The organism is Halalkalibaculum sp. DA384, assembly GCF_043951955.1.
GTDB lineage: Bacteria > Bacteroidota > Rhodothermia > Balneolales > Balneolaceae > JAMQKA01.
In genome coordinates this window covers 1-115,343 of the sequence record NZ_JBINJE010000011.1, presented here as the reverse complement: position 1 = coordinate 115,343, position 115,343 = coordinate 1, and the positions used below count along the sequence as shown (strand labels likewise).

The 115,343-nt window shown below is 49.4% G+C and carries 106 protein-coding genes, 1 tRNA gene and 1 pseudogene; 51 read left to right on the top strand and 57 right to left on the bottom strand.

Translation table 11 applies throughout. The features are described 5' to 3' along the window. Positions 1-41 precede the first annotated feature (41 nt). Positions 42-116: transfer RNA gene (locus ACG2E4_RS08605), tRNA-Val, on the bottom strand. Between the two features lie 241 nt (positions 117-357). On the opposite strand from ACG2E4_RS08605, the gene nusB reads away from it, so the two are divergent. The 3 genes from nusB to ychF all read left to right on the top strand — a co-directional run bounded on the left by nusB (position 358) and on the right by ychF (position 2,659). Continuing rightward, positions 358-819 carry a transcription antitermination factor NusB gene (gene nusB, locus ACG2E4_RS08600; RefSeq protein ID WP_395259709.1) on the top strand — a complete coding sequence of 154 codons (462 nt, stop codon included), beginning with the start codon at positions 358-360 and terminating at the stop codon, positions 817-819. Positions 820-831: 12 nt separating this feature from the next. Then, a complete protein-coding gene (locus tag ACG2E4_RS08595) occupies positions 832-1,500 on the top strand; it encodes a metallophosphoesterase family protein (protein WP_395259710.1) in 669 nt (222 codons plus the stop codon). A gap of 64 nt (positions 1,501-1,564) precedes the next feature. Then, positions 1,565-2,659: a redox-regulated ATPase YchF gene (gene ychF, locus ACG2E4_RS08590; protein ID WP_395276274.1), complete on the top strand. Its 1,095-nt coding sequence runs from the start codon at positions 1,565-1,567 to the stop codon at positions 2,657-2,659. A 42-nt stretch (positions 2,660-2,701) separates the two neighbouring features. Here ychF and ACG2E4_RS08585 read toward each other — a convergent pair whose 3' ends face one another. The 5 genes from ACG2E4_RS08585 to deoC form a co-directional block, all read right to left on the bottom strand. Further along, positions 2,702-3,880: a DUF3095 domain-containing protein gene (locus ACG2E4_RS08585; protein ID WP_395276273.1), complete on the bottom strand. Its 1,179-nt coding sequence runs from the start codon at positions 3,878-3,880 to the stop codon at positions 2,702-2,704. 47 nt (positions 3,881-3,927) lie between these two features. Next, complete coding sequence (locus tag ACG2E4_RS08580) at positions 3,928-4,533, bottom strand: SPOR domain-containing protein (protein WP_395276272.1); 606 nt, start codon at positions 4,531-4,533, stop codon at positions 3,928-3,930. 3 nt (positions 4,534-4,536) lie between these two features. Beyond that, positions 4,537-5,406, bottom strand: a complete 870-nt coding sequence (locus tag ACG2E4_RS08575; protein ID WP_395276271.1) for an aldehyde dehydrogenase family protein — start codon at positions 5,404-5,406, stop codon at positions 4,537-4,539. Positions 5,407-5,471: 65 nt separating this feature from the next. Then, positions 5,472-6,998 (bottom strand): aldehyde dehydrogenase family protein, encoded by a 1,527-nt coding sequence (locus tag ACG2E4_RS08570; RefSeq protein WP_395259715.1) that lies wholly within the window; start codon positions 6,996-6,998, stop codon positions 5,472-5,474. Between the two features lie 343 nt (positions 6,999-7,341). Beyond that, positions 7,342-8,247 carry a deoxyribose-phosphate aldolase gene (gene deoC, locus ACG2E4_RS08565; protein WP_395259716.1) on the bottom strand — a complete coding sequence of 302 codons (906 nt, stop codon included), beginning with the start codon at positions 8,245-8,247 and terminating at the stop codon, positions 7,342-7,344. Between the two features lie 442 nt (positions 8,248-8,689). Between deoC and ACG2E4_RS08560 the strand changes: the two genes are divergently transcribed. From ACG2E4_RS08560 to ACG2E4_RS08550, 3 genes are all read left to right on the top strand, one after another. Continuing rightward, positions 8,690-9,526 (top strand): fumarylacetoacetate hydrolase family protein, encoded by an 837-nt coding sequence (locus ACG2E4_RS08560; RefSeq protein ID WP_395259717.1) that lies wholly within the window; start codon positions 8,690-8,692, stop codon positions 9,524-9,526. Between the two features lie 3 nt (positions 9,527-9,529). Then, the gene (locus ACG2E4_RS08555; protein WP_395276270.1) at positions 9,530-11,092 is read left to right on the top strand and encodes an aldehyde dehydrogenase (NADP(+)); all 1,563 of its coding nucleotides are present in this window, start codon (positions 9,530-9,532) and stop codon (positions 11,090-11,092) included. A gap of 254 nt (positions 11,093-11,346) precedes the next feature. Beyond that, on the top strand, positions 11,347-11,766 hold the full coding sequence (locus ACG2E4_RS08550; protein WP_395259719.1) for a DUF1761 domain-containing protein: 420 nt from the start codon (positions 11,347-11,349) through the stop codon (positions 11,764-11,766). A gap of 150 nt (positions 11,767-11,916) precedes the next feature. On the opposite strand, the gene ACG2E4_RS08545 is transcribed toward ACG2E4_RS08550, so the two are convergent. Continuing rightward, positions 11,917-12,573 carry a DsbA family oxidoreductase gene (locus tag ACG2E4_RS08545; RefSeq protein ID WP_395276269.1) on the bottom strand — a complete coding sequence of 219 codons (657 nt, stop codon included), beginning with the start codon at positions 12,571-12,573 and terminating at the stop codon, positions 11,917-11,919. A gap of 127 nt (positions 12,574-12,700) precedes the next feature. Here ACG2E4_RS08545 and ACG2E4_RS08540 point away from each other — a divergent pair, with 127 nt between their 5' ends. The 3 genes from ACG2E4_RS08540 (at position 12,701) to ACG2E4_RS08530 (ending at position 15,250) form a co-directional block, all read left to right on the top strand. Continuing rightward, positions 12,701-13,402 carry an SDR family oxidoreductase gene (locus ACG2E4_RS08540; RefSeq protein WP_395276268.1) on the top strand — a complete coding sequence of 234 codons (702 nt, stop codon included), beginning with the start codon at positions 12,701-12,703 and terminating at the stop codon, positions 13,400-13,402. Positions 13,403-13,739: 337 nt separating this feature from the next. Next, on the top strand, positions 13,740-14,750 hold the full coding sequence (locus ACG2E4_RS08535) for a hypothetical protein (RefSeq protein ID WP_395276267.1): 1,011 nt from the start codon (positions 13,740-13,742) through the stop codon (positions 14,748-14,750). A gap of 80 nt (positions 14,751-14,830) precedes the next feature. Further along, complete coding sequence (locus tag ACG2E4_RS08530; protein WP_395276266.1) at positions 14,831-15,250, top strand: VOC family protein; 420 nt, start codon at positions 14,831-14,833, stop codon at positions 15,248-15,250. A gap of 135 nt (positions 15,251-15,385) precedes the next feature. Here ACG2E4_RS08530 and ACG2E4_RS08525 read toward each other — a convergent pair whose 3' ends face one another. Next, positions 15,386-16,057 carry a DUF2461 domain-containing protein gene (locus tag ACG2E4_RS08525; RefSeq protein ID WP_395259724.1) on the bottom strand — a complete coding sequence of 224 codons (672 nt, stop codon included), beginning with the start codon at positions 16,055-16,057 and terminating at the stop codon, positions 15,386-15,388. A 295-nt stretch (positions 16,058-16,352) separates the two neighbouring features. Here ACG2E4_RS08525 and nfo point away from each other — a divergent pair, with 295 nt between their 5' ends. Continuing rightward, positions 16,353-17,207, top strand: a complete 855-nt coding sequence (gene nfo / locus ACG2E4_RS08520) for a deoxyribonuclease IV (RefSeq protein WP_395276265.1) — start codon at positions 16,353-16,355, stop codon at positions 17,205-17,207. A gap of 185 nt (positions 17,208-17,392) precedes the next feature. On the opposite strand, the gene ACG2E4_RS08515 is transcribed toward nfo, so the two are convergent. Continuing rightward, the gene (locus ACG2E4_RS08515) at positions 17,393-18,004 is read right to left on the bottom strand and encodes a hypothetical protein (protein WP_395276264.1); all 612 of its coding nucleotides are present in this window, start codon (positions 18,002-18,004) and stop codon (positions 17,393-17,395) included. A 145-nt stretch (positions 18,005-18,149) separates the two neighbouring features. Further along, positions 18,150-19,175, bottom strand: coding sequence for a glycosyltransferase family 2 protein (locus ACG2E4_RS08510; protein WP_395259727.1), 1,026 nt, complete (start codon positions 19,173-19,175; stop codon positions 18,150-18,152). 134 nt (positions 19,176-19,309) lie between these two features. On the opposite strand from ACG2E4_RS08510, the gene ACG2E4_RS08505 reads away from it, so the two are divergent. After that, positions 19,310-19,816, top strand: coding sequence for a metallophosphoesterase family protein (locus ACG2E4_RS08505; protein WP_395276263.1), 507 nt, complete (start codon positions 19,310-19,312; stop codon positions 19,814-19,816). A gap of 224 nt (positions 19,817-20,040) precedes the next feature. On the opposite strand, the gene ACG2E4_RS08500 is transcribed toward ACG2E4_RS08505, so the two are convergent. Further along, the gene (locus ACG2E4_RS08500; RefSeq protein ID WP_395276262.1) at positions 20,041-21,516 is read right to left on the bottom strand and encodes a phytoene desaturase family protein; all 1,476 of its coding nucleotides are present in this window, start codon (positions 21,514-21,516) and stop codon (positions 20,041-20,043) included. Positions 21,517-21,677: 161 nt separating this feature from the next. On the opposite strand from ACG2E4_RS08500, the gene ACG2E4_RS08495 reads away from it, so the two are divergent. Next, the gene (locus tag ACG2E4_RS08495; RefSeq protein ID WP_395276261.1) at positions 21,678-22,832 is read left to right on the top strand and encodes a lactonase family protein; all 1,155 of its coding nucleotides are present in this window, start codon (positions 21,678-21,680) and stop codon (positions 22,830-22,832) included. Positions 22,833-22,886: 54 nt separating this feature from the next. Here ACG2E4_RS08495 and rlmD read toward each other — a convergent pair whose 3' ends face one another. From rlmD to ACG2E4_RS08475, 4 genes are all read right to left on the bottom strand, one after another. Continuing rightward, positions 22,887-24,296, bottom strand: coding sequence for a 23S rRNA (uracil(1939)-C(5))-methyltransferase RlmD (rlmD, locus tag ACG2E4_RS08490; protein ID WP_395276260.1), 1,410 nt, complete (start codon positions 24,294-24,296; stop codon positions 22,887-22,889). 18 nt (positions 24,297-24,314) lie between these two features. After that, positions 24,315-24,866: a Crp/Fnr family transcriptional regulator gene (locus ACG2E4_RS08485; RefSeq protein ID WP_395259732.1), complete on the bottom strand. Its 552-nt coding sequence runs from the start codon at positions 24,864-24,866 to the stop codon at positions 24,315-24,317. 180 nt (positions 24,867-25,046) lie between these two features. Next, a complete protein-coding gene (locus ACG2E4_RS08480) occupies positions 25,047-27,425 on the bottom strand; it encodes a BamA/TamA family outer membrane protein (RefSeq protein ID WP_395276259.1) in 2,379 nt (792 codons plus the stop codon). A 108-nt stretch (positions 27,426-27,533) separates the two neighbouring features. Beyond that, a complete protein-coding gene (locus ACG2E4_RS08475) occupies positions 27,534-27,788 on the bottom strand; it encodes a DUF2795 domain-containing protein (protein WP_310685746.1) in 255 nt (84 codons plus the stop codon). Between the two features lie 194 nt (positions 27,789-27,982). On the opposite strand from ACG2E4_RS08475, the gene tatA reads away from it, so the two are divergent. The 6 genes from tatA (at position 27,983) to ACG2E4_RS08445 (ending at position 33,492) form a co-directional block, all read left to right on the top strand. Continuing rightward, entirely contained in the window at positions 27,983-28,228 is a 246-nt protein-coding gene (gene tatA / locus ACG2E4_RS08470; protein ID WP_395259734.1) for a twin-arginine translocase TatA/TatE family subunit, read from the top strand. 10 nt (positions 28,229-28,238) lie between these two features. Beyond that, positions 28,239-29,786: an amidase family protein gene (locus ACG2E4_RS08465; RefSeq protein ID WP_395259735.1), complete on the top strand. Its 1,548-nt coding sequence runs from the start codon at positions 28,239-28,241 to the stop codon at positions 29,784-29,786. A 3-nt stretch (positions 29,787-29,789) separates the two neighbouring features. After that, entirely contained in the window at positions 29,790-30,560 is a 771-nt protein-coding gene (locus ACG2E4_RS08460) for an SDR family NAD(P)-dependent oxidoreductase (protein WP_395259736.1), read from the top strand. Further along, on the top strand, positions 30,550-31,548 hold the full coding sequence (locus ACG2E4_RS08455; protein ID WP_395276258.1) for a M28 family peptidase: 999 nt from the start codon (positions 30,550-30,552) through the stop codon (positions 31,546-31,548). The genes ACG2E4_RS08460 and ACG2E4_RS08455 overlap by 11 nt, the downstream gene beginning before the upstream one ends. A gap of 163 nt (positions 31,549-31,711) precedes the next feature. Continuing rightward, a complete protein-coding gene (gene prmA / locus ACG2E4_RS08450) occupies positions 31,712-32,563 on the top strand; it encodes a 50S ribosomal protein L11 methyltransferase (protein ID WP_395259738.1) in 852 nt (283 codons plus the stop codon). Between the two features lie 2 nt (positions 32,564-32,565). Continuing rightward, the gene (locus ACG2E4_RS08445; protein ID WP_395259739.1) at positions 32,566-33,492 is read left to right on the top strand and encodes a Ppx/GppA family phosphatase; all 927 of its coding nucleotides are present in this window, start codon (positions 32,566-32,568) and stop codon (positions 33,490-33,492) included. Positions 33,493-33,872: 380 nt separating this feature from the next. On the opposite strand, the gene ACG2E4_RS08440 is transcribed toward ACG2E4_RS08445, so the two are convergent. The 4 genes from ACG2E4_RS08440 to ACG2E4_RS08425 all read right to left on the bottom strand — a co-directional run bounded on the left by ACG2E4_RS08440 (position 33,873) and on the right by ACG2E4_RS08425 (position 39,061). Further along, complete coding sequence (locus ACG2E4_RS08440; RefSeq protein WP_395259740.1) at positions 33,873-34,400, bottom strand: outer membrane beta-barrel protein; 528 nt, start codon at positions 34,398-34,400, stop codon at positions 33,873-33,875. A gap of 223 nt (positions 34,401-34,623) precedes the next feature. Continuing rightward, on the bottom strand, positions 34,624-36,042 hold the full coding sequence (locus ACG2E4_RS08435) for an NAD-dependent malic enzyme (protein ID WP_395259741.1): 1,419 nt from the start codon (positions 36,040-36,042) through the stop codon (positions 34,624-34,626). Between the two features lie 134 nt (positions 36,043-36,176). Next, entirely contained in the window at positions 36,177-38,606 is a 2,430-nt protein-coding gene (locus ACG2E4_RS08430; protein ID WP_395276257.1) for a carboxypeptidase-like regulatory domain-containing protein, read from the bottom strand. Positions 38,607-38,734: 128 nt separating this feature from the next. After that, complete coding sequence (locus ACG2E4_RS08425; protein WP_395259847.1) at positions 38,735-39,061, bottom strand: cupin domain-containing protein; 327 nt, start codon at positions 39,059-39,061, stop codon at positions 38,735-38,737. 220 nt (positions 39,062-39,281) lie between these two features. On the opposite strand from ACG2E4_RS08425, the gene ACG2E4_RS08420 reads away from it, so the two are divergent. Continuing rightward, positions 39,282-39,914 (top strand): RNA polymerase sigma factor, encoded by a 633-nt coding sequence (locus tag ACG2E4_RS08420; protein ID WP_395259743.1) that lies wholly within the window; start codon positions 39,282-39,284, stop codon positions 39,912-39,914. 71 nt (positions 39,915-39,985) lie between these two features. On the opposite strand, the gene ACG2E4_RS08415 is transcribed toward ACG2E4_RS08420, so the two are convergent. The 6 genes from ACG2E4_RS08415 to ACG2E4_RS08390 all read right to left on the bottom strand — a co-directional run bounded on the left by ACG2E4_RS08415 (position 39,986) and on the right by ACG2E4_RS08390 (position 46,187). Further along, positions 39,986-40,906, bottom strand: a complete 921-nt coding sequence (locus tag ACG2E4_RS08415) for a glycosyltransferase family 2 protein (protein WP_395276256.1) — start codon at positions 40,904-40,906, stop codon at positions 39,986-39,988. 1 nt (position 40,907) lies between these two features. Then, positions 40,908-41,852, bottom strand: a complete 945-nt coding sequence (queG, locus tag ACG2E4_RS08410; RefSeq protein ID WP_395276255.1) for a tRNA epoxyqueuosine(34) reductase QueG — start codon at positions 41,850-41,852, stop codon at positions 40,908-40,910. Between the two features lie 225 nt (positions 41,853-42,077). Then, complete coding sequence (ftsE, locus tag ACG2E4_RS08405; protein WP_395276254.1) at positions 42,078-42,761, bottom strand: cell division ATP-binding protein FtsE; 684 nt, start codon at positions 42,759-42,761, stop codon at positions 42,078-42,080. Continuing rightward, positions 42,743-43,531 carry a class I SAM-dependent DNA methyltransferase gene (locus tag ACG2E4_RS08400; protein ID WP_395276253.1) on the bottom strand — a complete coding sequence of 263 codons (789 nt, stop codon included), beginning with the start codon at positions 43,529-43,531 and terminating at the stop codon, positions 42,743-42,745. Before ACG2E4_RS08400 ends, ftsE begins: the two co-directional genes overlap by 19 nt. Next, complete coding sequence (gene pdxA / locus ACG2E4_RS08395) at positions 43,528-44,526, bottom strand: 4-hydroxythreonine-4-phosphate dehydrogenase PdxA (RefSeq protein WP_395276252.1); 999 nt, start codon at positions 44,524-44,526, stop codon at positions 43,528-43,530. Before pdxA ends, ACG2E4_RS08400 begins: the two co-directional genes overlap by 4 nt. 242 nt (positions 44,527-44,768) lie before the next feature. Beyond that, positions 44,769-46,187, bottom strand: coding sequence for a GWxTD domain-containing protein (locus ACG2E4_RS08390; RefSeq protein WP_395276251.1), 1,419 nt, complete (start codon positions 46,185-46,187; stop codon positions 44,769-44,771). Between the two features lie 128 nt (positions 46,188-46,315). Between ACG2E4_RS08390 and ACG2E4_RS08385 the strand changes: the two genes are divergently transcribed. The 3 genes from ACG2E4_RS08385 (at position 46,316) to ACG2E4_RS08375 (ending at position 50,025) form a co-directional block, all read left to right on the top strand. Next, positions 46,316-47,947 carry an acyl-CoA carboxylase subunit beta gene (locus ACG2E4_RS08385; protein WP_395276250.1) on the top strand — a complete coding sequence of 544 codons (1,632 nt, stop codon included), beginning with the start codon at positions 46,316-46,318 and terminating at the stop codon, positions 47,945-47,947. 176 nt (positions 47,948-48,123) lie between these two features. Continuing rightward, positions 48,124-49,152 carry a hypothetical protein gene (locus ACG2E4_RS08380; RefSeq protein WP_395276249.1) on the top strand — a complete coding sequence of 343 codons (1,029 nt, stop codon included), beginning with the start codon at positions 48,124-48,126 and terminating at the stop codon, positions 49,150-49,152. A 60-nt stretch (positions 49,153-49,212) separates the two neighbouring features. Next, the gene (locus tag ACG2E4_RS08375; protein ID WP_395276248.1) at positions 49,213-50,025 is read left to right on the top strand and encodes a carbon-nitrogen hydrolase family protein; all 813 of its coding nucleotides are present in this window, start codon (positions 49,213-49,215) and stop codon (positions 50,023-50,025) included. A 61-nt stretch (positions 50,026-50,086) separates the two neighbouring features. Here the strand turns inward: ACG2E4_RS08375 and ACG2E4_RS08370 are convergent, their stop codons facing one another. Continuing rightward, on the bottom strand, positions 50,087-50,527 hold the full coding sequence (locus tag ACG2E4_RS08370) for a low molecular weight phosphatase family protein (protein WP_395259753.1): 441 nt from the start codon (positions 50,525-50,527) through the stop codon (positions 50,087-50,089). Between the two features lie 437 nt (positions 50,528-50,964). Here ACG2E4_RS08370 and ACG2E4_RS08365 point away from each other — a divergent pair, with 437 nt between their 5' ends. Next, positions 50,965-51,603, top strand: a complete 639-nt coding sequence (locus tag ACG2E4_RS08365) for a hypothetical protein (RefSeq protein WP_395276247.1) — start codon at positions 50,965-50,967, stop codon at positions 51,601-51,603. Between the two features lie 312 nt (positions 51,604-51,915). Here ACG2E4_RS08365 and ACG2E4_RS08360 read toward each other — a convergent pair whose 3' ends face one another. The 5 genes from ACG2E4_RS08360 to der form a co-directional block, all read right to left on the bottom strand. Further along, positions 51,916-52,386: a redoxin domain-containing protein gene (locus ACG2E4_RS08360; protein WP_395276246.1), complete on the bottom strand. Its 471-nt coding sequence runs from the start codon at positions 52,384-52,386 to the stop codon at positions 51,916-51,918. 41 nt (positions 52,387-52,427) lie between these two features. Then, on the bottom strand, positions 52,428-53,072 hold the full coding sequence (locus tag ACG2E4_RS08355) for a hypothetical protein (protein ID WP_395259756.1): 645 nt from the start codon (positions 53,070-53,072) through the stop codon (positions 52,428-52,430). A gap of 6 nt (positions 53,073-53,078) precedes the next feature. Next, complete coding sequence (locus tag ACG2E4_RS08350; RefSeq protein WP_395259757.1) at positions 53,079-53,663, bottom strand: hypothetical protein; 585 nt, start codon at positions 53,661-53,663, stop codon at positions 53,079-53,081. 23 nt (positions 53,664-53,686) lie between these two features. After that, positions 53,687-54,385 carry a NuoI/complex I 23 kDa subunit family protein gene (locus ACG2E4_RS08345; RefSeq protein ID WP_395259758.1) on the bottom strand — a complete coding sequence of 233 codons (699 nt, stop codon included), beginning with the start codon at positions 54,383-54,385 and terminating at the stop codon, positions 53,687-53,689. A gap of 76 nt (positions 54,386-54,461) precedes the next feature. Continuing rightward, positions 54,462-55,769, bottom strand: coding sequence for a ribosome biogenesis GTPase Der (gene der, locus ACG2E4_RS08340; RefSeq protein WP_395276245.1), 1,308 nt, complete (start codon positions 55,767-55,769; stop codon positions 54,462-54,464). An 81-nt stretch (positions 55,770-55,850) separates the two neighbouring features. Here der and ACG2E4_RS08335 point away from each other — a divergent pair, with 81 nt between their 5' ends. After that, positions 55,851-56,081, top strand: a complete 231-nt coding sequence (locus ACG2E4_RS08335; protein ID WP_395259760.1) for a hypothetical protein — start codon at positions 55,851-55,853, stop codon at positions 56,079-56,081. A gap of 297 nt (positions 56,082-56,378) precedes the next feature. Beyond that, a complete protein-coding gene (locus tag ACG2E4_RS08330; protein ID WP_395259761.1) occupies positions 56,379-56,750 on the top strand; it encodes a hypothetical protein in 372 nt (123 codons plus the stop codon). A gap of 149 nt (positions 56,751-56,899) precedes the next feature. Here ACG2E4_RS08330 and ACG2E4_RS08325 read toward each other — a convergent pair whose 3' ends face one another. Beyond that, positions 56,900-58,258, bottom strand: coding sequence for an enolase C-terminal domain-like protein (locus ACG2E4_RS08325; RefSeq protein ID WP_395276244.1), 1,359 nt, complete (start codon positions 58,256-58,258; stop codon positions 56,900-56,902). Between the two features lie 404 nt (positions 58,259-58,662). Between ACG2E4_RS08325 and ACG2E4_RS08320 the strand changes: the two genes are divergently transcribed. From ACG2E4_RS08320 to ACG2E4_RS08310, 3 genes are all read left to right on the top strand, one after another. Beyond that, positions 58,663-60,561 (top strand): ABC-F family ATP-binding cassette domain-containing protein, encoded by a 1,899-nt coding sequence (locus ACG2E4_RS08320; RefSeq protein ID WP_395259763.1) that lies wholly within the window; start codon positions 58,663-58,665, stop codon positions 60,559-60,561. A 290-nt stretch (positions 60,562-60,851) separates the two neighbouring features. After that, on the top strand, positions 60,852-61,898 hold the full coding sequence (locus tag ACG2E4_RS08315) for a hypothetical protein (RefSeq protein WP_395259764.1): 1,047 nt from the start codon (positions 60,852-60,854) through the stop codon (positions 61,896-61,898). Positions 61,899-61,907: 9 nt separating this feature from the next. Beyond that, positions 61,908-62,747 carry an HAD-IIA family hydrolase gene (locus ACG2E4_RS08310; protein ID WP_395259765.1) on the top strand — a complete coding sequence of 280 codons (840 nt, stop codon included), beginning with the start codon at positions 61,908-61,910 and terminating at the stop codon, positions 62,745-62,747. A gap of 2 nt (positions 62,748-62,749) precedes the next feature. On the opposite strand, the gene ACG2E4_RS08305 is transcribed toward ACG2E4_RS08310, so the two are convergent. Further along, the gene (locus ACG2E4_RS08305; protein WP_395259766.1) at positions 62,750-62,983 is read right to left on the bottom strand and encodes a hypothetical protein; all 234 of its coding nucleotides are present in this window, start codon (positions 62,981-62,983) and stop codon (positions 62,750-62,752) included. 177 nt (positions 62,984-63,160) lie between these two features. On the opposite strand from ACG2E4_RS08305, the gene ACG2E4_RS08300 reads away from it, so the two are divergent. The 4 genes from ACG2E4_RS08300 (at position 63,161) to ACG2E4_RS08285 (ending at position 68,219) form a co-directional block, all read left to right on the top strand. Next, positions 63,161-64,102, top strand: a complete 942-nt coding sequence (locus ACG2E4_RS08300) for an SMP-30/gluconolactonase/LRE family protein (protein WP_395259767.1) — start codon at positions 63,161-63,163, stop codon at positions 64,100-64,102. A 172-nt stretch (positions 64,103-64,274) separates the two neighbouring features. After that, the gene (locus tag ACG2E4_RS08295) at positions 64,275-64,733 is read left to right on the top strand and encodes a dCTP deaminase (protein WP_395259768.1); all 459 of its coding nucleotides are present in this window, start codon (positions 64,275-64,277) and stop codon (positions 64,731-64,733) included. Between the two features lie 33 nt (positions 64,734-64,766). Next, positions 64,767-65,420: a hypothetical protein gene (locus ACG2E4_RS08290; RefSeq protein WP_395259769.1), complete on the top strand. Its 654-nt coding sequence runs from the start codon at positions 64,767-64,769 to the stop codon at positions 65,418-65,420. Positions 65,421-65,510: 90 nt separating this feature from the next. Then, positions 65,511-68,219, top strand: a complete 2,709-nt coding sequence (locus ACG2E4_RS08285) for a UPF0182 family protein (protein WP_395276243.1) — start codon at positions 65,511-65,513, stop codon at positions 68,217-68,219. Here ACG2E4_RS08285 and ACG2E4_RS08280 read toward each other — a convergent pair. Further along, complete coding sequence (locus ACG2E4_RS08280) at positions 68,216-69,097, bottom strand: RimK family alpha-L-glutamate ligase (RefSeq protein ID WP_395276242.1); 882 nt, start codon at positions 69,095-69,097, stop codon at positions 68,216-68,218. The two genes, ACG2E4_RS08285 and ACG2E4_RS08280, sit on opposite strands and share 4 nt — an antisense overlap. Positions 69,098-69,375: 278 nt before the next feature. Here ACG2E4_RS08280 and ACG2E4_RS08275 point away from each other — a divergent pair, with 278 nt between their 5' ends. Beyond that, the gene (locus tag ACG2E4_RS08275; protein WP_395259772.1) at positions 69,376-70,737 is read left to right on the top strand and encodes a TrpB-like pyridoxal phosphate-dependent enzyme; all 1,362 of its coding nucleotides are present in this window, start codon (positions 69,376-69,378) and stop codon (positions 70,735-70,737) included. A 357-nt stretch (positions 70,738-71,094) separates the two neighbouring features. On the opposite strand, the gene ACG2E4_RS08270 is transcribed toward ACG2E4_RS08275, so the two are convergent. The 8 genes from ACG2E4_RS08270 to sufB form a co-directional block, all read right to left on the bottom strand. After that, the gene (locus tag ACG2E4_RS08270) at positions 71,095-71,853 is read right to left on the bottom strand and encodes a DUF1499 domain-containing protein (protein WP_395276241.1); all 759 of its coding nucleotides are present in this window, start codon (positions 71,851-71,853) and stop codon (positions 71,095-71,097) included. Between the two features lie 211 nt (positions 71,854-72,064). Next, entirely contained in the window at positions 72,065-72,583 is a 519-nt protein-coding gene (locus tag ACG2E4_RS08265) for a DUF2480 family protein (RefSeq protein WP_395259774.1), read from the bottom strand. A gap of 18 nt (positions 72,584-72,601) precedes the next feature. Beyond that, positions 72,602-72,940: a HesB/IscA family protein gene (locus ACG2E4_RS08260; protein ID WP_395259775.1), complete on the bottom strand. Its 339-nt coding sequence runs from the start codon at positions 72,938-72,940 to the stop codon at positions 72,602-72,604. A gap of 62 nt (positions 72,941-73,002) precedes the next feature. Beyond that, positions 73,003-73,554, bottom strand: a complete 552-nt coding sequence (locus ACG2E4_RS08255; RefSeq protein ID WP_395259776.1) for a NifU family protein — start codon at positions 73,552-73,554, stop codon at positions 73,003-73,005. Positions 73,555-73,640: 86 nt separating this feature from the next. After that, on the bottom strand, positions 73,641-74,891 hold the full coding sequence (locus ACG2E4_RS08250) for a cysteine desulfurase (protein ID WP_395259777.1): 1,251 nt from the start codon (positions 74,889-74,891) through the stop codon (positions 73,641-73,643). 7 nt (positions 74,892-74,898) lie between these two features. Continuing rightward, complete coding sequence (sufD, locus tag ACG2E4_RS08245) at positions 74,899-76,245, bottom strand: Fe-S cluster assembly protein SufD (protein ID WP_395276240.1); 1,347 nt, start codon at positions 76,243-76,245, stop codon at positions 74,899-74,901. A gap of 7 nt (positions 76,246-76,252) precedes the next feature. Continuing rightward, the gene (sufC, locus tag ACG2E4_RS08240; RefSeq protein WP_395259779.1) at positions 76,253-77,029 is read right to left on the bottom strand and encodes a Fe-S cluster assembly ATPase SufC; all 777 of its coding nucleotides are present in this window, start codon (positions 77,027-77,029) and stop codon (positions 76,253-76,255) included. 106 nt (positions 77,030-77,135) lie between these two features. Beyond that, complete coding sequence (gene sufB, locus ACG2E4_RS08235) at positions 77,136-78,587, bottom strand: Fe-S cluster assembly protein SufB (protein ID WP_395259780.1); 1,452 nt, start codon at positions 78,585-78,587, stop codon at positions 77,136-77,138. 410 nt (positions 78,588-78,997) lie between these two features. Between sufB and ACG2E4_RS08230 the strand changes: the two genes are divergently transcribed. Next, positions 78,998-79,927, top strand: coding sequence for a hypothetical protein (locus tag ACG2E4_RS08230; protein ID WP_395276239.1), 930 nt, complete (start codon positions 78,998-79,000; stop codon positions 79,925-79,927). Between the two features lie 194 nt (positions 79,928-80,121). After that, entirely contained in the window at positions 80,122-80,406 is a 285-nt protein-coding gene (locus tag ACG2E4_RS08225) for an RNA recognition motif domain-containing protein (RefSeq protein WP_395259782.1), read from the top strand. A gap of 47 nt (positions 80,407-80,453) precedes the next feature. Here ACG2E4_RS08225 and ACG2E4_RS08220 read toward each other — a convergent pair whose 3' ends face one another. The 6 genes from ACG2E4_RS08220 to greA are packed head-to-tail and all read right to left on the bottom strand — an operon-like array spanning position 80,454 to position 86,634. After that, entirely contained in the window at positions 80,454-81,311 is an 858-nt protein-coding gene (locus tag ACG2E4_RS08220) for a hypothetical protein (protein WP_395276238.1), read from the bottom strand. Then, entirely contained in the window at positions 81,308-83,083 is a 1,776-nt protein-coding gene (locus ACG2E4_RS08215; RefSeq protein ID WP_395259784.1) for a caspase family protein, read from the bottom strand. Before ACG2E4_RS08215 ends, ACG2E4_RS08220 begins: the two co-directional genes overlap by 4 nt. A 9-nt stretch (positions 83,084-83,092) precedes the next feature. Continuing rightward, positions 83,093-84,316, bottom strand: a complete 1,224-nt coding sequence (locus ACG2E4_RS08210) for a hypothetical protein (RefSeq protein ID WP_395276237.1) — start codon at positions 84,314-84,316, stop codon at positions 83,093-83,095. Next, positions 84,316-84,768, bottom strand: coding sequence for an NUDIX domain-containing protein (locus tag ACG2E4_RS08205; RefSeq protein ID WP_395259786.1), 453 nt, complete (start codon positions 84,766-84,768; stop codon positions 84,316-84,318). The genes ACG2E4_RS08210 and ACG2E4_RS08205 overlap by 1 nt, the downstream gene beginning before the upstream one ends. 12 nt (positions 84,769-84,780) lie before the next feature. Then, complete coding sequence (locus tag ACG2E4_RS08200; RefSeq protein ID WP_395259787.1) at positions 84,781-86,133, bottom strand: UDP-glucose dehydrogenase family protein; 1,353 nt, start codon at positions 86,131-86,133, stop codon at positions 84,781-84,783. Positions 86,134-86,136: 3 nt separating this feature from the next. Beyond that, positions 86,137-86,634 (bottom strand): transcription elongation factor GreA, encoded by a 498-nt coding sequence (gene greA / locus ACG2E4_RS08195; protein ID WP_395259788.1) that lies wholly within the window; start codon positions 86,632-86,634, stop codon positions 86,137-86,139. A 147-nt stretch (positions 86,635-86,781) separates the two neighbouring features. Here greA and ACG2E4_RS08190 point away from each other — a divergent pair, with 147 nt between their 5' ends. The 9 genes from ACG2E4_RS08190 to ACG2E4_RS08150 all read left to right on the top strand — a co-directional run bounded on the left by ACG2E4_RS08190 (position 86,782) and on the right by ACG2E4_RS08150 (position 97,822). Continuing rightward, positions 86,782-87,318 carry an RNA methyltransferase gene (locus tag ACG2E4_RS08190; protein WP_395259789.1) on the top strand — a complete coding sequence of 179 codons (537 nt, stop codon included), beginning with the start codon at positions 86,782-86,784 and terminating at the stop codon, positions 87,316-87,318. Positions 87,319-87,484: 166 nt separating this feature from the next. Continuing rightward, positions 87,485-89,521: a methionine--tRNA ligase gene (gene metG / locus ACG2E4_RS08185; protein WP_395276236.1), complete on the top strand. Its 2,037-nt coding sequence runs from the start codon at positions 87,485-87,487 to the stop codon at positions 89,519-89,521. Positions 89,522-89,721: 200 nt separating this feature from the next. Next, a complete protein-coding gene (locus ACG2E4_RS08180; protein ID WP_395259791.1) occupies positions 89,722-91,086 on the top strand; it encodes a sodium-dependent transporter in 1,365 nt (454 codons plus the stop codon). Between the two features lie 137 nt (positions 91,087-91,223). Beyond that, positions 91,224-91,799 carry an elongation factor P gene (efp, locus tag ACG2E4_RS08175; protein WP_395259792.1) on the top strand — a complete coding sequence of 192 codons (576 nt, stop codon included), beginning with the start codon at positions 91,224-91,226 and terminating at the stop codon, positions 91,797-91,799. Between the two features lie 9 nt (positions 91,800-91,808). Continuing rightward, the gene (accB, locus tag ACG2E4_RS08170; protein WP_395276235.1) at positions 91,809-92,294 is read left to right on the top strand and encodes an acetyl-CoA carboxylase biotin carboxyl carrier protein; all 486 of its coding nucleotides are present in this window, start codon (positions 91,809-91,811) and stop codon (positions 92,292-92,294) included. A 17-nt stretch (positions 92,295-92,311) separates the two neighbouring features. Beyond that, positions 92,312-93,661: an acetyl-CoA carboxylase biotin carboxylase subunit gene (gene accC, locus ACG2E4_RS08165; protein ID WP_395276234.1), complete on the top strand. Its 1,350-nt coding sequence runs from the start codon at positions 92,312-92,314 to the stop codon at positions 93,659-93,661. An 11-nt stretch (positions 93,662-93,672) separates the two neighbouring features. Beyond that, positions 93,673-94,053, top strand: a complete 381-nt coding sequence (gene gcvH, locus ACG2E4_RS08160) for a glycine cleavage system protein GcvH (RefSeq protein WP_395259795.1) — start codon at positions 93,673-93,675, stop codon at positions 94,051-94,053. A gap of 349 nt (positions 94,054-94,402) precedes the next feature. Continuing rightward, the gene (gene guaA / locus ACG2E4_RS08155; RefSeq protein ID WP_395276233.1) at positions 94,403-95,953 is read left to right on the top strand and encodes a glutamine-hydrolyzing GMP synthase; all 1,551 of its coding nucleotides are present in this window, start codon (positions 94,403-94,405) and stop codon (positions 95,951-95,953) included. A 135-nt stretch (positions 95,954-96,088) separates the two neighbouring features. After that, positions 96,089-97,822 (top strand): ABC transporter substrate-binding protein, encoded by a 1,734-nt coding sequence (locus ACG2E4_RS08150; RefSeq protein WP_395276232.1) that lies wholly within the window; start codon positions 96,089-96,091, stop codon positions 97,820-97,822. 242 nt (positions 97,823-98,064) lie between these two features. Here ACG2E4_RS08150 and mltG read toward each other — a convergent pair whose 3' ends face one another. The 4 genes from mltG to ACG2E4_RS08130 all read right to left on the bottom strand — a co-directional run bounded on the left by mltG (position 98,065) and on the right by ACG2E4_RS08130 (position 104,190). After that, on the bottom strand, positions 98,065-99,150 hold the full coding sequence (gene mltG / locus ACG2E4_RS08145) for an endolytic transglycosylase MltG (RefSeq protein WP_395259798.1): 1,086 nt from the start codon (positions 99,148-99,150) through the stop codon (positions 98,065-98,067). Between the two features lie 483 nt (positions 99,151-99,633). Then, positions 99,634-101,064: a hypothetical protein gene (locus tag ACG2E4_RS08140; RefSeq protein ID WP_395276231.1), complete on the bottom strand. Its 1,431-nt coding sequence runs from the start codon at positions 101,062-101,064 to the stop codon at positions 99,634-99,636. A gap of 27 nt (positions 101,065-101,091) precedes the next feature. After that, positions 101,092-103,188, bottom strand: coding sequence for a SpoIIE family protein phosphatase (locus tag ACG2E4_RS08135; protein WP_395259800.1), 2,097 nt, complete (start codon positions 103,186-103,188; stop codon positions 101,092-101,094). Positions 103,189-103,221: 33 nt separating this feature from the next. Then, positions 103,222-104,190: a DUF4097 family beta strand repeat-containing protein gene (locus ACG2E4_RS08130; protein ID WP_395276230.1), complete on the bottom strand. Its 969-nt coding sequence runs from the start codon at positions 104,188-104,190 to the stop codon at positions 103,222-103,224. A 314-nt stretch (positions 104,191-104,504) separates the two neighbouring features. Here ACG2E4_RS08130 and ACG2E4_RS08125 point away from each other — a divergent pair, with 314 nt between their 5' ends. The 6 genes from ACG2E4_RS08125 (at position 104,505) to ACG2E4_RS08100 (ending at position 109,557) form a co-directional block, all read left to right on the top strand. Further along, entirely contained in the window at positions 104,505-105,032 is a 528-nt protein-coding gene (locus ACG2E4_RS08125) for an RNA polymerase sigma factor (protein ID WP_395259802.1), read from the top strand. A 9-nt stretch (positions 105,033-105,041) separates the two neighbouring features. Next, on the top strand, positions 105,042-106,334 hold the full coding sequence (locus ACG2E4_RS08120; protein ID WP_395276229.1) for an outer membrane beta-barrel protein: 1,293 nt from the start codon (positions 105,042-105,044) through the stop codon (positions 106,332-106,334). Positions 106,335-106,406: 72 nt separating this feature from the next. Next, a complete protein-coding gene (locus ACG2E4_RS08115) occupies positions 106,407-107,285 on the top strand; it encodes a hypothetical protein (protein ID WP_395259804.1) in 879 nt (292 codons plus the stop codon). A gap of 105 nt (positions 107,286-107,390) precedes the next feature. Beyond that, complete coding sequence (locus ACG2E4_RS08110) at positions 107,391-107,930, top strand: hypothetical protein (RefSeq protein WP_395276228.1); 540 nt, start codon at positions 107,391-107,393, stop codon at positions 107,928-107,930. Positions 107,931-108,140: 210 nt separating this feature from the next. Beyond that, on the top strand, positions 108,141-108,695 hold the full coding sequence (locus ACG2E4_RS08105) for a YceI family protein (protein ID WP_395259806.1): 555 nt from the start codon (positions 108,141-108,143) through the stop codon (positions 108,693-108,695). A 67-nt stretch (positions 108,696-108,762) separates the two neighbouring features. Beyond that, entirely contained in the window at positions 108,763-109,557 is a 795-nt protein-coding gene (locus tag ACG2E4_RS08100; protein ID WP_395276227.1) for a DUF5777 family beta-barrel protein, read from the top strand. An 89-nt stretch (positions 109,558-109,646) separates the two neighbouring features. Here the strand turns inward: ACG2E4_RS08100 and ACG2E4_RS08095 are convergent, their stop codons facing one another. From ACG2E4_RS08095 to ACG2E4_RS08075, 5 genes are all read right to left on the bottom strand, one after another. Further along, on the bottom strand, positions 109,647-109,991 hold the full coding sequence (locus ACG2E4_RS08095) for a TM2 domain-containing protein (RefSeq protein ID WP_395259808.1): 345 nt from the start codon (positions 109,989-109,991) through the stop codon (positions 109,647-109,649). A 3-nt stretch (positions 109,992-109,994) separates the two neighbouring features. After that, positions 109,995-110,306 (bottom strand): DUF2752 domain-containing protein, encoded by a 312-nt coding sequence (locus tag ACG2E4_RS08090; protein ID WP_395259809.1) that lies wholly within the window; start codon positions 110,304-110,306, stop codon positions 109,995-109,997. 411 nt (positions 110,307-110,717) lie between these two features. Further along, a complete protein-coding gene (locus ACG2E4_RS08085) occupies positions 110,718-112,262 on the bottom strand; it encodes an HD-GYP domain-containing protein (RefSeq protein WP_395276226.1) in 1,545 nt (514 codons plus the stop codon). A gap of 347 nt (positions 112,263-112,609) precedes the next feature. Continuing rightward, positions 112,610-113,539 (bottom strand): PleD family two-component system response regulator, encoded by a 930-nt coding sequence (locus ACG2E4_RS08080; protein WP_395259811.1) that lies wholly within the window; start codon positions 113,537-113,539, stop codon positions 112,610-112,612. Between the two features lie 27 nt (positions 113,540-113,566). Further along, entirely contained in the window at positions 113,567-114,715 is a 1,149-nt protein-coding gene (locus ACG2E4_RS08075; protein WP_395276225.1) for a response regulator, read from the bottom strand. A 281-nt stretch (positions 114,716-114,996) separates the two neighbouring features. On the opposite strand from ACG2E4_RS08075, the pseudogene ACG2E4_RS08070 reads away from it, so the two are divergent. Further along, a pseudogene (locus ACG2E4_RS08070) lies at positions 114,997-115,343 on the top strand (hypothetical protein); the annotation flags it as partial.

Sequence of the window (115,343 nt, the reverse complement as noted above, 5' to 3'; positions counted from 1 at the left end):
AATCACTAAATTGTGATGTGGTAGTTTAGGAGGTGGGAATGTGGGTGATGTAGGATTCGAACCTACGACCCCTAGCTTGTCGAGCTAGTGCTCTAAACCAACTGAGCTAATCACCCAAGGCGAGCTTAATATAGGAAAATCACTGCATCCTTATCAACGAAAATTTTTATGGACTGTTGTATCAGGTGTTTTCCCTGAAGTAAATATTTAGTAATGCTGGTTGGCAGGAGAAAGGCCACTTTTGAGAATACAAATATTCATCACGAATTTAAGATCGAGTTGTGCTTTCGGCTGATAAGGAGGTTTTGTATCTTTTTGCGCTCCATTGCAAGTCACATTCGTTATTAAAATATCAGCATGGTACAGCGCAGAGAAATCAGAGAAGTAGTATTACAGGCCCTGTTTGCCGAAGAAGTAAGCGGCAACAGGTGGGAACAGGTCTTGTCTTCCCTCATAAAACCCAAATTGACCAAAGACAAGTCCGGCCTGAAGTTCGCCGAACAACTGTTCCTGAAGACCGCAAAAAATAAAGAAGAACTAGACAGCATTATTCAAGATCATATCAAAAACTGGAATATCCACCGCCTGGCAACAGTAGACAAGTTGATTCTGCGACTGGCTTTATGCGAGTTTTTGTTTTTTGAAGAGATTCCCACCAAGGTAACTATTAATGAGGCGATAGAGATCGCCAAGCGCTTTTCGACTAAAAAGTCAGGAAATTTCGTTAATGGCATTCTGGATGCGGCGTTGGAGCGGCTCCGGAATGAGGATCGAATACAGAAAAAAGGGCGTGGACTCATCGAATCATCATTTAATTAGAGATCCTGCACAGTGGCCAAAAAGAAATTTATCGCAATTGGCGATATCCATGGATGCCTGCAATCCTTACAGTCGCTCCTGAAAAAGCTGGAGCCGTATGCCGATCGCCAAATCGTTTTTATCGGGGATTACATAGACCGGGGACCAGACTCCAAAGGGGTCGTGGATCTGCTGCTGGAGTTTCGCAACCATCACGATTGCATTTTTCTGCGTGGCAATCACGAACAGATGCTGCTCGACACGCTCTGGCGGGACGGGCTCAACATGTGGATCAACAACGGGGGGCGAACCACCCTGAATTCCTACGGAACCAATTCCCGACACCTTGATTTGCCGGAGAGTCATCTGGAATTCTACCGGAACACGCGGATATTCTACGACACTCCCGATTATTTTTTCGTACATGCGGGGCTTGCTCCCCATAAAAAAATTGAAGAATCGGTTCGAAACGAGCAGGAACATGTAGAATTTTTGTGGGAACGCTCGCACCTGAACGCTTTTGAGACGGTGTGGGAAAAGAAAGTGGTGTTTGGCCATACGCCGCGACCTCATCCCTTTCAAAAAGAAAAGATGCTGGGTATCGATACCGGATGTGTGTATGAATCCCTGGGCTACGGCAAGCTTACGGCCGCCCTGCTGCCGGAAGAGGAGTTTATCCAGCAGGTTTGTCTAGACAAATAAGTAATTCAAAATCAGGCTGTCACCTTCAACTCCGTGATAGTGAACCAAGGTAAAATATCGAATAATGAGCCTCAGATGTGGAATAGTAGGACTTCCCAATGTAGGAAAGTCCAGTTTGTTTAATGCCCTAAGCGATGCAGGGGCTGAATCAGAAAATTTTCCGTTTTGCACCATTGATCCCAATGTCGGGGTCGTGCCGGTACCCGACAAGCGCCTGGATAACCTGGCCGAGATTGTTCAGCCGAAATCCAAAGTCCCCACCAGCGTGGAGTTTGTGGATATCGCCGGTCTCGTAAAAGGAGCTTCAGAGGGAAAAGGAAAAGGCAACGCTTTTTTGTCGCACATCCGGGAGGTGGACCTGATTGTGCATGTAGTACGCTGCTTTGACGATCCCAATGTCATTCACGTGGAGGGGAGCATCAATCCCGCCCGCGATATCCGGATTATTGAGGATGAGCTTGTATTCAAGGACCTGGTCTCCGTAGAAAAGCGGGAGGAAAACCTGAAGAAGGAAGCCAAAAGCGGGGACAAAAAGATTATTTCACAATACGAAACCGTTAAACGCCTTCGCGAGCACCTGGAACAGGGGAATTCCGCCCGCACGTTCACTGATGACCCGGAGGAAAAAAAAGCCTACCGGGAACTGTTCCTGCTCTCAGACAAACCGGTGCTGTACGCTTGTAATGTCAGTGAAGAGGACCTCGATGGCGGTAACAAGCTGGTCGAACAGGTACGTGAAATTGCCGCTGAAAATGATGATGAAGTGGTTACCTTTTGTGCCAAGATAGAGGAGGAGATCGCCGAGCTGGACGAGGAGGAGCGTGCAATGTTTCTCGAGGAACTGGGAGTTGAAAGTGCAGGACTTGACCGGCTGATACAGGCCGCGTACAAAGAGCTGGGACTCATCACCTTTTTTACGGCGGGTCCAAAAGAAGTACGGGCGTGGACGGTGCGCAAGGGCGCCAAAGCCCCGGAGGCCGCCGGCGTTATTCATTCCGATTTCGAACACGGTTTCATCCGGGCCGAGACGGTCAGCTATGAAACCTACGCCGAGCTGGGCTCAGAAAAAGCGATCAAAGATGCAGGCAAAATGCGCCAGGAGGGGAAAGACTATGTGGTACAGGATGGCGATGTAATGCTCTTCAGGTTCAACGTCTAACCTTCACCCTTCACCCTTCACCCTTTAACCTTTAACCTTTTCTTACTCAGCTCTGGTTAGCAGCCGTTCCATCCGCTTTTTGAGCTTCCCGGCCGCAGTGGCATAGCCACCCCCGCTTCCATCTACAAAATGGATATGTTGCCGGTGGTATTTAAACACCATGCAGGTAATCATGGCCGTTTCTGAGAGATGAAACCCGTACGCCAGTCGACCGGCTTCAAACTTTTGCTCCAGGAACTGCTGCAACTGTTGAAACTGCTCTTCTGTGCCACTGATCACTACCCGCAGCATATCGTCAAACTTCCGGTGGTCGGAATTGAGGGCAAGGTCCGGTTTATAGAGCGACCAGTTTGTATCAGCAGATTCATATCCCAGGGTCATGAACAGCTTTCCAAGCATGACCTGGACTTTAACTTTCAGCATGTACATGATACGCTGCATCCGGCTCATACCAAACGTACGGAATCTTATCTCTTCCATCAGCGATTGTAGTGACATATTCATGTTCAGCCGTGCGGGATCGATCGGATTCGTGTAGTCGTCAAAACCGAAGATCTCACGCATTTTGCGCAGTACCTGCTCGTAAATTATACCAGTATTCCCTGCAGAAGGGTTGGCTTTTACCAGCATGGTAATCACTTTTTTCCCCTGTTGTTCCACCTCCTGCCAGCGACACTCCAGCCCGGTAAAATCGGCCTCAATCCGGCTGCCCGCAGAAGCGATTATGTGCTCATCCTCTCCCGCATTTTTTAACAGGTTCTCTGCATACGCTAATCCACCACCCGAGAAGATGGCCTGGTTGTAGGCTTTCGAAACCCGGTAACGGGCAATTTGTACATCAAACCCGGCTTCACGGATCCGCCGAATCGGGATGACAGCAGCCCTCAGGTCAAGACCGTATTGATGCTCGCCAATTGCCTTGCTGGCGGCCAGGACCTCCCGCGCTTTATTCAACAACGAGGGCGGGATACAGAATGAGCATCCGTCTCCGCCAAAGGTATAGGGAATGTCATCCTTGTTCTCCAGGTTGAGCATACCCACGATAGGAGAGGCTCCCAGAATATTGACCCTCTTGTAGCGACCCTTTTCAACAGCCCCCGTGGAATTCACAATATCCGTAACGGCAACATACCAGTTGCCCGGAAGGGGATGAAAACGGGCCGGATCGGAGAGCTGGAAAAAGGAGTCCAGCAGTGGCAGGTCCGAATAAAAAGAGTCCATAGGTTCAGTCCCCATCGGGGCACCCGGGCTTTAAGGCAGATTCGAAATTATTGATTTGGCTCTTTACTGGAATCGGATGCAGGTTTAAAACGGATTTCCGTGGTATCGGCAGGCACCATATAGGGATTGATGCGATCGTGCACCACCCACGCATCCGGATACTTTCGCTTTACCAGGCGTGAGAACTCAATCGCACGGTGGCGTTCATTAAAATCACCGACGTGAACCTTGTAATAGGGCTGCTTGAAAAAGACGTATGTTTCAGGTTTAAAGCCGACGATTGTGGTATCGGACCACATGCGAAACGACCGGGCTACCGAGTCGGCATGTGATACATTCCGGGTTGTAACAACCTGGATGCGGAATCCGTCAAAAGGATCGCGATTCCCAGATTCGGCGTCCGGAGAAGACTCCATAAAAAAGTCGGGCATCTCATGATTTTGGGTCGCATATAGATCGCTCAAACTGTTGCGATAAGCCGCAAAATTAAAGTCGCTTTCGGTTGCTGCAGTGTAGGCAGAGTCCTCTGCCGTTTCACCGACCGCTCCCTCCCGGGTGGTTTGTGTGGTTTTACAGGCCGAGAGTCCGGCCAGCAGGGCCAGGACAAGGACAAAAGATCGATATCGATATGAGTTCGGAATGACAGTTTGCATAAATTAATTTCCTGTTGGATGCCAGGTCGTTTTAATTTCCTGTAATTTCATAATTAAGTCGGGACTTTCCACCTCTGAATGGTCCCAGTTTTCGTAATATTCCCGCGTTACTCGTTTAACGTTTAAAGCGGCATTTTCTTCTAATTGTTTCCGCATTTCCTGGTACATATCGCGATCGGCATTTACAAGGGCATTCACATCCATGTGAGAGGAGAGCGGTGATAGAAGTTCATCCCGGTAACCGGTCAAAATATTGACAACTCCCCCGGGAACATCGGAGGAATGCAGCACTTCAGCAAAACTGATCGTCACGTTCGGGGCCGTCTCCCCAGCCAGGACAACGCAGGTATTGCCGCCTGCCATGACGGGAGCTATAACGGAAATCAATCCCAGCAGGGCAGGGGTTTCGGGGGGCAGAACCGAAACGATACCCACCGGTTCGGGCACGCTGAAATTAAAATGATTGCCGGCAACGGGATTCACCGTGCTGTATACCTGCTGGTATTTATCTGTCCAGCCGGCATAGTATATCAGGCGATCGATGGTGCCATGGACTTCACGCCGGGCTTCCTTTTCGGACGAACCGAGGCGTTTCAGCTCTTTAACAAACTGGGCTTTACGTCCTTCCAGCATCTCCGCAATGCGGTAGAGAATCTGTCCCCGGTTGTAGGCCGGGCGATTTTGCCACACGTCGAAAGCACTGCGGGCGGCAACTACAGCATCGCGCACATCTTTGCGAGAGCACCGGCAGGCGTTGGCAAGGAAGTTGCGATCCTTGTCATACACCTTGTAAACCCGCCCTGATTCGGTCCGGCGAAAGCTGCCACCCACGTAGGTTTTATATGTTTTGTTTACTTCAATTCTTTCTGACATATCAACAATTATTGGTTAGAACCCTATAATATGCTATTCTAAAGCAACGGTAATGGATATAGCCATTATGTTAGCTGAACGTAGGGATACAACCCGTGGAGCCCGCCTTCGCGCCCGACTCCGCTTTCCTTGTATCCGCCAAATGGAGCGGTCGGGTCAAACTGGTTGTAGGTGTTGGACCAAACCACGCCATTTCTGAGCTTCTTTCCGGTTTCGAATATTTTTGATCCCTTGTCCGTCCAGACGCCCCCGGCCAAACCGTAGGGAGTGTTATTGGCCTTCTCAATTGCTTCGTCGGGAGTTCGAAATGTCTGGATTGTCAGCACCGGACCAAAAATTTCTTCTTTTACCACGCGGTTCGACTGCCCGACGTTGGTAATCAGGGTCGGTTTGCAGAAATAGCCTGCATCCGGAAGTGGACTGGAGCCCTGGTATATTTCTGCCCCTTCCTCAATGCCGATCTCAATATATTCCCTGATTTTATCGTATTGCTGTTTCGAGTTTATCGCACCGATGTCGGTGTTTTTGTCCAGGGGGTCGCCCACGATAAGCGTTTCAATACGATCGCGCAATTTCCGGTAAATAGTGTCGGCAATACTCTCTTGCACCAGCAACCGGGAGCCGGCACAGCAAACATGTCCCTGGTTAAAGAAGATCGCGTTAATAATCCCCTCAACAGCCTGGTCAACGGCCGCATCCTCAAAAATGATGTTTGGTCCCTTGCCGCCCAGCTCAAGCGTATATTTCTTTTCGGTTCCGGCCAGCGATTTCATGATAATTTTACCGACCTCCGTTGAGCCGGTAAAGGCGATTTTGTCTACATCGGAATGATCAACTATTTCAGCACCGGTGGTACCGGCCCCCGTTACAATGTTGACAACACCTTCCGGAATATTGGCTTCCTGGCACAGTTCGGCAAACTTGAGAGCCGTCAGCGGAGTCGTTTCAGCAGGTTTTAAGACCACCGTATTGCCGGTGGCAAGGGCGGGAGCTACTTTCCAGGCCAGCATCAGCAGCGGAAAATTCCACGGGATGATCTGACCGGCCACGCCCAGTGGTCGGGGTTGTTTGGCAGGGAAAGCGTACTCCAGCTTGTCGGCCCAGCCGGCATAATAGAAAAAATGGGCGGCAGCCAGCGGGATATCTACGTCCCGCGATTCCCGAATCGGCTTGCCTCCATCCATCGATTCAATGACGGCAAACTCTTTGGCCCGTTCCTGAATCAACCGCGCCAGCCGAAAAACATATTTGCCCCGTTCTTTCCCGGGGAGCGTAGACCAGCTTTTTTTGAAGGCTTTTCGGGCGCTCTTTACCGCTTTGTCGACATCCTGTTGGGTGGCCTCGGCTATCTCTGCAAGCGGCTTTTCGGTAGCCGGATTGATCGTGTTAAAATATCGCCCTTTTTCAGGTTCAATAAATCGTCCGCCGATAAACAGGTCATACTGGTCGTTAATTTCCACATGGCTGGTACTTTCCGGAGCATCCGCATAAGCCCACTGCGAACCAAAGTGAAGTTTTGAACTCGGAGAACTGGGTTTGAACGGCTGCTCGTTCGGGTCCTGCGATTCAGTGGATTTTTTTTCTTCAGTCATAAAATATCAATGATTAAAAAAGATTCTCAAGACGCTTGACTAGCCCGGTTTCCGGACTTTTCCCAATTCATGGTTCTTATCTATAATATTTTAACGTTCCAAGCTTGTTCAATTTTTCTCCCGGACAAACCGCAGTGCCTGTTAGAGAGCTTTGCAAAACCCTCAATTCCTCGTTTTAAGGGAGTTGTACAGTTGTACTCCCGTTTAAAGGTCGCCGAGGTCGGTAGTACAACTACCTCCCAACAAAATAGCAGGTTCTGCAAAGGCCCCTGTTATTATTTATCTGGCCCGAACTCACAACTCTTTTCTCAAAGAGGATCAGTTTAGGGAACGTTCAAACGGATCAGTCATTGGAAAAATAATCACTGCTTTGGTAGACACCGGACTCATATTTCTCAATCTGCATGAGCAGATCATTTGTTAATGAGCTGGCCCCAAATCGGAAATATTCCGGCGTGAGCCAGGCATCTCCGAGTGTTTCCTTGACCAGAACCAGGTATTGCAGGGCCTGTTTGGCTTTCCGGATACCCCCGGCCGGCTTCATTCCCACCATACGATCGGCTTCATAAAAGTAGTCCCTTATGGCTTCGGTCATCACCAGGGTAACCTCTTGTGTTGCAGCGGGTTTTATTTTTCCGGTTGATGTTTTTATGAAGTCAGCTCCCGCGTGCATGGCCAGGTCACTTGCCTTGCGTACATTTTCAAGTGTCTGCAGCTCCCCGGTCTCCAGGATGACTTTTAAATGGGCATCACCGCAAGCCTGTTTAACGGCGGCAATTTCATCAAAAACATACGCATATTCACCTTCCAGGAATTTTCCCCGGGAGATCACCATGTCAATCTCATCCGCCCCCTGGGCTACGGCAAATTCCGCTTCCTGAATTTTGGCATTACGGGTTGTCATTCCACTGGGAAAAGCGGTTGCTACGCTGGCCACCTTGATGTTGGTGTCACGCAGTTCCGCTTTTGCGGCCGATACCATGTTTGGGTAGACGCAAATGGCCGCAACGGTGGGCAGGTCAGGTCGGTCGGCATGGGGCATTTTCGCCTTTTTGCAGAGCTGCTTCACTTTGCCCGGCGTGTCGCGACCTTCCAGCGTGGTCAGGTCGATCATGCTAAGGGCCAGCTTCAACGCATACCTCTTCGCGTCTTGTTTGATACTGCGTTTATTTAATCGCGAAACACGCTCTGCTACTCCTGTGGCATCAATCGGTTTGGTCGTATAAAAATCGGGATATTCGCCTGGCAAAATTCGGCACTGTTGGTTTTTAGTTAATCATGAGGAAAGGTAAGCATTCGTAAATATTCATTACAATTTAAATACCCGGACTATTCACCATTATGAATACAGTACGTTAACTAAATCCGATATGCAGCAATTTCTTTCAGAAAATCGTAGTGAGCAAATATGGGAATAACTGTAATCTCTTACGGGTTGTCTACCTGGCATCATTATCCTCATCTGAAAAAACGCCTTGCATTTAAATTTGAAATGGTCTAATTAATGTTTCCCAGGAAAAACCGGCACTAATGACCGGTCATTTAGTAGTGTAATACGTTGCGATAGGAGTGGGATCTTCTGTATTTTTACATGGGAATCGGTCTACAGGTTGAATCATCCCATGTACAGAAAATCTACGCTGGCATTTGCGGTATTGTTCACCAATTGACCGGCCTAAGGAATAGATATTATGAAAGTATATAAGACGAAACAAGGTATTGTAATTGAGCGCCGTGAATCCTTTTACCTGTTGCGCGATGAAGGGTGGGATTCATTTATCAATGATGATGACCTCTATGAAAAAGTGGATGCGGTTACCACATCCGGTGAACCTATTAATAACGGGCCGCAGCTTATTTCCGAGCAGCTTGAAGCTCCGGTTCAGGGGCAGGAGATATGGGCGAGCGGGGTGACCTACTACAACAGCAAGCTGGGCCGGGAAGAGGAGTCTAAAGAGACGGGAGGCAGTGACTTCTATGCCCGCGTATATGACGCCGATCGCCCGGAGCTCTTTTTTAAGGCAACGAAAAACCGAACCGTGGGATCGGGGGAGTTCGTACGCATCCGCGAAGATTCCACGTGGGATGTGCCGGAGCCTGAACTCACGCTTGTGATCACATCCGGGGGGAACATTGTCGGATATACCATCGGCAACGACATGAGTTCACGCAGTATTGAAGGCGAAAATCCGCTGTACCTGCCGCAGGCCAAGTGCTATGACGGGTCGGCGGCGGTGGGTCCGTGTATTTATGTGACCGACAAGCCGCTTCCGCCGGAGACCAAAATTGAGCTGGAGATAGAACGTGAGGGCCGTATCGTCTTTCAGGATGATATCAAAATCAACCAGATCAAACGAAAGTTTACAGAACTTGTTTCATACTTGTACAGGGAATGTTCGTTTCCGAACGGAAGTCTTTTGATGACCGGAACCGGCATTGTTCCCTCCAACGACTTTACATTGCACCATGGTGACGAAATCAGAATTTCAATAGCACAAATTGGGACGTTAATTAACAAAGTTAAATAAACGATGGACTTAACAGGACAAAATTTTATTGGAAACACGCGATCAGCAAACGGAAGCAACACATTTCAGGGGGTTAACCCGGCAAATGGTGAAGATATTGCCCCCCAGTATGTCGAGGCTACTGCCGATGAAGTGGATCGGGCGGTAGAAAAGGCCGAAGAAGCGTTCCGGGTTTACCGCCGAAAAAGTGGAGCCGAACGCGCGAAGTTTCTCGAGGCTATCGCCGATGAGATCATGGCCCTTGGCGATGAACTGATCGACCGCTGCAGCAAAGAAACCGGCCTCGGCGAAGGACGACTTACGGGCGAACGCAGCCGAACGGTGAATCAGCTGCGACTTTTTGCAGAGGTGGTCCGCGAAGGCTCATGGGTGGATGCCCGTATTGACAGATCGGAGGACGCTCCCGATATCAAAAGTATGAAGATGGCGCTGGGACCCGTTGGTATTTTTGGTGCCAGTAATTTTCCCCTGGCTTTTTCGGTAGCCGGCGGAGATACCGCCTCGGCCCTGGCTGCGGGCTGCTCAATTGTGGTCAAGGCGCATCCGGCTCACCCTGGAACCTGCGAGCTGGTTGCGACGTCGATCCTGCGGGCAGTCGAGAAAACAGGGATGCCGGACGGAACATTTTCGATGGTGCAGGGTATTTCGTACGATGTTGGAACAGCGCTCGTAGAACATCCGCTGATCAAGGCGATCGGCTTTACCGGCTCGTTCAAAGGTGGAAAGGCGTTATATGATGCCGCAACCAGCCGGCCTGAACCAATTCCTGTATATGCCGAGATGGGCAGCACCAATCCCATGTTCTTCTTACCGGGAGCACTCAAGGAGAAAGGAAGTGAGATAGCCGAGGGACTGGTCAACTCCGTGAACCTGGGAGTCGGGCAGTTTTGCACAAATCCCGGTCTAGTAGCCTATGAAAACTCTGAGGAGGCACAGCAGTTCCAACAGACGGTTACGGACCATTTCAAAAAGGCGGAGGGCGGCACCATGCTTACAGCGGGCATCCAGTCGGCTTACAAAAAAGGCCTTGAAAAACTGCTGCAGCAAGAGGGAGTTCAGCTGGTAGCCAACGGGGAGGAAAATGGAACCTCAACCACGACGGGAGTTCCCCACCTGCTCAATGTGAATTCAAAACATTTTCTGGCCAATCGGGCGCTTGAAGAAGAAGTTTTTGGTCCCTCCACACTGACGATTACGGCCGATGGTCCGGAGGACCTGGTGGAAATCGCACAAAACCTGCAGGGACACCTGACCGCTACGCTCTACGGTACGGAAGAAGACCTGGAGCAGTATTCCGACCTCGTAGACGTGCTGCAACGCAAAGTGGGACGCCTGATCTTCAACGGGTTCCCCACCGGTGTAGAAGTCAATCACGCGATGATTCACGGCGGACCCTTTCCCGCTACCACGGACAGCCGCAGCACCTCCGTTGGAACTACCGCCATTGAACGATTCGCACGACCGGTCTGCTTCCAAAATTTCCCCGACAGTCAGCTGCCGGATGAACTCAAGGATGACAACCCGCTGGATATCTGGCGCCTGGAAAATGGAGAGCGAACCAAATAACCGTACCTGCTGAATACTTCTGTCACATTCGGGCCTCCATCCAGGAGGCCTTTTTTATGCGCGTGTTTCGGCGTCGACAAAAAAACTCTGAATAGGCGGTCTCCTTGCGGGTCGGCCGTATCAAGTCAGTAACAAGAAGGTCGCAGCTCCCACTCTTTCACTTGCTTTATTCCCGAAAGTTGATAGTATTACTATTATCAGCTATGAAAAACGCAGGGTAAAACAGGAAAACGCTAACAAACCGGGATTGGGCAATGGATTTCTCAAATATAAACTTCTGGGCGGTATTGGCAGCCACACTATCGACCTTTTTGGTGGGTTGGCTTTGGTACGGTCCGCTGTTTGGCAGGACGTGGATGGAGGCAACTGGACTCACAGAAGAGAAGATAGAGCAGGGTAACATGGGCAAAATATTTGGCTTTGCCTTTGTTTTTGAACTCATCATGGCGTTGAACCTGGCGATGTTTTTCTACGGATCGCCGGAAGGTGCAGAAATGATCAACGCGGGTTCAGGAGCATTCTATGGTTTTTTAACCGGCTTTGGGTGGGTCTTTTTTGCACTGGCTGTTAACAGCCTATATGAGCAAAAATCTTGGAAGTACATCCTTGTTAACGGAGGGTATTGGACAGTGGCTTTTACCATCATGGGATTGATCCTGGGTGCGTGGAAGTAATACGGTTTTCAGCCCCAAGAAGGTCGGCGGTGCAGCCACCTCCAGTAAAACAATTCACCAATTCCCAATAACCAGCAACTTATTTCTGGCGTTTTTCAGGAAAGAGCACCCTTTTTTGAAAGACGGGTCTCCACCCAGCGCGGTATATTACTACTTATTGACGGTTTCCGACTGCTGATCCTCATAACACTTTTCAAGAGCTTCAGTGAACGTGTGGACCGGCTGAGCCCCTGAAACCGCGTATTTCCTGTTAAAAACAAAGAAAGGCACGCCCTGGATACCTAATTCCCGGGCCTCCTGTTCATCCGCCCGCACTTCATCTGAAAAATCATCGCCCTCAAGCATCTCTTTAACTATCGATCGGTCGAGCCCGATTTCGGTGCCTATCCGGATGAGCGTATCGTGCCGGCCGATATGACGCCCTTCACTGAAATAGGCGGAAAACAAGTTTTCCTTGGCTTCATCGGCCCGCCCGCTTGTGGCTGCCAGCTTGATCAGTCGATGCGCATCAAAGGAGTTGGTGGGAATGATGCGGTCAGGGTTAAAGTCGATACCGGCCTCAGAGGCTTTCTGCTTAAGATCCCTGTTCGCTTTTTTAGCCCATTCCACGGACTGCCCGTATTTATGGGCCAGCCGTTCGTATATATCCTGGTCGGGATCAATGTCGGCTGCGGGATCCAGCTCAAAACTGTGCCATTTTACTTCAAATTCGTCGGCGTGCTCAAACTCCTCCAGTGCTTGTTCCAGGTGCCGCTTGCCGATATAACAAAATGGACAGCAAATGTCGCTCCAGATTTCAATATTCATGACAAAAGATGGTTTCGGGATGAACTGTTTTCCTTGTTTGATCATCCAAATGAGAAGTGTCGGGCAAGCGTTCCCGGGATCTCTTGGCTGGCGATGAAAGTTTTGGCATATTACGGGATCCGAACAAATGATTAATATAAACGGGGATTTGACTATCATGAACATTGACGGCAAGAACGCCATCGTAACCGGAGCCAGCAGGGGAATCGGACGTTCAATAACAGAAGCGCTGCTGGCGGGGGGCGCTTCCGTGGCGGGGTGGAGCCGGACGGCGCCAGAAGAGCTTTCTCATGAGCGGTTCACGCATGTAAAGGTGGATCTCACCCGGCAGGAAGAAGTTCAGCAGGCGTATGGCAAAACAGCAGAATCGATGGGAGAGCATATACCAGTTCTCATCAACAATGCGGGAGTGGGCTACAAGGGCAAGGTAGAGGAGATGCCGGTAGAACGCTGGAAATATCTTTTTGATCTGAATGTCCACGGTATCTTTTATACAAGCCGCTTGTTGATTCCTGAAATGAAGAAGCGGCAAGAGGGTCATATCATCAATATCTCGTCCGGGGCCGGTACCAACGGAATTGCCGGAATGACCTGCTATTCAGCGACCAAGCACGCCGTGGTGGGTATTTCCCGCTCATTACACCAGGAGTTACGCGATTTTGGGATCAAGGTGACCTGCCTGTCACCCGGCTCGGTGGAGACCGGATTTTCCACTTCCGAGAAAAACAAGCTGCTGCCGGAAGATCTGGCACAATCGGTAGTCCATATTCTTCAGTGCCGCAAAAACTTTCACTACCCGGATATTCAGGTTCGGCCGCTGCAACCCTGAAATTGCCCACTCCTTTTTTCGAGGTCTTTGCAAAACAGCTGTATTGGCCAAAATCGTCATTTTCGGGGATTCGAATCCGCTCAGGGATTGATCATGGTCAAAACGCCAGGTTCTTCAAAGCCCTCTTTTCACCTTTTCAGGGTAGTTACAGACGGCTGTCTTTATCAGGTATCCCCGGCATATCTTTGCCGGATGAATGCAGAGGATCTTTTTCAAGAGGGCTTTAACTTGCTCGTCGGATGGTATCTGTTATCGCCCATCGGCTGGTTCAGTACATATTAAACCCTTAAGCAGCAAAGGTTTTTAAAAACAAATTCAATTAAATTATATATATACAATGGGGTTATTAACAACAAAGATCAACCTGTATGTTTTGTCGATAATCCTGCTCTGTTGTGGTGTGCTTTCCACATTATATGCTCAGCAAGCAGGCGGGGAGCTTCCTTCCCGGTTTGTCGGAGACCGCATCGTTCTTCAGCCTGTGACCAAAGGCGGGGATACGTTGAAATTCTATATGGCTAGCGGTGGATTATCCATGCTGTCTCCGGCGACAGTCAACAGGCTGGAACTTCCCAACGAAAAAATCAATATATCCAACAGTAAAACGAGAGTAAGTTCACTACCGGAATTTAAAAAAGGGTCATGGATTCCTTCTCTGCCCGCACATGTTTCATCCTCAGAGGCCCGTTTGCTACAAGAAAGGTATAGCCGGTTGAACGGGCGCCTGCCCGTGGCTTCCTCCGACATGCCAAAGAATTATACAGGGGAGGGAATCCTGGGACAAGATTGGCTTGCAACTCGTATATGGACGTTCGACTACCAGAATCAAAAGGTGGTTTTTCAGGATTCCAACCGTAGTACGGGACCCAAAACACCGGTATATTTTAAACATGATTCCGAGGGACGCCACAAGATGCATTTTCCGCGAATTCAGGTAGAAATTGTGGGTGAAACGTTTGACATGCTGCTAGGTACCGGGGCAGCGCTGGCACTCAAGGAGACGGTGCACGAGGCGCTCGATGACGGGATGCCCCGGGTGAGGGGAACAAGTTATATCACGAGATCCCAGTTTGAAGAGTGGCACTTTTCTCACCCGGAATGGATAATTTATGAAGATATTGAGGAAGACCGTTCCTCAAACATGATCAGGGTTCCCGAAGTTACCATTGCGGATCATACGGTCGGACCGGTATGGTTTACAACACGTCCGGATAACATTTTACTTGAAAAGCTTTCAAAGTATACAGATAAAAAAGTGGCCGGGGCGCTGGGCGGGTCACTGCTGAAATACTTTCGGTTTACAATCAACTATCCGGGTGAATATGTTCTTTTTGATCGATCAGAGTAGAAATGGGTTTCAAATATTTTGAGTAAAGCAAGCGGGTAAAACAAGGTAAATGATGATTTAAATAAATAACATAAAATACTATGGAACAGCGACTTACATTAATTACTATTGGGGTTGAAAATATGGATGAAATGCGTTCTTTTTATGAGGATATATTCGGATGGTCTCCCACGAAGCAGAGCACAGATAACATAACGTTCTTTCACCTGAACGGGGTGCTGCTGGGACTCTTTGGACGTAAAGATCTGGCCAGGGACGCTACTGTTGATCCAAAAGGAAAGGGGTTCAGAAGCTTTGCACTTGCCCACAACCTGCGATCAGAACAGGAAGTGGACTTGCTTTTTCAACAATTCAGCGAACAGGGTGTCAATATTGTGAAAGCGCCCGAAAAAACTGACTGGGGTGGGTACAGTGGTTATATCGCTGACCCCGAGGGTAATCTCTGGGAAATCGCCCATAATCCCTTTATGGAGTATGACGAGATGGGCAATGTGCTGTAAATAGGGGGTGCTCAGACAGATGCCAAGTCACGGTGTACCATAGCCTGCAAGGCTAAAAGGGCCGTTTTACCAGCATGGTTTTCAGCTATGTCTTTCAAACAGGGTGCATCTGATATGGGTGTAGCACCTACCAAATTAAAATCCATTTCCTACAAATGCTTTTTTCAGGAATTCATTCAGGGGTCGAATTTTTGTGAAATATGACAAGATGGTTGCGGGCAGCTCTTCAGAATCCAGGTAATCCTCAAGCGGGATATCAGTCATCCCGTAGAACTGCTTGTTGGCAACATATGGAGTTTTTTGCAGCGCTTCTTTCAGGGAGCCGTTCACCCGCTGGGCCTGCTCGCCTTTCAGTTCCTTATAGGTCTCCAGGAACGACGCACCGGTAACAATGTCGGCAAATTTTTCGCTTTCGTTGGCAATGAGCCTTCGCACCCGCGCTATGGTGGGACGATCCAGGTTGAACAACCCGCCGCCGACGTGAATCATCGCTTTATCAATACCTAAATAATATCCCGGGAGTATGGATTTCTTCCCACCGAGTGCAAACCCCGCTTTCATCAGTGTATTGTAGGGCGTTTTGTCTTTGGTAAATCGCAGGTCGCGGTTTATTCGAAATATCAGCTTGGCCGGATCTGTGGGGATGCCGGGTTCAAATTTTTCGACCTCGGGGACCAGACATTCAACCAACTCTGCAAATGGCTTTTTTACATGCTGTTCATACTCCTGTTTGTGCTGGTGAAACCATTCCCGGTTGTTGTTTTTTTCGAGCTCGCTGAAAAAGGCAACATATTCTTTTTTTATCATCTTTCACCCCGTTATGGTTAAGGTCACGTTAAAAAAGTGTACAAAAACAGAAACCTCACGAGCGACTTGTGTCCATTTTTTAAAAGCTGGGTACCCCGTTGATTGGCAGTAATTTATAAGAAATGGGATGAAGTACAACAGGGGACAAAAAAATATTACCAATTGTTCGGGTGACGAGCAATCGCAAAGGCATATCCGACAATGATCAATTCCATCTAAACTTTGGTTTTAAAAAAGGAATTCAATTTATTCCATCCCGATCAACACAATATTAATTTTTAAGGATATTTCGTTTATGAAATTTGTAGGAGCTCATGTTAGTGCAGCCGGTGGAGTGGAAAATGCGCCGGGCCGGGCAGAAGATATCGGGGCCAAGGCGTTCGCCCTGTTTACAAAAAATCAGCGGCGCTGGAAGTCAAAGCCACTTTCGGATGAAAATATTGCCGGATTCAAGGAACAGGTTGCAGCGCTTGGTTTTTCCATGGATTACATTATTCCCCACGATAGTTACCTTATTAACCTGGGCCATCCTGAACAGGATCAACTGCAGAAATCAAGAAATGCCTTTTTAGATGAGATGAAACGGTGTGAGCAACTCGGCATCAAATTGTTAAACTTTCACCCGGGTAGTCACCTCGACAAAATTACGCCCGCTGAATGCCTGCAAAAAAATGCAGAATCAGTCAACTGGGTGCTTGATCAAACCGACGGCGTAACCGCCGTCTTTGAAAACACGGCAGGGCAGGGTACCAACATGGGCTTCAAATTTGAACAGCTGGCCGAAATGATCGACCAGGTAGAAGACAAAGAACGTGTCGGGGTCTGCATCGACACCTGTCATGCGTTTGCTGCCGGTTACGATATCAGGACCCGGGAGGGACTTAATAAAACTTTTGATGAGTTCGATGAAACTGTTGGGCTGCAATACTTAAAGGCGATGCATTTGAATGATTCCAAGAAGGAGTTGGGCAGCCGTGTCGACCGCCACGAAAGTCTTGGTGACGGAGAAATTGGCGTCGATGCCTTTCGATTAATCATGCAGGATGAACGCTTTGACGAGATTCCACTTATTCTGGAAACCCCGAATACCGAGCGATGGCCTCGCGAGATAGAGATGCTGTACGACTTTGCCGGCCAGGACGACAGGTAGCCCGTATTTCTCGTAAATATTTATGTTGTAACACCATAAGCCACTGCACAACAAGGAGTTCAGTCTATTTTTATCGCTTTTTAAAGCTACAGGGTATTTTCTTTGTTCAGAACTTCTCAAAAGGTATCGGGAAGATATCGTTGCAAAACCGGTCAGCCATCCTGATCGAGGAAGGGGTCTCTCTGTTAAAGATCTATGGCTATATCAGCTGTTTTGTATTCTTTCATGTAAAGCGGTACGGTAAGAGCCGCTACATAGAACAGAAAGCCGACAACAGCGAAAGCGATACCAAACTGGAGATCGTAGTCCAGCATGTTCATATCCATTAGCAGGTTTCGCCAGTCGTGAGACTCTTTTGAGAGCCCCCCGATAAGTGGCAGTTGCTGCTGACCGCCATCGGCGGCATAGCCTGCTACATCGAGCCAGCTGAAGCCCACAAGTGCCAGCGAGAGCTGTGTCCCTATTTTTTGGCGGTTTATCCAGGTATAGAAAACGATTCCGAGTGGCAGCAGTATTTGGAATAGCGATCCTCCCAGTATCGTTATAAAACGGCTCCCCGCGATGCTAAAAAAAGTATGTCCCGCCTCATGGACAATCAACAGGAAATTATCGGTCATAAAGTGAACAAAATTTACCGGGAAAGGAAACTCGTGGCTGATCATAAAGAAAATATTAAACCGGAGAGCCCGGTATACCTGCTGCAGAGTTTCGTACATAAAGGGCAAAAGAAGCAGTGAACCCCACCATTTTTGCACTATCAGAAACAGGTAATGCTTGATTTGTTCTTTACGATCCATGCTGCCGGCTTTTACTCAAATTCGTTCCGAGATATTATGAAATCCCCACGTTTTGTGGTGTTGTTTTGACAATGTCTGGACGCTGCTCAAGGTCAACGCCAGGGCGTGGGCGGAATCGCGGCGTTACCGTTTAACAGGTAGAAAATTATTCGCCCAAAAGCTCAAAAAACCGGCGCTTTTTTTTGAGAAAATATTGCCATACCAGGTTCACTTCCAGCAGGGGAGGCGGGTCTTCATGGTTTGTCCTCGCTTCCTGCAGTCTTTTTCTTTTCCGGAGGACCTGGGGAAACAGCTTCCAAAAATGCAGGTGAGCCCGCACAATGGCGATTACCTCCCGCCATTCGCCCGTTAGTAGTGATCGCAACGCCGCAAGAATATCCAATGCGTAGCGAACGGAAAATCGCCAGGGCAGCGTTCGGGTGCTGCAGTTTTTCCAGAGCATCGTCAGGTTGTTTCGGTAATTGTAATAGATTTTGCGGGGAGATCCCATCGGCATGGAACCGCCGCCCAGGTGATATACTGTACTTTCAGGGCAGTATCGCACTGTGTATCCTCGATTCCAGAGCTGCCAGCATAGATCAATCTCCTCCATGTGAAACTCAAAATCCTCGTCAAAGCCTCCCAGTTCTTCAAACTGTTTTTTGCGGATCGCCAGTGCCGCACCGCTGGCCCAGAAAATTTCTGTGGAAACGTCGTACTGCCCGTCATCCTTTTCCACGGTATCAAAAATACGTCCCCGGCAGAACGGGTACCCATACCGGTCCAGGAATCCACCGGCCGCCCCGGCATACTCAAACTCACCGGGATTGCTGAACGAGCGCATTTTGGGTTGCAGCGCCGCCGCTTCCGGGTGCTGCTCAAAGCAGTCGTTGAGATGGGAAATCCAGTCGGGCTCGACCCGTACATCATTATTCAAAAACACCAGAATATCCCCGCTGGCATGGGCAGCCCCGCGATTGTTACCCCCGCAATAGCCGTAGTTTTCATCAAATATTGCCACGGAAATTTCCGGGAAATTTTCGTTTACCCACTCTTTTGAACCGTCGGTGGATGCATTATCTGCCAGAATGATTTCAAGGTCGGGATAATTTGTTTCAGCAACAGAAGGTAAAAAGGTTTTCAGGTGATTGAGGGCGTTCCACGATACAATGATAATACTAAAACTGTACATCTACCACGTTTTGAAGTATGAAAATATGGTTGTTTATTAAACAAAAATTTGAATTGCTTTAGGTTATTTACAACTGCTCAAAACATCCCTATTATAAGTTCCATTATGAAGGGCAATATGGGAAAGAATTTATAATGAAAAAAGTTGGTTTAATATCCGATACCCACAACTATCTGGATCCACAGGTATTCGAATATTTTAAAGACTGTGACGAGATATGGCACGCCGGGGATTTTGGCGACATGAACGTTATCCGTGAGCTAAAGAAAATTGCACCAGTTGTCGGGGTATATGGGAATATCGATGGACAGGATATTCGGCGGGAGTACCCGCAACACCAACGGTTTGAGGTTGAAGGCGTCGACGTCTGGATGACCCATATCGGGGGCACACTCGGGCGGTACTGCATACCGATCCGCAAGGAGATGGAAAGTGATCCCCCGGACATGTTTATTTGCGGCCACTCGCATATCCTGAAAATCGGTCGCGACGAGGAAAAGGGAAATATGCTGTTTGTAAATCCCGGTGCCGCAGGCCGACACGGGTTCCAGGTGTACCGAACCTGCGTGCGTTTTGAAATTGATGCCGGAAAGATTCAAAATATGGAGGTCATCAACCTTGGCACGATGGGAGAGGATTAGGCGCAATGGGTCACGAGTAATGGGTAATATTAGAAGCTTATTTTAAGCTGATTGCTCGAATTGCATCAAATATTGCGTATTCCGTATTGTCATAAGCCAATTTCTTGCAAAACTGCCAAAGTAGTAAGGAATACGCAGTACGCAATACATCTTTCTAATTAAGCAATTTTACGTTAAAACTGCTTACTATCCCTTACTCCTTACTCATCAATCATCACTCGTTACTAAACCTCATACCTGTTAATAAGTTCACAGGCATGCATTGCCGACAGAATTACCAGTGGAATGCCGCCACCCGGATGTGTGCTCCCGCCGGTAAGATAAAGCCCTTCCACATTACGTGCCTTGTTGGCCGGGCGCATAAATGCCGCCATCCGGCTGTTGGAGGAGGTCCCGTAGATGCTTCCCTTGTTGGACCGGTATTTTTGATAAAAATCCTGTGGCGTAATAATTTTTTCATACCGTATCGATGCCCCCAGCCCGGTGAGTCCCCGGCTTTCTAGCACCTGTTTGATGTGGCGCGCATAGGCGGCACGCCCTGAAGACCAGTCATATCGTTCACTCAGGTAGGGAGCGTTAACCAGCACAAACAGGTTGGAACCACCCGCAATCGCGTGGCCCGGATCCGAATAGGAGGTGTTGGCGATGTAAATTGTGGGATCTTTTGCCGGAACCCGATCTTTAAAAATAGCTTCGAACTCCTTCTCATAACTGTCCGAAAAGAAGACGTTGTGATGCCTGAGCTGGTTGTACGAGCGATCCAGTCCCAACAAAAGCACAAAACCGGAGCAGGAGGGCTCGGTGTTGGCGATTATCTTTTTTTTGAGCGATGATCCCGAACGGTCAGGCAGCAGGTGGAGGTAGGTTTCGGAGGCATCCGAATTCGATAGTACGATATCGAATTGTTCTTTGGTCCCGTCGTATAGCTCGATTCCCCGTACGCGTCCCCGTTCCGTATTGATCGCCGTGACTTCAGTATCCATGATGAACCGGGCGCCATTTTTTTTAGCCAGCGCAGCCAGCGCTTCCGCAATTCTATAGATTCCATCCTTCACATAGTATCCGCCGCGATTGATCTCAACGTGAGGAATGACATTCAGGGTGGCGGGGGCCTGGAACGGGGAAGAGCCGTTGTAGGTGGCAAAACGCTTAAAAAAGCGCCGCAGGTAGTCGGACTGAAAATACTTGTCCACGCGGGCACTTACGGTGCTAACGGCATCGATGCGGGCCAGGTCGGCAAGATTGACCTCGCTGAGGTCCGATATATCAAACAGTGGATTGAAAAGAAACGAAGAGGAGGTCTTTTGGAAAAGCTGCTTGGCGTACCCCAGGAATTCGGTGTAGGCCTCCTCATCCTCGGGTGCAATGCGGGCGATCTCTGCAAGAGACCGTTTCTGGTCTTCGAAATTGTCGAAGGTGGTTCCATCCCGGAAGAAGTACCGGCACAGGGGATTCAGCGGTTCAAGCTGAAGATACTCCTCCATCCGCTCTCCACAGTCGCTGAACAGTCTTTCCAGCAGTTCGGGGAGCGTCAGCAGGCTTGGGCCGGTGTCGAAACGGAAACCCCCGGCTCGAATTTCGTTCATCTTGCCGCCCACGGTTTCATTTTTCTCGTAGACCGTGACGCTGTGATTGTCTTTCGCCAGCAGGGAAGCGGCGGCCAGTCCGCCTATTCCCGCCCCGATGACCGCAATGTTCATATCTGAATTCGGTATAGTGAATTGTGCAAGTATTGGATTCCTTTCTTCATCCCAAAATATCCCAAAATCGTTCGATCTAAAATATAATCTGCATTGGATTCCCAGGCGCATGAGTAGTACTTTCAATGGGAATGACAAGATCAATTTCAGGAATCCGAAACATGCGTGCAGCACGAGTCGTCTTTTTAATAATATTTTCCTCTCTTTTTGTATTAAACTGTTCGCAACAACAGGAAGCGAGCGAAGCCCAGGAATTTTACCTGTTCGTCGGAACCTACACCGGAGAGGGAAGTGAGGGGATTTACCTGTACAGGTTCAACTCGTCTGAAGGATCGGTGAGTCCGTTGATTGAAACCGCGCGAGTTGAAAATCCGTCATACCTGGCTATCTCACCCGATCACACTAACCTGTATGCCGTAAATGAGATGGGCGGGGCTGCCCCCGACTCCATCAGCTCCTTCTCCTTTGACAAGGAGACCGGTGACCTCAGGCTGATAAACAAGCAGTCAAGTGAAGGCGGGGGACCTTGCTACGTTTCGGTTGACCGCACCGGGAAGGCGGTATTTGCCGGGAATTATTCCGGGGGATCGCTGGCTATGCTGCCGGTACGAGAGGACGGGGGACTTCGGGAAGCGAAAGCAGCTATTCAACACACAGGTAGCAGTGTGAATGAGTCCAGGCAGCAGCGCCCCCATGTGCACTGTACCTACATTTCCCCGGATAACAGGCGCCTGTTTGTAAATGATCTCGGTACGGACAAAGTAGTCGGATACGCGTTTGATGACGAGCAGGTTGTCCTTGAGGAGACCCCTTCGTCCGTGTACGAGGCCGATCCCGGTGCGGGTCCACGTCACCTGACCTTCCATCCCAGCGGGGAGTATGCCTACCTGGTGAATGAGCTAAACGGCACCGTCGTGGCTTTTGAATATACGGATGATGGGCGCCTGGAAACCAGGCAAACCCTTTCAACACTGCCCGAGGAGTATGAAGGCGCCATATCGGGAGCCGACATCCATGTGTCACCGGACGGTAAATACCTGTACGTATCAAACAGAGAGGATCTCAACAACATCGTTATTTACGCTATCGATCAAGGCGACGGCACACTGAGGAAGGCAGGTTCCCATTCCTCCGGTGGCGTTCACCCGCGCAACTTTGTGATCGATCCGACGGGAGCATTTTTGCTTGTAGCCAACCGCCATACCGACAATATCGTGGTTTTCAAGCGCAACCGGGAAACCGGACTGATCACGCCCACGGGAACTGAACTTGAAGTTTCGCAACCGGTATGCCTGAAAATGATTCCTGTTCAATAAATTCCCTGCCTGTCAAAAGAGGAGGGTGGAGATCGACATTTGCAGGCTCCTTTTCTACTCTCTCAACCGCAGATTTGCAACCGTCTCGATATGGTAGGTCTGGGGAAACATGTCGACAGGCTGTACCTCGAGGATATCGTACACCTCATTGAGCTCCTTGAGATCGCGTGCCATAGTTGAGCTGTTGCAGCTCACATACACCAGCCTGGGGACTTTAAGCTTGTTCAGGTACGCCACGACATCGGGATGCATCCCCGAGCGCGGAGGATCGGTTACGATACAGTCTGGCGATCCGAATTCGGCAACGATCGACTGGTTGAACACATCACGCATGTCACCTTTGACAAATTCCACATTTTCCACGCCGTTATTTTTGGCATTGGTCCGGGCGTTTTCAATGGCAACCTCCACATTTTCGATGCCCACTACGTGGCCGGCCATTTCACTCATAAAAAGGCTCAGTGTTCCCACCCCGCAGTACAGATCAAAAAGCAGATCACCAGATTTTAGATCGGCAAATGAGCGCGCTGTTTCGTACAGGCGTTCAGCCTGCTCCGTGTTGGTCTGGAAAAAGGCGTTGGCATCGATACTAAAACGATAACCCCCGATCGAATCCACGATATGTCCGGGGCCATGCAACACTTTCTCATAGCGGCCCACGGCCGTTGGACTCTTGGTGTCATTTATATTGTTGATGATGGTGGTGATACGGGGAAACTGCTCTAAAAGCGCGTCGGCCATCGCCTGCATTATCTCCTCGTCATCTCTGAATGTGACCAGGTTCACCATCAGGTCATCCGTGTGAGCGGCATTCCGGATAACCACATTTCGCATAAAGCCTTTATTGTCAATCGTATTAAATGGCGCAATATCGTGTTCTGTACAGTAGCTGCGCACAAAATCCAGTATTTCATAGGAGATTGGCTCCTGCAGGTGACACTCCTGCAAGTTCAGAATTTTGTCGTATCGTCCCGGGGCATGCAGTCCCGCCGCAAAACAACGGTCGCTCACATACTCATCCCGTTCTATTTCCTCTCTGCTTAACCACCGCTTGTGCCCGATTGAATATTCCATCTTATTTCGATAATAAAATGTTTTATCACAACCGATTACCGGGTTCACCTCAAGTTCTTTTAATCCGCCGATTCGTTCCATGTGATCTTGTACCTGGCCCTGTTTGAACTCGAGCTGAGAGGCGTAGTCAACATGCTGCCAGCTGCATCCCCCGCACATCCGGGCGTGCCCGCACCTCGGTTCAATACGCCTGGGTCCCTCTTCAATCACTTCCAGGAGCTTGGCCTCGCAGTAATTTTTTTTGCGTTTAATAATGCGGGCCCTAACCCGGTCGCCGGGAGTGGTATTGGGCACAAACACGGCCAGGCCATCGACCTTGGCTATTCCCTTGCCCTTGAAAGCCGTAGATTCGATATCGAGCTCAACATCAGCTCCTTTTTTCAGTTTCATATAATTTTATCCTGGAGATTATAAAATTTGCTTTTCCCTTTCGGCGTCGTAGTACGTGGAGAACTGAATAGAAAAAGCTTTGGCAACACCCTTTGCCTCTACCAGCGCCTTGGTCGTTTTTTCAAGCTGTTTCATCGCTATCATGGCGAGTGTCTCCAGGAATTTGACGGCAATTTTGGGATGCCGGTCCCGGAGCGTCTCAAAGTCGGGTTTAAAAAAACCGAGCAGCACGGAGTCCGTAAGGCATTTGGCCGAGGACATTCGTCGAAGTTCATACCCTATGGAAAGGGCACCAAAGCTTTCCGGGGCTTCAATAAGGTAAGTATTGGTATCTTCATCAGAGCCCGGTTCAGGTTCTACCACAAGCTGCACCTTTCCTTCCTCGAGGAAATACATGCCGGTGCCCGGATCCCCCTGGTAGTAGATAAATTCTCCCTCATTATAATTCCTGCGATGACATAACTGCAGAAATTCATAGCGTTCCATGGGGGTGAGATTGTCCAGGAATCTAGACTTAAAAACAATTTGTGCCTGTTTCTTTATCGTCTTGAACCGATCAAATCCGAACATAATACTCAATTAAGTTATAGTACCGTTGCAACAGAACTGTAATGTAATCAATTTTCGATACCGTCTGCTACTGTTGTTAAAGATCGTATGGTACGGGTAAAATACTGATTGCAGGCGTCGACAACGATACTTGCCAACAGAACGTTTATCGTTTCTCCAGCAATCACTGGTGCCGTGAGTCTAGAAAGAATGCCCGATACCAAAACTAAAATAGAGTTTTTTATTGGTAAACCAGCTTTCTGTCGGAGCCAGGTCATGTATGCGAAAAGCAAAATCAAAACGGACGACCAGATATTCCCAATCAAGCCGCAGTCCCACCCCGGAGCCGACGGCAATCTGCTTGTAGAACTCATCAATATAAAATTTCCCTTCATTCAGCAGGTCCTGGGACTGGCCGCCCCTGAACGAGTTCCGGGGACCATACCAGACGTTTCCGGCGTCAGTGAACCAGGCCCCGATCCAGTCGGCCGAAAGGAAGTTGGAGATCATGGTTTGGCGTACCTCAGCCTGGCCAACCAACTTAATTTCTCCGCCGACGACGGGAGGAGTTCCTTCAATGGCGATGCCTCCCGGCCCCAAACTGTTGAAATCCCAGCCCCGGATGTCATTGCTCCCCCCGGCAAAGAACCGCTGGTTAAGCGGAATGCTGCTGCTGCCCCCAAACGGCTGGGCAAAACCTGCAAATCCCCGGTAGGAGAAGACTGCATCGTTTGACAGGGGAACATAACGCCTGTAATCGGCGGTAAGTTTTAAAAATCGGCTGTACGAAAGACTGTTATTGCTGATACGGGCGGGAGAGGGGAGGTTGCCTTCCAGCGTGTCAGGGGTGACAAAATAACGATCGATCAGGTGGGGGATGTTTCCGCCCAGCGCTACGGAATATTCGCTGTAATAGCCCCTGTTCCGCTGGATCAGATCGGTATTCTGGCTTCGGAAAGTATAGCGCAGGATCGAGGAAACCTGGGGGCGAAAGTCTTCCAGCAGCCGCCGGTATTCAAACGAGGTAGTATCAAATTGCTGGATTAGAGACTGGCGAAACTGTTCGGACGGGTCGGAGTCGAGCACATCCAGTTCAACCAAGTCGAGAAAGCTCGTAAATCGCTCATTATGGTTTACTACGTAGCGGAGGTTGAAACGCACATCCGAGTTTACATCGAAGAATAGCTGGTTGGAACGGGCCAGCGAAAGGGAATACTGCGTGCGGGAGTTCGAAAAAAACAGGTTGTCATCGAGACCGGCAAAGGGGAATATCAGCCGGGGCAGGGAGTAGTCGCCGCGCACTTCAAAGCTGCGGAACAGCTGGTCGCCCCCGCCAAAAGTCTCATCCAGATTTTGCAGGGTTTCTGAGCCCACGTATTCAAAACTTCCGTTCAGCGAAACCTGCAGGTTTTCCGCTTTTCCAAAAAGGTTGTTATTGGTGTAGGTAACGCCGGCTCCTGAACCGAATCCGTATCGCCGGAGGCCAAATAGGTTGAAGTTGAAAGAATGCTTGGGAAGGGTTTGCAGGGAAAAGAGAACAGGAATCTCGGGTTTGGAATAATCGGGCAGCGAACCATCCTCACTCAGTCCAAATTCGCGGATATTGAGCATCCCGAGGTTTTGAAACTCGTTGACCGTACGCACATACCGGTTGTTATCAAACACTTCTCCCGGTTTGAACAACAGCTGATCAGTCAACAGGCTAAACTTGGTTTGCGCCTCCGCCTCTTTTTGTAGAAATATTTTTTTGCCCCCGCTGGTGTACGGTTCGCCTGTCAGGGTATCGGCATGTTCATATCTTGTTTGCGCATCCGGACCCCGGAGGTTGATCGACAGGTCACCGAAATGGTACAAATTGCCGGGATTTATATAGAACAGTACATCCAGCTGGTGATTGTCGGAGGGATCCCGTTTGATCTGAGCCAGCACCGAGTCGCGCTGTACAGAGGCATACCCGTTGTTCTTCAAAAAATTTATAATTCGGTTTCGCTCGTTGTTAAGAGCGTTTTCAGAATACGCACGATTTACCGAAAACGTGGTGTCATTTATTGGCTCCCGGGTCATTTCGCTGTCCAGGTAGAAATCAGAAATCAGTTCCGGATCCGGAAACTCCGGCATCCCCGAATACGAGATGGTTTGTACCCGCGACTGCTGACCCTCGTTAATCAGGAAAGAGACCTCTACCTTGTTGGGACTGAACTCCACAATATTGGTATCCACCGAAGCCTCCAGGTAGCCGATCGATTCATAATAGCGACGGATACGCTCCATGTCGGTTTCTACGGTTTCAGGTACCAGGTAGGCCGGGGGCTCTCCAAATCGTTTGGTAAGTTTCCAGATAAAATACCAGGGCGTGAAGCGGGGAATACCGAGAAACTCGCGGTTGGTATGGGTGCGAATCAGGGTCTCAAGCGTGTTGTCTTTCACATTGTCATTGCCGACAAAACGGATGACACGCACCACATTTTGAGTGGTATCGGCCTGTTGAACTTGCGCATCTTGTGCGTATAATTCAGCCTGTAAGACCGAAAAGGAGAGCATCATTCCCAAAAAGAATGTACACGCAACACTTCTAAACAAGATAGAATGAAAATCAGAGTTCGGTTTTAATTTACAAAAAACGGTTGTCCCGTTAACGGAACAACCGCGTAAAGATATGGAATAAACCGATTGTTTATCGATCAATATCTATACATCATCGTAGTCGAAGCCTTCATCCTCTTCATTATGGAAGAAATCTTCCTTACGAATATAGTCCGGCCAGATATCCTCAATGCCTTCATAGACCATATCTTCGCCTTCCTCTATTTCATCCAGTTCGTACAGGTTGTCGATCACCTGTTGTTGCAGGCCATTGCGTTCGGCCCATTCAATGAGTTCTTCACGGGTTGCAGGAAATGGAGCGTCGTCTAAAGCTGCCGCTAATTCTACAGTCCAAATCATGTTTCTTTTACTTCTTGTTGATTTATTTAGTGTGTTTTAACTTCCAATGCACCTTATAAAAAGGATTGTGCAATAAAATTCAAGTCTTTTCTTTAATAAAGAGCGAAATATTTTTAATAGTCAACTGAAAGGTGTAAAAAACTTTTGTTATCTTTAATCATCTCATACTAAAACCAAATTAAAAGAGGAATATTATGCTAGGTGGATTAGGCGGAACTGAAATCCTTGTGATCTTACTCGTAATTCTGCTGTTTTTCGGTGCCAAAAAGATACCCGAACTTGCTCGCGGAATCGGACAGGGAATAAATGAGTTCAAAAAGGCTTCTGATCAGATCAAAAAGGAAATTGAAGAGGGTGAGAAGGAATCATTTGGCTCCCACAACAACACGCAGAGTCAAACGGAACCCAAGAAGCAACCTCAGAAACAAACTGAAAATTAAGATTTAACCATTGGATTTTAGACGTATTGCCGACAACCGAAAGGCTGTCAAAACCGGAGAGTATTCACTTCAGGAAATTGTACGCCATTATGCCGACAATATTGAGCAAAGAAATCCCGAAATAAATGCGGTGGTTTCTCTTGATGCGGAGCAGGCTATTGCGGATGCAGAACGCATCGATAAGAAAATACACAACGGGGATGCCGGCAAGCTGGCCGGTGCCGTGATTGGTATCAAGGATCTGATCTGTGAGAAAGACAAGCAGGTTACCTGCGCCTCCAACATCCTTTCCAATTTTGAAAGCATCTACGACGCCACAGTGGTGGAACGCCTGAAAGAGGAAGATGCCATCTTGCTGGGCCGCCTGAATATGGATGAATTTGCAATGGGCTCTTCGAATGAGAACACCATTTACGATCCCGTCCGAAATCCGCACGACACGGACAAAGTTCCGGGCGGTTCTTCGGGAGGCAGCGCGGCCGCCGTGGCGGCAGAATTCAGCACGGCAACGCTTGGGTCCGACACCGGGGGATCTATTCGACAGCCCGCCTCCTACTGCGGCGTGGTGGGGGTTAAACCGACATATGGTCGCGTCTCGCGCTACGGGCTCGTCGCATACGCTTCATCATTTGACTGCATCGGACCCTTGGCCAACAATGTGGAAGATGCGGCAAGAGTTCTAGAAGTAATCTCCGGCTATGATGATAATGACAACACCTCCTCCAGCCGAACGGTACCGGATTACCAATCATTTGTGAAAGAACCGCAGGCCAATATCAAGATCGGGGTACCGGAAGAGTATTTCGGAGACGGGCTGGATGCAGAGATCCGGGACGGGATAAAAAGCCGGCTCAAGGATCTCGAACAGGAGGGGGTGGAGCTTGTTCCGATCCACCTGCCTCACATGAAATATGGTATCGCCACCTATTATATCCTGGCCACGGCCGAAGCCTCTAGCAACCTGGCCCGCTACGATGGCATCCGCTACGGGCACCGGGCCGATATTAAAGATGTGAAAGAGGAACTCCGCAAGGAGAAGGAGGCTCTCAAGGAGCAGATGGAGCTGGCCGGCGGTGAGGAGAAGGTACGGTTGGGAAAAGAGCTTGAAGACCTGGATTCCGCCCTGATACGGCTCTACAAAAAAAGCCGTACCGAAGGGTTCGGAACCGAGGTGAAACGGCGTATCATGCTTGGCACCTACGTCCTCAGTGCCGGCTACTACGACGCCTATTACGGGAAAGCGCAAAAGGTCCGGCGCCTCATCAAGGAAGATTTTACCCAGGCGTTTCAGGATGTGGATGTGATTGTCTCCCCGACGGCTCCGACCACGGCCTTCGATATCGGTTCAAAGACCGACGACCCGCTCCAGATGTACCTGAATGACGTCTATACCATTACGGCCAACCTGGCGGGGATCTGCGGCATAAATGTGCCGGCCGGAACCCATTCCAACGGGTTGCCATATGGCCTCCAGTTTATGGCCGATACCTTTGAGGAGGGTAAATTATTAAATGCCGCCCGGCTAATTGAACGACAATCTGAAGTTGAAACTATTTAAGTTTTGAAGAATCGGATCAAGGACAACTGGGTAGTCATAACAGGTGCTACTGCCGGAATCGGCAGGTCGGCCGCCTGGCAGTTTGGAGAATATGAATGCAATCTCGCTCTGACCGGGCGCCGCCGGGAACGACTGGAGACGCTTAAAAAAGAGCTGGAAGAAGCCTATCCCATCCAGGTTCATATCAGCAGTTTCGACATCCGTGACCGCCAGGCATGCCGCGACTTTCTAGATTCACTTGAACAGCCGGTCGATATTTTGGTGAACAACGCGGGATTGGCGCTGGGCATGGATGCCGTCTACGAAGCTGATTTGGATGACTGGGATACCATGATTGACACAAACGTCAAGGGGCTGTTGACGATGATACGGCTGGTTTCAGAGCAGATGAAGCGGCGAGATCATGGGCACATTATTAATCTCGGATCAACCGCTTCCCACACCGGGTATGCAGGCGGTTCTGTTTACTGCGCCACTAAACACGCCGTGAAAGCGATTACGGAAGCCGCAAAAAAGGATCTTCACGGCACCTCGGTGCGGGTCAGCATGATCTCCCCGGGAGCGGTAGAAACCGAATTCAGCAAGGTTCGTTTCAAGGGAGATGAAGAACAGGCGGATGAAGTGTATGAAGGTATGCAGCCACTGACACCCCGGGACATTGCTGAAATTATCGTATTTGTTGCCAACCGTCCTCCTCATGTCAATATCATTGATACCATCATCTATTCAATCAACCAGTCATCCGCCACGATGATATATCGCGATGATTCCTAGCACGCCACAAGATAGATGGACCATCCCGCTAATATGTTGTTTGCTCGCCTTCCTTGCCGGTTGCGGCGGGGAGCCTGTTCCCCAGGAACGACTTAATTTTGAAAGACAGGGCAGGGATGTACCGGTTTTTAATGCTGACAGTGCCTATCACTACATCCGGCAGCAGGTTGAATTCGGTCCTCGGAATCCGGGTTCAGAGGGGCATCGCCTAACAAAAGCCTATTTGATAGGTAAACTGGCAGAGGCAGCCGGGGAACGGCGGGTTTTTGCCCAGCACTTCACCCATGTCGGGTACCAGGGCGATACTTTGAGAATGAGTAACATCATTGCTGCCTTCAATCCATCGGCGAGCGACCGTATTATGCTTTGCGCTCACTGGGATACCCGACCCCGGGCCGAAAAGGATCCCGACGCCCCCGACAAACCGATTGTGGGTGCTGATGACGGGGGGAGCGGCGTTGCCGTGCTGCTGGAACTGGCTCGACTGTTTAAGGATACTCCGCCTCCCATCGGGGTGGATCTCGTCTTGTTTGACGGGGAGGATTATGGCAAAGAAGGGGAGATGGACCGCTATTTTCTCGGTTCCCGGTACTGGGCGAACAATCCGCCTGTTAAAGGATATAGCCCGCGATTTGGCATACTGCTGGATATGGTCGGCGGCCAAAATGCCCAATTCCCCAAAGAAAAAAACTCACTGCATTTCGCCCCGGCACTTGTCAACGAGCTTTGGCAAATTGCCGAAGAAAAGGGCTATTCCGACCTGTTCGTGGAGCAGGAGGGGGCCGCCATTTCAGATGATCATGTCGTAATCAACCGGATTCTGGGCATACCGACTATTGATATTATAAGGCATCAACGGGGATCCGATTCCTCTGTTCAATTCGCCCCCTACTGGCATACGCACAATGATGATATGGACATTATAAGCCGGGAGACTCTGAAAGCGGTGGGAGAGGTACTTACAGAACTCATCTACAACAGGGTCTGATTTCGTAACCTCAGAATCACTGGATACTGGCGTACGGAAATGTGCGTCGTCATTTGTAAAGCTGAGAAATATTAATCGCAATTCCTGTATCTTGCTTTATCAGCAGAAAGACCTCTTATCACCTGAATTTGCCAACTCGTCAGTCATAAACAGAACCTGAAAGTTGAAATACATTAAACTTGTTTTATCGATTAGCGACGATTACCAGGAGGCGATTATCGCAGAGCTGCTGGAGATGGAGTTTGATGCTTTTGAACAGCAGGAGGGACGACTGATAACATATGTCACAAAGGAACGATTCAGTGATGTCAGCCGGGAACGTATTGAGCATCTACTGGCGGCTTACCCTGGCAACGGGTATATCCAGTCGGAGGAGGTTGTAGCAGACCAGAACTGGAATGAAGAGTGGGAACAGACGATCAAGGCGCAGCAAATCGGCACTTTTTATGTTAAACCCACCTGGGTGACTGAAGCAGCACCCGATGATAGCATCCTGTTGGAAATAGATCCAAAGATGGCATTTGGAACGGGATACCACGAGACAACACGATTGATTCTGAAGCTGCTGCCGCAGGTCATTAAGCCGAATTACCGTGTCATGGACGCCGGAACAGGCACCGGGGTGCTGGCGATCGCCTCCGTCAAACTGGGGGCTGAACACGTCATGGCGTTCGACATTGACGAATGGAGTATCCGGAACGCCAGGGAAAATGTGCTTATTAACCAAGTGGAAAACCAGGTAACCATCAAAAAAGGCTCAATCGAAGTTGTTGAAGGGAGCCAATCCTTTGACGCGGTACTGGCCAATATCAACAGGAATACCATTATTGAACTTTTGCCTTCTCTAGTGGAGCATGTAAAACCCGGGGGGCAGTTGATCCTGTCAGGTTTGCTGATCTCCGACAGGCAGCTCATCCTCGAACAGGATATGTTGTCTGATTTTGAGCTCATGGCATCTTCGCGAGAAAATAACTGGATCGCTCTTCAGTTGAAATCCAAACCAACCACCTCCTGATCGTGTATGCCGCTATAGATATCGGAACCAATACGCTGCTGCTGCTGATAGCCGAGTATGACGGAGATAGCCTCAAGGTGATCCATGAGGAGCAGCGTATTCCGCGGCTGGGTCAAGGCGTGGACAAGCAGCGGAACCTGTCTGAGGCCTCCGTAAATCGCGTCGTCAACGCCTTGCAGGAGTATCGCCGTATCATTGATCACTACTACCCGGAAGTCGCTGATACCGTCGTTATGGCTACAAGTGCCGTACGGGATTCCGCCAACCGAAAGGAATTCAAATCGATCGTCTCCCGGGAAACGGGGTTCGATCTGCGCATACTGAGTGGAAAAGAGGAAGCCCGCTGGACGTACCTGGGCGCCCGTAGCATGCTCAGCGCAAACATAGCGCAACAGGCGGTGACTCTCGACATCGGAGGGGGAAGCTCAGAGGTGACGCTCGGGAAAGGCCATGAACTGTTGGACTACCATTCTTTTGATGTTGGATCCGTGCGCTTCACCGAGCGGTTTTTGCACTCCGATCCCCCGGGAGAGGACGAGGTCAGCCGCTGCAGGAAGGCCATTGCTGAGTCGTTTGAGCATCGCCCTTTTTCCTGGAATGGCAAAACAGAGGCGATCGGCGTCGCCGGAACGGTAACCTCCCTGGCGTTTATGGAAATTAATGCCACTGCGTATAAACCGGAAAAGCTGGCCGGCATGCGATTAACTCGAAATACGGTACAGCAATGGGTTCAGAAAATTTCACATATGAAGGCAGCCGAATTGCTGGAGGAATACCCTGTTGTGATGGAGGGGCGGGCCGATGTGTTTCTCCCGGGCATTCTTATCCTTGATGAGTTCCTGAAACGATATGATTTTGAGGAGATCGTAGTGTCAACGGGAGGGATCCGGCACGGGGCGATAATAAAACTTTTCCAGGCACAAAACTGAATGTGCAGGCTGATACAAAAGCTCAGCAGGAATTTGAAAAAATGAAGCTAATCCTCATAAAAAAGTGTTCCTTTCGGCTTGCTCCCAAAGGAACCCAAAAATCAAGGTGGTGAATGCAGCGGCGGAAAAGGTTAGTTATTTGCGGGCTGGTTATTTTTATTTGTTATTTTGTTTGAACCAATAACCAATCTCCGTTGGGCATTTTTTTAAATATTCGTTTTTTTGATCACTCAAAAATGTACAGGGAAGTCGATGAAGTCTTATTTGAGTGGCTTTAACCGTAATCGAAGAATGTGAGAAACCTTTGCTCTGAACTGAGACTAATAAAAAAGGGTGCCTTTAAAAAAAGGCACCCTTGAATACTTGTCTTGAGATTTGGACTAGATGCCAAATCGAACGCCGGCTCCCAGCACCAGCTGATCGGCATCACTGAGTACATATTTGAGTTCAGCAAACAGGTCGCCAAAGTTCAATCCATATTCAAGTCCACCCCCGAGATTTAAGCCAACTTCGGAATCACTGCCCGAGGCGGTAAATCCCTGACTGGATTGATCAAAAGAAATACTGGTTATGTTCAGGCCCCCGAGCCCGTACAACAGCAGTTCTTCTTCAGAATGGAAAATATAATTTCCATTAAAATTGAGTTCCCAGACTGTCTGTTTGAACCCGTTCTCTTCGTGCGGGAAATAAAATCCAAGGTCCGCACCGGCCCTGAACTCCTCATTGATGGTGTAGATGCCATCTACTCTGATACCGAGATCGTTATCGACCTGGTCAATCCCCGTCACACCTGATCCAAAAATTAATCCACCGCCAATCTTGATCTCTCCCGTTTGGGCATAGCCTGTAGAAACGGTGAATACAGCAAGCAGGGTAGATAATATTATGGTTTTTGATAGATATTTCATTTGATTTGTGTTTATTTAATAATTTATGGGTTTGATGAATTATCCCAACTTTTCCTTCTGTATTTTATATGCGAAGGAGATATTAAAATTGGGTCATATAAACTAATTAATGAGACCGTTAATTCAAGAGCAAATTTTTTTTACAATGGAGCAGGGTGAAAACAGTCTCATGAGTTCATAATTGTAGGTGTCCCCAGTTTTTTAGGAGGTAATCCTCTGTTATTTACGGTCGCGGCCGCCGCGCTACGCCGCTCTCGAATGCCGCCTCTTTGACCGCCTGCGATACCCTGCGCACCACTTTCTTGTTAAACACGCTGGGAACAATATATTCCTCACTCAGATCCATATCGTCAATCTGTTCTGCAATGGCGTGGGCGGCGGCCAGTTTCATCTGTTCATTGATGTCGGAAGCCCGCGCATCCAGAGCACCGCGAAAGATTCCCGGGAAGGCGAGCACGTTGTTGATCTGGTTGGGATAGTCGCTCCGGCCAGTGGCAATGATCCGCGCAACCGAGGAGATTTTTTCCGGACGAATTTCCGGGTCGGGATTGGCCAGGGCAAAAACGATGGGATCTTCCGCCATATGTTCGATCGCCTCCACTGGAATGATATCGGGTCCGCTTACGCCGATCAGCAGGTCGGCTCCCTTGGTGGAATCCAGCAAGGTCCCCCCGATGTTATCCGGGTTGGTATTTTCAGCGAGCCATTGTTTGCTTTCGTTCAGCTCCGGCAGCCGATCTCGGTTTATGATGCCCTTGCTGTCGGTGCAAAGAATGGTTCCCGCACCTGCATTACGCAATATTCGGGCAATAGCGACGCCCGCGGCCCCGGCTCCCACAATAACGACCCGGAGCTCGCTCAGCTTTTTGCCAACCACTTTTAGCGCGTTAATTGTTGCCGCCATCGCTACGATGGCAGTTCCGTGCTGATCGTCATGGAAAACCGGGATGTCCAGTGATTTTTTTAACCGCTGTTCAATCTCAAAACAGCGGGGCGCACTGATATCCTCCAGGTTGATTCCGCCAAAGCCGGGGGCGATCAGCTCAACCGCCCGAACCACTTCATCCACTTCCTGGCTGTCCAGGCAGATCGGGTAGGCGTCGACATCTCCAAACTCTTTAAACAGCATCGCCTTACCCTCCATTACCGGCATCGCGGCCTCTGGACCTATATTCCCAAGTCCCAGTACAGCGGAGCCGTCGCTTACTACGGCCACCGAATTTTGTTTTATAGTGAGCGTGTGGGCCTTTTCCCGGTCTTCGGCGATCGCCTGGCACACCCGGCCGACGCCCGGGGTATACGCCATAGAAAGAGCATCACGGGTGTCTACCGGCACTTTGTTTTCAATCCGTATTTTTCCTCCCAGGTGAAGCAGGAAAACCCGATCGGATACGTTGCGCACTTTGATACCGTCTATTTTTTTGATCGCCTTGACAATGTCGCGCGAATGTGCCTCATCTCTCGCGCTAACCGTAAGGTCGCGCACCTTGTAATCTCCCTCTACCTTGACAACATCAACGGCCCCGGGATCCCCCTTTTTTTCGGCAATTACGTTCATCACTTTTGCCAGCATACCCGGCTTATTTTTGATATACAGTCGCATGGTAAAGCTGTAGCTGACACTCGGTTGGATATCGCTCATCAGAATATCATTTTGTATTTGGGTTAACAGTATATGGAATGTAGGGTAAATAGGCTGCGTATGATAGAAAAAAATTCTCGATTTCCCCTTCTTCAGGCAGTATAAATACTCATTTGGAATACCCCTCCTGTTTTTCAGATATCTATCACTATTCCCAGGGTGGGCCGCCTGCTGCTGTTGTCCAGCTCCTCTATCTCAATGATTTGACGGGGCTGAACAGGGGTGCCATCGGCATTCCTTTCCAGACCGTATTCCGGCGGATTGGGAATGTTACTGGCCAGAACGTTGGAGATCTCCAGGTACAGATTCAGGGCCCATCGGTTAAAATTCCACTTTTTATCAATGCGCAGGTCAAGAGCGTTGAAGAGATCCAGCCGCTGTTCACCCAGGGTTGAATAGTCAAAAACGAGATTGGGATAGGTCTCTTCACTCGCATCCCGTTTGAGAACAGGGTAGGGCGCCCCTCCCAGGATTCGCAGGCGCCCGCCGATCTCCCAGTTCCGCGGCAGTTGGTATCCCCCTGTGAAAGTGAGCAGGTGCCGGTTGTCCCAGCGCGAGGGCAGAAAACGATTCTTTTCGAAACCTGTAAATTCGCTCCAGTATAATGTATAGGCCAGCAACCCGTAAAAATTGGATATCAGCTTCTGCTGGTAAGTCAATTCAATTCCGTAGGCCCGTCCGGCGCCGGTACTCAGTATCGCCTCGTTCCCAAAGATATCGAAATCGGCCCCCAGGTTGGCCAGCGAAACGCTGTCGCTTCGGGAGACGGGATAGGCCTCGTAGCGTTTATAAAATCCCTCAACCGAAAGTTGCGTTGATTTTCGCGGGGTGAACGACAATCCCGCTACAAGATGATCGCTTCGGATATAATCTGCATTGCGGTTAACAAAGCTGTTGTTCTGCTGAAATCCCAGGATCGTGGTCGGTGGAATTTTGAAATAGCGGCCGGCAGAAGCGTTTATTTCCCACCGGCTATGAGCGTCAATGGCATACGAGACGGCAAGGCGGGGAGAGAGCGTGCGCCACAATTTGTTGCCATCATCGGTAAAGGTGTTGCCGTCTGCCCGGATGCCCAGCGATGTGGAGAACCGGTTATTTTTCCACTCCCGGGTGACTTGCCCGTAGGCGCCGTATCTCAAAAAATCAAGGTCCGTATCGAACCGTACATCGTCAAATGATCGGAAACTCTGGGTGGTATACTGGTTGTTTTCCAGCATCAGGCCCGCAGAGATACTCCAGTTTTCGATAAACCGGTTGTACTCGCTCCTCAGGGTGGTGCTCCACTCCCGGCTCTGGGTGCTCTGGATCAGCCCGTCTTTATTTTCATTATCACGATATTGCCTGAAATTGTTGTCGAAGGCACTGGAGCTCAGGGTTGTACGCAGGTAGCCGTCCGTATTCCTGAAACGGTGTCTCCAGCTGATGCCGCCGGTACTGCTCCACTGCTTGATGATGGGCACCTGGTCGAGCGTGGCTTGCTGCTCTGCGGTGATATTGTCGGGCTTGTTTATTCGAAAATCATCAATTGCTCCCACACCGGTAATGGTGAGTTCGTTAAAATTGTCAATTTTGTGATTCAGCTTGTATTGGTAGTCCCAGTAGTCCGGCAGAAACGGCAGGTCAATAAGTTGAAACAGTAGTTGTAGATAGGAGCGACGCACTGAGGCGATAAAAGTGGTGTTGGCGTACGACTCCTCTTCCGACTTTAAAAGAGGTCCTTCTACCGTAAACGCGGTTTCGCTGGCCCCAACGCGTATGTTGGCCCCGTAATGGCGGGCATTTCCATTGCGCTGGTCGAATTGGAGAACTCCTGAAAGTACATCATCATAGCGGGCGGGAAATGAACTTGTACTGAGGCTGACACCTTCAAAAAAAGAGACATTCAGCAGTCCCACGGGTCCGCCGGCGCTGCCCTGCGTGGCAAAGTGGTTGATGACCGGTATCTCGATGCCATCCAGGTAGTATACGTTTTCGCTGGGGGCTCCCCCCCTGATTATGACATCATTGCGAAAGCCGCCCACCGATCCCGAAACACCGGGCAGAGACTGTGCCACTTTGGCGATATCGTTGTTGCCGCCGGGGTAGGAAGCGATCTGTACCTGTGAAAGTTCCTGCCGGGAAAGCGGGTTTTCCGGTGGCTGATCGTAGGGGTCCGGCTCGACCGAAATTTCTCCCAATTCATTTACGGATGGTTCAAGAGCAAAGTTGATATCGGGGTTGTTCCCCGAGTTGACCACCACATTGTATCTGGTCACTGACTGGTACCCCACGAAGCTGGCAGTAACGGTATACGATCGCGGAGCGACCTTCTCTATTGTGAAATAGCCATTTGTATCTGTAGCGGCACCCCGCTCAGTTCCTTCAAGCCGCACGGTGGCGCCCGGAAGGGGATCACCAGTTTGTGCATCGGTGACATAGCCGGAAAGCACTCCCGAATTTTGCGCATGAAGAGTTACTGGAACAACAAAGGCAGCCAACAGCAGAATTGAAAAGACTATGCGGATCAAATTGATCCCTTTTGTCCGCATTTGCGCCTCTACAGACGAGAATTTATACAGAAGCATGCACCACCGATATTTAGTTTATCTGGACATTCGGTAAATTCGCAAGTAGACAGTTTAGTTCCTGCTTCCTCATTAAAAAATCTTCATGGAGTGGACCCGTAATGTTTCTTCACAGGATAGTGACCAGATCAGGTAAATAGAATAGTAACCAAAAGCACAGCGTCAGTTTCCGCATATATGGAGTGGGGCTGGTTGCGATCCAAAAATAGCCAACTGCCGCTGGACAGCTCCCTGGTCTCATTTCCGAGGCGGAATTGAACCGTTCCATTCAGGCACTGTATGGTTACCTGGCCGTCAACACTGTGTTCATCGATATTTCGACCTTCCGGTATCACCATGCGTATCACTTCCATGTCTGAGGTCTTGACGAGGGCATAGGTGGAATCCGGAGACATATCTCCCTTGAGGGTATTGAGATTAATGACTTCACCTGCATGTACATGTCCCTTGTTCATCACTTGACTCCCGTGTATTTGGTTGAGGTAAATTTATTGCTTGCTGTTATCGAATAACATCAAACAGGACCCTGGAATTCACCGGCCACAGTCTTGGCCGAAGTTATCCATATACCGCTGGTTGCCTGTTCGGGAAATGTGTGAGTTCAAAATGGGAAAATAGTTTCAGTTTCACTAAGTTAAACACCGATTTTGAGAAATAATCAACTGGCCATTTTTTATGTCCAATTCTGCTGAACAAAACGAGTCGGAACTGCCGCGCGAGAACGCTTCGGAGAGTAGCCTTGAGGACGATACGCTTGTTAAAAGAGCTATCGGGGGGAATGAGAGTGCCTATAAAAAGCTGGTGGACAAATATGAGCGAGCCATCTATTTTCACATACTGAAGATGGTACGGGATCAAAAGCAGGTTGAGGACTTGGTACAGGAGACATTCGTAAAGGCGTTTGATAACCTGAACAGCTACAGCACGAACTACGCATTTTCCACATGGCTGTACCGGATTGCCACCAATCACACGATCGATTACCTGCGAAAAAAGAAGCTGAAAACCCTGTCGATTGACGAGCCGGTAAAAACGCGCGATGGCGACATGAACATGCAGCTGCCCGATGAGCATGCCGCCACCGACCGGAGCCTGATACGCAAACAGCGCCAGCAGATGGTACAGCAGGCGATAGAGAATCTGCCTCCAAAATACCGCAAGGTCATCCAAATGCGCCATATGGAGGAAAAGAGCTACCAGGAGATCGCCGATATCCTGGACAAGCCGCTCGGTACAATTAAAGCGCATATTTTCCGGGCCCGGGAGATGCTGTACAAGGAATTAAAAGAAAAAAAGGAGCGGTTCTGAACCGGGGTTCACAAAATAGTATTCATCCCGAGTTTCCTGTCAACATCGATGTGAACTCCGGGATAGCACTCTCACTCGTGATGCCTCCATTTACCCCCTCGGCCGGCGTATCCATCTTTCAATCCCTCCCATACAGCAGTGGCTATTGCCTTGTTACGTTTCAGAAACTCACGGCCCAGTATCACTATCCTTGACAACAAGTAATACAGGTGAAACAGCAGTTGCACGGATGAGTCCAGGTAATCCTTCGCAAGAAAAACCCGATTTCTCGTCGTATAATAATAGGTTAAACTACGCCTTTCTAACGTGCCGTATTGACCACGCGTGTGAAAATAGTGAGCGAGGTTTGTAATAAAGGACCGGTATCCGAGACTGCGGGCATACAGGCCCAGTTCAGTATCCTCGGTATACAAGTAATAGCGATCATCCAATAATTTGCCGCATTTTTCCAGTATCCGTTTGACTACCTGTTGAGTCAATAATACTCCTGCTCCGTCTATATTGCATGTTTCCCATCCGTTCTGTTCTGCTTTGTACAGACCGGGGATACGTATGCCAAAAAGCCAATAAGGCCAGCGACGGGTTGAGCGGGAGCGTGCGCCTTCGTTAACCGGTCCGATCAGGTGATACCCCGTTTCCCGCTGTTCCCCGACCAGCCTGGAGAGGGTACGGGGATAAACAGTTGCGTCATTATTTAGCAGGAAGATATAATCAGCGTTGGCAGAGTCGACCGCTTCGACAAGGTAATTTATGCCCCCTGCAAAGCCCAGGTTTTGATCGCTTTCAAAGAAGTGAATCGGACATTCAACCTGTTCGAGCCCTCGCAAAAGTTTTCTACGGGAGGATGCCGTTGACTGATTGTCCAGCAGGTAAATTTCGACATTGACAGCTACCGACTCTGATACTGATTGAATGCACTCAATAGTAGCTTCACTATCCCTCCAGTTTAAAATTAATGCTGCAATATGGGGATCGGGCAGCTGATCCGTCATGCTACCGGTTCAGGTTTTGGGATACAGTAGCGATATTCATCTTGAATTTCTCAAACTTGGCACGTCGTATGGCACTTCCCTCAAAGAGGGCATCGTATTGTTCCAGGTCCAGCTCTTCCCAAAAATCGATATCGTGATCCAGGATGTTGTCTCTTGGAGCGAGATCTTCCATCCGGGAGTATAGGGGCTCGCGGTTCCAGGGACACACATCCTGGCAGATATCGCACCCGAAGAGCCATTCGCCGATGCCCTCCTGGTAGTCATCCGGAATCTGCTCCTTCAGCTCGATGGTGAAATAGGAGATACACTTGGATCCATCCACCCGGTAGGGTTCATAGATCGCATTGGTGGGGCAGGCGTCGATACAGCGGGTGCAGGATCCGCAGTGGTCGGAGGCTGTGGCGCTGTAGACAAATTCTGCATCCACGATCATCTCCCCGATAAAAGTGAAAGAACCAATCTCTTTGTTAAGCAGGTTTGAATTCTTGCCGATCCATCCGATGCCGGCACGAGCCGCCCATGCCTTGTCCAGCACTGGGGCGGAATCTACAAATACGCGGCCGTCCAGTCCGCCGAGAAGCTGGCTGGTGAACTGGAACAGTTTTTTCAGCTTCTTTTTATACACTTTGTGATAATCGCGTCCCTGGGCATATTTTGCAAACTTGGGCATATCCTGCTGCTCTTTCTGACGCTCATGACCGGGGTGATAATAGCTGCCTATCACTGAAACGACCGACTTGGCCCCGGGAACCAGCTTCGTGGGATCGACCCGCTTGTCAAAATAGTTTTCCATCCAGTCCATATTACCGTGCCGCCCCTGTTGTAACCACTCTTCAAGACGGCGCTCCTCCCGTTCAAGCCGACGTGCCCTGGCAAAGCCACAAGCATCGAACCCCAGCCGAAAGGCTTCTTCACGGACCCGTTGCGTGCGTTTGGTTAGATTCATTTTACGATAAATAGTGATTAACAGAACGAGAACAAGATAACTCCTGCCTGCCGTTGGCTTCAAGTATAAAAACTCCTGCCTCATCTACTGTATAATGAAGAGGTTTTTCGTAAAGAAAACCGCGTTTCTCCAACGCTAACAGGGAATACCCTGTAGCAAAGGTCGCGGTCGGACATGGCCGGGTACTACGTATACAGGTCGGGAGCCCTGTTCTTCCAAAGCAGATTAAAGACTTTTGACGTCAATTTCCTTTATTTGTCCATCTTGCAGTTTCAGGGTTCGATAGGGATACTGCTTCACAGTGTCATAATCGTGGGTAACCATCAGTACCGACATGCCCCGGTTGTTGATCTGTTCCAGGAGCTCCATAATGGATGCGGAGGCCTCCGGGTCGAGGTTCCCGGTCGGCTCATCCGCCAGCATAATGCGGGGTTCATTGGCCAGTGCTCGGGCAATCACGACCCGCTGCTGCTCTCCGCCCGAAAGGTCACCCGGCATATTTTTGCGCTTGTGGCTGAGTCCCACCATCCCCAAAACCTCGAGTGCCCGCTGTTTGATGAAGCTGGGTTTTTGACCGGTTACCTCCAGGGCAAAAGCCACGTTTTCATAGACAGTACGGTCGGGCAGCAACTGAAAATCCTGGAACACGATACCCAGCCGGCGGCGCAGGTAGGGAACCTTGTTTTCATCAAGGGAGTTGACCTCCATATCGGCCACCCGCACGGTACCGCTGTCCGGTGTTATGTCCCGGTAGATAAGCTTCAAAAAGGAGCTTTTGCCAGCCCCGGTTTGACCGATCAGGTAGTTGAACTCCCCGTTTTCGAGCGAGTAGGAGATGTTTTCGAGTACCTTCCGGTAATCGTACGTTACAGACACGTTGTTAAACTCAATTACTGAATCGTAGGGCATTGCAACACCATCGTTATTCTTAAACTTGACTCATCCGCTTCCACAAGGTCAAACCCGTCATATTTGGCGAGCAGGGTAAACTCGGTTTCATCGATAATATCAAGCATTTCCGGCAAAGTATAAATTTTTTGTTTGTGAACTTCGTGGTATTTCTCCAACACTGTTTCCATGTCGTTGTCCAGCTTTTCAATATCGAATACATTGTAATGGATGCGACTGCTGGGATTGTAACTGCTTTTTCGAAAAAAACGGTAATTCCCCGGCGCATACCCCTCTTCGTTGTTCAGGTATTTAATGGAACGGATCGAATTTTTGGGTGTTGTAAAATCAAAAACGAAGATGCTGTCCGGTTTCAGTACCTTTTTTATCTCTTTTAGGAGGCGGACAATATCGCGCGGCTTATGCAGGTAATTCACGCTGTCAAAAGTGGAAATTACCGCGTCAAAACGCCTGTCGAGAGCAATATCCAAAAAATCCATCACTTTAAAGTCCACATCCGACCACCTGTTGTCACGCTTTTTGCACCGGGCAATTTTAATCATATGGGGTGATTTATCCGTGGCGACAATATCGTAGCACATCAGTTCATCAAGCGAGAGGGCCATGGAACCGGTGCCGCAGGCCAGCTCAAGGATCGATACCGGGTCGGGATGATTGGTCTGGATAATCTCGTCGATAAAGTCGGCCCAAACCTCGTAATCAACATCCTCCATAATGGTGTCGTAGATATAGGCGAGCTTGCTGTATTCCGGACTCCTGGATCCTTTCATGCCGATTGTCCCCTTCGTTTTTTGGCAAGTGATACCGCTAAGTCTAAGGCTTGCCGGAAAGAGGCGGGATTGGCGCTGCCTTGGCCCGCTATGTCAAACGCCGTTCCGTGGTCGGGTGATGTACGGATGAAAGGGAGGCCCGCCGTAAAGTTGACACCCGCCCCAAACGAGAGCGTTTTAAATGGAATCAGTCCCTGGTCATGATACATCGCCAGGATACCATCAAACTGCCGATAGTTCCGACTTCCAAAAAAGCCGTCGGCAGGGAAGGGGCCCTCAACGTTGATTCCACCTGATGCATATTGCTCGATCGCCGGTTGTATAACCTCGATCTCTTCGCGACCGATCATGCCGCCATCCCCGGCATGGGGATTAAGTCCCAGCACCGCAACACGGGGGCGCTCGATTCCAAAATCACGGGTCAGGCTCTTGCTGATGATTCGAATAAACCGCGTCACCCTCTCTTTTGAAATCCAGCCGGCAGCCTCTTTCAGCGGAACGTGGGTGGAAATCAACCCGATTCGGAGCCCCTCATTGACCATCATCATGATAAAATCTTTTGTCCGGGTTTTTTCGGCCAGGAATTCGGTATGTCCCGGGATGTGGTATCCCGCTCTGTTCACTGCCTCTTTTGAGATGGATGCCGTTACCAGGGCGGCTGTTTCTCCTGAAAGACAGAGCTGGATACCTGTTTCGACCGCCTGCATTGCGCAGGAGCCGGCGTTCTTTGAAAGCTTACCAGGTTCTATTTCTATATCGTTGCTGCTTAATAGATTAAGAATATTTATGCGGCCGTCCGAAACCGATTGTATGGAGTCTGCCGCGTGATATTCCAACGAGATATTCAGCCGGTCGAGGTAATAATCTATAATTTTGGTATCCCCGAGAATGACAGGTGTACAATCGCCCAGATCTCGATTTTGCAATGTCTTTAAAACCACCTCGGGACCAATACCGTTATAATCTCCGATACTGATAGCTATACGAACGGACATTCCCTGATAACCTTTTTTTCCTGTATTTGTGTTAGTAAACGGCAAAGATACAATAATGTTCTGAGAATTGAACATGGATACAGGAGCAGCGCTAAAATGGACCATTCCCGGCTGGATTACCGAGTTGCAATAGAGAAGTAGCCGGGGCGGTTGTGTTGTCTACTCTCGTCAGTTAAGGGAGGTGTTATTTTATATAAATGACGATATTGGCCAAAACAACGTTTTGCAAAAACCTCTCAAAATTAATCTGAGACCAGTTTAAACTCCCCGAAACCACTCACAGCCCTGAAAACAAATTGTCGGTTGGGATATTCCCAGACCTCCACGGCGGGCTCTCCCGGGGGGAATTTTCGGTTTACATTTTCGGGAGGACCAAATTTGATATAGATGTTCCCCTGATCGGTGTTGTACCCGTTGACGTTTATCGTTGAAAATTGCTCATAAGCGTGATCAATCCTGCGGTAATATTCGGCCATCAGCTCGTTGTATTCTGTATTTGGAGTTGGATCCCGCTTTTCCCAAAACGCTCTGAACTTCTTCTCCTTCTCCGCATTGGATCCCGACTTCATTTCACGTATCGTTTGGTCATCCACAATAAAACGCAGCATATCTATGGCCACATCCACATTCAGCAGGCTGGTCGGCATCTCAATCCACCGCGAACGGAATATGGTTTCGGCTACGGGCGATGTTTCCTCCTCTTTTGTTACCCGTATCTGGTAGACCGCGTTCATAAATTGGCTGTTGGGAATTTTGACAACGGCATAGGTGTGACCTTCCGGGGTATTTTGCAGCACCAGTTGCTGATCGCCGTCTGAGCTTGTCAACTCCGGCCGGCTGCCTTCCAGGATATCGGTCTGCTGGATGCTGGCGGAATGCACCGTGGCAACCTGCGTAGTATCCCGGTCGTTGACTTCCACCCTGTTGACCTCAAGGCTGTAAGAGTCCGAGGCTTCATAGCCCGGCAGGTGAATCAGGGTAAAGAAGTCTTGCCCGTAATACACATTCTCCCCAAAGTTCAGCAGGTCGATGGTGCCATAGGAACTATTGCCTTCATCCCTGCGGTAGGTTTCAGCCAGCACAATATTTCCTTTTTTCTTTTCCCCGTACGGCAACACCTTGACATACCGTTTGCGTGAGGTCCTGCCATCCACTTCTTCACCCCGGGTAAACTGCAGGATATAGCTGTAACTGCCCGGTTTCAGTTCTGTATCCAGCCGACCGGTGATAAACTTATTTTTGGATTTCGTTTGCTCATAGTTTTCTGCAAATGCCGTATCTCTCCAGAACGAGCGCTCCACCGGCTCAAGTCCCTCGACTGAAAAATCATCCCTGCGGCGTCTGTTGTCAGCTTCCGGGTTTGGATCCCGGAATATCTCTATGCTCATTCCTACAGGACTAAAAAAGTTTTTCTGTTCATCGGGGCTGTCATATTTGCGGAAAGGGAGGAGGTTGTAGTCGATACGAAAGGTTGTCACAAACCGAACGGTCTCCGGCTGCGACCCCGGGAGGGTAAAATTATCGATAAAAATATTTTGCTCACGCTGCTGGTTGGCCAGTTGCTGGTAGGTGATACCGCGTTGCGCATTGGCCGGGATATTAAGCAGGCTCGTCAATATTGAGAATAGTAGAAAAAGAGACAGTTTTTTTGAGAAAGCCACGGCAATTGTATTTGTGAATTACGCTGTTAAAGGCTCAATGTAATATTACCTTTTACGATTCTAAAATTTCTTTATTTTGAAAACGCTTCAGGCCTGATCCTAGTATTGAATAAATAGATCCGTCTCCCATGAGTTCCTCAAAAGAAACTTCTGCCTCCCACTCCCTTCGATCCCTTTTGGAAGAGATTCGCCATACCGCTTCGGAAATTAAACAGGGCGGAGGCCGCAAACGGATTGATAAGCAACACAAAAAAGGCAAGCTTACTGCCCGGGAGCGGATTGACCAGCTGCTCGACCCGGATAGTGGATTCAATGAACTGGGCCTTTGGGCCGGCTACCAGATGTATGAGGAGGAGGGCGGATGTCCCGCTGGAGGAGTGGTGATGGGAATAGGTGAGATCTCCGGCCGGGAGTGTGTAGTGGTAGCCAACGACGCCACTGTAAAGGCGGGTTCCTGGTTTCCGATCACCGCCAAAAAAAACTTGCGTGCCCAGGAGATCGCCCTTGAGAACCACCTGCCGATTATCTACCTGGTCGACTCTGCCGGTGTTTACCTGCCAATGCAGGATCAAATTTTTCCCGATAAAGAACATTTTGGCCGGATCTTCAGGAACAATGCCGTGATCAGCGCCAGGGGAATTCCCCAGATTGCAGCTATCATGGGGAGCTGCGTGGCCGGCGGAGCCTACTTGCCGATTATGAGTGATGAAGCACTTATTGTGGAGGGAACCGGCAGCGTATTCCTGGCGGGAAGCTACCTGGTGAAGGCCGCTATCGGGGAAAATGTGGATAATGAGACCCTTGGCGGGGCAACCACGCATACCGAAATCAGCGGGGTTACCGACTATAAGATGGAAAATGACGAGGAGTGCCTGCGTACCATTCGCGACCTGGTAGATAAACTGGGGCCGTTTGAAAAAGCGGGATTTAACCGGCGGGCGGCCAAACTGCCCTCCCGAGGCCCGGAAGAAATTTATGATCTGTTCCCGGATGATCGTTCAAAGGCCTATGACATGAACAAGGTACTTGAATGTATCGTGGATGCGGATTCCTTTACCGCTTTCAAAAAGGGATACGGGCAAACCCTGATTACGGGATATGCCCGCATCGATGGATGGAGCGTGGGCATCGTTGCCAATCAGCGGAAAGTTGTCAAAAACAAGCAGGGTGAGATGCAGATCGGGGGCGTTATCTATTCAGACAGTGCCGACAAGGCCGCCCGGTTCATCATGAACTGCAACCAAAAGAAAATACCGATTATTTTTTTCCAGGATGTCACCGGATTTATGATCGGGAAAAGGGCCGAACACGGAGGCATCATCAAGGATGGAGCCAAGATGGTGAATGCGGTGGCCAACAGCACGGTTCCCAAAATTACGATTGTAGCAGGCAACAGCTACGGAGCCGGGAATTATGCCATGTGTGGCCGGGCCTACGATCCACGCTTTATATACGCCTGGCCATCGGCACAGATCGCCGTTATGGGGGGCAGCCAGGCGGCCAAGGTGATGACCCAGATCAAGGTTCGAACCCTGGAAAAAAAAGGGGAGGAGATTACGTCGGAGGAGGAGCAGGAGATCATGAGAGAGATCAGCCGGCAGTATGAAAAGCAAACCGATGTACGTTATGCAGCGGCCCGCATGTGGGTGGATGAAATTATTGATCCGGCCCAAACCCGCCAAAAAATATCGCATGCCATTCAATGCGCTGATCATAACCCGCATATCGAGGAGTTCAAGACGGGCGTGCTTCAGGTGTAAGTTCGCCCTGTTGTATTGTTGCAATATGCGTTGAATTTAGTCCCGGCGTATCGCATATTTTAAAAAAGCCTGGCTTGAATGTTGAATGTAGATTAATAAATACCACCGAACAGTTCAGTTCAAAAAAATGCCGGGAGTCCGGGCTGACTTTATCCCCAAGTTTGGAAGGGACTATTATGGAAGCAGTTCCACGCTATATACCCCTCTTGTTGATTGTGGTTTTAACAGGCACATCGGCTCAGCATGCGCATGGGCAAGCCTTTTCACCAACCGGTATGATAGCCACTGGTCCATACTGGTCGCCCGACGGTCAAAAACTGGCATTTTCAGCCTCGTACAGTGGCAATTTTGATATCTATGTAATTGATCTCAGGAATTTAAACCGGGAGCAGGTAACCGATCATCCGGCCAATGATCTATACCCGGCTTGGTCGCCGAGTGGACGTGATATCGCCTTTTATTCGGACCGTGAAAGCACCGTCCCCCCACACCCGCCAGACACGGTGGTATATAAGATCAGGGGACTGTACAAAACCTATGCACGGGATGGCTACCTGCCAAGCTGGTCACCCGACGGCAATACCATTTTAGCCCACCTGCGGAGTGAAAGGGGGAACTACGAAATTTATACGATGGATAAACGGGCCCGGAATCGTACGCCGCTGACATGGAATCGGGCCAGTGATGTACATCCGCGGTTTTCTCCTGACGGGGAGAAGATAGTATTTGTATCAGGTCGTGACGGCCAGCCGGAAATCTATGTAATGAACGCCGACGGTTCATCCCAAACCAGGCTCACGCATTCCACCGCTTACACGCTTGATCCCATTTGGTCTCCGGACGGCCAACAGATTGCGTATATCTCCAATAAAACCGGTTTCTTTGACATACACATCATGAATTCAGACGGCAGTAACAAGCGAAAACTGACGAATACCCCTTCATACGATATATCTCCGGTATGGTCACCGGAGGGAGATCAAATCCTTTTTTCTTCGGATCGCGAAGCGGGTATTTTCGACCTGTTTGTTATGGATAAAGCGGGAAATAATGTACGCCGCATCACAGCCGGGGAGAGTAACGAATATTATGGCTCGTGGTCTCCGGACGGCCGGGAGATCGCCTATCTCAGTACAAAAGGAGGCAAAACTGAGCTCTATTTAATTCGAGCTGACGGTACCCGTCAACGAAGATTAACGCGTTGATGTTTATTCAGCTCTATAACAACGCGGTAATCCACTGTAAATCTTAAAATTGAATGTATCATGGAGTCATACCGAGCAGCAGTCGTCCAGATGAACAGCCAGCCAGATTTCAACTATAACCTGGAACAAGCATATGAAGAGGTTCGCAAAGCCGCGAAGGGGGGAGCCCGGCTTGTGGCACTCCCGGAAAATTTTGTTTTCCTGGGAAGTCTGGAAGCCAGGATGGAGCAGGCGGAGGAGATCGGAAAACGCACTCCCGATTTTTTAAAAGACACGGCTCAAGAGTTTGGCATCTATCTTCTGGGAGGAAGCTATCCGACTCCGGCGGGTAACGGCAAAGTATATAACTGCTCGCTGCTGGTCGATCCGGAGGGAAAGACACTGGCACGATATAATAAGATCCACCTGTTTGACGTGGAACTGCCGGAAGGAGAGAGTTACCGGGAGTCTGACTACGTGGAATCCGGGAAAAATCGTCCGGTGGTAAGTCGGGCCGGAGAGATTGGCAATATTGGCATGAGTATCTGCTACGACCTGCGTTTTCCCGAGCTTTATCGCTCGCTCACCGAGCGACAGGCAGAGGTGTTGTGTGTGCCTTCGGCCTTTACGGCAACTACGGGCAGAGATCACTGGAAGCCACTTTTACGGGCCCGTGCCATTGAAAATACCGCCTACGTGCTGGCACCTGCACAGACCGGAACGCACGGAAAAAAACGAACAACACACGGGCACAGCCTGATTGTGGATCCCTGGGGAGAGGTACTGGCCGATGCCGGCAAAGAGGCCGGAATAGCCACCGCTGTTATTGACCCTTCCCGCCTGAAGGAGGTTCGCAGACGAATTCCCTCCCTGGATCATCGCAAAATCTTTTAGAACCCGTGTTATCGGCTTTATCGGATCTTCAAACTTAATTAAGGAGCTAAATCGATCATTTTTAAACCGAACTCAGCAGAGAGATAAGCTGATGCACCTGACGCTTTATGCGGCTGAATGCCTCTTCCGGTTCCATGTACTGGATATCTGGAACTTCCCAAAATAAAATTTCACTGTTATTCTTTGGAAACCGCTTTTGGATCATCGGTTCATGCTCGGTCCGGTGCAGGCAGATAACTACATTGTGGACTTCAAGCTCTTCTTTTTCTATACTTCTGGGATAGCGTTTTGAAGAGGAGACCGGAAACCCGTTTTGGGCGAGCATACGTACCGCATGTTTGGAGATGGGGCCTTCATTCGGCGATTTTGACATATCTTCCCGTAGGCCGGCGGAGTGAGCTTCCCAGGATAAATCCGTAACCGGAGCCCAAAAGTTGAAGAGTTCTTCTGCCATGCGGCTGCGATAATAATTGCCGGTACAAACAAACAGAACGGAATTCATAACACGAAATGAACGACGACAAGATTTTAGTTACAACAAGGCAAGTTTATGAAAAAAACTTTAGCAAATCATCTGATATTTGAGTACACCGGTAACAAATCAGACTATTTAAACGGAACAATAAAACAACGTTCAAATTACGTTACATTTGTCGTTACTGTTCTGCATGAAAGACAAATAACTTTGTCAGGTATGCAGTTAGACTATCACCAACAGTAAAAGGTTTTTCCTGGGATTGAAATTATAACTATAAACCGAAATGCAGCGTTTTATTTATGTCAGCTAATGTTCTTCGCCTTCTAACTATTGTTATAGTATCTTGGCTTTTCTCAGCAGCAAATCATTGGAAATCACCCGTAACAAACCCTTTAAAAGAATCTCTGATCGAATCTAAAATTCGTCTTGATTCAGCCGTAACACACGGCAACAAGCAGCTTTTGCTGGAAACGAAAGCCCAAATTCAGCAGCTTGTTCCGCAGGTAGCAGACAAGGAGCTTTCGGTATTGGCCAGCTACTATACTGCGTATGCCAATTATCGGTTAAGCAGTATTTTTGAAGATATGGAAAAAGAACAGCAGGAAGATTACCTGAATACCAGCATAGAGCAGCTGGAACAAGTTACAGAAGAAGCTCCCGAGTTTGCCGAGGGCTGGGCGCTGCTGGGCAACTGCTACGGCATGAAAGCCAAGGGAATGATCTCCGGAATGCGATATGGTCCCAAGTCAGAGCGTACGATTGATCGAGCGCGGGAACTGGCCCCGGATAATCCGCGGGTTGCCATGATTTATGGGATCAGTCTTTTGTATAAACCCGGCATGTTTGGGGGAAGTGTTAAAAAAGCGGTTGACACATTTAAGAAAGCGGGCAGATACTTTGAGGAATGGAGCCCGCAAAACAGTCTGTACCCCGAGTGGGGAAAAGCTGAAAATTACGCCTGGATGGCGCAGGCCTATATTGAGCAAGACAGGTTGGCGGATGCCAGAGAGGCTTACCAGACTTCTCTTCAAGTCGATCCAGATTATTATTGGGTTAAGGAGATACTGCTGCCGGAATTAATAAATGAAATGGATGATTGATTTATAAAAAAGAGAGGAAAACAATAATCGCTGCACGTAATTCTACTTGTCAGCCTATAACTTGTTACAGTTGCAGAACGGGGCATATCAGCAGGTAAAATCCCAGATGCTCATGATTTTAACCACTTAAAACAATATTTACAACCATCAGCTGCGCAGAATCGCTAATTTTTCTCAAGACCAACAGCAAACCATTTGTCGCATAATATATATTATGTAAAGTTATGACTAGTTACCATATCGCTAATGGTAGTATGGTTGTATAGAAGAAGCACTTCTTTTACCCCCTGGGTGTAAAAGAAGTGCGGTTCTCTAAGAGAGGAGCTCCTGTAGTTTTGTTTGAATGGCATCGAAATCTGGAAGCTCACTGGAATTATCCAGCACCTCGCGATACTGGATAATCCCTTCGCTGTCAACGATATGAGCGGAGCGTTTGGCAACTCCTTTCATACCATAGTAATCATGATATAACGTCTCGTATTTTTGAGAAACTACTCTGTTAAAGTCGCTTAAAAGCGTAAAATTGATATTGTGCGACCTCTTGAACTCCTTTAGGGTAAAAAAGCTGTCCACGCTTATTGCCAGTATTTTTGCGTTGAGTGACTCAAAAAGCTTCATGTTATCCCTGGCTGTACACAGCTCCCTGGTACAGACTTCTGAAAATGCCAACGGGAAAAACAGCAGGACAACCGGATTCCCCATGAAATCTGAGAGTTGAACCTCATTTCCTTCGGTGTCCTGCAAAACGAAATTAGGTGCTTTATTCCCTTCCTTCAATGCCATAGAGTGTGTAGATTGAGCGATTTTGTGACAGTTTAAGTTACCTAATACTCCATTTCGGGAGTCGCAATGTGCTTGATATTGAACCGACTGGCCAGTGCGGTTGTCATTACTCCGGCCCCCAGCACCAGCTGCCATACCCAACTGTAATCACTGCTCATACCCGGCACGAACCAATACAGGATATATGTAACCAAAAATAACAGTGTTGCAGCAAGCATATATTTAAAGTGTACAATTTCTGCACTTCGATAGCTTCGTGTACCGTACATCATGAGGGCTACTAGTAGTGCTCCTCCCTCATAAATGCTTAACAGCCATGCTTTTATGGCAAAGGAATCTCTCACAAACCAGTAGGATAGAATGAGCAGCAGTGGTACTGCAGCGTAAATAAGTGGAAATTGAGCAAAAACCGGTTTGGATTCGCGTATAAATACGGCCAGTCCGCACAGTGCCAGCGAAACTGCAATAACGGAGGTAAACTCAATAAAAAGGGGCATCTCAATGGTCATGTCATAGCCGGAAAGTATGGTATTGAGCAGAATCCCCCCCTGCCCCATTGAAAAAAACAGGATGGCCGAGGCATAGCTCAAGTGTTTAAAATTCTGGGTTCGGTAAGCCAATTGAGATGTTTTGACGGCCGCATAAAGACCCACAACAAGTAGTAGAAATGCATCCCAGTCCATCATAAACTGCTAATTGTCAGTTGAGGGCGGATTATTATTAGGCGATGGACGTTGCCCAGCCCGCTGCCGGATCTCCCGCTGCGCCTGCTTTTCCTGGTTAAATACCATAACAAGGTCTGCGATATCTTTTAGTTTTCCCCTTTCAAAATGGATCATGTTTCGGGCAAATTCATACAATAATAATTCTTGTTTATTTTTATAAATTATTGTTTCCCAATCAATTAAAGGAATTTTCTTTAAAAGATTTACCAGTCCTGCACGATGTTTGACAATTTTGCTGAGTGTCTTTTGTATATCTTTTGCTTTTTCTTCGTCCAGTTGAAAGGTCGATTCAAAGTGATCGTAGTTATCCAACCGTGTGGGGCGTGAATTCTGGTAGGCATCTTCAATAACGGGACGATAATAGGAGAGCTGTGCATGATCAATCAGCAGTAACATTTCAGCAATCGACTCTCCCCCGGGCGGAGTCTCGGTGTAGGGAACCTCGTCAATAACATATTTCAGGGCTTCGGCTTCATCCTGCAGGTAGGCCGCATCCTCCACCAATTCATCCAATTGTTCCTGGGTGACCTCTTCCCTGCTGTTTTCTGACATATCCTAGGAGTGAACTATCTTTTCTACCGAACCCAATCAGACGAAGCGGTTACATTGTCATTTTCCTGCTGTTGCTCCAGCATTTCAACCAGCGACAGGCCTGCGTTAAATTCACGATCCCGGTCTCTTACGGAGTGAATGTTGTTTTCTTCCTGGAAATCCCAAAATTTGCCGAACTGTCGATTTTTGTATTCCCGGAGAAAATCCAGCCGTTCTTCCAGATCCTCTTTGGGTACCAGCAGGCGCTCTTTGTCGTAAATAGCCTCCTCGCGCGATTCAAACACAATATCGTAGTCCTTGCTCATAACGATGGCCTCTTCCGGGCAGACCTCCTCGCAATATCCACAGTATATGCAGCGCAGCATATTGATTTCAAAAAAATCTGGATACCGCTCTTTGGGGTCGTCGCTGTCTTCATTAGCCTGCATGCTGATCGCCAGCGGCGGGCAGGCCCGTGCACATAAACCACAGGCCACACATCGTTCCTTGCCGTTGTCTTCCACCAGCACCGGGCGTCCGCGGAAAATTGCCGGAGGATCCCACTTTTCTTCGGGATAATCGAGAGTTACCGTTGGCTGAAACATCTGTTTCAGGGAATACCACAACGCTTTAAAAATTTCAGGAAGATATAAATTTTCGAGAAATGAAAACTCGCGCTCCCGATCAAAATCCTCGTTCAGGGCGTTTGCTACCGGTTGTTCTAAATTCTGTGGTTGAGCCATCGACTATTTAATATAGAATTACGATTTTGAACGATTTAAAATAACCTATTCACCTGTTCTGTTCAATCTGAATCTATCATTTTTGCTTGAATGTAAGCGTAATGGGCACGCCTGTAAAGCCATATTCTTCACGGATCTTGTTTTCTATAAACCGCCGGTAGTTGGCCGGAAGTTCCGATGGAAGATTCATGAAAAATTTAAAGACCGGTGGATTTGCCTTAACCTGCGTGGCGTACTTAATTTTGAGTCGCACCCCCCTTTTTATAGGCAGCGGTCGCTGCTTGAGAATTCGCTGCAGGAAGTCGTTGAATACGGGAGTCGGGACCGAACGTTTCCGTTCTTCAAGCACCCTGTCCGCAATGTCGATAACACGGTGTATCCGTTTTCGGTTCAGGGCCGACATGGATACAATTGGTATCCACCGCTTGGTTGGAATCCGGTCATAGATATATTCCTCAAACTCTTTTAACAAGTTGGTCGTTTTTTCGGGCACCAGGTCCCATTTGTTTAACACCAGCACAATGCCCTTGTTCAACTCATCCGCCATGTGCAGTATATGCTTGTCCTGGGACTCAAATCCCTGCATGGCGTCGATCAGCAGTATCGCTACATCGCACTCTCGAATCGCCCGCTCGGTGCGTACGGTACTGTAAAACTCGATATTCTCTTTCACGTTTTTCTTTTTACGGAGACCGGCGGTGTCTACCAGGATATATTTCTTGTCATTATAAATCAGCTCGCTGTTGATTGAATCGCGCGTAGTTCCCGGAATATCTGTTACGATGCTACGCTCATCATTGAGCAGCGCGTTTACAAAGCTGCTTTTTCCGACATTCGGGCGACCAATAATGGCCAGTTTGGGTGTATCGGTTTCAACTTCCTCATCCGGTTCCGGAAGCATCTCCACCAGCCGATCCAGCAGCTCTCCGGTCCCCATCCCGTTCACGGAAGACACCGGGAAGAGTTCATCAAATCCCAGGGCGTAGAATTCAGTGGCATTAAGCTTTCGTTCCTCGTTATCCGCCTTGTTGGCGACCAGGAGTACCGGTTTTTCCTGTTGACGGAGCAACTGTGCCACCGACTCATCCAGACTGGTGATTCCCGCCTCCACATCGACCACAAAAAGAATAAGATCCGACTCCGACATGGCGATGTGTACCTGTTCGCGCACACCTTGCACAATCTTATCTGATTCTTCGGGCAGGTAGCCACCGGTATCAATAAGGGTGAAATCACGGCCGTTCCAGTCGCTCTGGCCATAGTGGCGATCACGCGTCACACCGTACTCATCGCTCACAATCGCCTTGCGGGCACCGATTAGCCGGTTAAAAAGAGTGGATTTCCCCACGTTGGGTCGACCCACTATAGAAACTACGGGAAGCATAATCTGTTTTTTACAGTTATTTTCGATAAAATGAAGACCGAAGAAAATAACGATTAAACTGCTTAAAACAGAGCTTAATTTATGCTGCAAACTTTTTACAACAACTTTGGATTCCTCGGATCGCTGGGTATTGCTTTCGGTGGGTTCCTGTTTATTATTTTTTGGGTATCGGGAATAGCCGGGATCTGTGATTCAGAAACCACCAGGTTTAAGACGGCGAAGATGATACTCTCGGTGGTTTTCCCACCCTATCCCTTTTTCTGGATTTTATTTGACATGTATGCACAGCGGCAGCAAATGAAAGAGTCGTAAAATAGCAGCTTGCCGGAGTGTAAGGTTTTCACGGTCAATTATCCTGTAAATTTCCGGTGTTAGCCTGTGTTTCACTGCTAACTACACTACATTAATAATATAACTACACTACATTAATAATATTCGGCTGTTTTGCTCGAAGCATGACGGAACTTTTTGGCCCGCGCGCATGCAAGAAGTTCGGAATACATAAGTACCAAGATTTCGGCGGGAACAGGGTTTATTCCTGTCCCCGCATTCCCTGGTCCCTGCTAATAGTCTTAATTGGTGTCAGCGCTACATAGATTGGAGGCTCTTATGAGTTTTTACTTTAATATCAGGATGTTTTCGTCCCTTCTCATGCTGTTGGCTCTTGCTGTATTTGCCACTTCATCCCTGAAAGCTCAAGAACCCGTCAAATTTGACTACATCAAGAAAAAGGGAACAACCTATTACGCGGTGTTGGAATTGCCAGATGATGAATTTCTGGTGATGGGAACGCGCGTCCTTATACGTAAAAATATGGAGATAGAGAGAAGGTATGGCAGAGTTGGTCAAATAGAGCTGCTGGTGATACTTCCCAACGGCAGACAGCGATATATACCGGGCCGGATTATGGACAATGGTCGAAATTCCACATTTTATTCCCGGAGCTCGGCCCGGCAGTTTGTCAGGAGGCTGAGTGAGTAGGGCTCACTGTCGAGTTCAAGAGTACGTGCTACATGAAGAAAGATCTCCGGGACGCTCCCGGAGATCTCCGCCTGCCCCTCCGGGAGAGACTGAAGTGCACCGCTATAAAGCCGGACTTGCATTAAATTATTTCTTATCTGAAATGCAGATCAGGGACGAATCGGGGTTCCATCCAGTGCACGAACCTGGGTCCATGTGTTGAGCTGTTTGTCCGGGATCGGGTATTTGGCGGCCTCCTCTTCGTTGATGTCGACGCCCAGCCCCGGCGCTTCATTAATTTTGACATAGCCATCTTCTACACGGGGTGCACCCGGAAAAATCTCCCGGAGACGATCCGTCATACTGGGGGCCTCCTGGATCCCGAAATTCCACACCGCAAGGTCGATATGCGCATTGGCGGCATGTCCCACGGGCGACACATCTCCCGGCCCGTGCCAGGCCGTCCGCACGTTAAACCATTCTCCCAGCCTCGCCACTTTCATGGCAGGCGTGATCCCTCCTATTTGCGAGATGTGGATCCGAATAAAATCGATCCAGCGGTTAGTCATCGGTTCGGTCCACTCATGGGGATTATTATAGAGTTCTCCCATCGCTATGGGAACCGATGTTTTTTGACGCAGCAGCTCAAACCAGTCGTTATTCTCCGGCGAAAGCGGATCTTCAATGAAAAAGGGACGATACTGCTCCAGGTCCTCACAAAGTTGAATGGCATCGCGGGGCTGTACACGCTCATGGATATCGTGACAAAGTTCAATCCGGTCTCCACAGGCCGCGCGCACTTTTTCAAAGAGCTCCCGCGTCCCGGCAAGGTAGGTGTGAGTATCCATAAAGCGGTCGCGCTCCATGCCGAATCCGGCTTTTTTAAAATCAGGTTGACCGGTTATGGCCGTGGACCCATATCCGCCCAGCTGGATGCGGCAGTGCCGGAACCCCTCCTCCATCGCCTGCTGTACGTTTTCAATTACCGCCTCGATCGACTCATCTCCGCAGTGCGTGTATGTATCCACGGCAAAGCGGGTTTTACCGCCAAGCAGTTCATAGACAGGCATGTTGGCCCGCTTGCCCTTGATATCCCAGAGGGCCTGGTCGAGTCCACTGAGTGCGTTGTTGAGGACAGGACCATTCCTCCAGTATGAATTTTGATAGGTCATCTGCCATATATCCTCAATATTATTGACATTCATCCCTATACAGAAATCGGCCAGGTAATCATTCACAGCCGAGAGTACCGGTTTGGCTCGCTGGCGAAAGGTGGCGCACCCCACCCCGTACAGCCCCGGTTCACTCGTTTCAACCTTGACGACAATCAGTTCAATGCCGTGAGGGGCCGTGGCAATCGCTTTTACATTGGTGATCTCCAGCGGCGGCAGTCCTTTAGTGGCACCGGCGTAGGCTTCCCGCTGCTCTCGCCTGGTTTTTTGCCATGGATCGTCACCCAGCGAAAATCCGCCAAAAGCCCCGGCTGACAATCCCATTCCCATATTTTTGAGTGCATCGCGTCTATCCATAATTATCCCTTTTTATTTAACAGTTGTGATCCGAATATGACGGTTATATTAAGCTGCCGACAAAATTAAGAAAAGTAGTATAATGATATTTTTGCTCGGTGTTGAATATGAATTCGGGGAAGTCGCACCTGGAAGTTCTGCCTGCTTTTGGGCTTCTATCGCGTGCACCAGGTGGCGTGCAGAAATGATAAAAAGGGTCTCAGGCAGTAAACTGTTCAATTACCAGTTTGCTGGAGGCTTGACCTGCATATCTGTATCTCAATCTTTAACGAATATTGTTCTAATCCTATCGTTATTTTTGTATAAACATGCAGTTCATCTTTCTGTGACTTTCTTCTGGTATTTGAATACCTTCCATGCTTCCGATACAAAATTGAGTCAGCATCAGCGTATTTTTATCATCTATGACGTACCTTTCCACTGAAAATATTTCCAAACACTATGCGGACAACCTGCTGTTTGAAGGACTCTCCTTCGGCATCTCCAAAGGAGACAAGACGGCCCTGATAGCCGAAAATGGCACCGGCAAATCTACCCTCCTGAAAATTTTGGCGGGCGAAGAGACCCCCGACGACGGCAAGGTGATGATCCAGAATGACATCCGTATCGGGTACCTGGAACAGGAACCCCGGCTCGACGATGACAAAACCATCCGTTCGTTTATAGCCGATAACGACAATGAGATGGTCCGGCTGATCCAGAGATACCACAATGCGGCAGAGAAACAGGCAGAAAACTTCAACGAAGAGAACAAGAAAGCCTTTGAAAAAGCGGCAGCAAAGATGGAGTCCGCCGGAGCGTGGGACTATGAGCAGCGGATGGAGCAGATTCTGGGCAAGCTCAACATCCACGACCTCGACCAGTCCATCTCCACCCTTTCGGGCGGCCAGCGTAAACGGGTGGCGCTGGCGTTTGCGCTGCTGGGCGATCCTGACATGTTAATCCTGGATGAACCCACCAACCACCTCGATCTCGAAATGATTGAATGGCTGGAGGAGTTTCTCATCAAAAGCAGCATGACCCTGCTAATGGTGACCCACGACCGATATTTTCTGGATCGGGTTTGTGATCATATCCTGGAGCTGGAAGGCGGCAAGATGTACCACCACAACGGCAATTACCAGTACTTCCTGGAGAAGCGGGCTGAGCGCCGGGAAATTGAACGGAAGAAGGCTCACAAAACCAAACAGATGTACAAGCAGGAGCTGGAGTGGATACGGCGTTCTCCCAAGGCAAGGACCAGCAAGTCAAAATCCCGAATTGATGATTTCAAGGAGCTTAAAGAGCAAGCGAGAAGTGGCCCTGCCGATCCTGAGCTGCGCCTCCAAATGGATATGCAGCGAATGGGGGGCAAAATCCTGGAACTGATCAACGTCTCCAAAAGCTATGGTGAGGAAGTGATTCTGGATCATTACGACTACGATTTTGACCGCGGCGAACGTATCGGCATCATCGGTCCAAACGGCGTGGGAAAAAGCACATTCCTTAAAATATTGACTGGTGAAGAGCCCCTTGACTCCGGCAAAAGGCGCGTGGGCGAAACGATCGCCTTTGGCCACTACCGGCAGGAAGGGCTCGATTTTGACGACAGCCAGCGGGTCATCGACATCATTGAAGAGGAACGCAAGATAATAGAGCTCTCGAATGGAAAGAAAATATCGGCTTCCCAATTCCTGGAGCACTTTATGTTTACTTCGGAAATGCAGTACACCCCCGTCAGGAAGCTCAGCGGGGGCGAAAAACGGCGACTGGCACTGATGCTGGTGCTCATCCAGAATCCCAACTTCCTGATCCTTGATGAGCCCACCAACGACCTGGACCTGCTAACCCTGAACAAGCTGGAGGAGTTTCTGCTGGGATTTGATGGCTGCCTGATCCTGGTTTCCCACGACCGTTTCTTTATGGACAAACTCGTCGATCACTATCTCGTTTTTGAAGGGGACGGAAAGATCAGTGATCACCACGGCACGTATGAAGAGTACCGCGAGCAGCGGCGCCGCGAGGAGCTGGATCAAAAGAAAGCAGAACGGGAAGAAAAGCGGGAGGAGGTAGCGCCGGCACAGAAGTCATCCCGCTCGCCTTCCGATAATCAGAAATTAAGCTACAACGAACGGCGAGAGTACCAACAGCTGGAGGAAGAAATTGCGCGGCTTGAAGAGGAAAAGAAGGAGCTGGAAAACCAGATTAGCAGCGGGGAGCTGGGACATGAGGAACTCCAGGAAAAATCAACTCGCTACGATACGCTGATGAAACAGATCGAGGAGCGCACCGAACGTTGGTTTGAACTGGCCGAACGGGCGTAGTGTTTGGGTTGGATGTTGGATGTTGAAGGTTAAAGGTTAAAAGTTAAAAGGTTGAAGAGTTGGTCCTTGGCACTTCCGGCTTTGAACTTTCAACCTGCATCCATAATGATCCGCGGCTTGTGAAAGAGAGCTTGGAAAAACCGTGGGTTTGCTAAGCTCTCTAAAAATTATTTGGGGATACCTGCACAGATCATTTTATTAAGAGTCGAGAAGAGTAGAGTGGGCAGATTCCCAATGCTGTTCCGGGCTGGAAACTGAAACGACATGTAGAATTATCTAACCAGGCATTTATGAAATTTATCGATCTAGATGACATTATACGAGAGGCGTGGCAACACTACGACGATACCCGGGAGATCAAGGATATCACCGATATCAGCGCCAAGGTCTCAACCAACCACGTGTACCAGATCCGGTTTGATGATGACAATATCATTATCGGGAAGCTCTCCTATTTCGGCAAATATGAGCATTTTGTAGAAGACCACACCATTATCAACGCCCTGTCCAATAACCTGCCGGTGCCGTTCGATCATTTTCTGTCTCGCTCCCTGATGAAGGAGAACTCCCTGTTCGTTCACCGTCACAAAAATACGCTGGTGGATGCATGGGTGGTTTTCTACCGCCCGATCCAGATCCGGGAAAAGCTCCCGCGAAGGCTCAATAAAAAACAGATCAAAAAGCTGGCCGTACAGTTTGCCAAATTCCACAAGGCGTGCCATACCATACGAAACACCCTCCCCCCCTCCTCAAAGACGATGGAAGTGGATATTGAGCATCTGCTTGAAACGCTGGAGACCGAAGAGGGGCAATATGAGTATCGGATGCACGAGGATCAGATTCGCAAGCACAGTCACCTCTTCCTGGATAATATCGAGCAAATGGGCGCCAATGATGAGCTTGATACAATTCCCGTTTTTGTGGACTGGAATATCGGGAATTTTTCCGTGACCTCCGACCTGGAGCTGTTTTCGCGCTGGGATTATGACTGGTTCCGCATAAGTTCACGGATGATGGATTTTTACTTTTTCGCCCGAATTGTATCGGATATCGGGGACAGAACTATTTTCAGCTACGACATCGACCCCCTCATGGAAGACCGATTCCTGATATTTCTAAAAAGTTACCACCAGGAATATCCGCTTACCGAACTGGAGATTCGATTTTTAAAGGAAGTCTACCGCTTTTTTATACTCAATTACGTGGTCAAATACGGCAAATATTTTTTTCACGACCTGTTTGCCACGAAGCTCCAGAAAGAAGCCTATGAAAGCTACCTGCCCCAGATCGATGAAAAATTCGATCCCGATCCCCTGCTTAAGACATTAAACCTTTAGTGATCAACCATGCAACATTTTTACTCGATAGCCAAAAACTATGAAGCTGTTTTTCTCGATTCCTATGGGGTCCTGAAAAATCATAAAGGCCTGATAGAGGGCGTACCGGAGACGATCAACTACCTGCGTACGGAGGGCATAAAACTTAGGGTACTTACCAATGATGCTTCCAAGAGTCCATCTCAACAAATCGAGGCCTTTTCAAAACTGGGACTGACCAACCTGAAAGAGGAAGAGATCATAACCTCGGCCATGCTGGCGCGTCAATTTTTGGAATACAAAATACAGGAAGGAAAAGTGGCCTACCTGGGCACCGAAAGCTCGGCGGAGTATATCCTTCACTCAAACATTGAGAAAATACCGGTACGCGAGGTTGACCTGGATGACGCCGAAGACATCACGGCATTTGTTTTTCTGGATGACGAAGGTTTTGACTGGAATTACGATATCAACAAAACGGTAAACCTGCTCCGCAGGCGCAATGTGCCGGCCATTGTGGCCAACACCGACAAGTTTTATCCCGTCTCAAAAAATGATGTAGCGGTTGCCACGGGGGGCATCGCCAAGCTCGTTCAAAATATGCTGAGCAAAAAATTTATCCAATTTGGGAAACCGGACTCCCAGATGTTTATGCACGCATATGAGCACCTCCTGGAAGAAGGGCCGATAAACCGGTCCGATATCCTGATGGTGGGCGATACCCTGCACACCGACATCCTGGGGGGAAACAAGTTCGGAGTCAAAACGCTGCTTGTGTTTTCGGGTAACACCCGCAAGGAGAATGCCGAGCTGCAGATCAGTTCCACAGGCATCATTCCCGATTATATATGCAGCTCTATTGTAGAATAGCCTCACTTCCAGTAGCTGATTTTATGCTCATTCTGCTGCGATTCCAGCTCCGGAAGTTCTGAATCAAAGGCTTTTGAAAAATATACCCGTGAATTGCCGACAGCTGAAAATTGGCGGGCTACAATGGCCCCGCGAACCGTAGCAGAACCCTTCAGCTCCACTTCGGCGTTGGGAGCATAAAAAGCCCTGGTATGGGCTTCGGCATTCCCGGCAATCGAAACATAATCTCCACCCAAAATATTGTTTCCCAGAAAATTTTGGATGACAGAATAAGGTTGGGCTAGTTTCTCCAGTGCTTCAACTGGTTAAACATTCCGGTCAAATAATATTTTTGGTTCATTAAACTATTGCTGTAATTTTGCTTATCGCAGTTGGAATGGTGCTAGTAAACCTTAACAAAAACTATTTGACTTATGCCAATTAACAGAATCTCTTCTGTAATCCCAATGCTGGCAACAGCTTTTGTGGCGTTGTTGCTGATTTCGTGCGCCGGTGAGCAGGAGCAGCCGGCTGAAGCGGAAACTGAGTCCCAGGCTACATCAACATTTAATTTTGAGAATATCCAGGATACCACTGATGTAGTAGCCCGTGCAACCGGTCTTTCGGGCCCTGAGTCTGTTCGGTATGATCCAGGCCAGGATGTCTATTTTGTAGCAAATTTTAACGGTCCCGGCGGCGAACGCGATGCCAACGGATTTATCAGCAAGGTGGGACCTGACGGTGCTGTCCAGGACCTGGAGTTTATGACTGGAACGGAATCCGCGCCCATGCACGCCCCGCGCGGGATGTACATCACGGGAGACACGCTCTGGGTGGCTGATGCGGACGGAGTTCACGGTTTTAACCGAACAACGGGTGAACATGTGACGTTTGTTGACTTTACTTCCCTGGAGCCCGGCTTCCTGAATGATGTCGCGGAAGGGCCCGATGGAGCCTTGTATGTTACTGACACGGGCCAGTCCAGGCTGTATAAAATTGAAAATGGTGAGGCTTCTGTCGTACAGGATGATCTCCCCCACGCTCCAAACGGAATCACCGTTGATGAGTCTTCGGGCTTGCTCCTGCTGTGCCCCTGGGGCGGCGCCCGGACGTTTTACGGGTGGAACCCCGCCACTACCACCCTGGAAGAGGTACGAGAGCTCGATTCAGGGGGCGACTTTGACGGTATCGAGCTTGTGAACGGCAGCTGGGTGGTTTCCAGCCAGGTCGATTCTACGATCAAGGTTGACGGGCAGACCATCATTCGCACCCCGGGCGATCCCGCTGACATCGGGATAGATACCCAGCGCATGCGTGTAGCAGTACCCTATATTGCACTTAATAAAGTGGAAATATGGGCATTGCCAATTGAATAGAAGTCCATCGCAGGGTAAAATAATAACAGGGAATGTTGTCGAATCAAGCGACATTCCCTGTGTAGTATTCGACGCCCTTAAAAGCGCCTTTGCGTACCTTACATGAATGACCGGTCTGTCGCCAGTGGAGCCAAAATCTGCCAAGGCAAATCCAAAAATAGATCCTAAAACCATGTTTCTTCTTCAGTCAAATGAACTATTGGATCATACGACAAATATTATCCATGAAAAGACCCAGCAGCACGCATTCAGTGTTGACCTGACGGTGGCAGAAATTTACACTTTTTCAGGTGCCGGCTCACTTGACTTCGGTGGAAGTGAGTTCCAGCCCGCCCCTGCCGAACCGGTTGATCCGGAAAAGAAAAAGGAGGAAGATGACTACGGCTGGTGGACTCTCGGGTCCGGCATCTATAAAGCGATATTCAATGAGCAGCTGAAAAACCGGGAAGATACCCTGGCTGTCATTGCTCCACACCAGCATGCAAGCGAGGCAGGAATTCTGGCCGAAACAGTCCTGATTCCTCCCGAACGTAAAGCAGAACCGGTTTCATATATTTTCCGGGTACCGGCCGTTGGTTGCCACATCAAAGAAAATGCCCGAATTGCCACACTGCATATACTGGCTGACTAAGTCCATTTATTAATTCAAACTCAACCACCAGCTATGGCTTACGGAATGCATTGGGAATGGCGCGGTTTTGGAAGCATTAGTTCGCGTTTTGCGCGGTCGTTCTTGCTACTCCCAGACTTTTACGATACCCACCAAATTACAGATCATTACCTCTGGATCCCCGGTATGGAAGTGAATGCCAAATTCCGGAAAGGGATAGAAAGCGGGCTCAAGTTCAAGCGCCTGAAACAGAAAAAAGGTGATTTCGAAATCTGGCTGGAGGATGAGGATGAACTGTACGAGTTCCCCCTCGAGAAGGAGGCGTGGGAATCGCTTGGCCGGCTGCTTGGCGGTGTTGACATCCGGATTCCGGCTTATCCCGACCTCCCCCCCGACCGTGAAACAACCGCACAAATGCTGCAGGAAGCGGGATGTAAAATTGTTACAATGAAGAAACAGCGGGAAACCCGGAAACTCGAAATGACGGAGGGTACCGTGCTGGTGGAGTGGACCGCCATCATGGAGCCGCAATCGGTCAACTCCATCGGGCTGGAGACATGGTCGGACCAAGACACCGACATGGCCAATGGGCAGGCCCTGCAATTAATTAAACAGGCCCACGCCACCCTGGATCTTCCGCAGGAGTCGATGCAGCCGATGAACTACCTCGACGCGGTAAAACAGTGGGCTGAAGAAAATAAAATTTAAGTGCTCAGTTTACTACCTTACGGGCGGGGACAAACCTCATAAAACTTTTACTTCTTTTATTACATTATGGCAAAGCAGTTTAACAGCACCATGAAGAAACAATTGGGCATCGGCGGAATTATCCTGCTCATTCTTATTCTACTTTCATTTTCCGACTGGATAATGGAGTGGCTCTGGCTTGACAACCTTGGATATGAACAGGTATTTGTAACTATTAAAACTACGCAGGTTCTTCTCTTGCTGGGCGCCCTGGCAGTAGCGCTTCTTTATGTTTTGCCCAATATGCATGTTCTGGCCCGTCATTTTCCCGGGTTTGCATTTGGCAACTCCCCCCTGGGGCAACTCAACCTGAACCGGTTCAGCGAAAGCCAGTTCCGAAAGGTTTTATATGCACTGGGAACGGTTATCAGCTTCTTTTTTGCTTTTGCCTTTTTTATGCGCTGGGACACCTACTTCCGTTTTCACTGGAATGAGACCTTTAACCAGGTTGATCCCATCTTTGGTAACGACCTGGGATTCTACCTGTTTCGGCTTCCATTCATCGAAATCCTGCAAAACAGCCTGATTGTCCTGGTCTTTTTTGTCACATTCCTGCTGCTGATCGTATATATTTACTCCGGCTCATTCAATATCCAGAAAGGATCCGGCATTACTGCCAGATCCGGTATCATAAAGCACCTGAGTGTTAATGTAGGGCTGTGGCTCCTTTTGCTTTCGTGGGGTTATTTCCTGCAGCGATACCGTATTCTGTACAGCGAAAGCGGCGTTGTTTACGGGGCCAGTTATACCGATGTCCATGTTCAGCTCCCGGTCCTCTGGATACTCTGTATTGCCACGTTCCTGCTGGCACTGTTGGCATTTTATCATTTTTACAAGGAGAAATTCAGGTTGTTGATGATCGGGGGCATCGCAACAGTGGGAATTGGCGTCATTGGCCTGGGGGTGCTCCCGACGATGGTTCAAAAGTTTATGGTGGAACCCAATGAGCTTGAGCTCGAAACCCCGTATTTGGAAAACAACATCGAGGAGACGCGCCAGGCGTACAAGCTCGACGCCATCAATGAGCGAAATTACAGTGCCCGGGATACGCTTACTTGGGCAACGCTCCAGGACAACCAGGAAACGCTCGACAATATCCGGTTGTGGGACCCCCGCCTTCTCATTCAAACCTACCGGCAGTTGCAGGAAATTCGCCTCTACTACCAGTTTTACAATGTGGATGTAGACCGCTATCACACCAGAGAGGGATACCAACAGATGATGCTTTCGGCCCGCGAGCTCTCTGATGAATTGCCGGAGCAGGCAGATACGTGGGTAAATCGCCACCTGCAGTATACACACGGCTACGGGCTGGTCATGAGTCCGGTTGCCCAGGAAGGGAATCAGGGAGATCCGCGGCTGGTAATCAAAGATCTGCCACCGGTCTCCGAAATTGGACTGGAGGTGACTCAGCCTGCCATATATTACGGCGAAAACGACCCGGGCTTCAAGGTGGTAAACACCGATGTGGAGGAGCTCGATTATCCGAGCGGCGACGCAAATGTCTACACCAATTATGAGGGAGAGGGTGGTGTTGCCATCGACAATTTTTTCACTAAGCTGCTTTTTGCGTACCAGTTTGGGGATATTAACCTCCTGCTGACCGATTATATTAGGGAAGGCAGTAAAATTCAGTTCTGGAGAGGAATCCGGGACCGGGTACAGAAAATTACCCCGTTCCTGCATTTGGAAGAGGATCCCTACCTGGTACTGAGCGAGGGAAAACTATACTGGATTCTTGACGCCTACACCACTTCCCGGGAGTATCCCTACTCCGAGCCGTCAATAAGCAATATTAATTACATTCGCAACTCCGTAAAAGTGATTGTGGATGCCTATAACGGCTCGGTGGACTTCTTTGCCATCGATGATGAAGATCCCGTGCTAAACGTATACCGTGATATTTTCCCCGACATGTTCAAGCCTCTGGATCAGATGCCTGAGGATCTAAAGCGGCACCTGCGGTACCCTGAAACCCTGTTTGAAATCCAGATGGAGATGTTCAACACCTATCACATGACGGGACCGCAGGTTTTCTACAACAACGAAGACCTGTGGACGCGTCCCAACGAAAAATATGGCGGGCAGCAGCTCAAAATGGAGCCGTACCAAATTCTGATGAAACTCCCGGGCGAAGATTCGCTACAGTATTTTCTCATCAGTCCCCTTACGCCCAACAACCGGGATAATATGATCGCCTGGATGGCTGCCCGTTCCGACTTCCCCGACTACGGCGAAATCGAGGTGTTTAAACTACCGAAGGAAAGCCTGTTTTTGGGTCCCGCCCAGATTGAGGCGAAAATTGACCAGGATACGGAAATATCGCGCCAGCTTGCCCTGTGGGATCAACGGGGTTCCAGGGTGATCCGGGGCAACCTGATGATCATTCCGATTGAAGACGCGTTTATTTATGTCGAACCGGTCTTTTTGATAGCTGAAGGAGTTGATATTCCACAGCTGCAGCGGGTAATTGCCACAACCGGCACAAATGTAGTCATGGAACCGACACTGGATATGGCCCTGCAGCAGCTGTTTGGCAAAGCCCCCGAGCAACCCTCACCCCTCCCCATCTCTATGGATGCAGACACGGCCGGTATGGGTGCCGTAGCTCCACAAACTGCCCTTGCCGCATCCACCACAAAAGAGTTCCAGGAGGTTCAGCAGCTTTGGGAGGAGGCCCAGCAAGCCCTCAATGATGAAAACTGGCAGCAGTGGGGCGAAAAAATGGACCAGATAAAAGACCTGCTCGATGAAAATTAGGCCCCAATTCGCATCCAGCGATCCAGGAAGTTTGCGAACCGTTCGGGTGAGCCGGGATCCATGTTAAAATACAGGGAAGGTTCGATCAGCTCCAGCTCCATCAGGGAGAAACTGTCTCCTTCTCTGACCATATCCACCCGGCTGTACAATGGAGTAGGTTCAATCTTCGCCATCAACTGATCAGAAACTCGGCGGAGCTCCTTTTCAGGTTCAACTGTTTTCAGCCTGCCGCCGTGCTCCTCCTGGACGCGAAAATCGTGCGGTTTGGGCGTTTTAAGCAGCGTGTGGCTGTATTCTTCTCCAAAGTAGATCAGGGAGAATTCGCCTTCATCCACAATATTCTGCATCATGGGCTGCACCATAAACGCCCGGTCGGCGAATACCTCTGCCAATTCGTCCACCCGTTGCTTTGCTTTGGTGATCGTCAGCCGGTAGGTATCATCAGCTCCCGCACTGATGGTGGGCTTAAGAACGATCTCTTCAGCATCAAAATAATCAAACCAGGAAAGCAGTTTCTGCTGGTCCAGTTTGTCAGACTTCCTCCCCCATCGGGTCGGCACAATGTTCACCCCTCTTTGTTCGAGATCCCGGAGGTAGGTTTTGTCTATATTCCACTGTACCAGTTCCAGTGCATTTTCAAGTCGGGCGGTTGAATGATCGATCTCTTTGAGCACGTTCATAAACCGGTCGGGATCCTGCTGGTAATCCCACGGAGAGCGAATAATTACTACATCAAACCGGCTCCAGTCAACTTCCCGGGTTCGCCAGGAAATATCGCTCACATTCCATCCAAGCGAGGCCAACGGGTCTTTCAAAAGATAGTCGTAGTGGACGAAATCATCGAGATTGTCCATCGTCAAAAAGGCACATTCTTTCATAGGAAATATTCAGTGTGCAGTTATTATATATTCTGTTTTGAAAGGCGGTAAATATAGAGCTGATAGCGGTAAAGAGATAGTCTACGTGTAAAGTAATTTGACCAAGATCCTGTGAGACGGCAGTTACTGCTGCTATTTTTCTGTATCCGATCCGGCCCGGCCAACAGGCTTCCAAAAAAAGTCCAGGCGGGGTGCATCCTAACCAATGAATTATTATCATATTCCTCTTTATTGTGCGAAAAATACGATAACCTTAATCTGCATTACAGGAATTAATTATGGATAGAAAGATTATTCTGGACGAGGCCGACATTCCCACTCATTGGTATAATATTGTAGCGGATATGCCCAACAAGCCGCTCCCCCCGCTCAACCCTCAAACCAAAGAACCGGCAGGTCCGGATGATCTGGCCCCTATTTTCCCGATGTCGCTTATCGAGCAAGAGGTATCCGCGGAACGGAAGATTGAAATACCGGACGAAGTTCGCGAGATCTACCGAATCTGGCGTCCCTCTCCCATGTACCGCGCACGGGGACTGGAAAAGATGCTGGATACCCCCGCCAAAATTTACTACAAATATGAAGGGGGCAGTCCCAGTGGGTCTCACAAGCCCAATACCGCTGTGCCCCAGGTATATTTCAACAAGCAGGCCGGCGTCAAAAATATCACGACTGAAACCGGAGCCGGTCAGTGGGGTACGGCTCTTGCGTTTGCCTGCTCCCAGTTCGATGTCAACTGTGAAGTGTACATGGTAAGGATCAGTTATGACCAAAAGCCGTACCGTAAAGTGATGATGAACACGTTTGGCGCCGACGTGTACCCCTCTCCCAGCGATCGAACCCAGGCGGGTCGGGATATCCTAGCGAAAGATCCCGATACCAGCGGCAGTTTGGGCATCGCTATTTCGGAGGCGATTGAACGGGCTGTACAGGATGAATCGACAAAATACTCATTGGGGTCGGTTCTCAACCACGTGCTGCTACATCAGACAATTATCGGACAGGAGGCGATAAAACAGATGGAGTACGCCGGCGATTACCCGGATGTAATTATTGCTCCGCTTGGCGGGGGATCCAACTTTGCCGGAATCTCATTTCCCTTTCTGCGCAACAATCTTAAGGAAGGGAAAGATACCCGCTTTGTAGCCGTTGAACCCGCCTCGTGCCCAAAGCTGACCAAGGGAGAGTTTCTGTATGATTACGGGGATACTGCCGGCTATACGCCCCTGTTGCCGATGTACACCCTGGGACATAACTTTACTCCCGCGGCCATTCATGCCGGCGGACTTCGATATCACGGGGCCAGTGTGCTTTGCAGCCAGCTGTTAAAAGATGAGCTGATTGAAGCGGTGGCAATTCAACAACTGGAATGTTTTGAAGCCGGAATCAAACTTGCCAAATCAGAAGGATTTATCGCAGCACCAGAAGCTACGCACGCGGTCGCCCAGGTAATCCGTGAGGCGGAACAGGCCAAAAAAGAAGGCGTTTCCAAAACGATTCTGTTTAATCTCTGTGGCCACGGATTCGTAGATATGCAGGCCTACGAGGATTATTTTGCCGGGAAACTGCATGATCACACCTTTACCGAGGATGAACTCCAGGAGGGAATCAAAGAGATTGCCGCCATACAGCCGGAATAGAGTCTGGCAGTATATCACTATATTATATTTAACAGCCTTCGGGGTTTCCAGTACCTCGAAGGCTTTTTTCTAGCCGGCATTTCTCACCAAGAAATTTGTTCTTCAGCAAGGCGAAGGGAAAATGGCCGCGCAGACGTACTTTCGTACGTTGAGCAGGCGATTTTCCCTTTAACGCAGCTGGAGGGCAAATATCGCGGCACGTTACACCCTGTTACATACAATGTCTGTAAAATATGATGCAAGATACTGCCTGCCATTAGGGTACATAATTTCATCAAAAATTATCGTGATAAATGCAGGCTACCCCAAACGACTGAACATAAACTGCGCACGAAATTATCGGTGATCGGTTGAACACTACTGCAACCGCTGCAGGTAATCCCGAATCCTGTGCGCATTCACACCAATATCTCCCCGGCCGATACGAGAAACCGATCGAACATCAATTTTACTGGCCGTGGAATCCGAATCTGCCGTATCCACCCGGATAACCACATCATCCTTGAAGCCATACCACGGTAGTGTGTGAGTTGCTTCAATCCGTCCCTCCTGCTCAGAGTACCCCACGATTTCCCACGAAGTAGACCGGGCGACCTGCAGCGCGCGTTCAAACGCCCCGGGGTATGGAACCTGTAAAATCAGCGTCTCGATATCCGGGTAGTGCTCTTTTTGAAGCTTGGCCACCTCTTCTCCCCCGTATTCGATATCATTCGGGGCGTCTGCCCGCAATGGTACCACCGCCTTAAATTCAGGGGGATTTTGTATATCGGTGGTTATGTCATGAATCGGTGGATACTGCTGGGCCTGGTAAAACCAATATCCAAAATTCGCGACGACCAGAAGGCCTAAAAAAGCGGCAGAATAGGCCAGGCCCTTGCCCCGTGTACCGGGTTTGTCTCCCCTGTTGGTAAAAGGATATGCGAAAGCCAGGATCAGTCCCAATAACCCGAGGATAGCACCTCCCGGCAGTAAAATACGGAATGAGGTGAACAGTCCCCACCATCCCCACTGGTATCCATAACCGGACATAAGAAAGGCCAGCACTCCCACGGTTGAAAAGATTAAAGCTGCTATGGCCGTTTTTGACAGCGGAAGTTGTTCATTGGCAGTCTCCATAATCCCTGTTTATCACTGTTGGAAAGATAGTTAAACGGTTTGCTCCGATTTGCCTGATATTCTTTCTCAGGCAGTGAAAAGCCGGAGAAACAGTCTTGAGCGTTTCATTAATATCCGGTATCCGGACTTGCCACTCCTTTTAACATAATTTTATGGGTAATCGTTGCTGGAATTGGCTACTGTATGTATTCTAAGAAAATAGCGAGAAAGGCTACTGTTTTCGGTATACAGGAACGTTGGAGCAGGCTTCGCCATACATCAGTTTGGCCACGTGAGGAAGGAGTTTTTTGGTGGCATGAAGGTACACGCTTTCCGGCACCGGCTTATCACTGCATCCTTTGAGAAGCACAAACTTGTCTTCATATTTTGACCACTCTACCTCATCGAGTCTCCTGCGGTAGAGTTCAAAAAGGAGGTCCGCTTCCCGGCCTTCAAAAATATCTTTGGCGTGGGGAGCTGCGTATACAGCGATGAGCATATAGGCCCAACGGGTAATGATAGCATCTTCAGAGCAGTAGACGGCCAGGTACTGCCCTTTATATTGTGTCCATTCGTGCACTTCCAGCTTTTCTCTGAAATAGTCTTCTTTCAGGATCAGTCCCTTAAATAAAAAGTCTTTGAGATCAAGCTCGACAACCGGGGTGTCATCATAATATTTTTGCAGATCTATGGTAACAAGCTTTTTTGATTTCTTGACCTTGTTGACAATTTCGCCTTCAGCAGTCGCCATAAATTGATGACTCCGTTTTTATATTGAAAAGGATTCACCGCAGGAGCAGGTGCGAGATGCGTTTGGGTTGTGAAAGTGAAAGCCCTCCCCGTTCAGGCCTTCCGTGAAGTCGAGGGTGGTACCGGAGAGGTAGAGGAAACTGCGCATGTCAACAACAAGCCGGATTCCCTTGTCTTCAAAGAATTTCTCCTTCTCATCCTCTTCAGAAGGACTGGTATCAAAATCCAGCTCATAAGTAAGTCCTGAACAGCCGCCGCTTACCACGCCAACACGCAACAGTGCATCGTTGGCGATGTTCTGCTCTTCGCGTATTTCATTAATGCGATTCGCAGCGCGTTCACTAACAGAGATAGACATAATGTTTACACCTCGTCATTTATTTATCCAGTCATATCGCCAGGCAGGGGAACAAATAATGGCTAGACCGAAACCACTTCAATTTCCGGATCAATACGCTTTACCATGCTTTCGATGGCATATAAGGTACCGGAAGTAGCCGTCGGGCACGTACCGCAGGCCCCTTGGTAGTGAACTTTGAGGCGGTTTCCGTCGAGCCCCAGAATTTTGAGTCCACCGCCATCAGCCAGAAGATACGGTCGCACCTGGTCATCCAGCATTTCATTAATCTGAACCAGGCGGGGATCGTCACTTTCCTGGACCTCTTTGGTGGCGTGCACCTCTTCATCCTCGGTCGCATCCAGCTGGGTATTGGCCTCGCGGATCGGGGGTGCCAATTTGCGTAGAAGTTCCGACCAAACCGCTTTGCCATCCTGTGTTACGGTCACATATTTATCTACGTAATAGACGTTAAGCACATGATCGATGGCAAAAAGCGCATCAGCCAGTTCGTCCTCTTTTGCCTCATCGGCATTTTCAAACGATTTTGTGACCCCGTTGGTAAGCGGTTCGTCCAATACGAAACGCATCGCATCCGGATTGGGTGTACGCTCTATTTCTTTGATCTTTGGCATAACTGAAGTTGGTTAGTTAGTCTTTCGCTCGTTTATTTAGAACGAATATAAATAGAAAAACATTTCCTTAAAAACGGAATATTCGGTCAGGCAAACAATTCTTTCGCTTTTTTGATCCCCTGTACCAGCCGGTCGATATCCTCCTCGTTGTTGTAGAAACTGAGAGAAGCTCGGGCCGTAGCCGGTACATTGAATCGTCGCATGGTGGGCTGGGCACAGTGATGACCGGTTCGAATGGCAATTCCCTGCTGGTCCAGTATAGTGCCGATATCAGTGGCATGGATATCCTCGAAAACAAAAGAGAGCACAGAAGCCTTTTCTGTGGCCGTGCCGATAATTCTGAGTCCTTCAATATTCAGCAGCTGTTCAGTACCGTACTCCAGCAATTCCTGCTCACGTGCGGCGATCTGTTCCATGCCAATATTGTTTAGATAATCGATAGCGGAGCTGAACCCGATACCGGCCGCAATAGGCGGGGTCCCCGTCTCAAACTTGTAGGGCAGGCGATTCCACGTCGTTTTCTCAAACGTCACCTTGTCGATCATCTCCCCTCCGCCCCTGAAAGGTGGGATCTCCTCCAGCCATTTCTCCTTGCCGTACAGGATGCCAAAGCCGGTGGGACCGCACATTTTATGGGCAGAGAAAGCATAAAAATCGCAGTCGATCTCCTGGACATCGATTGTGCTGTGTGGAGCGGCCTGTGCCCCGTCCAGCAGAACCGGAATATCGCGCTTGTGGGCTTCCGCCACGATCTTTTTCACCGGGTTTATGGTACCCAGCGCGTTCGAGACGTGAGTGATTGCAACAATCGCCGTTTTCTCATTGAGTTTCCCGAGGTATTCCTCCCAGATCAGCTCGCCGTCGTCATTGACCGGTACCACCTCGAGAGTAGTCCCCGTCTGCTCGGCTATAAGTTGCCAGGAGACGATATTCGCGTGATGCTCAATTTCTGAAACCAGGATCTGGTCCCCTTCGGAAAAGAAACGGCGACCAAAGCTGTTGGCTACCAGGTTGATAGAATCGGTTGTTCCGGTGGTGTAGACGATCTCGTGCTCATGCCTGGCATTGATCAGTTTCTGCACCTTTTTCCGGGTTACCTCAAACTCGTCGGTAGCCTGTTGGCTCAGCGAATGGATGCCCCTGTGAACATTGGCATGTTCGGCCGAGTGATACCGGTTGATCCGATCAATCACCGGTTGCGGCATCTGACTGGAAGCCGCGTTGTCAAGATATACCAGGGGATTTCCCCGTATCTCCTGTCGCAGGACGGGGAAATCCTTCCGGATCTTGTCGAAATCGACCGTATTATCTGTTTTGGTCTTTACAGCTTCAGCCATGTTGGAATTATACTACGAGTTCGGAATCGAGTTGGCGATTGGTGAAGTTGTGTACTTCATCAACCAGGAGCTTCTGCACGGAATCGATCGGGATATTTTCAATCGTTTCAAGTGCAAAAGCGTATACCAGCAGTTCACGCGCTTTTTCTTCGGTCAGACCCCGGCTTTTCAGGTAAAAGACTTCATCCTCTTCCAGTTGTCCAACGGTTGCGCCGTGGGTACATACGACATCGTCTGCAAAAATTTCAAGCTGAGGTTTGGTATTCACCGTACCTCCTCTTGAGAGCAGCAGATTTCTGTTTTCCTGGAACGAGTCGATCTTCTGCGCGTGCTGGCGTACGAAAATTTTGCCGTTGAAGACAGAGTGCGCCTTGTCATTGATTACACATTTATGCAGCTGGTGACTCTCGGCATGCGCATGGCGGTGATCCATGACCGAGTGGGTGTCAGACACCTGCTCTCCATCGATAAGCACGAGACCGTCGAGGGTAAACTCAACCTCTTCGGCCAGCTGTGTAACGCGCGGCTCATTTCGGGAAAGTTTGGCCCCGATATTGATGGTGTAAGACTCATAGTTGGAGTGGTGATTTACGTGTGCTCCCACTCTACCGATGTGGATCGCTTTTTCACTGTCTCGCTGAATGCGGGTGTGAATTACATGAGCATCCTCTTCCAGGTTTACCTCAATAGCCGGGCAGTTAAAATATTTGTTGTCGCCCAGCCCCACGTAATCCTCGACCAGATTCAGTTTCGAATTTTCCTCCGCCACAACCAGGCAGCGTGGAGTTACAAAATAGTTTTCAGGCGCGTCGGTCTGAACAAAGAGCAGATGTACAGGGGCATCGACCTCCACATTTTCCGGAATATAGACAAAAGCGCCATCCTCCAGGAAAGCGTTGTTGAAAGAGGTGAAGATATCTCCTTCAAAATCGGCATACTTGTTCAGGTGCTTTTTGATGAGCCCGTCCTCGTCAGCGGCAAACTGTGTCAGGTTACCGGCTTTTACCCCTTTCGGCAGTGCGTCCGTATTCGAATGTTCAGCAGAGAAAGCCCCATTTACGAAGACCAGTCGGGACCCTTCTGCTTCCGGGAGGAAAAAATTACTGAAGTCAACCGGCTCAATTTGATCCTTGAGCGCGGCAGCAGCCTTGTAGCTGTCCTGGTAGAGCTCCTTCAGGCTTATAAATCTCCAGTCCTCATCTTTTGGTTGCGGGAACCGGCCATTACGGACCTCATCAGCCCCTTTGAGGCGCAGTTCATCCAGCAAGTCAGACTTGCCATTCAGCGACCCCTGGAACTCCAGCAGGTCAGAAAGGAACGTATCTTTATCTTTACTTTTGGTAATATTAGCCATAGTCTCGTTACGATTCTCCATTTACTGCTACAGGTGAATGTTCGGCAACCCAGTCATAGCCCTCTTCTTCGAGCTTCATTGCAAGCTCTTTATCGCCGGACTTGATAATCTTGCCATCCATCATGATGTGTACCCGGTCCGGGACTACATAATTCAGTATACGCTGATAGTGGGTCACGAGCACAAAAGAATTTTCTTCTCCTGAAAGTTCATTAATGCCGTTGGCTACGATTTTCAGGGCGTCTATGTCAAGACCGGAATCTGTTTCATCCAGCAGCGCCAGTTTGGGATTCAACACCGCCATCTGGAAAATTTCATTTCGTTTTTTCTCTCCCCCGGAGAATCCCGCGTTAACGCTTCGTTCCAGGAATTCCGGACTCATTTCAATCAGATCCAGCTTCTCTTTAGCATAATCCTCAAACTGCAGGGGATCCAGCTCCTCCCACCCGCGGTGTTCGGCCATGGTGTTGTACGCCTCGCGGAGCAGGTTGGAATTTGTGACCCCGGGAACTTCCACGGGGTATTGAAATGCGAGGAAGAGTCCCAGGTGAGCCCGTTCGTCAGCTTCCATTTCTAAAATACTTTCACCTTCGAAAAAGATATCACCCTGGGTTACTTCATAAGCCTCATGTCCTGCTACCACTTTTGAAAGCGTACTCTTCCCGCTTCCGTTCGGACCCATAATGGCGTGAATTTCACCTTTTCCAATTGTCAGGTTCACCCCTTTGAGGATCTTTGTTCCATCCTCTTCGGCGATGACATGTAAGTCTTTGATCTCTAGCACGTTATATGTTTCCTTTTAAGTTTGTTATAGTTTAAAATTTCGTAATCGGTCTGATGATTTTCCCTGGCTGGCAATGACAGGTTAACAGCAAAAAGATATGGCTATTTTATCCTACGCTGCCCTCAAGTTTAATACCAAGCAGCTTGTCAGCTTCAACAGCGAACTCCATCGGCAGCTCTTTCAGCACTTCTTTACAAAAGCCGTTTACAATGAGGTTTACCGCGTCGTCTTCATCCATTCCGCGCTGCTGAAGATAAAAGATCTGGTCTTCACCGACGCGGCTGGTCGAGGCCTCGTGTTCCACCTTTGCAGTGGGATTGGCCGACTCAATATACGGGAATGTATGAGCCCCGCAGGTCTGGCCGATCAGCATCGAATCACAGACCGAATAGTTGCGGGCATTTTCAGCACGGGGGCTAATTTTAACCTGCCCGCGATAGCTGTTATTAGACTCTCCGGCAGAAATACCTTTGGAGATAATCGTGCTCTTGGTATTCTTCCCGATATGGATCATCTTGGTCCCGGTATCGGCTTGCTGGCGCTTATTGGTTACGGCGACTGAGAAAAATTCCCCAACAGAGTTGTCTCCGGACAGAATTACACTCGGATACTTCCATGTTATGGCAGAACCGGTCTCAACCTGGGTCCAGGAAATTTTCGAATTGTCCCCGCGGCACTGGCCGCGTTTGGTTACAAAGTTGAATATTCCGCCTTTGCCCTCGTCGTCGCCGGAATACCAGTTTTGAATTGTCGAATACTTGATTTCAGCATTCTCAAGAGCAACCAGCTCAACAACGGCAGCGTGCAACTGATTTTCCTGGTACATCGGGGCGGTGCAGCCTTCCAGGTAGCTAACGTGGCTGTTGTCTTCGCAAATGATCAGCGTCCGCTCAAACTGGCCTGATTGCATGTTGTTTATGCGGAAATAAGTAGAGAGTTCCATCGGGCACACCGTATCTTCCGGAACATACACAAAAGACCCATCCGAAAACACCGCTGAATTTAACGCGGCATAGAAATTATCACCTTTGGGAACCACGGTACCCATATATTTTTTTACAAGCTCGGGATGATCCTGAATAGCCTCGGAGATGGAGCAGAAAATAACTCCTGCTTCAGCCAGTTTTTCCTTGAATGTGGTGAAGATCGACTCACTGTCAAAGACGGCGTCGACCGCAATACCCTGCAGCTGCTTTTGCTCCTGAAGGGGAATACCGAGCTTTTCATACGTTTCAAGGATTTGCGGATCAACATCATCCAGGCTTTCCGGCTTTTTCTTTCCGTCTTTCTTCTTCGTTGAAGAGTAATACTGGATATTATCGAAATCCGGCTTTTTGTACTTCACATTTGGCCAGTCGGGCTCTTCCATCTGCTTCCACTTCTCAAACGCTTCAAGGCGGAATTCAAGCACCCATTCCGGCTCATCTTTTCGGCGTGAAATCTCACGGATAATTTCTTCATTGATGCCCGTGGGGAAATCTTCATATTCCACATCAGTGGTAAAGCCATATTTATACTCACCACCAACCATGGACTCAAGTGCTTCTGTTTCACTCATAAATTTGTCGGTTACTGATTTTCCTTGGTTTCTGTATTCAGTTTGGCAAACAAACGGTTCATGCGATCCGTTCAAACCGTATTTGAATTAAGTCTATATAAACGCTTAAAGATACATAAAATGTTGGGCAACAAAAACTTTAGACGACTACTGTTTCTGCTTTGTTTATGAACTTCCTTGTTCCAATCCAAATATGATAAATTTGATCAGTCCGTACCAATTGAAAGGGTCTATACCAGAGATAAATGATTGTTATGAAAAGAGAGATCTACTGTCTTGCGAGGCAAAAATTCAGGTTCCAAACTGTAAAAACAGGTCGGCGGTAGTTGTGCAAAAATATATATTGTTTAGATTATAAGGGTTTTGAGATATTAACTTGTTCCTGAATCGAAACAAATGATCGGATTACAATGACAAATTATCAAAATTTTCATGCCGCCTATCCGAAAAGCAAGCGGGTAGCTTATACACTTGGTGCGGTCGTCTTTGCCGTATTACTGGCCGGTTTCTGGAACTATCATCTTGTCGATGGCTTTGGCAAAGAGGTTATCGCCGGAAATACGATCGGCGATACCAGCCGGTTGGCAGGAGGCTATGAACAGCATGGCCGTGGTTTTGGGTTCATCTTTGCGGCAATCGCCGGGCTGGCTGCCACGTTTACCGCCTGTAACTGTGTTGTCTTTGCGATGATTCCGGGACTTGCGTGTTCGACCGACGGGAGCGGCACAACATCTGCAATGAAAGCATTTGGCGCCTTTACCGCGGGCGTGCTGGTTATTACCGGGGGATACGGCATTTTTGCAGGATTCCTCGGTGCCGAGGGAGTCGAGGTGCTAAACCAGCGGTCCGTACGCCTGGGGCAGGCACAGGCCGTATTTTCCATGCTGGGTCTAATCATGCTGGTATGGGGCGGGCTGGAACTCGGTTATTTGGACCGGATAAAACAGCGTTTCTCGGCAACAACCCGCGCTTTTTTTAATCAGACCACAACAAAGGCACTGCTTCTTGGTACACTTGTCGGTTTATTTGCCGTTGGGCGGCCTTTCCCGGTGTTCAGGGAATTTCTCACGTATGCCGCCAGCGCTCAGAACCCAATATATGGAGCGGGCGTCATGATGGTACAGGGGCTCGGGCAAATTGCGGTGATGGCCCTCTTGTTCTTTATTATCCTCTGGCTCGGCGGGGATCGCCTTGGAAAAGCAGCGGTTCAAAAGCCGTATCGGTTCCGCCTGATCAGCGGGCTCGCGCTGATCACAGGCGGCACCTATTTTATCTATTACTGGGGTCTCGCATTTATTTTTGATATTGGCCGTTGGGGATTCAAACTCGGCTGGTATTGACAATGATATCAACTCTTATTTTATGGGCCGACGCTCTATTTTTAATTAGGTTCCTGTTATAAAAAGTCGTAGCATAATCCTGAAAGGATTAGGTTCTCGCCGGATGGTTGCCAAGTTGTTTCACTTATTACTGCAGCGACGGTTCTCCCGGCCGTATCCTATGTCTAATATTTGCTAATTTAATATTTCGAAAAATGACCACTATATATGTTGGAAATCTGGACTATGGAGTTTCCAGCGAAGACTTGCAGGAACTGTTTGACGAGTTTGGTTCTGTCGCCTCCGCCAAAGTAATAACCGATCGCGATACCAGACGTTCAAAAGGGTTCGGTTTTGTAGAGATGGAATCGGATGAGGAAGCACAAACGGCTATTCAAGAGCTCGATGGTGCTGAATACGAAGGACGCATGCTTAAAGTAAATGTTGCCCGCCCCCGGGAAGAACGCAACCAGCGCAAGGGAGCGTTCAGGCGGAAGTAATTTCTACGGGCATATCCCATTTTACGGGATATGCCCGTTATTTCCGGTTAAATCAAAAGTAGTATTGCGGCGAGGGCTGCCGCTATACCCCACCACTGAAGCTTTGTGACGGTGTCATCCCAGATCCAAAGTCCCAGCAGCGTACCTCCCGCCACGTTAAGGATATTCACTACGGGATATGCGATCGCACCGTCTATCTGGTGTAGCGCATAGATCAAAAAAACCGTTGAATAAAGGTTTGGAATCCCTATCAGCACACCGGTGACAACCTCTCCCTTTTTTAATGCAGGTCCTTTTTGGACAAACATCAGGATCAACCCCACCAAAAATGCCACGGAAAAGACCATCCCCATAAATGTCAATTCGTTGAATTGCAGACTGAAGTCCTCTTCATACACTTTTAGGGAGGCGTCGGCCAGGCCCGTCAGCAGGAATATGACGATCAGCAGCCAGGCGGCGTCAATTTTCTTAAACCGGATGGTTCGTTTCCGGGGGATCAGCAATCCCAGGGCTACAAATACCAGGATCAGGCCCAGAACCGTTGCCGCGGTAACCGACTCCCTGTACAGCAACACCGAAACCAGTACCGGTACCAGAAGGGATAGTCGCATCGCGGTAACCGAGATTCCGATGCCGTTCAGGTGTATCGATTTACTGTACACCAGGAAGTTGACAATAAAAATACTGCCGGTCGCCACGACAAACAGGAAGCCCGGATTGGTCAACAGTTCCAGATTTGCCTCCAGCGAGGGCAGCCCGCCGATACTGAAAGCGACAAGTGCCGCAACCAGGTAATTGACGGCAAATGTGTTGAGCATCCGTTGGTCTCTGCTCTCCCCGGCTTTCATCAGGTGGACGAGCAGCAGCGAGCAGCCGGCACTTAACAGCAGGTACAGGTAACTCATTCTCCGTCAAGGTTGATCGATTCATCACCAAAAAAAATGGGATCTTCAGGCTCGTCGTGCAGTTTGCGGGCTGTGTAAGAAACATTGCGCTGCAGGTACTCAAATAGATCTGAAATGTTGGTCCTGCGCTGCTGAAGTCCCTTTGCAAAGTAATACGGGAAGATATGGTGCTTTTTATCCTCCTGCCCATTCCCCAGATACAGGTGGGTCGACTGATCCAGCTCTGAAGAAAACAGTATCGCCAGCCTTTCGTTCTCATTGACCAGGGAGATCGCCGCATTTTGAAGCGGTTGCCGGAATCGCGGCAGTGAGCTGCTCCCTTCACCGATTGCTTCTGCCGACTGGCGGAAATCGATATTGTTGATGATAACAGTTGATTGTGAAGGAATGCTGGCAATGGTTTTATACAGGGAAATCAGGTTGATCGCCGTTTGTGCCGTACTGTCTTCAGAAGTCAGCAGCAGCGCGGGTTGATAGTCTCCCTGTGTGTCCTGCAACACGCCATACCCACTCAGGTAGACAAAGATGTTGGAGCTGTCGGTGGCTGTATAACGCATGAGTGCCATGACAGAATCTACCGGCTGCCGGGTCGTCAGATCTTCCATCCGGTAAATGCTGTCGGAGGGATATCCCAGAGCATTCTGCAGGTAGGTTTCGATGAGTTGCAGGTCTCGTCCCGTATACTTTCTGGGCGTATAGTTTCCCCGGTATTCTTCATTACCAACGAGCATACCTATACCGTGCTTATTCGATGCGTTTAATATCGGGATATTCGTTTCCACATCAATTCTACCAAACGGAACCGTGGGAACGGCCACGACCTGGTTCTTTTTGGCAAAATCGGAAGTTCTCCAGACAAGAGACACATCTCCCCTGGCAATGAAATTATCCGAAATGCCGTACAGAACCTTGTACCATTCCCGGCCGGCCTCTTCCACTATTTGAAGCTGACTTCCCTCAATGAGTTCAGCCAACACATTTTCAATGGATTCATCGGGGGCATTTCTTAGTTCTGTCACCGGTGTCTCCACCCTGGCAAACGGCCGGAGGATGGAATCCAGCGGGTATGAAAAAAGGTAGGTGCTGTCGCTGTATCCGACTTCGATATTTACGGGGCCGGGATCCGGATCCGTAATTTCTGCTGCACTTAACACCGAACCGAGATCAACATTTATCTGGCCATTGCTGAGCCCATAACGCTGCTGTTCGGTGATCGCATCCCCGTTGTAATAAATATTGATGGTGGCCGAATCATGTTCGGCGCTGGATACCCGCGCAGTATCGGTTTTGATCTGCCAGCCCGATGTCCGCAGAAAACGCTCCTCTCCCGTGGGGCGGGGTTCCCCATCGGGTTTGAAATTCAGAGTCGAACTCAGCACCAGCAGTCCACCGACAGTATTGAGCGTCACCGTTTCCAGGCGCCCCTCAATGCCGTTAACGGCATTGGAATTGGCCAGGTAAAAAGCGGTAGCCGCCCCCATTACGCCCAGCGAAAAGAAAAAAGGACGAATTTTGTAGTCCTGTACATACCGCTCCATGAGAACTTTTTGTGCAAATTCATACCGCTGTTGGGACATCAGCTGCAGGTGCAGAACAGGATCTTCTGCAGTTGGCGGCTGGGATACCGCAGGAAACTCCCGGGAGGAAAGCAGCGTGTAATCCTCCGGATCGATCGTCTGTGTATCTTTAACCATCCACCGCGGATTGGTGCAGGCTCCCAGTACCAGGACCAGGACCAGGAAAAAGAGGTTATATTGAAATAAACGGTTCAAGCAGTGGTATTAGAATGTAAAAACAGCTCCGATTCCTATGACATGACGAAACGAAAAGTGCGAATTTTCCTGCGGATGCGAAACCCACAACGGGAGATCGTACCGAAGCACCAGGCCCCGCGGGTTGCCAAGATAATCAGGAATATTGAAGGAAAACGTAAAGCCGAGACCTGCATCCGAAAGCACGTGAGACTCTTCAAGGCTTGTCAGTCCCAGTGAAGTACCGGTATCATTAAAGATATACGAACGCAGCCTCATAAAATTACCGATCACCGGAATATTGCGGATTGCCCGGTCGAGCGGGTTGGGATAGTCCAGTTCGATATTGAGTGCTCCCACGGAGGTCAGCAGAGGACTCAGCCCGTTTTCAAGTGCAGAAATATCCTGCTCGCTGTATCCTCTCAAGTTCGCCCCGCCCGCTACCTGGAAGAGACCCGTTGACATCCACGAGGTGGGAATGGTGCCTTTGGCACGAACCAGGCTGTTCTGGTTCCACTGAACGATCGGCCGGAAGCTGCGGCTAAACAGAAACTCCGGTGCGGTCTTTTCGGAAGCCAGCCCTGAAAAAAGGCGTGTATGGAGTCCAAACCCGGACCCCAGCAAAAACTGCTGCTTCAGTTCCACGGCCGCGTAAACAAATGGAGAAGTCTCTCCCGCAATATTTGCCTTAACATCGGCCTTGACTTGATAGCGGCCCAGGACGTTTGCATTGTTCAGTTCAAATCCCAGTGTTCCAAGCCACAGCCATTCCTGCTGCCACGTATGCGGGAAAAGTAGATAGGAATCGTCAAAGCGCTTTTGTGCAGTAATTCCGGCAGAAAACGTTACAAACTGACGCTCGTCAAAACCCGGCTGCCACCGTTTATTAAATTGGATGCCGTGACGCGAAAATCCGGCCCTGATGGAACTGGCAAGCCGTATATTCCCCTCGCTGTTGAACCCCGAGATGGAAGGAATCGGTTCGGTAAATTCAACATTGTAGGATATGGGGTCTTCTGGCCACCACGTTCCGAGCCAGATCCCTGCATTCAACCGGTGGGGGCCATCCTGAAATGTGCCGGGGACCTGGCCTGTCACACGCACTCCTGCGCGAATACCGTCCACGTCATTGTACCAGACATCCGGGTAAGGCAGCAGCTCATAGCTTTTCGTCTCTTGCGCCATGCCCGGAGTGGCAAGAAATAGACCTATAAATATGGCGGCACAACACGTTGCGAGAGGCGGAATTTTCATCAATGAATCGGGATTTCCCAGTCTTCTATTATAGCTTTTGACAACAATATATCATGAATAAACCGTAATATTCTCCGCTGTTCTGGCCAGTAAATATAATGTTCTGCTTTATCAATCGTAATCCATTTATAGCGGGTGTGCTCCTCGTTAAGCCGGATGTCCGGCGCCCGGTTTAATTCTGCTGCAAAAACAGGGATCTGGTGTATCATATCGGTCGAGGGCTCATAAAATTGATTTAACGTTGGAGGTGACCAAAACCGTTCGGGATCTACACTCAGCTCTTCGTTAAGCTCTCGAAGAGCCGCTTGCCAGGCGGTCTCTCCCGGTTTTACTTTGCCGCCGACCATCCGCCACTGCCCGGCATACATTTTGTTTTTCGCGCGTTTTGCTACAAAAAATTGAGGAGTATCCTCTATAAAACGGTAGGGATACAGATCTACCAGCCGCGGCATATTTTTGAAGGATCAGGCGTTGTCGGGTTGCATTTCAGGGACGTTAACCGTTGGGCGACCGATGCTAAAGTATTTGATATCCATATCCTCTATCCGCTTGAGATCGTAAAGGTTACGACCATCAAAGATAACCGCTTCCTTCATCAGTTTCGGGAAATTATCAAACGAAGGTCGCCGGAACTCATTCCATTCGGTGCAGATCACGAGAGCGTCCACTCCCCGCAGCGCGTCTTTTTGATCGTGTACAAAATCGGTGTTCTCCAGCACCTCTTCATCTGCAGCCGCCCTGAAAGTAGCGATCGCCTCGGGGTCATAGGCTTTTAGTTTTGCCCCCCGTTGTACCAGCTCCTTGGTGACATACAGGGCCGGAGCTTCCCTGATATCATCGGTTTCAGGCTTGAAAGAGAGTCCCCAGATACCAAATGTTTTGCCGGTAAAATCATCCGTTCCGAAAAACTTCTCCATTTTGGGGAGCAGGGAGATCTTTTGTGCATCGTTGATCTTCATTACGGAATCGAGAATTTTGAAATCATAGCCGAACTGGGAAGCGGTCTGATGAATCGCCTGCACATCTTTGGGGAAGCAGCTGCCCCCGTACCCGATGCCGGCAAAAAGGAATCGCTTGCCGATACGGGAATCCGTGCCGATACCCCGCCGCACGTGATCGACATTGGCCCCTACCCGCTCACAGATATTGGCAATCTCGTTCATAAACGTAATTTTAGTGGCCAGGAAAGAGTTGGCAGCATATTTCGTGAGCTCCGAACTCCGTTCATCCATAACGATGATCGGGTTGCCGCTGCGCACGAACGGTTCATACAGGAGCTCCATCTTTTCCGCTGCCCGCTTGCTGGAAGTCCCGATAACGACTCGTTCAGGCTTCAAAAAATCCTCAACCGCGGCTCCTTCACGCAAAAATTCGGGGTTGGAGACAACGTCAAAATCGGTGGTCGCGTTGGCCGCAATTCGCCGGCGTACCTGCTCGGCAGTGCCAACCGGCACCGTGCTTTTGTTGACAATGACCTTGTATTCATCAATCAGGTTTCCGAGCTGTTCCGCCACCTTAAGGACGGCACTCAGGTCGGCCTGTCCGTCGGCGCCCGGCGGTGTTGGAAGACACAGGAAAATGAGTTCCGCCTGTTTGACAGAATGCTCCAGGTTAGTTGTAAAATGCAGGCGATCCTCTTTTATCGAGCGGCTGAATAACCGATGCAGTCCGGGTTCATAAATAGGTATTTCCCCCTGCTTCAGGGTTTGGATCTTCTCTTCATCGATATCAACGCATGTAACGTTATTTCCCGAGTCAGCAAAGCAGGTGCCCGAGACAAGTCCTACATAACCGGTACCTATTACGGCAATATCCATCTGTTATCGTTCTATGTTTTTTATTTCCAATTTCAGTGTTCCTGCGGGCACATCCACCTCAACGACCTCGCCTATCTCGCATCCCAGAATCGCCTGGCCGATGGGAGAGTCAACCGAAATCTTGTTTTCCTTGAAATTGGCCTCGTCTTTGGAGACCAGCGTGTACTTAACCTCTTTATCGGTCTTGTGGTTGTGGATTGTTACCGTGGAAAGGAGATAAGCCTTGTCGGTTTTTATTTCATCTTCATCCAGTATCCGAGCATTTGCCAGTGCATTTTCAAGCTCAGAGATCCGCTTCTCAAGCATCCCCTGTGCCTCTTTGGCGGCATCATACTCGGCATTCTCGCTTAAGTCACCCTTCGCACGTGCCTCGGCAATCTCTTCGGCGATCTCTTTCCGCCCACGGGTCTTTAAATCTTTAAGTTCTGCTTCCAGTCTTTCGAAACCTTCTCTGGACAGATAATTCTTATCACTCATGGTGTCGAGGTTCTGCTTTTTCATTCAAAATGTACTTCAAAAAAAGAATGCCAGCCGAAGCTGACATAAATATTTTACGTACTTTCCAGTTTGTTAGGCGCTAAAAATACTATGATATTTGTATTAATGCTAACGATTTTACCTTCGTTACTTTCAAGAAAGTCCATCTGTATGAGTATTAAAAAGCTTACTACGAAACAGATTTTGAAGAACAATCGCTCCCGGTCGGTCCCGGAGCCGATGCAACATCTGAAAATTTTGCTGCATAACCTGCGCAGTATGCACAACGTGGGAGCGGCTTTCCGCAGTGCCGATGCGTTCGGCATTTCAGAGATCCTGATTTCCGGTTTTACGCCTGCCCCGCCCCGGCCGGAAATATCCAAAACGGCGATCGGGGCTGAACAGTTTGTGGACTGGAAGCAATTCGAGGATGCGGAATTCCTTTTTAACCAGCTTCGGGAAGCCGGTTTTCACTTGGTGGGGATCGAACAGACCGACAACAGCATCCACCTGCCCGATTACCAGCCGCCGGAGCAGAAAAAGCTGTGCCTCGTTTTCGGCAATGAGGTAACGGGCATTGATGAGACGATTATGCCCCATATCGATCAATTTGTAGATATACCCCAGTACGGGAACAAGCACTCCCTGAACGTCTCCGTGGCAGTGGGGGTAACGCTGTACGGGTTCCTGCAAAAATCGTGGTCATAATGAGATGTTGCACCCCCTCTTAAAAAAGGACGGAATCAACACCGGGAGTCCGGCCGGTCTGAGCCCGACCCGATTTAAGCGGCGCGAATTTCGGATTTTTAAATTTAAGCTGTTATTTTCGCTCTCAATCTGAACTACCGAATTATTAATCCAACAGTTGACGCGAATGTCGAAAAAGCTTCTTGTAACCTCTGCCCTGCCCTACGCCAACGGTCCTATTCACCTCGGACATATTGCAGGTGCTTATCTTCCCGCCGATCTTTTTGTGAGATACAAGCGCCTTAAAAACGCCGATGTAGTCTATATTTGCGGCTCCGATGAGCATGGAGTGCCTATTACCATTGCCGCAGAAAAAGAAGGCGTTGCCCCGCAGGATATTGTGGACAAATTTCATGAGATGAACAAGCGGGTGTTCGAGAAATTTAAGATTTCGTTCGACTACTACGGACGAACCAGCTCGGATGTGCACCGGGAGACATCCCAGGAGATTTTCAAGAAGTTGTATGAGAAGGGCATCTTCACGAAAAAGGTGGAGGAACAGCTCTATGACGAAGAAGCAGACATGTTCCTGCCCGACCGGTATGTGAAAGGCACCTGCCCCAGTTGTGGCTACGAAGAAGCCTACGGCGACCAGTGCGAACAGTGCGGCACCTCCCTCTCTCCCACTGAACTGATCGACCCGAGAAGTGCATTGACCGGCAACAAGCCGATTACCAAGAAAACCGAACACCTGTACCTGCCGATGGGAGACTACCAGCAGGAGCTGGAGGAATGGCTCGACACCCGCGAAAACTGGAAACCCAACGTAATGGGACAGGTCAAAAGCTGGCTGAACGACGGGCTCAGCGACCGGGCCATGACGCGTGACCTGACCTGGGGCGTTCCGGTTCCGGTGGAAGGATTCGAGGACAAAGTGCTCTACGTATGGTTCGACGCTCCCATCGGCTATATATCCGCCACAAAAGAATGGGCCCGGCAGCAGGGCGATCCGGAACGCTGGAAAGCGTACTGGCAGGATGAGGAGGTTGAACTGGTTCACTTTATCGGGAAAGACAACATCGTATTTCATTGCATCATTTTTCCCATGCTGCTGATGCAACACGGCGATTATGTGCTGCCTGAAAATGTACCGGCCAACGAGTTCCTGAACCTGGAGGGCAAGAAGCTCTCCACCTCCCGCGGGTGGGCGGTTTGGCTGAACGAGTACCTCGAAGAGTTCGAGGCCGACCTCCTGCGGTATGTTCTGGGTACCATCCTGCCTGAAACCAAAGATTCCGACTTTTCCTGGAGCGATTTCCAAACGAAGGTCAACAGTGAGCTTGCCGATGTTCTCGGAAACTTTATCTTCCGAACGACATCCTTTACCTCCAAATATTTTGACGGTACAGTTCCCGCACTGACAGATCCCTCTCCCAAAGACAGGGAAGCCCTAGACCAGATTGAACAGCATAAAAAGAGCATTGCAGAAAAGTATGAGCATTATAAAATCCGTGAAGCGATTGCCGAAACCCTGAACCTGGCGCGCGTGGGGAATAAATATTTTACGGAGATGGAACCGTGGAAAACCCGTAAAGAGGATCCCCGGGCTTGTGCTAATACGTTACACGTCTGTCTTCAGATATCCGCGGCCCTTTCGGTGCTTTTCCACCCGGTTCTGCCCGGCAAGATGGCACAACTCAGAAACCAGCTCGGACTGCCGGAGGATATCGGCTGGGATGCGGTGAACGACCAGTTGATGGAAGTGGGTAAAGCAGTGGAGCAGGGCGAAATCCTGTTCCAGAAAATTGAGGATGAACAGATCGAGCAGCAGCTGCAGAAATTGAAGGATCGCGCTGCAGAGATGTCGGAAGACGGGCAAACGGCGGATTACGAACCGCTTAAGGATGAAATTGAGTTCGATGACTTTACGGCCATCGATATACGGGCGGGCAAGATTGTCGAGGCCCGGCCTATCGAAAAAGCAGACAAGCTGCTTAGGCTGACGGTAGACCTCGGCTTTGAGACGCGAACAATCGTCTCAGGCATTGCTCCCGATTTCGACCCGGAAGAGATCGTGGGACAAAAGGTCTGCGTGGTGGCCAACCTGGCACCCAAAGCCCTGATGGGGGTTGAAAGCAACGGTATGATTTTAATGGCCGAAACGGCCGACGGGAGGCTCCGCTTCGTAGAAACGGATGCCGAACCCGGCAGCCCGATTACCTGACACATTCAACATCCAGACGCCGTTATTAATACGACGGGGTACCGGAAGGGACAATTGGGAGTATCGGTTTCAAAAATGTTCGAGTTTAATTCTTTCTTTAGTCACTTTATAAATGCATTTGGATTTGCCGGTAGTGCCCGGATGCGTTCATAATGTTAAGACACTATTTTAACTGCGACCAAAAATAAGGAGATTTTCATTTGGCTATTTCAGATGCAAGTACCAGGGGGAGTTGGAATTCGAAAATCGGTTTTATCCTTGCCGCTGCGGGATCGGCTGTCGGTTTGGGCAACATATGGCGATTCCCGACCGAAGCGGCCTCGAATGGTGGCGGGGCGTTCCTGATAATCTACCTGATCTGCTGTTTTCTCATTGGGTTCCCGGTTATGATGGCCGAACTTTCTATCGGCCGTCATACCCAGAAAAATCCCGTGGGTGCGTTTAAAGCACTGGGGGGCAGCAACAAATTTTATCCCCTCATTGGCCTGTGGGGAGTGCTTTGCGGCATCATGATACTTTCGTTCTACACCGTGATCGCCGGATGGACGGTGAGCTACGTCTTCGAGGAGATTTTCTTTTTCCTGGGGCTTGTCGACTGGGCCACCTGGGTTGCCGATACCAATAACGGGCTCCTGAACGCGATCTTTTCAACCCTGTTTATGGGTGCCACCATTTCCATCATTGTGGGAGGGGTCAGTGACGGTATCGAGCGGGCCACCAAAACCATGATGCCGCTGTTGATCGGGATCCTGATCATCATGATCGGGTACACCATCACCCAGCCTGGCAGCACGGAGGGGCTGGCCGTATACCTGCAGCCCGACTTTTCGATGATTACCCCGGAACTTATATTCGCGGCCATGGGGCAGGCATTCTTTTCCCTGTCCCTGGGAATGGGTGCGCTAATCACTTACGGTTCCTACCTCAGCAAAAAGGAAAATATTCCCGAAGCCGCGGCACTCGTAACGATAACCGATGTCGGGATCGCCTTCCTGGCCGGGCTTCTCATCCTTCCCGCCATGTACATGGCCCAGACCGCGGGGATCTCCATTTTTGCCGATGACGGCAGCCTGCTGGCCGGCCCGGCACTTATTTTCCAGGTACTGCCGGCTCTCTTTCATGAACTGGGGGGGCTGCTCGGACTTGTTTTCGGCGGCACTTTTTTCCTGCTGCTGAGTGTGGCGGCCCTGACCTCCACTATTTCGCTGCTGGAGGTACCGGTCTCCTTCGCCATTGATGAATACGATGTAAAGCGGAAGACTGCGGCCGTCTACATTGGTCTCGGAATTCTTTTTATCTCGCTGATCATCGGGTTTTACCTGCCGCTGATCGATTTTCTGGACCTTGTATTCAGCCAGATTGGCCTCCCCCTCGGCGGTATCATGATATGCCTGTTCCTGGGATATGTCTGGAAAACGGAAAATGCCTTCAAAGAGTTGAACTCCGGCTACAAGGGGTTCTCAGACACCCTGCTGGGTAAAGCCTGGAAGTTTTTTGTGATGATTATCTGCCCAATCGTTATCCTCTTTAACCTGCTGCGTGCCCTCTTCCCAAATATGTTTTAATCCACGCTTGTTATCCTTAACCGCTCATGCTATTTTTGACCAACTTTAAAAAGTCGTGGTTCCCTCGCTGTAAATCATTTTGCGGTCGATAACCATTGCTCCGAGGCTCACGACAGAAGATTGACAACCAGATATTTATGGCTAAGATAGATACATCTCAATTCAGAACCGGAATGGTCATCGAAGTGGAAAACGAACTCTACTCCATTGTTGATTACCAGCATGTGAAACCGGGCAAAGGCGGTGCGTTTATTCGTACAAAGCTGAAAGGTGTTGTCAATGACAAAACCATTGAAAAGACTTTTCGTTCTGGTGAAAAGCTTCTTGAAATACGTGTGGAACGTCAACCCTACCAGTTCCTCTATTCTGATGGCCCCCTGTTTCATTTTATGCACCAGGAAACGTATGAACAGATCCCGGTAAATAGAGAAAATGTGAAAAAACCGGAATTTTTTGCCGACGGGCAGGAATGCACGCTGGTCATCGACACCGACAACGAAAATGTACTCTACGCTGAACCCCCGGATCATCTGGTCAGTAAAGTGGTGGAAACAACCCCCGGTGTTCGGGGCGATACAGCCCAGGGCGGCAGTAAGCCGGCCACGCTGGAATCGGGAGCAACCGTCAAGGTTCCGCTGTTTATCAATGAGGGCGATGAAATCAAAGTTGATACCCGCACTTCCGAGTATATTGAACGAGCAAAGTCTAACTAATTATTAATCATGGATTTAGATCAAATAAGAAAACTTCTCGATTTAATAGCCGAAAGTGAAGTTAACGAAGTGGCTATTGAAGAAGGTGATTTTAAAATAAAAGTTAAAAAGAAAGGCGACGTGCAACAGGTTTCGGTGCCACAACAAGTATCGCCCCAGGTACAGGCGGCCGTCCAGGCACAGTCTGCTCAATCCTCCGGCCAGCCCCAGCCCGGCCAGCCTGATGCGGCGGCGGAACAGGACTCCGAAAAAGAAGCCGAGGGCGAAGTGGTAAAATCACCCATCGTCGGTACCTTTTACCGGTCACCATCTCCCGACTCCGACCCCTTTGTTCAAGTTGGCAGCTCCGTTGACAAGGGGCAGACCCTCTGTATCGTGGAAGCGATGAAAATCATGAACGAAATTGAGTCGGAATATTCCGGGGAAGTCAAAAAGATACTCGTTGAAGACGGCGAACCGGTAGAATACGACCAACCACTATTTGTCATAGGCTAACAGCAAAATAGTTATCCATGTTTAACAAAATTTTGATCGCCAATCGTGGCGAAATTGCACTTCGTATTATCCGCACCTGCAAAGAGATGGGCATTAACACAGTTGCGGTGTATTCAACGGCCGACCAAGACAGCCTTCACGTAAAATTTGCTGATGAGGCCGTCTGTATAGGTCCCCCGCCCAGTAAAGACAGCTATCTGAAAATTCCAAGTATCCTGGCAGCGGCAGAAATTACCAATGCCGAGGCGATCCATCCCGGCTATGGCTTCCTGTCTGAAAATGCCGAATTTTCAAGGATCTGCTCCGAACACGATCTTAAATTTATCGGTCCTTCTCCAGAGATGATCGCCACCATGGGAGACAAGGCCAAGGCCAAGGAGAAAATGATCAGCAACGGGGTGCCGGTGGTTCCCGGCAGCGAGGGAATCGTAGAAACGCCTGAGGAAGCCCGGCCGATCTGCAAAGAGGTCGGCTACCCGGTTATCCTCAAAGCGGTGGCCGGCGGCGGCGGGCGCGGCATGCGCATTGTTACGGAGGAGTCCAAGCTGCAACAGGCGTTTGACACTTGTCGTAACGAAGCGGAAGCCGCTTTTGGAAATCCGGCCGTATATATTGAAAAATTTGTACAGGATCCCCACCATGTGGAGATACAGATTCTGGGTGATCAGCACGGAAACGCGATCCACCTGGGCGAACGAGACTGTTCGCTGCAACGGCGCCATCAAAAGATACTGGAGGAGTCCCCTTCTCCGCTCATGACACCGGAACTTCGGGAAGAAATGGGAGAAGCGGCCGTCAATGCCGCCCATTCGGTAAGCTATGAAGGAGCGGGAACGGTCGAGTTTTTGGTCGACAAAGACCTCAACTTCTACTTTATGGAGATGAATACCCGGATTCAGGTAGAACACCCGGTGACGGAAGAGATTACAGACTACGATCTGGTGGAAGAGCAAATAAAGGTAGCGGCCGGTGAAAAGCTGGAAGAGCGCTCGCTGACCATGCGGGGACACGCCATTGAATGCCGCATAAATGCCGAGGATCCGGCTCACAATTTCCGTCCAACCGCCGGCACCATCAGCGTATTTCATCCCCCGGGAGGGCACAATGTGCGGCTTGACACCCACGCTTACGCCGGCTACCGCATCCCGCCGCATTACGACTCGATGATCGCCAAACTGATTGTCAGTGCACCCACACGCCGGGACGCCATCAACAAGATGCGCCGCGCGCTGTCAGAATTTGTCGTGGAGGGCGTTAAAACCACCATCCCCTATCACCTGCAACTGATGGATGACCCCAACTTCCAGGCGGGCACATTCAATACCCATTACCTGGAGAAGGAATTTAAATTTAACCCGGAAAATTAACCTTTACTGACATGGACTTTCCCGAGGAGCTAAAATATACCCGAGAACACGAATGGATTCGTGACAATGGCGACGGAACCGCCACGATTGGAATCACCGATTTCGCCCAAAGTGAGCTCGGCGACATTGTTTTTGTTGAGCTGGAACCTGAAGGATTCGAGTTTGAGCAGGAAGAGGTCATCGGAACGGTGGAGGCTGTAAAGACGGTTTCCGAACTTTTTGCCCCTGTCGACGGGACCATTGCCGAGATCAATGCGTCACTGGAAGCGGAGCCGGAGCAGGTCAATGACGACCCCTATGGCAAAGGCTGGATGCTCAAAATTGAGCTGGCGGATGCCTCCCAACTGGATGCACTGATGTCTGCGGATGAATACAGGAAAATCATTATTTAGCAGAGGCCTTTGCCAAACCTGATGCCTGGTTGGAAGGTGGTTGTACACCGACCTTCTATAGCACATAAAGCGGGAGTACGACTCCCTCCGAACGGTGATTCGAATGCTTTGCAAAGTCCTGTTGGTAATCATTTGTAAACCCGCTATTGGTTCGTTGGAATTTTTAAAGCGAAAAAGAACACTCTAGGCATTTAACACCGGGCTCCGTAGAATGCACATTCGGCCACAATGTTTTATCATTATCGTGGTCGTCTTTGAAGTGGTAGAAACTGAAAAAGCAACCCGGCAAACAGAGTCCAATCCAACAACATAACCGGTAACAACTAACGAACATACCGAATACCCACCGATGCACCATAGACCTGAAGAATGGATTTTAATTCTTGATTTTGGATCGCAGTACACCCAGCTTATCGCCCGTCGCCTGCGAGAGCTGAACGTATACTGCGAAATCCATCCCTGTAATGCGGATCTCACCCTGTTTGACGAATCCGTGCCTTCCGGCATCGTCCTTTCCGGCGGGCCGATGAGTGTGAATGATGAGAATGCCCCTCCCCTTAATACACATATTTACGAATGGGAGGTTCCGATTCTCGGGATCTGTTATGGTCTGCAGATCCTGGCCCACAATGAGATCCCCGGCAGCGTAGAACAGGCGGACCGCAGGGAGTTTGGACGTTCTGAGCTTATCGTGGATGATGACACTGACCTGCTCAAAGAGATCCCGGAAGAGTCGATCGTGTGGATGAGTCACGGCGACCATATCATAAAACTGCCGGATGCCTACGAAATTATCGCCCATACCGACAACGCCAGGGTGGCGGCCGTTCGGCACACCCGTAAACCGATTTACGGAGTCCAGTTTCACCCGGAGGTCGTACACACGGTTTACGGGAAGAAAATTCTAAAGAATTTTTCCTTTGAAATCTGCCAGCTGCATGGAAGCTGGACTGCCGAATCGTTTATCGAGGCGACCATTCGTGAAATCCGGGAACAGGTGGGTGACGCTCGGGTCTTGTGTGGACTCTCGGGCGGGGTAGACTCGACCGTAGTCGCAACGCTCGTTCACAAAGCCATCGGTGATCAACTGCAGTGTATTTTTGTCGATAACGGGCTCCTTCGCAAGAACGAGTTCCAGGATGTGCTCGATATTTATGAAGACAAGCTCCATCTCCCGGTTAAGGGGATCGACGCCTCTGATAAATTCCTTGATCGACTGGAAGGAGTTTTCGACCCGGAAAAAAAACGGAAAATCATCGGCAACACCTTTATTGAGGTCTTTGACGATGCGATCAGCGACGACAATTCATTCAAGTTCCTGGCCCAGGGTACGCTCTATCCCGATGTAATTGAGAGCGTCTCATTCAAGGGACCATCAGCCACGATCAAGTCGCACCACAACGTGGGCGGGCTCCCGGAAGAGATGAACCTTGACCTGGTGGAACCGGTACGGGAGCTTTTTAAGGACGAAGTTCGAAATGTGGGGCGTAAACTTGGAATCCCGGATCATTTTATCAAGCGCCACCCGTTCCCGGGTCCCGGCCTGGGAATCCGCATCATCTCGGATGTGACCAGGGACAAGCTGGACCTGCTCCGCGAGGCGGATGATATCTTCATCAGTGAACTGCGAAAACACGATCTGTATGACGAGGTTTGGCAGGCGCTGGCGGTACTTTTACCGGTACAAAGTGTCGGTGTCATGGGGGATGAACGGACTTATGAATTTACGATCGCCCTGCGTGCGGTTACCAGCGTTGACGGGATGACCGCAGACTGGGCCAAGCTGCCGCACCCGTTCCTGGCCCATGTCTCCAACCGGATTATTAATGAAGTGCGTGGCATCAATCGCGTGGTCTACGATGTGAGCTCGAAGCCCCCATCAACTATTGAGTGGGAATAATAAAGAACATTTGGACATGGTTACTGTATAAGAAGCAGAACAAGCGCCTAACATTAATTTATAATACCGACGTCCGTGAATTTTCTTACCCGTTTAAATAATTTTTTTGTTCTCATTTCAACGATATTTTTTCTGTTGCTAGGCAGCAATACTCCCCTGTTTGCCCAGACATTTGAAGATGCGCTGGATCTGTATGAAAATGAGCAGTATGAAAAGGCGGTATCAGCTTTCCAAAACCTGAACTCACCGGAAGGAATTCTCTTTACCGGGAAAAGTTATTACAGCCTCGGGGAGTACCTGAAGGCCAAGTCAATGCTAAACAGTCTTCCAGACAACGCGTCGAACCAGGTTGTCAATGAAGCGCGTTTCACGTTGGCCCTGGTCGAGTTTCAACTCAGCCAGTTTGGGCTGGCCCTGAACAGGCTCTACCGGCTGAAAGAGATCACCCCGCGAACGTCACTCGTCAACCAGTCAAGATCCCTTTACAATGATATCCTGGATTACCTGACGCTGGCACAGCGCCGGCAGGCCTTTCAATCGGTACGTTTCCCGGAGATACAATCAGATCTGATCAGGTCGGCCTTTGGCAAGGTAGATTATAAAACTGCAAGAATGCTGCTTGATGAGCTCAAACGTTCCGCTTCCCCCTCCGGAGAGATCTCATTTGAACCCCTGGAACAGATGCTTTCCGATTCTCTGAACTACACGTACCGCGACTCATATGCCCGCCGTCTTTCGGCCCCGCGGGGAATGGTGTATGATATCGGGGCCACCTTGCCCCGCTCCATTGCCGGTTCGCCGGAATTTAGCGCCTCACAAGGTCTTTACCAGGGATATCTCCTGGCAGCCGAAGAGTTTAACCAGCGGAATGCCGATAAGAAAGCGTTTATCCGGTATCAAAATACCGGGGCCGATATGGATTCTGCCGGCTACGCCATGAACCGTTTGGCCTGGAGTTCCAATGTGGATCTGGTACTGGGGCCCCTCTACTCTGAACCTGCCGTGCAGGTCGCGGCGCTGGCGGAGCAATACCACATACCGGTAATGGCTCCCCTGGCCAATGCGGACAGCCTAAATATCGACAATCCCTACGTTTTCCAGGCCAATCCCACCTTTTCAATTCACGGAAAAAGAATGGCTCGGTATGCAGTCAACAACCTGAATATGGATACCCTCGCCGTGTTTGCTGAACGCAACTCGCTCGGGGCCGCCTCAGCTTATGCCTTCCGAACAGAAGCAGAGCGGCTGGGTGCCCACATTGAACATTTCATGATCGAAGACCTGGAGGAGCGCGGCTATGATATCAGCGATTTTACCGTACGGTTTGCGCCCGATACTGTTCAAGCCTCAAGCGCCGGTTTTAATAAAACGGCCAGTACACCCAGCGGCAGATTACACCAGCCACTTGACGGGATTTATGCCCCGTTTACCGGTCAGGCGGCTCCCACACTTATTGAGCTTCTAATGGTGGATCTTCAGGTAATGAACAGCCGGCTCACCGTACTCGGATCCCAGGAATGGGGTGCAACCGAGATTCCTGAAGAGCATCTGCAAAACCGTTCAATCTATTTTTCAGAAAGTTTTCATATCGATTCGCAAAATGAACGGGTCCGGCAGTTCCGTGAAGATTTTAGCCAGCGTTTTGGCACGGAAGCCTCACGATATGCCCTCATTGGGTATGACTCTGCCGATTTTATACTGCGTACATTGGAACGGGTGGGAAATCCGGCTCTTCTGAAGGAGGCAATAAAAACAGAACCTCTCTACGAAGGATTGATCAGTAATATCCATTTCGAAGGTACCCACGTTAACCAGGAAGTGAAAATATTTACTATCACTCCGCAAGGAATACAGCCCGTAGCCAATTAGCCTGGATTTTTCACCAAGAAATTTGTTCTTCAGCAAGGCAAAGGGAAAATGGCCGCGCAGACGTACCGTTGTACGTTAAGCCGGTGATGTTCCCTTTAACACAGCTGAAGGGTAAATCTCCCAGCGCTTTACCCCCTGCCAATTAAAGAGTCGGTAAGGCAAGCTACAATAGAAGCTGCCAGGACTTTAACCGACATTTTAGTCTTGACATGAACAATAATGTGGTAATTTTAGACTGTAAACTACCGCACATCGCTGGTTTGCTGTTGCTGTCGCTCTCGTTCGCGTTTGATGCGGTATTGCTCGCGGAGCCACTCTCTCCACTTTTCGCTTTTTTCTTTGTGTTCCTCGAACGTTTCTGAAAACAGGTGATACCCTTCGGGAGTAGCAACCATATACAAATAATCGTGATCAGCCGGATACAGGGCCGCTTCAATAGAGTGCAGGCTTGGATTGGTTATGGGGCCGGGAGGCAATCCCCGATACAGGTAGGTGTTATATGGGTGATCGGTTTTGTAATCCTCGTAGAGCAATCTGCGGCGCTCTCCAACCGCGTAGTTTACGGTGGGATCGGCCTGCAGCCGCATGCCCTGTTCCAGTCGATTCCAATACAGCCCGCTAACTTCGGGTTTTTCTTCTCTGTGTCGCACCTCCCACTCAATGATTGAGGCAAGCGTAATGATCTCGTCCATGGTTTTGTCGAGCTCATCCAGTCGCCCGCTGTATTTATCCGCAACCAGCGACTCAAATTCACTAAATATACGCCTGACCACGGTTTCCGGCGGGGTATTCCAGTACATCGAATAGGTCTCAGGGAGCATTCTCCCGATCCAGGTATCTGGAGTCACTCCATGCCCGGCTAAAAAGCTGCTGTCTTCCAGGGTCGCCGCCAGTTGTGTCGAATCAAAGGTGAAATGGGAAGAGAGGCTGGAAATGAGCCTGTCTTTGTCCAAACCGGGTACAATCGTAATTTCAACTGGATCCTGGATGCCACGGGACATCCTCGAGAGAAGCACGTCGTAAGAATAGCCGCCATCAATAAGGTAATGCCCGGTGTTAAAGTTATTCCACCCCAACAGACGTCCCGCCCAAACCATCTCCTCTTTGCTGCGAACCACACCCGAGTCGGCCAGCATCTGGCTCAGAGTCTGCAAATCGGTCTTCTCATGGAGGTAGATATGCACCGGCCTGTCCGATTCAATAGCGCTGGTATCAGACAGGCGGGATAAGCGCGACCCCACTATCGCAACAAGACAAAGACCAAATACTATCGCAGCGGTAAGAAGCTCTGCGGCAGTGACCGGTATGACTTTTTTGATATTTGTCAATGAATGAGATTATTATGGGTTCCTGGTGCCGGATCTGGCATAATCTACTGCAAACCATCCAAACTGGGCTGATTCTCGTTACAATTCCCTCCGACCAACTTCCAGCGAGGATGCCATGTGCTTGAGAAATGACAAATGGGGTAATTTGCCAGTAGCAATATATCGGTTTTTGAACTAAAAAAGTAATGGAGCTCTTCTACTGAAAACGGATACTGTTTGTTGACTGTGCCCTGGTTTCTGCTGTATTCCTCAAGCTGGGGCAGAACTAAATCGCAGGAGAAGTGCAACTTTCGCTCTTCGATCTCGTACTTTTCGAATGAGAATTGAATTTACTATTTGGATGCTTCACAAAGCACCAAATGCCCTAAAGAAAAGCTTCCCTCCTTGACCGGTGGGAAGCTTTTTATATTGAACGCAGAAAGTACACTTTGTGGGGCGGACATTACTAGTAAATTGCACGGGACCAGAATGACGATTCTCTCATTAGAACGTCGGGTTAAACCTGATCCAAAAGACAGGCGCGCGCGACGTCTCGTTCAGGTCCCAAGCCAGCTCGCAGCGGATGAGGCTGGATCCCACCCCGATTCCGCCGTTGTGCTTCAGATCTCCGAAATCAAATTGATCAAAACCGGTAAACGGATTTGGGGAGGAGGCTAAATCCTCACTGTAATTTGTCCATCCGGAATCCAGGAACAGACTGATATAAAAGTCGTCGGCGTCAACCCAGTTTTCCGGGTTAAACGAGGGAGAGCCAAACTGAATTTCTGCATTGCTCAGCATCATTTGATTGGCATGATGGTTTATGTTGGGCAGGCTGCCTCCCAGCGATTTATACGGCAGTGCGCGCAGCGTACCCACGCCCCCGAGCTGAAATTCCTTGAAATTGGGAGCGTCTCCCGTAATGCTGCCGATCCTGAACCGGTACCTTAAGACGCCACCGGGTTCAAAGTTGATGAATGTCGTCAGCTCTCCGATATACTTGTTGTAAGCATAATCAGACCCGGAAATACCGGGATCAGCGATTTCAACCATCCCGGACAGGCTGAAAGTGAAGTGTTTTGAAAGGAGAAGTCGCTTGGGATTAAAGGAGGCTGCTATGGAGAGCGTACTGATATTCAGGGTGTCCCCCGGTTGATCACCAAGGTGTTCTACCGGGGGATTTACCCGGTAACGATCTCCCGACCCGAACAAGGCCCAGTTCGTTTGGCGCGTCAGGCTGCTGTACCTGGCATCGTTAAAAGAGAGGCCGCCTTCAAACAGGCGCTGCGAACGCACAATGAGATAGGTTCCATATCCTCTCTGCTTGTAGTAATCCAAAAAGTCATACCCCCCGATCATGGAGGTAAGGGTGGTCTCGGTAAGCCCCACCCGCCAGTGGTCATCGGTTGACATGGCATTATAATATTCTCCCCCAATCATCACATATTTTTTCCGGCCCAGCAGCTTTTCAAGTCCAATGGAATAATTCCATTCTTTTTGGCCAAAAGAATAACCGATAAGTCCGTGGGTCTGTACTGAGGGAATCCCCAAGAGCCAGTCATCGCCATACCACTGCATGCGTTCCTTTTCTATGCCCAAAAACAGCCCGCTGACGCGATTATAGTGGATCATCGGCAGGTTGGGATGCTGGCTGTACAGCATGTTTGAGTTATAGGGTCCCGCCTCCAGGAAATCATCATAATCGATCCCCTTTTCATGTAAATAGTGCAGGCGACGTTTTACTTCGGTATTGGCCGAATCCCTGTCGGAGTCTCTGGCCGAAGAGCTGGACTGCTGAAAAAACTCCTGGAGCGGTTTTGAAAAGAACGGGTCATTCTTAAACGGATCTTCACTTTCCTCATCCCCGGAGCTTTGGGAGAATACGCTCGCGGTAAAACACAATAGAAAAATCGGTATGGATAAGATAGTGCGCATCGTCATGGTATTCGTCTATTTTTGGCTTTACGTACCGCCCCTGTTGATGTTACGGTGCTGGGGCTGTTTTGCTTTCATCACTAAAATGGTCATGTCATCCTCCTGCGTGCTGCTGCCGGTCCACTGGTCGGCGAACCGCGTTATCTGCGAGAGGATATCGGAGGCGGAGGACCGGGCCGCTTCTCTGAATACGGCCTGAAGCCTCTCCAGTCCGAGCAGTTCTCGCTCCTCGTTGAACAGTTCCATAAGCCCGTCACTCATCAACAGCAGGGTATCGCCGTGAGAGAGAGACAGTTCCCTTTCACGATAGGGATAATCCAGCTTGCTCCCCAGGGGCATCCCCTTCAATATGACCTGGTCCACCCGGTCTTCTTTCCGGTGATAGAGTAACACCGGGGGCATCCCGGCTGAGGCGATTTTCACGTTATGGAGATCACATTTCAACAGCAGCAGCCCCATGTACAGAAGTTTGAGATCCATATTTTTTATACCCGACGACATCCGCCGGATAATTCCCAGGTTGTCATACTCGTCAGCCAGGGTATGAAAGTAGCTTTTTGCTGTTGCCACCATGATGCCCGCCTTCATGCCATGGCCGGTGGCGTCGCCCAGCGCCACCGTCATGGTCCCGTTTTTGGAGAGACTGAAATCATAATAGTCTCCACCCACCTCCTGGGCTGTTTCCATAAATACGGCGATATCCCAGTAGTCAGATTTGGGCAGTTGTTTTGGCAGCATGGAGAGCTGAAGGGCCCGCGCCTCTTCCAGCTCTTTGGTCTTCCGCTCATTTTCGGCGGCCAGCAGTTTTCGTTCCAGTTCCTTCTGCTTGCTGATGCGTTCCTGCTCCAGGGCCCGCTCGGAGAGCTCCTTCACCTCCACAAGCTTGTGCTCAAGTCGCTTTTGGGTATGAGCAAAATCACGGGAGAGATATACCGACATCGAGAAAATGAGGGCGATAGATCCCGCCAGGTTACCATTGAAACTGCCGTGGGGTATCATTTCCATGTTTGCCAAAATGGTATAAAAAATACCCAAAACGAACAGTACCAGGCCGGTTCCGATAATCCAGACCCCTTCCCTGTTTTGATTAAACGAGAGGATGAGGACCCGCAAAATTTCAAGAATAGAAACAAGCAGAAACAGCTCTCGATAAAGTGTAGAGCCATCGGCATTAAACCACGTTCCCACTGCCACTGATACTCCCGCTGCCGCAAAAATCCAAAACTGAATCGGGGCCTTCTCGTGATACAGGCTGTAGGTAAAACGCAATGCACTGATAATGCTCAAGATCCAGGCAATCATGCTAAATCGATAAAAAGAGATGGCCAGCATCGGAGAATCGGAGAACGCGGTCTGAAGCTCGGAGTAACTGATAATGGTGAATAAACCGGTAAACAGTGCAAAATAGAGATTTCTTTTTTCTGCTGGATAAAACAGGAACAGCAGGAAGTGGATAATCGTAAATGCCAGCAGGCTGCCTCCAAAAAACATCAGATTCAGGGGAGTGGTTTCCACCTCCTCAAGCTGACTGTTGATATGGTAGTTCAGGTCGCCTAACAGGAACCGGAATCCTGCGGTAAAGCCGTACTCATTGAATTGGGCAGCGTTATGATTGGCGTACCGAACCGCCAGCATGTGCTCGGTCGTATCCGCGAACCGGATTGGCCGCGGGCTGGTGTCGCGGTGTGGAACAAAATCTTCTTCAAATACCGATACCTCTCCCAGACTGTACAACAGCTCGCCGTCAAGGAAAATCTGTGATGCCCCGTTGTGCTGCTCAATTAGCAGGGCCAGCGGGTAGTCTACAAGCGTTGAGTCCACTTTAAGGTGCAGACGAAACCAGCCGATGCCCTTCCACTCAATAAACGGAAGCTCAGACGGCCCCAGATAGGTACTTACGTTCAGCCAATCGGAATCGTCGAAGCCGGGCTCGGCCCAGCGCATGTCGTCACCGGCACTGAATTTCCAGGAATCACTGATGTAAATAGTGCGGTCCTCCGCCGACAGGTCTGACCGTGAAAAAGAGGCGATACCCTCCGCCTCCGAAACTTGCAATGCGCGGCCCGATGCCGGTAGTGCAACCAGCACAGTGATCAGCACAGCTGCAATATTCCATTTATCCATAAAAACTGTTGTAAACAGGATATTCACCAGTTTCTAGTTCATAGTTATAGTTACATTTCCCGATGAGGTTTGAAGTCGCACCGGGATACTTCCCCCATTCAATCTCCCCTCGAGCAAGCGGCTGCTTTGGGTGCCGCTGAAATTTTCAAGGCTTTGGGAATCGATATATGAGCCCGAAGCGAATATGTCCAGTCCTGCCCCCACGGGCAGCTCAACCGTGATATTGCCCGCCGAAGTCTCAATACTTATGCCCTGCCCCACGTCAGCGAAATGGCTCCTGATATTACCTGCTCCCGCCCTGGCAATAAACGAGCCGGTTATCTGCTGCGAAGTGATGTCGCCCCCTCCTGTTCGTAATCGCAACTCACCCTCGGAATGACGCGCGTTTATCTGACCGCCTTCTGTTTGTGCAAAAATGGTACCCTTGCAATAGCTTATCCCGATGTCTCCCCCGGTGGTATATGCCCCGACTTTGCCCGTCAAACGGTGCAGCCGGATGTTTCCTCCACTGGTTTTGGCAAGCTGATCCCCCTTCACTCCACTCAGGCTTATGTTGCCCCCTCTTGTTTGCAGCTCGGTCGACATGCGTTCCGGGACATATACCTTGAAGTTGAAATTTACTGCATCACCAAACAGCCGTCCGCTTCTCTTTTTCTCCTCTACCGAAGCAATGATCTCGTTACCCCGTTTCAGCACATTGATCCGGTAGTTATCCAGGTTTCGGCTGCCCGACCACAGCGCGAATCCCCGTTCTACATACAGTTCAACCCGCACCTCATTGGAATCGACCACCTTCTCGACATCAATATTGCCCGCCAGCGTCGAGGTTTTGAGTACCCCCGGGCCATCCAGCGTAAACTCGCGGACGAGGTAAGGATTCTGTTTGCCATCATCAGGAGAGCCGGCCAGGAGATGCAACGGTATCCCCCAACAGAGAAGAAACAGCAAGCTGAAGCCTCTGAACCATATACCCTGCCCGTGTAATACGTTTCGGTTTAGCAATGTCTGTAAAATTTAACTGATGGTATTAATCACTGAGAATTTACGTCAAGTTGCCCCTGATAGTTACATGGGAATATTCCATGAATCTGTCGTTATTTGCCCATCTTGTTTAGAAGACGACCTAAACAATTGTTTATACTATACATTGGGATACAAGTTGTCTCCACCACTCGTACCATCAAGCAGGGATAAGTCTTTTGAAAAATTTGATCCCCTGAGGCAACCCTTTCCCCGTTAAAGTTGTATGGACTAGTAGAAAGCGGGAGCTTGAAAGGGAAGTTGAAGATAACCGGATAGTTGAAAAGAAGGAACCCTTGGTTAAAGAACTCATAAAAGGATGCCGTAAACAAAAGCGCGAAAGCCAGCGTGAACTATATAAAACGTTCTATGCCTACGGCATGAGTATCACGCTTCGGTATGCCGACTCCCGGAATCAGGCGGCGGGTATCCTGAATGACGCTTTTATGAAAGTGTTCACCAATATCAAAAAATTTGACATGGATCGACCGTTTAAACCGTGGTTGCGGCAGGTGATCGTAAATACCGCAATAAACCACTATCGAAAACATGATGAAACCGAGAACTGGGATACCCTCGACCCCGCAACTGAAGCTGTGAGCAGAGAAGAGACCATTACCAGTGGTATTTCTTACCAGGAAATTATCGACCTGGTGCAGCAGCTCTCTCCCGCCTACCGCACGGTTTTCAATCTCTATGTGATTGAAGGATTCAAACACAGGGAAATCGCAGAGATGCTGGATATATCGGTGGGTACATCGAAGTCCAACTTGTCAAAGGCAAAACAGAATTTGAAATCCATGCTGGAGAAAAACCTAATTTAAATATTTTCCATGCCCGATAAGAAGAATCATAACGATCCTATTGAAGAACTCTTCCGCAAGAAGGCTGAAGAGTATGAGATCGAGTTCCGGGAAGGGGACTGGCGAAAACTGGAGGATCAGCTCGACAAGGTCGAAGCCCGGCAGGCCCGAAACCGCAGGTGGCGCTGGATTGCAGCGGCAAGTATTCTGCTCATTTCCTTGCTGGGCTACTTTACCTACGAAAACTACCAGGCGATCAGCCAGATTAACAAGCAGCTGAGCGAGCAGGCCCCGGCCCGGCAAGAGGCACCTGTTGACCGCCGGCCGGAAGAAATGGCTGACGAACCCTCTCAGGAACCGCCCGCAGCAGGATCAGAATTGAGTTCAGGGGAAGGCTCCGGGCAGGCCGCCTCTCCCCGGGAAGTCCCCAACGGGGCAACAGATGCCGGTGGTCCCGGGACTCCGGCTGTAGAACAAACGGACCAGGAGACGACCCGGCCTCATCATTTTGCCATTAGTGAAGAGATGGGCCGTGACCTGTTTATACCCCGGTACCGCTGTCCCGACTGCAGGATCTTCGGTCGATTACAACAGCTAATGGAACCGGCCCCATTTCTGCTGGCTGAGTCCAGCGCACTCCCGCCTGTTGTCCAGAGAGACCCACAAGAGAAGACGGAATCTCATTTAACGGGCCGTCCTCCGGTGGGTGCCGATAACGTCTCAGCCCGATCCTCTTCGCCCCTGTCTGTAGGTTTTGTTGCGGGGCCTGACCTGAGTACGGTCGGGGGATTTTCCAATTTTTCTGATCCCGGTTACAAGATCGGGCTCGCCGTGGAATACCGGCTTGCCCCACGCTTGTCGATCAACAGCGGCATTGGCCAGGCCAACGTACAATATACCGCCCGTGGCCGGGAGTACAAGCCGCCCTACGGATATTGGTCGAACGGTATCGTTGCGGACCAGACAGTGGCCGAATGTGCCATCCTGGAAATACCGGTTAATCTGAAATACGATCTTCTTCAATTTGAAAAATCCCGCGTGTACACGTCAGCCGGCGTCGCCTCCTATATCATGCTCAACGAGGAGTACCGATTCAACTACGAGCGGGATGACACCGGGCTCGTACAAAGCTGGAAGGGTAAAACCGGCAGTCGCCACTGGCTGAGCAATATTACGCTTTCTGCGGGATATGAACTGGATATGCCCGGAAACTGGAGCGTGCGTGCCGAACCTTTTGTAAAACTTCCCCTGAAGGAGGTGGGATGGGGAAACGTCAAGCTGTATTCGGTAGGAACCTCAATTTCACTTAATCTCAACCTGTAGCAACCAGACTGTTACAGCAGAACTGCTGGTAAACATCACAAATAAGAAGTCTCAATAACAAGGAACAACACCATGACTTATTCACTCAGTATATACCCTTACAGAGCAAAATCATTGCTGGCAGTTGTCGTAGCCGCTATTCTTACAACCGGTTGCAACCTCGGGGGGAGTAATGATGACGATCCCCAGGAGCAGCAGACCGTCATTACCACGTCCACCACGGAAGCACACGGCACGGTAATCTCCGATGATATGGGGAATGTGCTCTACCTGTTTACGCGCGATGTCAAAGGTGAAAGCAACTGCAGCGAAGACTGCCTTCAAAACTGGCCAGTTGTGGCCGCGGACCTGCTGAACTCGGGCACGGGACTTAATCCCGATGACTTCGACAATATTCAGCGATCGGACGGAAGCAGGCAAACAACGTTCAAAGGATGGCCGCTCTACTACTTTTCGGGAGACCAGCAGCCCGGGGAGGTCAACGGGGACGGGGTGAATGGAGTCTGGTATGTTGCCAAGCCCGACTATTCCCTTATGATTGCAGACGAACAGCTGGTTGGAGCAGATGGCAATAACTACCGAAGCGATTATACTGAAGGGGATGAAATTACCACCTTCTTTACCGATGCCAACGGTCGAACGCTGTACGCTTTTAACAATGATGAATTTAACACGAACAACTTTACCAATGAGGATTTCAGCAATGACAACGTCTGGCCGATTTTTTATGTGGATATCGAAGCCTTGCCCAGCGCAATGAATGAGGATGATTTTGACGTGATTGAGGTTCACGGGCAGGAGCAGCAGCTGACGTATAAAGGCTGGCCTCTCTACTATTTCGGGCAAGATGCCGCCCGCGGAGAAACCAAGGGAGTGAGCGTACCGCAGCCGGGCGTGTGGCCGATTGTAAACAGCGATACGGAACCGGCACCCGCCCCGTCATCGGAGTAATTGTACGGCATTTTATTGGATGCATTTCACAGGAATAAAGTTGTACCTGAATGATGCGACAAACGCGATCCAGGTGCAGGAAAAAAACTAGACAAGGATACCGTTATGAAAAATCTTTCAACAGATCGTCCAGGATGGAGGCAACAACAGGCCGGGTGGTTTCTTACGCTAATATGTACCATCTCCCTGCTGCTGGCCGGGTGTGGCGACAGCAGTACCGGTGTTAACGGCGGTGGTAACGGCAACGGAAATGGAGGAAACGGAAATGGAAACGGGAGCAGCGAAATAGGAACAGAGCCCACATTTGACAATATCCAACAAATATTTGGCCAAAGTTGCGGGGACTCAAACTGCCATATCGGGGGGCAGCAGAGCGGCGTGCAGCTGGATAGTTATCAGAATGTCACCGGCAGCGAGGGCGACCAGTACGGGGAACTGGTTGTCCAGGCAAATGATGCCGCCGGCAGCCCGCTGGTGGATAAAATTGAACCCAATCCCGATCACGGTGTTCGCATGCCGCAAGGCGGCCCCTATCTCTCAGATGAACGCATCAATCAGATCAGGACCTGGATAAACAACGGTGCCAATAATGACCAGAGCGACAACGATGACAGTGATGACGGTAATGACGGAGGAAGTTACTAATGGATAAATAATAGGTCATCACTTGTGAACTAAATGAATGAATTTACTGTACAGGGGGCTTTGCTAAATCCTCGATTGCTTGTTCTGAGGGAGTTGTACTCCCGTTTAAAAGGTGAACAAGATCGTCATCTCCCAACAAAATAGCAGGTTCTGCAAAGATCCCTGTACATCATAATACTCAGAGTAACAATTACACCTTATCACCCTGTTATGAAACGGCTACTCACCTTGCTACTACCGGTCACCCTGTGCCTTTACATTCCGGATGCAGAGGCCCAGGTTTTCAAAACAGAAACAGGCCATGCCGAATTCCAGTCGGAGGTCCCCCTCCATACTTTCACCGGCACCTCCGATCACCTGGTGGGCTTGATCAACCTGGCCGATTCCACCGTTGATTTTTACATCGATATGAACACGTTTGAAACAGGCATCGGCAAGCGAGACAAGGATATGAGGCGAACCCTTGAGACCGACAAATATCCATTTGCAGAATTTTATGGCAAGCTGATATCCGGCTTCGATACGGCCTCAACTGCCCCTCAGGAAGTGACAGTTCGCGGGGAGTTCGGCATCCACGGGGTGACTCGAGATGTTGAAATTACCGGGACCCTTCAAAAAACCGTTAAGGGACTTCACGTGGCGGCCTCATGGACGCTCAATATTGAGGATTATAATATTGAGCCCCCGGGTATCCTCTTTTACAGGGTCGATGAAAACCAGGATATAAAAATTGAAGCAACATTAACCCCAAACGAACGCAATTGATATGGCTAAAAAAATAAATTTGTTACTTGTTTTTCTTCTCCTCTTATCAATCTCCGTTCAAGGGCAGATGAAACGGGAAAGAGCTGCCCAGACACTGCAGGGTCCGGTAGAAGAGACCTTCTGGGCACCGTCGTTAATTGGGCTGAGTACCGTTGAAACATTGGCGGCTCAGAATATCAATGTTACCATTATGCACAATTTTGGCTTGATCAATAATGAACCGTTCCACCATTTTTTGGGGATGGACTTCGGGGCTACGGTCCGCCTGGGGTTGGATTACGGGCTTACAAGCCGGTGGTCGGTTGGCGCAGGACGAACATCGCCTCATAAACAGTACGACTTCAGGTCAACATATCGACTTCTTGAACAAACAAAGACAGATGAGATCCCGGTGAGTATCGCCATAAAGGGAGATATCGGAATCGACACCAATAAAAACGGATACAAATTCTCTGATCGACTGAACTACTTTTCCTCCCTTATGGTAGCCCGAAAATTCAGTGACCAGTTCAGTCTCCAGGTTGCCCCGCTCTACACTCATTTTAACCGGGTATTTGCAGGCGAGGAAAAGGGACATTTCGCTATCGGGGTTGGTGCCGAGTATCATCTCTCTGATCGGTTGGCGATAATGGCAGAATATTTTCCCGTGCTGGGTAATCGCTCGGCGGGGACGACAGACGCCTTCGCCCTGGGACTGAATATCGAGACTGGCGGGCATGTCTTTCAGCTCTTCCTGAAGTCCTCAAACTGGCATACCGAACAGCATATTATTGCACAAAATAATGATGATTTTTGGGCCGGGGATATTCGTTTTGGATTCAATGTCAACCGGATATTCTGGACAGGAGAAAAAAGAGAATAAACCGTTCATACCTCTTTAAAAACAAGGGCTGACAATGCCGCTTCGCGTTGCCAGGAACGGGCTTAACAAATGATTAACGCGATGCGCTTTCAACTGACAAGTGAGGCCACCTCGGCGGCTATTTCACGATTGTATTCAAAGGCTAGGTTTTTATAATTGATCAAGTCCACAATGGTACCGATAACGCACAATCCCCCGGTGAGAAGGTACAGGATCCCCATCCCCACCTGCCCGATGATAAACCGGTGTATGCCCGCGGCCCCAAAAAATCCAATAACTGCCGTTAGCAAAATTGTCTGGGGATCCTTCCGCCGCGCACGGTAAACCGTGGTAAACCGTTCGGCGGTCTCATCATCCATCTTCTGCATGATTTTGGAGACGTATACCGCTTCATCCCCTTCAATTTCAGGTAGGTGATCTATCATCCTTGCCATAAGCTATACTTCCATTGAGTTAACTGGATTCGTTCCAAACATCAACTTTCTCCACAAGCAGCAGATTCTGCCGGCTAAAATCAGGACGGCCGCTGGTCCAAAAGGATGGGCCTGCAAAGCTGCCCTCCATTCTCCCCTGAAAAAATAGGCGATCGAATGCCCCAATCCCTGACCGGGACAAAACTTGAGGTTGGCCATTTCAAAAAAACAAAATGAGAATCCATCATCGGCATATGGATTCATCAGTCCCAACAGCACCAGGCCGGTCAGCAGGGCAACCCACTCAAAGTGATCTCTGAAAAAATGTTTATCCATACATGCCAAGTAATGTGGATTCCACCTTATTTCCAAATCTGTCCTCTTCGCTTGTTACAACAAAAAACGTTGGGAAACTTCACTATTGAGGCCTTTGTAATAGTTGCAGGTGACTGCTGGTGCCGTTCGAGGAATGATCTGAAATTACTCACCTTCATCTTGTTGCGAGAAGGCAACACTTGTAATCCCTCCTGTAATAAGCTAACAGCACAAGGCAGGCTCTCATCCCAAGATGATCTTGCTAATTTCATCCCCGGTTTTATTCAATGAAAAGCAGTTTTGAGCACACCTGCCCGCATATAAACGAGGGATACGTCCTCTATGGAGAGCACATTTAAATTTGCGAAAGAAGCAGGCTATCCAGAGGGGCGCCGTTCACCCGACATTCCCCATCCCTTTACACCTTAAAAGCTACTCCCTTTCATCAGATCCAAGATTGCAGCAGGCATCCCACCCCAGCGACCGAACCAGTTCCGTAGCCGTTGGGACCAGGAGCATATCAAATTGGTTTTCGGCCCGTTCGATAATTTTCCGGGCAAGAGTTTCGGTCCATTCCTCGCCGGTCCTTCTTTCATCCGACTGGTGGGCTTCGATAAACTCATTTACGAATTCAAGAAGTCCGATAATTTTACCGGTCCACGGAATCTCTTCTCCCTGCAAGCCGGCAGGTGTACCGGTACCATCGATCCACTCATGGTGGGTTTTGACCCCCTCCTTTACGTCTTCGTGCAGCGGGAGCGGATCGATGATTATCCCACCGATTAACGGGTGTTCAAGCTCGGTCTCCATAGTCATTTGTTGAGCCAGCTGCTCCGTAACGATGTACCCTATGTCATGCAGGCGGGCGGTGAGCTGCAGTTGCTGCTGCTCCTCCTCTTCCAACCCGAATAACGTCCCAAAATGTTTTGCAAGAGCCACCATCCTGGGGGTATGGTGACAGGTCTGCTCGCTTCGTTTTTCCACCGTCCGAAGCATGGTATAATAGGTTTCGAGCAGTTTGTTTGTGATTTCCAGCTTTTGGTGCCGATGGCCCAGCAGCTCCTCCAGCATGCCAAAGATCCGGGATTCGGTGCTTCGGTTCATTCCAGAGGGTCCCGAAAGTCCCAGGAAAAGGATCGCCCGCCTGTATTCGGTATGCAACTCCTTGAATACCGTTTCAGCTATGTGCAAATCAGCGGAAACCGGCGATTGGTTTTCATATTTGGCTTTAATTTCGTCCAGGGTGTCTCCGTCTGAAACGACAGACCGGAACCAGTGGCTTAGAGACGAATCAACGTTATATCTGGCCAGAAACTGGATCTCGTCACTTTTCAACTCCACGATTGCTCCCAGAGCTGCAGATTTAATATTGGCCAGGTAGGAAAGCATCAGCCCGGCCACCCGTTCAATATCTAGGGTTCCAAGTCCCTCCCGCCTTGTAAATTGACGTACCCCGGCACCGTACACCCTGTTTTCAGATGTCTGCCCGGCATCCCTTTCCACCATCCAGTTAGAAAGTATGCGTGCAACTATCGGGAGTTTTGCTTTTAAATGGTTTGGGCTTTTTACCTGGGGTCCAACGCAGTAAATGCCCCACGGGTTTTTGTTCTTGTACAGCGGAATATGCTCACAGTTGCCCACCGAATGGGATGAAATACCCGGGCTCAAGAACTGGTCATCCCACCGGATTTCATCCTCAATATGTTCCAGCTTCTCCTCAAATTTTTGTACCAGGGCTTCGTTCGGTTCCCGGTTCTGCTGCTCCAGGAGGCGCTCGATGTTTCCGTCAAGCGTATGGAATCTGGTGAGTTGGAGCGTATCTTCTCCGGTCTTCTTATATACGAAATGGACAGGGGCTCTGTAGATCAGGTCAACCCATCTCGCAATATCGGTAAACCGGGGAGGCTCTTTCCTTGAAAAATGTTCTGCGGCCAGCGACCAAAACTCAAGTTCCCTCTCTGTATCGAATTCTTCCATGACTGGTGAGTTGGATCTTTGTTGCAATACCGTCAGTAAATTATGCTTGATTTCTCTGATCATAGTGTTTGTATCTTATCCCCGGCGATGTAGTCTCTCTGTCTTTTCTGGTCGTTTACGGCTAATGCTATCCCGCAACTCAATAGTTATCAGTCTCTTAATTATAAATGCATAATGATAGCAATGCCAATAGAATAATCTAATAAAGAGAGATAGCCGGGACCAGCTGATCAACACCACAAGCAGCAGTAGTATGAATGCGATAATATTTCGGCTGTTCACCTTGGTTGTGTGACACATGGATATACATGGTAAACATTTGCACAGCAGTACGTTGCAAAATTTATCTATATATCTTTATAAAGCCTCCAGAAAATGGACCCTATCTGGGTGAGCAGCTTTGATATTACCTTGAACTCCTTCGTTGAAAACAGTTTGTTCCGTTTGAGAATAACGTAGGCAAACAGGTCGGTATCTTCAGGAATACTCATTTTATTCCTCAAAAGCTTGCGTTCGTCAATCGCAAACATCGGGATCCCGATTTCAGCCGGAAAATTGTGTTCTTTCGAAAAATCGGCCAGTACTCCCCTCTCCTCGTTAAACACGTGATTGGTCATATAGGGCTCTTTATCAGCCAGCAGCTGCTGGAACGTCTGCTCCTTTTTCAGCTCTGTACCCCCATAATCCGGCGGCAAGCTTTTTCCTGAAGAGGAGATCATATTTGGCTTTCCCCCGGAAATAGTCCAAAACGAGATCGAATCGATATTAAATATACGCTGGAACTGCTGGCACAATGTTCGGGCCGTGGATACGAAATCGCCTCCGATCGCTTCAGACATCAAGGCGGAAACCAGGCGCTTTTTATTGATCACCAGCTTGTTCGAAATATCCGGCAGATCGATATTGGTTACCAGCTTCATCCGGACCCGGTTCAGGACCTCCTCCTGTTGGTCGACAAACATTGGCTTTTCAATAAAGTCGGCCGCCCCCAGCTCCAGGGCCTTTTTCTCTTTATCAACCGTGGGCAAATTGGTGATCACCAGTACGGGAATCGCCCTTTTTTCAGCATCCTCCATCAGCGATTCCAGGAATTCAAGACCGCTGATCCCGGGCATGTGTATATCCGACATGATAAGATTCACCACCTTTTCAGACAGAATGTCGATTCCCTCTTGGGCATCCCTGGCGTGGATCAGGGTAAACTCCTCTCCCAGCAGGTTTTTGGCCATAATGTGCATCGGCTCATCATCATCGATTACTAGTATATTGTAATCCATTGAACAGCAATACTTTATATTATTTATCTAATTTATTTTAGGGAGGCGGATAATGAAGGTTGTACCCTCCCCTTCATCCGATTCAATCAACACTTTACCCCCGTGTAATTCCGTAAACTGTTGAATAATATCAAGCCCGATTCCCGATCCTGTCTCTCCCCTTGTGCCCAAACGAACGGTTTTTTGCCCGTTGTTGCCCAGCAGTTTTTTTATCTCTTCTTTTGGGATACCCATCCCTGTATCGGACACCAAAATTTCCACCTCATTTTCATCCCGCTTTTCCGAAAGTTCGATCGAGACTGTTCCCCCTTCGGGAGTAAACTTCAGGGCATTGGAGACCAGGTTTCCAACAACCTGGCTCATTTTTTGGCGATCCAGTTTCATATCCACCGGTTGCTCTGCATTTAGCTTGAATTTGATATTTTTGGTCAGTGCCGTGGGCTGATGCAGCTCCACCGCATCTTTGATCACCTGTTTCAAATTCACTTCTTCCGTTGCCAACTCGGAAATACTTTTTTTCGCCTTGTCCTTATTTAACATATCTACCACCAACTGCTGAATTTTTCTCCCGCTCTCTTCAATAGAGCTGTACATTTTCAGCTGATCCTCAGTTGAAAGGGCGCTGGCCGACTGCGAGAGTATCTGGGCCACCCCGATGATACCCGTTACCGGATTCCGAATGTCGTGGCTCAAAATTCGCATCAATTCATCTTTTCGATTGTTCAAGGCATTCAACCGCTGCTCGCGCACGCGTAGCTCGTCAATTTTTTCTTCCAGCTCGTCCTGCAGCTGCTTCAGCCTTACATGCAGTTCAATACGGGCCAATACCTCCTCGCGCTGAAACGGCTTGGTGATATAATCCACTCCTCCCACCTTGAATCCTTTCACTTTCGAATCGGTCTCGGAGAGCGCGCTCAAAAAAATGATGGGAACATCTTCGGTGGATTCCTGCGCTTTCATTTTTTTACAAACCTCATAGCCGTCCATACCGGGCATCACGATATCCAGGAGCATGATATCCGGCGGAGTCTGTTGAACAATCTGCAGCGCCTCCTTCCCGTTTGAGGCGTCGAGAATATTATACCCTTCCCGCTTTAAAACGTGTGATAATAGCCATACATTTTGCTCCGAGTCATCGACTATGAGAATGGTCGTATTCTCAGAATTTTCTGCCATTATTTTATGTTATACTGATTTGATTCGAAATATCTTGGATAGCCCAAATGTAACATACTAATGAGTGTTCTCAAATTGGGATATAGATATATTCGGTAGAAGCTATGACAAACCCGGGAATCACCGGTATAAACTGGCTTATAAATTCAAAACCGCAATTTATAAGCTGTCAGCTGATGATTTCGGGCACCTGAACACGTCATCAACGGGTCAAAGTACGGTTTGCAAAGCCGTTTCAGTATTTACCTTAACCAACAAACAGAGTTAGAATCATACAATCCATGTTGAATATCTTTTTTAGTCTCAGGCAGTCTTTGCGCTCATTTTTCCTGTACCTCGCATTGTTCCTCTGTAGCTGCGGAATATCAATCGCGCAGGATCAATCCCCGGCCCCGTCCGATACCCTGCGGGCCTCCCTCGAGGCCATCGAGGTGCGGGCGGCCCATTCGGCGATTAGTTCTGAACAGCCTCCCTTTTCGCTGAGCATGCTGACCAACTCCAGCCGACAGCTTACCCACAAGGCCCCGATTACTATGGACGACCTGTTCACCCAGGTGCCGGGCATATGGATCAATGACCGTGAAAACTACGCCCTGGGAGAACGGATTACTGTTCGGGGCGTAGGATG

Coding starts and splice junctions, on each gene's coding strand:
- ACG2E4_RS08545 (WP_395276269.1), bottom strand. CDS start 12,573: ATGAATATTGAAATCTGGAGCGACATTTGCTGTCCATTTTGTTATATC.
- ACG2E4_RS08260 (WP_395259775.1), bottom strand. CDS start 72,940: ATGTCTATCTCTGTTAGTGAACGCGCTGCGAATCGCATTAATGAAATA.
- ACG2E4_RS08425 (WP_395259847.1), bottom strand. CDS start 39,061: ATGAACAAGGGACATGTACATGCAGGTGAAGTCATTAATCTCAATACC.
- accB (WP_395276235.1), top strand. CDS start 91,809: ATGGATTTAGATCAAATAAGAAAACTTCTCGATTTAATAGCCGAAAGT.
- ACG2E4_RS08420 (WP_395259743.1), top strand. CDS start 39,282: ATGTCCAATTCTGCTGAACAAAACGAGTCGGAACTGCCGCGCGAGAAC.
- ACG2E4_RS08225 (WP_395259782.1), top strand. CDS start 80,122: ATGACCACTATATATGTTGGAAATCTGGACTATGGAGTTTCCAGCGAA.
- ACG2E4_RS08115 (WP_395259804.1), top strand. CDS start 106,407: ATGACTTATTCACTCAGTATATACCCTTACAGAGCAAAATCATTGCTG.
- ACG2E4_RS08530 (WP_395276266.1), top strand. CDS start 14,831: ATGGAACAGCGACTTACATTAATTACTATTGGGGTTGAAAATATGGAT.
- ACG2E4_RS08455 (WP_395276258.1), top strand. CDS start 30,550: ATGATTCCTAGCACGCCACAAGATAGATGGACCATCCCGCTAATATGT.
- ACG2E4_RS08270 (WP_395276241.1), bottom strand. CDS start 71,853: ATGGAGACTGCCAATGAACAACTTCCGCTGTCAAAAACGGCCATAGCA.
- ACG2E4_RS08580 (WP_395276272.1), bottom strand. CDS start 4,533: ATGCAAACTGTCATTCCGAACTCATATCGATATCGATCTTTTGTCCTT.
- ACG2E4_RS08280 (WP_395276242.1), bottom strand. CDS start 69,097: ATGAAAGAATGTGCCTTTTTGACGATGGACAATCTCGATGATTTCGTC.
- gcvH (WP_395259795.1), top strand. CDS start 93,673: ATGGACTTTCCCGAGGAGCTAAAATATACCCGAGAACACGAATGGATT.
- accC (WP_395276234.1), top strand. CDS start 92,312: ATGTTTAACAAAATTTTGATCGCCAATCGTGGCGAAATTGCACTTCGT.
- ACG2E4_RS08515 (WP_395276264.1), bottom strand. CDS start 18,004: ATGGATCGTAAAGAACAAATCAAGCATTACCTGTTTCTGATAGTGCAA.
- ACG2E4_RS08380 (WP_395276249.1), top strand. CDS start 48,124: ATGGAAGCAGTTCCACGCTATATACCCCTCTTGTTGATTGTGGTTTTA.
- ACG2E4_RS08085 (WP_395276226.1), bottom strand. CDS start 112,262: ATGGAAGAATTCGATACAGAGAGGGAACTTGAGTTTTGGTCGCTGGCC.
- ACG2E4_RS08080 (WP_395259811.1), bottom strand. CDS start 113,539: ATGGATTACAATATACTAGTAATCGATGATGATGAGCCGATGCACATT.
- ACG2E4_RS08575 (WP_395276271.1), bottom strand. CDS start 5,406: ATGTCAGAAAGAATTGAAGTAAACAAAACATATAAAACCTACGTGGGT.
- tatA (WP_395259734.1), top strand. CDS start 27,983: ATGCTAGGTGGATTAGGCGGAACTGAAATCCTTGTGATCTTACTCGTA.
- ACG2E4_RS08315 (WP_395259764.1), top strand. CDS start 60,852: ATGAAATTTATCGATCTAGATGACATTATACGAGAGGCGTGGCAACAC.
- ACG2E4_RS08100 (WP_395276227.1), top strand. CDS start 108,763: ATGAAACGGGAAAGAGCTGCCCAGACACTGCAGGGTCCGGTAGAAGAG.
- ACG2E4_RS08105 (WP_395259806.1), top strand. CDS start 108,141: ATGAAACGGCTACTCACCTTGCTACTACCGGTCACCCTGTGCCTTTAC.
- ACG2E4_RS08310 (WP_395259765.1), top strand. CDS start 61,908: ATGCAACATTTTTACTCGATAGCCAAAAACTATGAAGCTGTTTTTCTC.
- ACG2E4_RS08200 (WP_395259787.1), bottom strand. CDS start 86,133: ATGGATATTGCCGTAATAGGTACCGGTTATGTAGGACTTGTCTCGGGC.
- nfo (WP_395276265.1), top strand. CDS start 16,353: ATGAAATTTGTAGGAGCTCATGTTAGTGCAGCCGGTGGAGTGGAAAAT.
- ACG2E4_RS08570 (WP_395259715.1), bottom strand. CDS start 6,998: ATGACTGAAGAAAAAAAATCCACTGAATCGCAGGACCCGAACGAGCAG.
- nusB (WP_395259709.1), top strand. CDS start 358: ATGGTACAGCGCAGAGAAATCAGAGAAGTAGTATTACAGGCCCTGTTT.
- metG (WP_395276236.1), top strand. CDS start 87,485: ATGTCGAAAAAGCTTCTTGTAACCTCTGCCCTGCCCTACGCCAACGGT.
- ACG2E4_RS08385 (WP_395276250.1), top strand. CDS start 46,316: ATGAGTTCCTCAAAAGAAACTTCTGCCTCCCACTCCCTTCGATCCCTT.
- ACG2E4_RS08585 (WP_395276273.1), bottom strand. CDS start 3,880: ATGGACTCTTTTTATTCGGACCTGCCACTGCTGGACTCCTTTTTCCAG.
- ACG2E4_RS08210 (WP_395276237.1), bottom strand. CDS start 84,316: ATGAAAATTCCGCCTCTCGCAACGTGTTGTGCCGCCATATTTATAGGT.
- der (WP_395276245.1), bottom strand. CDS start 55,769: ATGCTTCCCGTAGTTTCTATAGTGGGTCGACCCAACGTGGGGAAATCC.
- ACG2E4_RS08205 (WP_395259786.1), bottom strand. CDS start 84,768: ATGCCGCGGCTGGTAGATCTGTATCCCTACCGTTTTATAGAGGATACT.
- ACG2E4_RS08555 (WP_395276270.1), top strand. CDS start 9,530: ATGGACTTAACAGGACAAAATTTTATTGGAAACACGCGATCAGCAAAC.
- ACG2E4_RS08295 (WP_395259768.1), top strand. CDS start 64,275: ATGTTTCTTCTTCAGTCAAATGAACTATTGGATCATACGACAAATATT.
- ACG2E4_RS08255 (WP_395259776.1), bottom strand. CDS start 73,554: ATGCCAAAGATCAAAGAAATAGAGCGTACACCCAATCCGGATGCGATG.
- guaA (WP_395276233.1), top strand. CDS start 94,403: ATGCACCATAGACCTGAAGAATGGATTTTAATTCTTGATTTTGGATCG.
- ychF (WP_395276274.1), top strand. CDS start 1,565: ATGAGCCTCAGATGTGGAATAGTAGGACTTCCCAATGTAGGAAAGTCC.
- ACG2E4_RS08400 (WP_395276253.1), bottom strand. CDS start 43,531: ATGAAAGGATCCAGGAGTCCGGAATACAGCAAGCTCGCCTATATCTAC.
- ACG2E4_RS08485 (WP_395259732.1), bottom strand. CDS start 24,866: ATGTTCGGATTTGATCGGTTCAAGACGATAAAGAAACAGGCACAAATT.
- ACG2E4_RS08415 (WP_395276256.1), bottom strand. CDS start 40,906: ATGACGGATCAGCTGCCCGATCCCCATATTGCAGCATTAATTTTAAAC.
- ACG2E4_RS08370 (WP_395259753.1), bottom strand. CDS start 50,527: ATGAATTCCGTTCTGTTTGTTTGTACCGGCAATTATTATCGCAGCCGC.
- ACG2E4_RS08525 (WP_395259724.1), bottom strand. CDS start 16,057: ATGATAAAAAAAGAATATGTTGCCTTTTTCAGCGAGCTCGAAAAAAAC.
- ACG2E4_RS08345 (WP_395259758.1), bottom strand. CDS start 54,385: ATGGCTCAACCACAGAATTTAGAACAACCGGTAGCAAACGCCCTGAAC.
- ACG2E4_RS08495 (WP_395276261.1), top strand. CDS start 21,678: ATGCGTGCAGCACGAGTCGTCTTTTTAATAATATTTTCCTCTCTTTTT.
- ACG2E4_RS08540 (WP_395276268.1), top strand. CDS start 12,701: ATGATTAATATAAACGGGGATTTGACTATCATGAACATTGACGGCAAG.
- ACG2E4_RS08285 (WP_395276243.1), top strand. CDS start 65,511: ATGAAGAAACAATTGGGCATCGGCGGAATTATCCTGCTCATTCTTATT.
- ACG2E4_RS08475 (WP_310685746.1), bottom strand. CDS start 27,788: ATGATTTGGACTGTAGAATTAGCGGCAGCTTTAGACGACGCTCCATTT.
- ACG2E4_RS08120 (WP_395276229.1), top strand. CDS start 105,042: ATGCCCGATAAGAAGAATCATAACGATCCTATTGAAGAACTCTTCCGC.
- ACG2E4_RS08190 (WP_395259789.1), top strand. CDS start 86,782: ATGAGTATTAAAAAGCTTACTACGAAACAGATTTTGAAGAACAATCGC.
- ACG2E4_RS08435 (WP_395259741.1), bottom strand. CDS start 36,042: ATGAGCGATATCCAACCGAGTGTCAGCTACAGCTTTACCATGCGACTG.
- ACG2E4_RS08090 (WP_395259809.1), bottom strand. CDS start 110,306: ATGGATAAACATTTTTTCAGAGATCACTTTGAGTGGGTTGCCCTGCTG.
- ACG2E4_RS08505 (WP_395276263.1), top strand. CDS start 19,310: ATGAAAAAAGTTGGTTTAATATCCGATACCCACAACTATCTGGATCCA.
- ACG2E4_RS08220 (WP_395276238.1), bottom strand. CDS start 81,311: ATGAGTTACCTGTACCTGCTGTTAAGTGCCGGCTGCTCGCTGCTGCTC.
- ACG2E4_RS08325 (WP_395276244.1), bottom strand. CDS start 58,258: ATGGATAGACGCGATGCACTCAAAAATATGGGAATGGGATTGTCAGCC.
- ACG2E4_RS08135 (WP_395259800.1), bottom strand. CDS start 103,188: ATGGATAAATGGAATATTGCAGCTGTGCTGATCACTGTGCTGGTTGCA.
- ACG2E4_RS08550 (WP_395259719.1), top strand. CDS start 11,347: ATGGATTTCTCAAATATAAACTTCTGGGCGGTATTGGCAGCCACACTA.
- sufD (WP_395276240.1), bottom strand. CDS start 76,245: ATGGCTAATATTACCAAAAGTAAAGATAAAGATACGTTCCTTTCTGAC.
- pdxA (WP_395276252.1), bottom strand. CDS start 44,526: ATGTCCGTTCGTATAGCTATCAGTATCGGAGATTATAACGGTATTGGT.
- queG (WP_395276255.1), bottom strand. CDS start 41,852: ATGAATCTAACCAAACGCACGCAACGGGTCCGTGAAGAAGCCTTTCGG.
- efp (WP_395259792.1), top strand. CDS start 91,224: ATGGCTAAGATAGATACATCTCAATTCAGAACCGGAATGGTCATCGAA.
- ACG2E4_RS08535 (WP_395276267.1), top strand. CDS start 13,740: ATGGGGTTATTAACAACAAAGATCAACCTGTATGTTTTGTCGATAATC.
- ACG2E4_RS08230 (WP_395276239.1), top strand. CDS start 78,998: ATGACAAATTATCAAAATTTTCATGCCGCCTATCCGAAAAGCAAGCGG.
- ACG2E4_RS08320 (WP_395259763.1), top strand. CDS start 58,663: ATGACGTACCTTTCCACTGAAAATATTTCCAAACACTATGCGGACAAC.
- ACG2E4_RS08360 (WP_395276246.1), bottom strand. CDS start 52,386: ATGGCATTGAAGGAAGGGAATAAAGCACCTAATTTCGTTTTGCAGGAC.
- ftsE (WP_395276254.1), bottom strand. CDS start 42,761: ATGCCCTACGATTCAGTAATTGAGTTTAACAACGTGTCTGTAACGTAC.
- ACG2E4_RS08075 (WP_395276225.1), bottom strand. CDS start 114,715: ATGGCAGAAAATTCTGAGAATACGACCATTCTCATAGTCGATGACTCG.
- greA (WP_395259788.1), bottom strand. CDS start 86,634: ATGAAAAAGCAGAACCTCGACACCATGAGTGATAAGAATTATCTGTCC.
- ACG2E4_RS08440 (WP_395259740.1), bottom strand. CDS start 34,400: ATGAAATATCTATCAAAAACCATAATATTATCTACCCTGCTTGCTGTA.
- ACG2E4_RS08095 (WP_395259808.1), bottom strand. CDS start 109,991: ATGGCAAGGATGATAGATCACCTACCTGAAATTGAAGGGGATGAAGCG.
- ACG2E4_RS08330 (WP_395259761.1), top strand. CDS start 56,379: ATGAGTTTTTACTTTAATATCAGGATGTTTTCGTCCCTTCTCATGCTG.
- ACG2E4_RS08110 (WP_395276228.1), top strand. CDS start 107,391: ATGAAAAATCTTTCAACAGATCGTCCAGGATGGAGGCAACAACAGGCC.
- ACG2E4_RS08290 (WP_395259769.1), top strand. CDS start 64,767: ATGGCTTACGGAATGCATTGGGAATGGCGCGGTTTTGGAAGCATTAGT.
- ACG2E4_RS08355 (WP_395259756.1), bottom strand. CDS start 53,072: ATGATGGACTGGGATGCATTTCTACTACTTGTTGTGGGTCTTTATGCG.
- ACG2E4_RS08265 (WP_395259774.1), bottom strand. CDS start 72,583: ATGGCGACTGCTGAAGGCGAAATTGTCAACAAGGTCAAGAAATCAAAA.
- sufB (WP_395259780.1), bottom strand. CDS start 78,587: ATGAGTGAAACAGAAGCACTTGAGTCCATGGTTGGTGGTGAGTATAAA.
- ACG2E4_RS08275 (WP_395259772.1), top strand. CDS start 69,376: ATGGATAGAAAGATTATTCTGGACGAGGCCGACATTCCCACTCATTGG.
- ACG2E4_RS08430 (WP_395276257.1), bottom strand. CDS start 38,606: ATGCTTCTGTATAAATTCTCGTCTGTAGAGGCGCAAATGCGGACAAAA.
- ACG2E4_RS08560 (WP_395259717.1), top strand. CDS start 8,690: ATGAAAGTATATAAGACGAAACAAGGTATTGTAATTGAGCGCCGTGAA.
- ACG2E4_RS08350 (WP_395259757.1), bottom strand. CDS start 53,663: ATGTCAGAAAACAGCAGGGAAGAGGTCACCCAGGAACAATTGGATGAA.
- rlmD (WP_395276260.1), bottom strand. CDS start 24,296: ATGAAACTGAAAAAAGGAGCTGATGTTGAGCTCGATATCGAATCTACG.
- ACG2E4_RS08375 (WP_395276248.1), top strand. CDS start 49,213: ATGGAGTCATACCGAGCAGCAGTCGTCCAGATGAACAGCCAGCCAGAT.
- ACG2E4_RS08250 (WP_395259777.1), bottom strand. CDS start 74,891: ATGGCTGAAGCTGTAAAGACCAAAACAGATAATACGGTCGATTTCGAC.
- ACG2E4_RS08140 (WP_395276231.1), bottom strand. CDS start 101,064: ATGCGCACTATCTTATCCATACCGATTTTTCTATTGTGTTTTACCGCG.
- ACG2E4_RS08300 (WP_395259767.1), top strand. CDS start 63,161: ATGCCAATTAACAGAATCTCTTCTGTAATCCCAATGCTGGCAACAGCT.
- ACG2E4_RS08335 (WP_395259760.1), top strand. CDS start 55,851: ATGCTGCAAACTTTTTACAACAACTTTGGATTCCTCGGATCGCTGGGT.
- ACG2E4_RS08500 (WP_395276262.1), bottom strand. CDS start 21,516: ATGAACATTGCGGTCATCGGGGCGGGAATAGGCGGACTGGCCGCCGCT.
- ACG2E4_RS08510 (WP_395259727.1), bottom strand. CDS start 19,175: ATGTACAGTTTTAGTATTATCATTGTATCGTGGAACGCCCTCAATCAC.